This is a genomic window from Aquimarina sp. AD10 (genome assembly GCF_003443715.1).
Taxonomy (GTDB): domain Bacteria; phylum Bacteroidota; class Bacteroidia; order Flavobacteriales; family Flavobacteriaceae; genus Aquimarina; species Aquimarina aggregata.
Genome location: NZ_CP031965.1, coordinates 1382744 through 1498086 on the forward strand (window position 1 = coordinate 1382744; position 115343 = coordinate 1498086).

At 31.5% G+C, this 115343-nt stretch carries 103 protein-coding genes and 1 pseudogene (2 of these 104 running past the window's edge); 38 read left to right on the forward strand and 66 right to left on the reverse strand.

Annotation, left to right across the window (positions count from 1 at the left end):
- Both recQ and D1816_RS05885 read left to right on the forward strand, forming a co-directional pair.
- On the forward strand, nucleotides 1-1988 hold the 3' portion of the coding sequence (gene recQ / locus D1816_RS05880) for a DNA helicase RecQ (RefSeq protein ID WP_118501541.1). 124 nt of this gene lie to the left of the window's left edge; 1988 of the gene's 2112 nt are visible here — the last part of the coding sequence; the start codon falls outside the window, past its left edge; the stop codon is at nucleotides 1986-1988.
- A gap of 15 nt (nucleotides 1989-2003) precedes the next feature.
- Nucleotides 2004-3044, forward strand: coding sequence for a 2-dehydropantoate 2-reductase (locus D1816_RS05885; protein WP_118501543.1), 1041 nt, complete (start codon nucleotides 2004-2006; stop codon nucleotides 3042-3044).
- A gap of 25 nt (nucleotides 3045-3069) precedes the next feature.
- Here D1816_RS05885 and D1816_RS05890 read toward each other — a convergent pair whose 3' ends face one another.
- Genes D1816_RS05890 through D1816_RS05900 form a run of 3 tightly spaced genes read right to left on the reverse strand, consistent with a single transcriptional unit; the run spans nucleotide 3070 to nucleotide 5340 of the window.
- Entirely contained in the window at nucleotides 3070-3867 is a 798-nt protein-coding gene (locus tag D1816_RS05890) for an aldose 1-epimerase (RefSeq protein WP_118501545.1), read from the reverse strand.
- A gap of 41 nt (nucleotides 3868-3908) precedes the next feature.
- On the reverse strand, nucleotides 3909-4550 hold the full coding sequence (locus D1816_RS05895) for an MOSC domain-containing protein (protein ID WP_118501547.1): 642 nt from the start codon (nucleotides 4548-4550) through the stop codon (nucleotides 3909-3911).
- 4 nt (nucleotides 4551-4554) lie between these two features.
- Nucleotides 4555-5340, reverse strand: coding sequence for a tRNA pseudouridine(38-40) synthase TruA (locus tag D1816_RS05900; RefSeq protein WP_118501549.1), 786 nt, complete (start codon nucleotides 5338-5340; stop codon nucleotides 4555-4557).
- A 149-nt stretch (nucleotides 5341-5489) separates the two neighbouring features.
- Between D1816_RS05900 and D1816_RS05905 the strand changes: the two genes are divergently transcribed.
- On the forward strand, nucleotides 5490-5867 hold the full coding sequence (locus tag D1816_RS05905; RefSeq protein ID WP_066309206.1) for a LysM peptidoglycan-binding domain-containing protein: 378 nt from the start codon (nucleotides 5490-5492) through the stop codon (nucleotides 5865-5867).
- Nucleotides 5868-6129: 262 nt separating this feature from the next.
- The gene (locus tag D1816_RS05910) at nucleotides 6130-9450 is read left to right on the forward strand and encodes a reprolysin-like metallopeptidase (RefSeq protein ID WP_118501551.1); all 3321 of its coding nucleotides are present in this window, start codon (nucleotides 6130-6132) and stop codon (nucleotides 9448-9450) included.
- A 149-nt stretch (nucleotides 9451-9599) separates the two neighbouring features.
- On the opposite strand, the gene cmk is transcribed toward D1816_RS05910, so the two are convergent.
- On the reverse strand, nucleotides 9600-10298 hold the full coding sequence (gene cmk, locus D1816_RS05915; protein WP_066309198.1) for a (d)CMP kinase: 699 nt from the start codon (nucleotides 10296-10298) through the stop codon (nucleotides 9600-9602).
- A gap of 327 nt (nucleotides 10299-10625) precedes the next feature.
- Here cmk and D1816_RS05920 point away from each other — a divergent pair, with 327 nt between their 5' ends.
- A complete protein-coding gene (locus D1816_RS05920; protein WP_118501553.1) occupies nucleotides 10626-11666 on the forward strand; it encodes a rod shape-determining protein in 1041 nt (346 codons plus the stop codon).
- Nucleotides 11667-11712: 46 nt separating this feature from the next.
- Here D1816_RS05920 and lon read toward each other — a convergent pair whose 3' ends face one another.
- Nucleotides 11713-14163, reverse strand: coding sequence for an endopeptidase La (lon, locus tag D1816_RS05925; protein ID WP_118501555.1), 2451 nt, complete (start codon nucleotides 14161-14163; stop codon nucleotides 11713-11715).
- Between the two features lie 202 nt (nucleotides 14164-14365).
- Between lon and D1816_RS05930 the strand changes: the two genes are divergently transcribed.
- The 5 genes from D1816_RS05930 (at nucleotide 14366) to D1816_RS05950 (ending at nucleotide 18213) form a co-directional block, all read left to right on the forward strand.
- Complete coding sequence (locus tag D1816_RS05930; RefSeq protein WP_233565248.1) at nucleotides 14366-14941, forward strand: RNA polymerase sigma factor; 576 nt, start codon at nucleotides 14366-14368, stop codon at nucleotides 14939-14941.
- Nucleotides 14938-15498 carry a hypothetical protein gene (locus D1816_RS05935; RefSeq protein ID WP_118501557.1) on the forward strand — a complete coding sequence of 187 codons (561 nt, stop codon included), beginning with the start codon at nucleotides 14938-14940 and terminating at the stop codon, nucleotides 15496-15498. Before D1816_RS05930 ends, D1816_RS05935 begins: the two co-directional genes overlap by 4 nt.
- On the forward strand, nucleotides 15479-16570 hold the full coding sequence (locus D1816_RS05940; protein ID WP_066309191.1) for a hypothetical protein: 1092 nt from the start codon (nucleotides 15479-15481) through the stop codon (nucleotides 16568-16570). Before D1816_RS05935 ends, D1816_RS05940 begins: the two co-directional genes overlap by 20 nt.
- Before the next feature lie 29 nt (nucleotides 16571-16599).
- The gene (locus tag D1816_RS05945; RefSeq protein WP_118501559.1) at nucleotides 16600-17331 is read left to right on the forward strand and encodes a head GIN domain-containing protein; all 732 of its coding nucleotides are present in this window, start codon (nucleotides 16600-16602) and stop codon (nucleotides 17329-17331) included.
- 144 nt (nucleotides 17332-17475) lie between these two features.
- Nucleotides 17476-18213 (forward strand): tyrosine-protein phosphatase, encoded by a 738-nt coding sequence (locus D1816_RS05950; protein WP_066309187.1) that lies wholly within the window; start codon nucleotides 17476-17478, stop codon nucleotides 18211-18213.
- On the opposite strand, the gene D1816_RS26025 is transcribed toward D1816_RS05950, so the two are convergent.
- From D1816_RS26025 to D1816_RS05970, 5 genes and pseudogenes are all read right to left on the reverse strand, one after another.
- Nucleotides 18210-19010, reverse strand: coding sequence for a CpsD/CapB family tyrosine-protein kinase (locus D1816_RS26025; protein WP_240338683.1), 801 nt, complete (start codon nucleotides 19008-19010; stop codon nucleotides 18210-18212). The genes D1816_RS05950 and D1816_RS26025 overlap by 4 nt on opposite strands.
- Before the next feature lie 51 nt (nucleotides 19011-19061).
- Nucleotides 19062-19142 (reverse strand): annotated as a pseudogene (locus D1816_RS26030) (hypothetical protein); the annotation flags it as partial.
- 1428 nt (nucleotides 19143-20570) lie between these two features.
- On the reverse strand, nucleotides 20571-21359 hold the full coding sequence (locus D1816_RS05960) for a polysaccharide biosynthesis/export family protein (protein WP_066309181.1): 789 nt from the start codon (nucleotides 21357-21359) through the stop codon (nucleotides 20571-20573).
- 89 nt (nucleotides 21360-21448) lie between these two features.
- Nucleotides 21449-23386 carry a nucleoside-diphosphate sugar epimerase/dehydratase gene (locus tag D1816_RS05965; RefSeq protein WP_118501561.1) on the reverse strand — a complete coding sequence of 646 codons (1938 nt, stop codon included), beginning with the start codon at nucleotides 23384-23386 and terminating at the stop codon, nucleotides 21449-21451.
- Entirely contained in the window at nucleotides 23383-24516 is a 1134-nt protein-coding gene (locus tag D1816_RS05970; protein ID WP_066309177.1) for a DegT/DnrJ/EryC1/StrS aminotransferase family protein, read from the reverse strand. Before D1816_RS05970 ends, D1816_RS05965 begins: the two co-directional genes overlap by 4 nt.
- 681 nt (nucleotides 24517-25197) lie before the next feature.
- On the opposite strand from D1816_RS05970, the gene D1816_RS05975 reads away from it, so the two are divergent.
- Together D1816_RS05975 and D1816_RS05980 are read left to right on the forward strand one after the other, a co-directional pair.
- Nucleotides 25198-26649 carry an MBOAT family protein gene (locus D1816_RS05975; RefSeq protein ID WP_118501563.1) on the forward strand — a complete coding sequence of 484 codons (1452 nt, stop codon included), beginning with the start codon at nucleotides 25198-25200 and terminating at the stop codon, nucleotides 26647-26649.
- A gap of 16 nt (nucleotides 26650-26665) precedes the next feature.
- Nucleotides 26666-27631, forward strand: coding sequence for a hypothetical protein (locus D1816_RS05980; RefSeq protein ID WP_118501565.1), 966 nt, complete (start codon nucleotides 26666-26668; stop codon nucleotides 27629-27631).
- Nucleotides 27632-27661: 30 nt separating this feature from the next.
- Here the strand turns inward: D1816_RS05980 and D1816_RS05985 are convergent, their stop codons facing one another.
- The 12 genes from D1816_RS05985 to D1816_RS06040 are packed head-to-tail and all read right to left on the reverse strand — an operon-like array spanning nucleotide 27662 to nucleotide 39949.
- Nucleotides 27662-28810 (reverse strand): GNAT family N-acetyltransferase, encoded by a 1149-nt coding sequence (locus tag D1816_RS05985; RefSeq protein WP_118501567.1) that lies wholly within the window; start codon nucleotides 28808-28810, stop codon nucleotides 27662-27664.
- Nucleotides 28807-29895: a GNAT family N-acetyltransferase gene (locus D1816_RS05990; protein ID WP_118501569.1), complete on the reverse strand. Its 1089-nt coding sequence runs from the start codon at nucleotides 29893-29895 to the stop codon at nucleotides 28807-28809. Before D1816_RS05990 ends, D1816_RS05985 begins: the two co-directional genes overlap by 4 nt.
- 38 nt (nucleotides 29896-29933) lie before the next feature.
- Nucleotides 29934-31526 (reverse strand): FAD/NAD(P)-binding protein, encoded by a 1593-nt coding sequence (locus D1816_RS05995; RefSeq protein WP_118501571.1) that lies wholly within the window; start codon nucleotides 31524-31526, stop codon nucleotides 29934-29936.
- Nucleotides 31527-31531: 5 nt separating this feature from the next.
- Nucleotides 31532-32176, reverse strand: a complete 645-nt coding sequence (locus tag D1816_RS06000) for a NeuD/PglB/VioB family sugar acetyltransferase (RefSeq protein WP_066309159.1) — start codon at nucleotides 32174-32176, stop codon at nucleotides 31532-31534.
- Nucleotides 32177-32213: 37 nt separating this feature from the next.
- Nucleotides 32214-32819 carry a sugar transferase gene (locus D1816_RS06005; protein WP_066309157.1) on the reverse strand — a complete coding sequence of 202 codons (606 nt, stop codon included), beginning with the start codon at nucleotides 32817-32819 and terminating at the stop codon, nucleotides 32214-32216.
- A 55-nt stretch (nucleotides 32820-32874) separates the two neighbouring features.
- Nucleotides 32875-33117 carry an acyl carrier protein gene (locus tag D1816_RS06010; protein WP_066309154.1) on the reverse strand — a complete coding sequence of 81 codons (243 nt, stop codon included), beginning with the start codon at nucleotides 33115-33117 and terminating at the stop codon, nucleotides 32875-32877.
- A 10-nt stretch (nucleotides 33118-33127) separates the two neighbouring features.
- Entirely contained in the window at nucleotides 33128-34624 is a 1497-nt protein-coding gene (locus D1816_RS06015; RefSeq protein ID WP_118501573.1) for an AMP-binding protein, read from the reverse strand.
- Between the two features lie 23 nt (nucleotides 34625-34647).
- The gene (locus D1816_RS06020) at nucleotides 34648-35757 is read right to left on the reverse strand and encodes a hypothetical protein (protein WP_118501575.1); all 1110 of its coding nucleotides are present in this window, start codon (nucleotides 35755-35757) and stop codon (nucleotides 34648-34650) included.
- 21 nt (nucleotides 35758-35778) lie between these two features.
- Nucleotides 35779-36384: a sugar transferase gene (locus tag D1816_RS06025; protein ID WP_118501577.1), complete on the reverse strand. Its 606-nt coding sequence runs from the start codon at nucleotides 36382-36384 to the stop codon at nucleotides 35779-35781.
- 11 nt (nucleotides 36385-36395) lie between these two features.
- Nucleotides 36396-37703 (reverse strand): CoF synthetase, encoded by a 1308-nt coding sequence (locus D1816_RS06030; protein WP_118501579.1) that lies wholly within the window; start codon nucleotides 37701-37703, stop codon nucleotides 36396-36398.
- Between the two features lie 20 nt (nucleotides 37704-37723).
- Nucleotides 37724-38776: a sugar-transfer associated ATP-grasp domain-containing protein gene (locus D1816_RS06035; RefSeq protein ID WP_118501582.1), complete on the reverse strand. Its 1053-nt coding sequence runs from the start codon at nucleotides 38774-38776 to the stop codon at nucleotides 37724-37726.
- A gap of 21 nt (nucleotides 38777-38797) precedes the next feature.
- Nucleotides 38798-39949 carry a glycosyltransferase family 4 protein gene (locus D1816_RS06040; RefSeq protein WP_199729962.1) on the reverse strand — a complete coding sequence of 384 codons (1152 nt, stop codon included), beginning with the start codon at nucleotides 39947-39949 and terminating at the stop codon, nucleotides 38798-38800.
- A 293-nt stretch (nucleotides 39950-40242) separates the two neighbouring features.
- On the opposite strand from D1816_RS06040, the gene D1816_RS06045 reads away from it, so the two are divergent.
- On the forward strand, nucleotides 40243-42378 hold the full coding sequence (locus D1816_RS06045; RefSeq protein WP_066309139.1) for a right-handed parallel beta-helix repeat-containing protein: 2136 nt from the start codon (nucleotides 40243-40245) through the stop codon (nucleotides 42376-42378).
- Nucleotides 42379-42461: 83 nt separating this feature from the next.
- Here D1816_RS06045 and D1816_RS06050 read toward each other — a convergent pair whose 3' ends face one another.
- The 24 genes from D1816_RS06050 to D1816_RS06165 all read right to left on the reverse strand — a co-directional run bounded on the left by D1816_RS06050 (nucleotide 42462) and on the right by D1816_RS06165 (nucleotide 70660).
- Nucleotides 42462-43379 (reverse strand): hypothetical protein, encoded by a 918-nt coding sequence (locus tag D1816_RS06050; RefSeq protein WP_118501586.1) that lies wholly within the window; start codon nucleotides 43377-43379, stop codon nucleotides 42462-42464.
- Nucleotides 43380-43382: 3 nt separating this feature from the next.
- On the reverse strand, nucleotides 43383-44795 hold the full coding sequence (locus D1816_RS06055; protein ID WP_118501588.1) for an MBOAT family protein: 1413 nt from the start codon (nucleotides 44793-44795) through the stop codon (nucleotides 43383-43385).
- Between the two features lie 7 nt (nucleotides 44796-44802).
- On the reverse strand, nucleotides 44803-46206 hold the full coding sequence (locus D1816_RS06060; RefSeq protein WP_118501590.1) for a phenylacetate--CoA ligase family protein: 1404 nt from the start codon (nucleotides 46204-46206) through the stop codon (nucleotides 44803-44805).
- A gap of 2 nt (nucleotides 46207-46208) precedes the next feature.
- Nucleotides 46209-47342 carry a glycosyltransferase family 1 protein gene (locus D1816_RS06065; protein ID WP_198403789.1) on the reverse strand — a complete coding sequence of 378 codons (1134 nt, stop codon included), beginning with the start codon at nucleotides 47340-47342 and terminating at the stop codon, nucleotides 46209-46211.
- 5 nt (nucleotides 47343-47347) lie between these two features.
- A complete protein-coding gene (locus D1816_RS06070; protein ID WP_118501592.1) occupies nucleotides 47348-48238 on the reverse strand; it encodes a glycosyltransferase family 2 protein in 891 nt (296 codons plus the stop codon).
- A gap of 21 nt (nucleotides 48239-48259) precedes the next feature.
- The gene (locus D1816_RS06075) at nucleotides 48260-49357 is read right to left on the reverse strand and encodes an EpsG family protein (RefSeq protein ID WP_066309125.1); all 1098 of its coding nucleotides are present in this window, start codon (nucleotides 49355-49357) and stop codon (nucleotides 48260-48262) included.
- A gap of 40 nt (nucleotides 49358-49397) precedes the next feature.
- On the reverse strand, nucleotides 49398-50324 hold the full coding sequence (locus tag D1816_RS06080; RefSeq protein ID WP_066309118.1) for a hypothetical protein: 927 nt from the start codon (nucleotides 50322-50324) through the stop codon (nucleotides 49398-49400).
- A 4-nt stretch (nucleotides 50325-50328) separates the two neighbouring features.
- Nucleotides 50329-51693, reverse strand: coding sequence for an MBOAT family protein (locus D1816_RS06085; RefSeq protein ID WP_158597765.1), 1365 nt, complete (start codon nucleotides 51691-51693; stop codon nucleotides 50329-50331).
- A gap of 91 nt (nucleotides 51694-51784) precedes the next feature.
- Nucleotides 51785-52024: an acyl carrier protein gene (locus D1816_RS06090; protein ID WP_118501596.1), complete on the reverse strand. Its 240-nt coding sequence runs from the start codon at nucleotides 52022-52024 to the stop codon at nucleotides 51785-51787.
- Nucleotides 52025-52056: 32 nt separating this feature from the next.
- Complete coding sequence (locus D1816_RS06095) at nucleotides 52057-53541, reverse strand: amino acid adenylation domain-containing protein (protein ID WP_118501598.1); 1485 nt, start codon at nucleotides 53539-53541, stop codon at nucleotides 52057-52059.
- A 16-nt stretch (nucleotides 53542-53557) separates the two neighbouring features.
- Nucleotides 53558-54130: a serine O-acetyltransferase gene (locus tag D1816_RS26235; protein ID WP_118501600.1), complete on the reverse strand. Its 573-nt coding sequence runs from the start codon at nucleotides 54128-54130 to the stop codon at nucleotides 53558-53560.
- 21 nt (nucleotides 54131-54151) lie between these two features.
- The gene (locus tag D1816_RS06105; RefSeq protein WP_118501602.1) at nucleotides 54152-55273 is read right to left on the reverse strand and encodes a glycosyltransferase family 4 protein; all 1122 of its coding nucleotides are present in this window, start codon (nucleotides 55271-55273) and stop codon (nucleotides 54152-54154) included.
- 1 nt (nucleotide 55274) lies between these two features.
- Complete coding sequence (locus D1816_RS06110) at nucleotides 55275-56384, reverse strand: glycosyltransferase family 4 protein (protein ID WP_118501604.1); 1110 nt, start codon at nucleotides 56382-56384, stop codon at nucleotides 55275-55277.
- Nucleotides 56385-56386: 2 nt separating this feature from the next.
- On the reverse strand, nucleotides 56387-57940 hold the full coding sequence (locus tag D1816_RS06115; protein ID WP_147405089.1) for a lipopolysaccharide biosynthesis protein: 1554 nt from the start codon (nucleotides 57938-57940) through the stop codon (nucleotides 56387-56389).
- Between the two features lie 28 nt (nucleotides 57941-57968).
- The gene (locus D1816_RS06120) at nucleotides 57969-59138 is read right to left on the reverse strand and encodes a glycoside hydrolase family 88 protein (protein WP_158597766.1); all 1170 of its coding nucleotides are present in this window, start codon (nucleotides 59136-59138) and stop codon (nucleotides 57969-57971) included.
- A 21-nt stretch (nucleotides 59139-59159) separates the two neighbouring features.
- Nucleotides 59160-60092: a hypothetical protein gene (locus D1816_RS06125; RefSeq protein WP_118501610.1), complete on the reverse strand. Its 933-nt coding sequence runs from the start codon at nucleotides 60090-60092 to the stop codon at nucleotides 59160-59162.
- Between the two features lies 1 nt (nucleotide 60093).
- A complete protein-coding gene (locus tag D1816_RS06130; RefSeq protein WP_369887284.1) occupies nucleotides 60094-61440 on the reverse strand; it encodes an MBOAT family protein in 1347 nt (448 codons plus the stop codon).
- Nucleotides 61441-61557: 117 nt separating this feature from the next.
- Nucleotides 61558-62751: a polysaccharide pyruvyl transferase family protein gene (locus D1816_RS06135; RefSeq protein ID WP_066309092.1), complete on the reverse strand. Its 1194-nt coding sequence runs from the start codon at nucleotides 62749-62751 to the stop codon at nucleotides 61558-61560.
- A 35-nt stretch (nucleotides 62752-62786) separates the two neighbouring features.
- Nucleotides 62787-63794 carry a glycosyltransferase family A protein gene (locus tag D1816_RS06140; protein ID WP_118501615.1) on the reverse strand — a complete coding sequence of 336 codons (1008 nt, stop codon included), beginning with the start codon at nucleotides 63792-63794 and terminating at the stop codon, nucleotides 62787-62789.
- Nucleotides 63791-64912, reverse strand: coding sequence for a glycosyltransferase (locus tag D1816_RS06145; RefSeq protein WP_158597767.1), 1122 nt, complete (start codon nucleotides 64910-64912; stop codon nucleotides 63791-63793). Before D1816_RS06145 ends, D1816_RS06140 begins: the two co-directional genes overlap by 4 nt.
- A gap of 23 nt (nucleotides 64913-64935) precedes the next feature.
- The gene (locus D1816_RS06150) at nucleotides 64936-66066 is read right to left on the reverse strand and encodes a glycosyltransferase (RefSeq protein ID WP_118501619.1); all 1131 of its coding nucleotides are present in this window, start codon (nucleotides 66064-66066) and stop codon (nucleotides 64936-64938) included.
- 19 nt (nucleotides 66067-66085) lie between these two features.
- On the reverse strand, nucleotides 66086-67366 hold the full coding sequence (locus D1816_RS06155; RefSeq protein ID WP_118501621.1) for a nucleotide sugar dehydrogenase: 1281 nt from the start codon (nucleotides 67364-67366) through the stop codon (nucleotides 66086-66088).
- 33 nt (nucleotides 67367-67399) lie between these two features.
- The gene (locus tag D1816_RS06160) at nucleotides 67400-68398 is read right to left on the reverse strand and encodes an SDR family oxidoreductase (protein WP_118501624.1); all 999 of its coding nucleotides are present in this window, start codon (nucleotides 68396-68398) and stop codon (nucleotides 67400-67402) included.
- 255 nt (nucleotides 68399-68653) lie between these two features.
- Nucleotides 68654-70660, reverse strand: a complete 2007-nt coding sequence (locus D1816_RS06165) for a thiamine pyrophosphate-dependent enzyme (protein ID WP_118501626.1) — start codon at nucleotides 70658-70660, stop codon at nucleotides 68654-68656.
- Between the two features lie 253 nt (nucleotides 70661-70913).
- On the opposite strand from D1816_RS06165, the gene D1816_RS06170 reads away from it, so the two are divergent.
- From D1816_RS06170 to D1816_RS06185, 4 genes are read left to right on the forward strand one after another with little or no spacing between them, the layout of a single operon-like run.
- A complete protein-coding gene (locus D1816_RS06170) occupies nucleotides 70914-71864 on the forward strand; it encodes an isopenicillin N synthase family oxygenase (RefSeq protein WP_118501628.1) in 951 nt (316 codons plus the stop codon).
- A 12-nt stretch (nucleotides 71865-71876) separates the two neighbouring features.
- The gene (locus tag D1816_RS06175) at nucleotides 71877-72206 is read left to right on the forward strand and encodes a translation initiation factor (protein WP_118501630.1); all 330 of its coding nucleotides are present in this window, start codon (nucleotides 71877-71879) and stop codon (nucleotides 72204-72206) included.
- A gap of 14 nt (nucleotides 72207-72220) precedes the next feature.
- A complete protein-coding gene (locus tag D1816_RS06180; protein WP_066309075.1) occupies nucleotides 72221-73159 on the forward strand; it encodes a DUF1835 domain-containing protein in 939 nt (312 codons plus the stop codon).
- A 1-nt stretch (nucleotide 73160) separates the two neighbouring features.
- A complete protein-coding gene (locus tag D1816_RS06185; protein WP_118501632.1) occupies nucleotides 73161-74042 on the forward strand; it encodes a nucleoside phosphorylase in 882 nt (293 codons plus the stop codon).
- 97 nt (nucleotides 74043-74139) lie between these two features.
- Here D1816_RS06185 and D1816_RS25590 read toward each other — a convergent pair whose 3' ends face one another.
- Entirely contained in the window at nucleotides 74140-74286 is a 147-nt protein-coding gene (locus tag D1816_RS25590) for a hypothetical protein (RefSeq protein ID WP_157766005.1), read from the reverse strand.
- A gap of 148 nt (nucleotides 74287-74434) precedes the next feature.
- Between D1816_RS25590 and D1816_RS06190 the strand changes: the two genes are divergently transcribed.
- Both D1816_RS06190 and D1816_RS06195 read left to right on the forward strand, forming a co-directional pair.
- Complete coding sequence (locus D1816_RS06190; protein WP_066309070.1) at nucleotides 74435-75286, forward strand: substrate-binding domain-containing protein; 852 nt, start codon at nucleotides 74435-74437, stop codon at nucleotides 75284-75286.
- A gap of 275 nt (nucleotides 75287-75561) precedes the next feature.
- Nucleotides 75562-75741 carry a hypothetical protein gene (locus D1816_RS06195; RefSeq protein ID WP_066309069.1) on the forward strand — a complete coding sequence of 60 codons (180 nt, stop codon included), beginning with the start codon at nucleotides 75562-75564 and terminating at the stop codon, nucleotides 75739-75741.
- On the opposite strand, the gene D1816_RS06200 is transcribed toward D1816_RS06195, so the two are convergent.
- Nucleotides 75742-76407 carry a uracil-DNA glycosylase gene (locus D1816_RS06200; protein WP_066309066.1) on the reverse strand — a complete coding sequence of 222 codons (666 nt, stop codon included), beginning with the start codon at nucleotides 76405-76407 and terminating at the stop codon, nucleotides 75742-75744.
- 88 nt (nucleotides 76408-76495) lie between these two features.
- Here D1816_RS06200 and D1816_RS06205 point away from each other — a divergent pair, with 88 nt between their 5' ends.
- The 6 genes from D1816_RS06205 (at nucleotide 76496) to D1816_RS06230 (ending at nucleotide 84916) form a co-directional block, all read left to right on the forward strand.
- Complete coding sequence (locus D1816_RS06205) at nucleotides 76496-78667, forward strand: DNA mismatch repair protein MutS (protein WP_118501634.1); 2172 nt, start codon at nucleotides 76496-76498, stop codon at nucleotides 78665-78667.
- 149 nt (nucleotides 78668-78816) lie between these two features.
- Nucleotides 78817-81315 (forward strand): PIG-L family deacetylase, encoded by a 2499-nt coding sequence (locus tag D1816_RS06210; RefSeq protein WP_118501636.1) that lies wholly within the window; start codon nucleotides 78817-78819, stop codon nucleotides 81313-81315.
- A 164-nt stretch (nucleotides 81316-81479) separates the two neighbouring features.
- Nucleotides 81480-83177: a sodium:solute symporter gene (locus D1816_RS06215; RefSeq protein ID WP_118501638.1), complete on the forward strand. Its 1698-nt coding sequence runs from the start codon at nucleotides 81480-81482 to the stop codon at nucleotides 83175-83177.
- Nucleotides 83167-84147 carry a Gfo/Idh/MocA family protein gene (locus tag D1816_RS06220; RefSeq protein ID WP_118501640.1) on the forward strand — a complete coding sequence of 327 codons (981 nt, stop codon included), beginning with the start codon at nucleotides 83167-83169 and terminating at the stop codon, nucleotides 84145-84147. The genes D1816_RS06215 and D1816_RS06220 overlap by 11 nt, the downstream gene beginning before the upstream one ends.
- Nucleotides 84148-84258: 111 nt before the next feature.
- Nucleotides 84259-84726 (forward strand): hypothetical protein, encoded by a 468-nt coding sequence (locus tag D1816_RS06225; protein ID WP_118501642.1) that lies wholly within the window; start codon nucleotides 84259-84261, stop codon nucleotides 84724-84726.
- Nucleotides 84713-84916 carry a helix-turn-helix transcriptional regulator gene (locus D1816_RS06230; protein WP_198403801.1) on the forward strand — a complete coding sequence of 68 codons (204 nt, stop codon included), beginning with the start codon at nucleotides 84713-84715 and terminating at the stop codon, nucleotides 84914-84916. Before D1816_RS06225 ends, D1816_RS06230 begins: the two co-directional genes overlap by 14 nt.
- Before the next feature lie 66 nt (nucleotides 84917-84982).
- Here D1816_RS06230 and D1816_RS06235 read toward each other — a convergent pair whose 3' ends face one another.
- A complete protein-coding gene (locus D1816_RS06235) occupies nucleotides 84983-85825 on the reverse strand; it encodes a DUF2911 domain-containing protein (RefSeq protein WP_118501644.1) in 843 nt (280 codons plus the stop codon).
- 121 nt (nucleotides 85826-85946) lie between these two features.
- Between D1816_RS06235 and D1816_RS06240 the strand changes: the two genes are divergently transcribed.
- The 6 genes from D1816_RS06240 to D1816_RS06265 all read left to right on the forward strand — a co-directional run bounded on the left by D1816_RS06240 (nucleotide 85947) and on the right by D1816_RS06265 (nucleotide 90506).
- Nucleotides 85947-86606 (forward strand): MIP/aquaporin family protein, encoded by a 660-nt coding sequence (locus D1816_RS06240; RefSeq protein WP_066309049.1) that lies wholly within the window; start codon nucleotides 85947-85949, stop codon nucleotides 86604-86606.
- Between the two features lie 487 nt (nucleotides 86607-87093).
- The gene (locus tag D1816_RS06245) at nucleotides 87094-87450 is read left to right on the forward strand and encodes a hypothetical protein (RefSeq protein WP_066309044.1); all 357 of its coding nucleotides are present in this window, start codon (nucleotides 87094-87096) and stop codon (nucleotides 87448-87450) included.
- Between the two features lie 83 nt (nucleotides 87451-87533).
- The gene (locus D1816_RS06250) at nucleotides 87534-88034 is read left to right on the forward strand and encodes an SRPBCC family protein (protein WP_118501647.1); all 501 of its coding nucleotides are present in this window, start codon (nucleotides 87534-87536) and stop codon (nucleotides 88032-88034) included.
- Between the two features lie 6 nt (nucleotides 88035-88040).
- Nucleotides 88041-88739 (forward strand): SDR family NAD(P)-dependent oxidoreductase, encoded by a 699-nt coding sequence (locus D1816_RS06255; RefSeq protein ID WP_118501650.1) that lies wholly within the window; start codon nucleotides 88041-88043, stop codon nucleotides 88737-88739.
- Between the two features lie 2 nt (nucleotides 88740-88741).
- Nucleotides 88742-90049, forward strand: a complete 1308-nt coding sequence (locus tag D1816_RS06260) for a deoxyribodipyrimidine photo-lyase (protein ID WP_118501652.1) — start codon at nucleotides 88742-88744, stop codon at nucleotides 90047-90049.
- A 91-nt stretch (nucleotides 90050-90140) separates the two neighbouring features.
- The gene (locus tag D1816_RS06265) at nucleotides 90141-90506 is read left to right on the forward strand and encodes a SnoaL-like domain-containing protein (RefSeq protein ID WP_066309035.1); all 366 of its coding nucleotides are present in this window, start codon (nucleotides 90141-90143) and stop codon (nucleotides 90504-90506) included.
- Between the two features lie 67 nt (nucleotides 90507-90573).
- Here D1816_RS06265 and D1816_RS06270 read toward each other — a convergent pair whose 3' ends face one another.
- A complete protein-coding gene (locus D1816_RS06270; RefSeq protein WP_066309032.1) occupies nucleotides 90574-91203 on the reverse strand; it encodes a porin family protein in 630 nt (209 codons plus the stop codon).
- A 163-nt stretch (nucleotides 91204-91366) separates the two neighbouring features.
- A complete protein-coding gene (locus D1816_RS06275) occupies nucleotides 91367-92251 on the reverse strand; it encodes a LysR family transcriptional regulator (RefSeq protein WP_118501655.1) in 885 nt (294 codons plus the stop codon).
- 95 nt (nucleotides 92252-92346) lie between these two features.
- Between D1816_RS06275 and hutH the strand changes: the two genes are divergently transcribed.
- The 6 genes from hutH to D1816_RS06305 all read left to right on the forward strand — a co-directional run bounded on the left by hutH (nucleotide 92347) and on the right by D1816_RS06305 (nucleotide 99790).
- Nucleotides 92347-93927: a histidine ammonia-lyase gene (gene hutH / locus D1816_RS06280; protein ID WP_118501658.1), complete on the forward strand. Its 1581-nt coding sequence runs from the start codon at nucleotides 92347-92349 to the stop codon at nucleotides 93925-93927.
- Nucleotides 93928-93972: 45 nt separating this feature from the next.
- Entirely contained in the window at nucleotides 93973-95220 is a 1248-nt protein-coding gene (gene hutI / locus D1816_RS06285; protein WP_118501660.1) for an imidazolonepropionase, read from the forward strand.
- Nucleotides 95221-95271: 51 nt separating this feature from the next.
- Nucleotides 95272-97275 (forward strand): urocanate hydratase, encoded by a 2004-nt coding sequence (locus tag D1816_RS06290; protein ID WP_118501662.1) that lies wholly within the window; start codon nucleotides 95272-95274, stop codon nucleotides 97273-97275.
- Nucleotides 97276-97294: 19 nt separating this feature from the next.
- Nucleotides 97295-98239 (forward strand): formimidoylglutamase, encoded by a 945-nt coding sequence (gene hutG, locus D1816_RS06295; protein ID WP_118501664.1) that lies wholly within the window; start codon nucleotides 97295-97297, stop codon nucleotides 98237-98239.
- 669 nt (nucleotides 98240-98908) lie between these two features.
- The gene (locus tag D1816_RS06300) at nucleotides 98909-99385 is read left to right on the forward strand and encodes a hypothetical protein (RefSeq protein ID WP_118501666.1); all 477 of its coding nucleotides are present in this window, start codon (nucleotides 98909-98911) and stop codon (nucleotides 99383-99385) included.
- Between the two features lie 213 nt (nucleotides 99386-99598).
- The gene (locus D1816_RS06305; RefSeq protein ID WP_066309019.1) at nucleotides 99599-99790 is read left to right on the forward strand and encodes a cold-shock protein; all 192 of its coding nucleotides are present in this window, start codon (nucleotides 99599-99601) and stop codon (nucleotides 99788-99790) included.
- 84 nt (nucleotides 99791-99874) lie between these two features.
- Here D1816_RS06305 and D1816_RS06310 read toward each other — a convergent pair whose 3' ends face one another.
- The 11 genes from D1816_RS06310 to D1816_RS06360 all read right to left on the reverse strand — a co-directional run bounded on the left by D1816_RS06310 (nucleotide 99875) and on the right by D1816_RS06360 (nucleotide 110538).
- On the reverse strand, nucleotides 99875-100339 hold the full coding sequence (locus tag D1816_RS06310; RefSeq protein ID WP_066309018.1) for a MaoC family dehydratase: 465 nt from the start codon (nucleotides 100337-100339) through the stop codon (nucleotides 99875-99877).
- Nucleotides 100340-100371: 32 nt separating this feature from the next.
- Nucleotides 100372-101109, reverse strand: a complete 738-nt coding sequence (gene fabG, locus D1816_RS06315; protein ID WP_118501668.1) for a 3-oxoacyl-ACP reductase FabG — start codon at nucleotides 101107-101109, stop codon at nucleotides 100372-100374.
- 11 nt (nucleotides 101110-101120) lie between these two features.
- Nucleotides 101121-102098, reverse strand: coding sequence for an NADPH:quinone oxidoreductase family protein (locus tag D1816_RS06320; protein ID WP_118501670.1), 978 nt, complete (start codon nucleotides 102096-102098; stop codon nucleotides 101121-101123).
- An 88-nt stretch (nucleotides 102099-102186) separates the two neighbouring features.
- Nucleotides 102187-103191 carry an NADP-dependent oxidoreductase gene (locus tag D1816_RS06325; protein ID WP_066309013.1) on the reverse strand — a complete coding sequence of 335 codons (1005 nt, stop codon included), beginning with the start codon at nucleotides 103189-103191 and terminating at the stop codon, nucleotides 102187-102189.
- A 36-nt stretch (nucleotides 103192-103227) separates the two neighbouring features.
- Nucleotides 103228-103983 carry an SDR family NAD(P)-dependent oxidoreductase gene (locus tag D1816_RS06330; protein ID WP_118501672.1) on the reverse strand — a complete coding sequence of 252 codons (756 nt, stop codon included), beginning with the start codon at nucleotides 103981-103983 and terminating at the stop codon, nucleotides 103228-103230.
- Between the two features lie 81 nt (nucleotides 103984-104064).
- Nucleotides 104065-104700, reverse strand: coding sequence for a transglutaminase family protein (locus D1816_RS06335; protein WP_066309008.1), 636 nt, complete (start codon nucleotides 104698-104700; stop codon nucleotides 104065-104067).
- Between the two features lie 20 nt (nucleotides 104701-104720).
- Nucleotides 104721-105773: a phosphotransferase family protein gene (locus tag D1816_RS06340; protein WP_118501674.1), complete on the reverse strand. Its 1053-nt coding sequence runs from the start codon at nucleotides 105771-105773 to the stop codon at nucleotides 104721-104723.
- A gap of 78 nt (nucleotides 105774-105851) precedes the next feature.
- Nucleotides 105852-107075, reverse strand: a complete 1224-nt coding sequence (locus tag D1816_RS06345; protein ID WP_118501676.1) for an acyl-CoA dehydrogenase family protein — start codon at nucleotides 107073-107075, stop codon at nucleotides 105852-105854.
- A 51-nt stretch (nucleotides 107076-107126) separates the two neighbouring features.
- Entirely contained in the window at nucleotides 107127-107903 is a 777-nt protein-coding gene (locus tag D1816_RS06350) for an SDR family NAD(P)-dependent oxidoreductase (RefSeq protein WP_066308998.1), read from the reverse strand.
- A gap of 52 nt (nucleotides 107904-107955) precedes the next feature.
- Nucleotides 107956-109770, reverse strand: coding sequence for an acyl-CoA dehydrogenase (locus tag D1816_RS06355; protein WP_118501678.1), 1815 nt, complete (start codon nucleotides 109768-109770; stop codon nucleotides 107956-107958).
- A gap of 195 nt (nucleotides 109771-109965) precedes the next feature.
- A complete protein-coding gene (locus D1816_RS06360) occupies nucleotides 109966-110538 on the reverse strand; it encodes a Crp/Fnr family transcriptional regulator (protein WP_158597784.1) in 573 nt (190 codons plus the stop codon).
- 259 nt (nucleotides 110539-110797) lie between these two features.
- Between D1816_RS06360 and D1816_RS06365 the strand changes: the two genes are divergently transcribed.
- Nucleotides 110798-112672, forward strand: coding sequence for an ATP-binding protein (locus D1816_RS06365; RefSeq protein ID WP_066308991.1), 1875 nt, complete (start codon nucleotides 110798-110800; stop codon nucleotides 112670-112672).
- Nucleotides 112673-112690: 18 nt separating this feature from the next.
- On the opposite strand, the gene murA is transcribed toward D1816_RS06365, so the two are convergent.
- From murA to D1816_RS06385, 4 genes are all read right to left on the reverse strand, one after another.
- The gene (gene murA / locus D1816_RS06370) at nucleotides 112691-114004 is read right to left on the reverse strand and encodes a UDP-N-acetylglucosamine 1-carboxyvinyltransferase (RefSeq protein ID WP_118501682.1); all 1314 of its coding nucleotides are present in this window, start codon (nucleotides 114002-114004) and stop codon (nucleotides 112691-112693) included.
- Nucleotides 114005-114055: 51 nt separating this feature from the next.
- Nucleotides 114056-114706, reverse strand: coding sequence for a DUF4290 domain-containing protein (locus D1816_RS06375; protein ID WP_066308988.1), 651 nt, complete (start codon nucleotides 114704-114706; stop codon nucleotides 114056-114058).
- Nucleotides 114707-114812: 106 nt separating this feature from the next.
- The gene (locus D1816_RS06380) at nucleotides 114813-115097 is read right to left on the reverse strand and encodes a DUF493 family protein (protein WP_066308987.1); all 285 of its coding nucleotides are present in this window, start codon (nucleotides 115095-115097) and stop codon (nucleotides 114813-114815) included.
- 84 nt (nucleotides 115098-115181) lie between these two features.
- Nucleotides 115182-115343, reverse strand: the 3' portion of a protein-coding gene (locus D1816_RS06385; protein WP_118501684.1) for an NTP transferase domain-containing protein. The gene runs 453 nt beyond the window's last position; 162 of the gene's 615 nt are visible here — the last part of the coding sequence; its start codon lies off the right edge, out of view; it ends in the stop codon at nucleotides 115182-115184.

Consider the following 115343-nt stretch of genomic DNA (forward strand, 5'->3'; position numbering starts at 1 on the left):
CAACCGGAGGCGGTAAGTCTATATGCTATCAACTTCCGGCTCTATTACTTCCTGGGGTTACTTTAGTAATTTCTCCATTAATCGCTTTAATGAAAGATCAAGTAGATGGTTTATCTGCCAATGGTATTAATGCGGCTTTTATCAATAGTAGTCAACACGAAAACGAACAACAAGAAATTTATCAAAAAATTCTAGACAAACAATTAAAGCTTCTATATGTCGCACCAGAAAGTTTAAGTTTTTTAGATACAGTATTATCACAAGTAGTAGTAAGTTTAATAGCAATAGATGAAGCGCATTGTATATCATCTTGGGGACATGATTTTAGACCAGCATATACGCAATTAGGATACCTTAAAAATAAATTCCCTAAAACTCCTGTAATTGCCTTAACTGCAACTGCTGATAAAGCTACAAGGCAAGATATTTGCAATCAATTAAATATCCCTAATGCTACACAACATCTAGCATCTTTTGATAGAAAAAACCTAAGTCTTGAAGTACGGCCAGGAAATAAACGTATTGAGCAAATTTTAAATTTTCTAGAAGAAAGGCCCAATGAAAGCGGAATTATATATTGCTTAAGTAGGAAAGCAACAGAAACAATAGCCGAAAAATTACAAAATCAAGGATTCAATGCACAAGCATATCATGCAGGTATTGATCACCAAAAAAGGGCAACTGTTCAAGAAAATTTTGTTAATGACTCTCTACAAATCGTTTGCGCAACTATTGCCTTTGGTATGGGAATTGACAAATCCAATGTACGCTGGGTTATTCATTACAATCTACCTAAGAATATCGAAGGTTACTATCAAGAAATAGGTCGAGCTGGTCGTGATGGCTTACCATCTTCTACTCTACTGTTTCATAGCTATGCAGACGTGGTACAACTACAAAAATTTGCAGACATGTCTGGAAATAAAGATGTACAACTTGCAAAACTTGATCGTATGAAACAATATGCTGAATCGTTAAGTTGTCGTCGTAAAATATTATTAAGTTATTTTGGAGAGCTTATCGTTGATGATTGTGGTAATTGCGACGTATGCAAAAATCCGCCAACATTTATTGATGGTACTATACTAGCGCAAAAAGTATTGTCAACCGTAACAAGAATTAAAGAGCAAGAACCAATAGGCACTGTAATTGACGTTTTAAGAGGGGCGCAAAATGCGACTGTATTTGATAAAGGATATCAACATTTAAAAAGTTATAAAATCGGTAATGATATCCCTTGGAAGGATTGGCAGCAGTATATCATACAATTAATAAATCAAGGATATCTTGAAATTGCATTTCATCAAAATAACAAAATAAAACTTACATCACTTTCGAAAAAAGTGTTATTTGAAAATGAAAAAATAAGTCTTGCTCACCTTAAAGATTTCGAAAAAGCGAAACAGATCATTACTGAGGTTTCATCTAAAACAAAAGCAAACTCTTTATTTGATAAATTACGTGAATTACGCTTAACTCTTGCAAAAGAAGCAGGAATACCTGCATATCAAATTTTTAGTGATGCTACATTAAAAGAGATGGAATTGCACCGACCAATGAGTGATGAAGAATTTATCCAAATTAATGGTGTGGGACGACAAAAAATGCAGAACTATGGATACCAATTTATTAAAGAAATTATAAATTTCTCTTCTACAAAAACTAAAAAGAAGAAAAAGTCTAACAAAGGAAATACACATAAAGAAACATTAAGTTTATATCAAGAAGGGCTCTCTATCGAGGAAATTTCTATTAAGCGACAGCTTACTACGTCTACTATATTTTCTCACATCATGAAACTTTATAATGAGGGTGAAAATATTGATTTGAAACAGTTTATCAGTAAAACAGATATTAATTCTGTCAAAAATGCCAAACAAGAACTAAATACACCTGAAGGATTAAAACCTTATTTTGAACATTTTGAAGGAGCAATTGATTATAACACCATAAAACTTGCTTTAACTATTTTAGAGAATGAAAATTAAATTAATAATGGACTAATGCAATCACATGTCATTTTTGGAGCAGGGTTAATTGGTAGTTTTATAGGTAGCGTTTTAACTTCTTTAAACATCAAAACTACATTAATTTGTCGTCCATACATTAAAGACAAATTAATTGATGGTGTCTTGCTTACAGACTATTTAGAGCATCAAATTACAGTCGATCGATTGACTTTTTTTGATCCAGAAGATTTAAAATCTAGCACTTTAGACATAAGTTATTGTGATTTTCTTTGGATTACTGTAAAATGTACCGCAATTAAAGAAGTAAGTAAACAAATTGGACCTTTTATAGGCTTTAATACGATAGTATTATGTTGTCAAAATGGTTTAGGGTCTGATGATATTATTAAACAATGTTTTCCTAATACAAATGTACTTAGAGTTATGATTCCTTTTAATATAGCAGAACCAAAACCTGGTCATTTGCATAGAGGATCAGAAGGTTCCTTGTTTCTAGAAACTAATAAATCTGTGCATTCAAAAATAATGGACTTGGCAAAAAAGTTAGATTCTCCTATAATGCCTGTTAACTATACTCAAGAAATGACTGCTTTACTATGGGCTAAACTTCAATTAAACTTAGGAAACAGTATTAACGCTCTTGCTGATATCCCTGTTAAATCAATGTTAGAAGAAAGGGCTTATCGCATAGTAATCGCCGAATTAATGACAGAACTGCTTTCTGTCACAAAAGCCCTAACAATAAGACTTCCTAAATTAACTGCTGTACATGCACATTATTTACCTTTGGTTTTAAGGTTACCTAATTTTATATTTAATCGAGTTGCCAAAAAAATGTTAGCTATTGATCCTACAGTTAGGACATCAATGTGGTGGGATTTATCACAAGGTAAATTAACAGAGATAGATCATCTTAACGGGGCAATTGTAACAATTGCAAAAAGACTAAATATACCTTGCCCTGCTAATCATTGTATCATCGGTCTCATTAAAAATGCAGAACAACAAAACTCTAAACATCAAAACACCACAATATCCGGCAAAACACTATTAAAACTTGTAAAAGGTCAATAAAAAAGTTTTTTTTATAAACTCTTAATTAAGAACTTAACCTTGGAGTAATCGTTACTTCAAAATTTTTCTGATCATTACTCATAAAATCGAAACCTTTATGTAAATCATTTGCGCTTACGCTATAAGGATAAAAAGTAATAGGCTCTATACAAACCATATTTTTTACTTCTGTCCAGAGCATAATATGTATAAAATTGCTAGTTTTTATGTCAATGATAAGTTCACCATTATTTTTAAGGCTTAACTCTTTAGTTTTTTCAACCAAAAGGGCCGAAGAACCAGCATCAAGAATATTTTTTAATGATATATTCTTATTTTTCGTTTTAAACTCAGGATTGGAGCCATTAATTTTAAATGCGGGATGAAAACCTAACATAAATGGCATACCTTCTTCTGATTTTACTTTAAAAGAAACCTTTAAACAATGATCTGTTAGTTCAAAAGTCTTTATAAATTCAAAATCATATGGCCAGTCTAACCATTCTTGAGATGATTTATTCGGGTATTTAGGGTTTTTAACTTTAGTATTTGCTTTATATTTTTTACAAAAAGAAGCTTTATTTTTTTCGGATATAACAGGAATATATTTCATGGCTCGCAAGATCCCATGTTGATCTAATTTCGCCTTTCCTTTTGGTGTAACCACTGTAAAATCATTTTCTTTGGTAGGACCAATAATAGGAAACATTTCAATTTCAGAATTACCCCATCCGGGATCTCCTTTTTGATGTATAATTTCAATATTATAAGCCTTATAACTAACTAATTCACCATCTTGAATTAAAACTGTAATTTTTTCGTTATTGCAATATAATTTAGTCATAATAGACGTATAACATTCTGTTTAAAATTATTTGAAAAAAATTAGGCCAAATGCTTTTTAAAGTACTTTTTATCACCCTCAGCCACTAAGGGATCATTAACTGCTGTTTTTAATAAAGTACTATCCGTTTCCTTACTATAATGAAACAATAATGTATTTAATTCTTTTATCGATACGCCATTCTTATTTTCCTCTTCCAATATAAACTCATCTCCAGTCGAAACCTTTCCTGATTTTAGAACTCTAACATATACTCCAGAAAATAATGAATCAATAAATTCTTTGATTATTTTTTGATTCTCAAAACGAACACCTAATTTATAACAAGGTTGCCTTGGTCTTGAAATTTGAACCAAAGCACCTCCAAGTTTGTATATATTTCCGATTTTAATACTACTTTCATCAAATCCCTCAACTGTAAGATTTTCTCCAAACATTCCATAATTCCATTCAAGATCTGGGTATTTTTCTTTCCAATACGGATAATGCTCTACTGAATATAGGTAACAAGCTTTGTCGACTCCTCCATGATATCTCCTATCAATTACATGATCATCTTTTACATCTTCTTTGTCTAAATATATGGATTGATCAACAGGGAATTTATAAATTCCAGTTTGTACATCTTTACCTCTCCATGAAATGATTTTTGGTTCTGCTATATTTGTAGATATTACTCTCATACTATTATATAAATTCTATGGTGTTTAAAATTAATCCCGACCCAGGAACGATATGTTCTAAGACAATTTCTTCGGCTTCGGGGTTAAGGGTTTTTTTAATGAAATCTAAATTGACTTTTCCTTTTCCTAAATCTAATAACACTCCCATCATTAATCTAATTTGATTTCTTTTAAACCCTTCTCCTTTCACACGTAAAAGATAACTCTCTTTTGGGAAAAAACTAGCAGTATAAACGTCATTTTTTGTAATTTCACAAAGTACGATTTCTCCTTCTAAAATAGTATGCGCAGAAGGACGGTGACAATAAGATCTAAAATTATGTTTACCTTCAAACAATTTGGTCGCCTCCTGCATTATCTCGATATCTAAATCTTCTAAAATGTTATACATAAAAGGAGCAGAAAAAGGATGAAATTTCTCTCCAAAAGAAAACAAATAAATATATTCCTTAATTTTTGGAGATTGAATAATATTAAAATGTTCATCTGTTTCTTCAATCCTCAAACTTTTAATATCCTGAGGTAAATTTTGGTTAAACAAGGGATAAAACTCTTCTAAATCTAATGGGTTATGATCTACAAACAATTCTATATAGGCTTGATTAGCAGAAACCTTTGCATCTGTTCGTCCAGATGCAAGGACTTTAAAGTCTTTATGTTCTAAGACATAAGCAACTGTTCGCTCTACCATTCTTTGTAATGTATTTACTGTAGGCTGTTTTTGCCATCCGTGATACCTAAACCCTAAATATTGTAATTCAATAAGGTAATAGAACCTTTTTCTAAACATGTAAAAATCTTTAAAATCTGTCCGAATATAGATAAATTATGTATTTCATCGATATTTGATGATTTAATAATCTTACTAATATGTAAAAAAAACATGATTATTCGTTATATTTGGGTAAAACTAATTAATAATTTAAAATCAACTTAGTTATGGTTAAAGCTAAATATCAAGATGTTTTAGATCTAGGCGAAAAATTAAAAATTCAAAATGGTGACGTATCTGAAGATAATGGAACCTTAAAAATAAAAGGTACGGCAGGAACACAATATGAAAAAAACCAGCTTTGGGATAAAATAAAGGAAATAGGTGGTGAATCTCCTTCTGATATTGTAGCAGATATTGATGTAGCAGACAGTTCTGTATTTCACAGACATACTGTTAAAAGTGGAGAATCACTAAGTAAAATAGCTAAGCATTACTATGGAGACCCAATGAAGTATAAAGCTATTTTTGAGGCTAATACTAATATTCTTAAAAATCCAGATGTAATTCACCCTGATCAAGAATTAATTATTCCGAATCTATAAGTACAATCTATAACTATCATTAAAAAGTCGCTTTTTCTAGCGGCTTTTTTTGTTTATAATATCTACATATCCCCTCTATTATTGATCTCATAATTACTTCCTAAGAGAAACCCCTTGAATTACATTATCCCTATTTATTTTCTTATTTTTTTTATAAAAAAGTATTACTAATAACAATAGACAATATAATTGTTAAATAATTCACAGAATATCTGATAATATTTTTACATTTGCAATCGCTAACTCAAATTATTTTTCAATTATGAAAACACAATTATCATTATTTGTGGGCTTATTCATGATAAGCTTTGGGTTCTCTCAAACCAGTTCAAATCCTTGGACAAAGAGAACCACAGTTCCAAAAAGTCTTTCTGTTATAACTACACAAAAAGACTTACCTAGTAAAAACATTTACAGTCTTAATGTAGATGCAATGAAAGAAGCCTTAAAAGGTTCTCAAATTCTAGGAAAATCAAGTGGTATTTCAAATACCATTTTACAATTTCCAAATGTTAACGGTCAAATGGAATCGTTTCGAATCGTTGAAACTCAGGTTTTGGCTCCAGAATTAGCTGCTAGATACCCTGGCATTAAATCATATGCAGGTCAGGCTATGAATGGAGTTGGATCGATAAGATTTAGTCTTTCGCATAAGGGACTAAGTAGTATGCGTCTTTCTGGGGAAGATGGTGCTGTTTTTATCGAGCCATTAACAAAAGACGGCTTATATACCGTGTACAAAAGGTCTGATAAACCATCTATTGGTGGTTTAAAATGTATGGTAGATGAAAAAACGCCTAATTTTACAGGAAAATCTTCATCTAACTTTAAAAATGCAGACGATAGTACTCTAAGAACGTTTAGACTTGCCGTATCTACTAATGGAGAGTATACCCAGTTTCATGGAGGTACGAAAGCTGATGCAATTGCGGCTATAAATACAACAATGACACGTGTTAATGGTGTATTTGAAAATGACTTCGGTGTTACTATGGTCGTTATTGCTAATACTGATGATGTTATTTACACCAATGCAAATACTGATCCTTATTCTAACGGAGGATTTAACAGCCAATTGCAATCAACCTTAACAAGCGTTATCGGTGAGGCAAATTATGATGTAGGTCATTTATTTGCAAAAGCCGGAAACAATGGTAATGCAGGATGTATTGGATGTGTATGTAGAGACGGAGATAAAGGAAGTGCATTTACTTCTAGGGCCAACCCTATTGGGGATCCTTTTGATATCGATTATGTAGCTCATGAATTGGGTCATCAATTTGGAGGTAATCACACTTGGACTCACGGTGGTAATGAAGGAAGAAATGTACAAATGGAACCCGGTAGTGGTTCTACAATTATGGGGTACGCTGGAATTACAGGGGCTACTGATGTACAACAAAATAGTGATCCTTACTTTCATTCGATAAGTATTCAACAAATCACAAACTATGTAAAGTCTACAAGTTGCCAGACGAATACAAATACAGGGAATGCTATTCCAACTGCCAATGCAGGATCAGATTATACTGTGCCAAGAGGAACTGCTTTTGTTTTAACAGGTCAGGGATCTGATGCCAATAGTGGTGATGTATTAACATACTGTTGGGAACAAGTTGATGAAAACAATGCAGCAACAACCTATCCTAGCGTAACAGCTACTTCTGGTGTGGCTTTTAGATCGTTTAATCCTACAACATCTGCTCAACGTTATTTTCCAAGATTAGAAACTATAAAAACAGGAGCAACTTCATGGCAATGGGAAGCAGTTCCTAATGTTACAAGGGCTTTAAATTTTAGACTTACAGTTAGAGATAATAAAGCTGGTGGTGCTGGTAATAATAGTGATAACATGAGAGTAAATGTTACCGCTAATGCCGGTCCATTTGTTGTTAATATACCTAATACTAATGTTAGTTGGCCTGCTGGTTCTACACAAACTGTAACATGGGATGTGGCTGGTACTACTGGAAATGGGGTTAACGCTGCCAATGTTGATATTTTATTATCAACAGATGGAGGTAATACATATCCTATAGCTATAGCTACAGCAGTTACAAACGATGGTTCGCAAAGTATAACAGTACCTAATGCTCAAGGAACACAAAACAGAATTATGGTAAGAGGTTCAGGAAATGTTTTCTTTGATATCTCTAATACTAACTTCGAAATTACTGGCGGTGGAACAGGTGATACAGAGGCTCCTTCTACTCCTGCCGGATTAACAGCTTCAAATGCAACTCAAAATAGTATTGATCTTTCTTGGAGTGCATCAACTGATAATGTTGCAGTAACAGGATACGATGTTTATCAAGGAAATACTGTTGTCGGTACTGTTGCAACGACTTCTTATCAAGCAACAGGATTAGCTGCTGGTACTTCATACTCTTTCAGAGTTAAAGCAAAAGATGCTGCCGGTAATGAATCTGGATTTAGTACTACCGCAACCGAAACAACCTTACCTGGTACTCCAGGAGGTGGATGTACTGGTGGAATATCATCTTTTCCTTATAATGAAGGATTTGAAAATACTTTAGGAGCTTGGACACAAGCTACTAATGATGATATCAACTGGACAATTGATTCTGGCGGAACACCGTCAAACGGAACTGGACCTTCTAGTGCAAGTCAAGGAACATACTATTTATATATTGAAGCTTCTGGGAATGGAAATGGTTATCCTAATAAAAGAGCTATTGTAAACTCTCCATGTTTTGATCTTAATAGTGCTTCACAAGCCACATTTACGTTTAAATACCACATGTTTGGTAATAGTATTGGAACTTTAAATCTAGAAGCTAGTAAAGATAATGGCGCTACCTGGACTTCTGTTTGGAACAAATCAGGAAATCAAGGGAATACGTGGCAATCTGCTAGTGTAAATTTGGCATCATATACTGGTTCTGGAGTTCAACTTCGATTTAATGGAGTTACAAGTACATCATGGAGTGGTGATATCACCATAGATGATATTAGTTTAACAACTGGAACAGTTAACCCTCCTTCTTGTACGGATGTTAACTTATCTATTACTTTTGATAACTATCCAGAAGAAACTAGCTGGGAAATTACAAACAGTAGTAATCAAGTAGTTGCTTCAGGTGGAACATATGGTACACAACCTGATGGATCAACTCTAAACGTTACAGAATGTCTTAATGCTGGATCATACACATTTACAATAAGTGATACTTATGGAGATGGTATCTGCTGTTCATTTGGAAATGGTTCATATACCCTTACTAGTGGAAGTACAACTTTAGCATCAGGTGGATCATTTGGAAGAACAGAAGCTACTACATTTAGTATCGGAGGAACATCTAGAGGACCTGAAGTACAAAACTTTGTGACAACTGAACAAGTTACAATGTCTGTATTTCCAAACCCAGTTACTAATGTATTACAGATCGCAACAGTTAAAAACAATGTTAATTTTGCTATTAGAGATATCTTAGGAAGAACTGTTTTACAAGGAGCTGTAGTTAATAAAACTATTGATTTTAGTTCTTTCGAAAAAGGGCTTTATATGGTTACACTAGAAGCTCAAGGAAAATCTTCTGTATTCAAAATTGCAAAAGACTAATAATAAATAATGACTTAAACATCTTATCATTGATGTTTGATGAATTGAAAAACCACCAAATTTAGATTTGGTGGTTTTTTTCTATATTATAAACAATGATTCAAACTAAAAGTTCATTTTAAAATTCTCGCAAAACATATACTAAAGTATCATGCATTTTCTATAGCCGTTTGAGCGAGTTTTAATATTTGATCAAATTGTTGTTGTAATGTAAGATTGGAGTTATCTATTTTTATTGCATCACTCGCTTTTCTAAGTGGGGAGTCTTTTCTTGTGCTATCTATATGATCTCTATTAACAACATTCATTAATACATCCTCATACGTAACATTCTCTCCTCTTTCTTTAAGTTCGATATATCTTCGTTCTGCTCTATCCTTAGCGGTTGCTGTCATAAATAATTTAAGTTCTGCATTAGGAAAAACAACTGTACCAATATCTCTTCCGTCCATAACAATTCCCTTGTCTATTCCCATATTGTTTTGCTGTTCTACTAATTTTCTTCTTACCGCAGAAACAGCCGCAATCTTGCTAACGTGCTTAGATACTTTAAGTGTTCGAATTTCTTTCTCAATGTTCTCATTATTAAGTAAAGCTTCTGCCAATCCAGTATCCGGGTTAATTTCAAAATTTATAACAATTTCAGGTAAATCCTTTTCTAATTTCTCTTGATCAAAATGAGATTCATCTATATATCCTTTTCGCATGGCGTATAAAGCAATTGCTCTATACATAGCACCAGTATCTACATATATATAATGTAATTTTTTAGCCAACTGTTTAGCTACTGTACTTTTCCCTGTTGATGAGTGTCCATCTATTGCAATAATTATTTTTTTCTCGCCCAAATTAAAATGTTTTGTATTAACAAGGTATTGTCTTGGTTCAAAAGTAGTCCAAAGTATTTACAAAATATTGTCTCTTTTAAAAAAGTTTTATGAATTCAAAATTAATTAATTCTCGTTTTATACTTTTTTCACCTTATCTATAATCATAGGGTATCGTTGATAATTTAATATAATCTATACAGAAAAATAATATCAAAATACAACTTAATACTAGTACAAAACTATAAAGTGTACAATAATTACACTTTATCGAAGTTATTCTACCTTTAAACCATTGTTTACTTTTTTTACCTAAATCACACATAATTAACCCTAATCCAATACACTATGGGCTTTTTTGATTTTTTAAATGAAAAAATTGCAATAGATCTGGGTACTTCAAATACACTCATCACGCATAGAGGAAAAATTGCTATTGATAATCCTTCAATCATAACTATTCATCAAATCACAGGAAAAATCCTTGCAGTTGGTAAAGAAGCAGGTATGATGCGAGGAAAAATCAATAAAAATATAAAAACTATTTACCCATTTAAAGATGGCGTAATTTCTAATTTAGATGCGACAGATAAAATGTTAAAAACATTTATTAAAAGATTATCTTCTTTTAATGTTTCGGTATTCACATCATCCTACAATATGATTATTTCAATTCCTTGCGGTAGTACTGAAGTTGAAATGAGGGCTGTTCAAGAATCTGCTAAAAGACTTAACGCCAAAAAAGTTTTTCTGATACATGAACCTATTGCTGCGGCAATTGGGGGTGGTATAAATGTTCTTGAACCTAAAGGAAATATGATTGTGGATATTGGTGGTGGAACTACAGAAATTGCTGTAATTTCATTAGGAAAAATTATTAGTGGACAGTCCGTAAAAATAGCAGGAAACACATTTAATGAAGATATTATTCAATATATACGAGAGTATCACAACTTACATATTGGAGAATCAATGGCAGAAAAAATTAAAATTCAAGTTGGTTCTGCTGTAAACTCTTTAGAATCACCTCCAGAAAAGATGAAGGTTGAAGGTCGAGATCTTTTAACAGGGAAACCTAATCAGATAAAAATATCTTATACAGAAATAGAAAAAAGTTTAGACAAGTCAATTACACACATCGAAAATGCTTTACTGGAAACTTTATCTGAAATACCTCCTGAAATTTCTGCGGATATTTACAATACTGGTATTTACCTTACTGGTGGAGGATCATTATTAAGAGGGCTTGATCGACGTCTATCTCAAGCTACAGAATTGCCAGTGCACCTTGGTGAAGATCCTTTAGAAACTGTAGTAAAGGGTAGTGATATTGTACTTAAAAATCTTCATAGATATGTTAATGTTCTAGTTACAAAGAAGCGATATTAGTAACTAGATAAAAAAAGCGATACAAATTGTATCGCTTTTTTTATTCTTATAACTTTTTAGCATTCTTAACTTTGGTAGTGGTTAATGCTAATTTTAGAACGTCGCTCATATCTTTTACATAATGAAACGTCAATCCTTTTAAATATTCTTGTTTAATTTCTTTTATATCTCGTTCATTATCTGCACACAATAAAATTTCTTTAATATGTGCTCTTTTTGCAGCAAGGATTTTTTCTTTAATCCCTCCTACTGGTAATACTTTACCTCTAAGAGTTATCTCTCCTGTCATTGCAATACTTTTCTTCACTTTACGCTGCGTAAATAAAGACACTAAAGATGTAAGCATTGTTATCCCTGCACTTGGACCATCTTTTGGTGTAGCTCCTTCGGGTACATGTATATGCACGTTATATTTATCAAAAATATCAGAATCAACACCTAATTGATCTGCATTTGCCTTAATATATTCCATGGCAATTGTAGCAGATTCTTTCATTACTTTACCTAAGTTACCAGTAATCGTAAGGTTACCTTTTCCCTTAGAAAGTATTGACTCTATAAACAAAATATCTCCACCTACACTTGTCCAGGCCAGACCAGTAACTACTCCAGCTACTTCATTATTCTCATATTTATCTCGTTCTAATTTTGGGCCACCTAGAACTTCGATTATATCGTCATTGCTAATCTTTACATTATACTCCTCTTCCATCGCTATATTCTTCGCAGCATAACGAACCATTTTTGCGATTTGTTTCTCTAAACCACGAACTCCAGATTCTCTTGTATATCCCTCTACAATTTTTTCTAGTTGTGATTTTCCTATCTTAATATGTGATTTATTTAAACCATGCTCTTCGAGTTGTTTAGGTAATAAATGTTGTTTTGCAATTTCAACCTTTTCCTCGATAGTATACCCTGTAACATTAATAATTTCCATACGATCTCTAAGTGCAGGCTGTATACTTGCTAAACTATTAGAAGTAGCAATAAACATAACTTTTGAAAGATCAAATCCCATTTCCAGAAAATTATCATGAAATTCAGAGTTTTGTTCAGGATCTAAAACTTCTAATAAAGCTGAAGAAGGATCACCTTGATTTCCGATAGATAGTTTATCTATCTCATCAAGAACGAATACTGGATTACTTGTCCCTGCTTTTTTAAGGCTTTGTATGATTCTACCAGGCATCGCCCCTATGTACGTCTTTCTATGTCCTCTTATTTCCGACTCATCACGTAACCCCCCTAAAGAGATTCTAACATATTCTCTACCTAAAGCCTCTGCAATTGATTTCCCTAGTGAGGTTTTACCAACTCCCGGAGGTCCATACAAACACAATATTGGTGACTTCATATCATTACGAAGTTTCAAGACTGCCAAATATTCGATAATACGTTTTTTAACTTCGTCTAAGCCATAGTGATCTCTATCTAAGACCTTCATAGCTTGTTTTAAATCAAATTTATCTGTACTAAATTCATTCCAAGGTAAGTCAAGAAATAGATCTAAATAATTACGTTGTATAGAGTATTCTGCAACTTGGGGATTCATTCGTTGCATTTTAGAAAGCTCTTTATCAAAATGTTTTTTAACTTTCTCGTCCCATTTTTTATCCTTACTTCGCATACGCATCTCTTCCAACTCATCTTCATGAGAAACACCTCCAAGTTCTTCTTGGATAGTTTTCATTTGTTGATGTAAAAAGTATTCGCGTTGCTGTTGGCTCATATCATGCTGAACCTTATTTTGAATATCATTTTTAAGTTCTAATTTCTGGAACTCTTCATTCATATGGCGCAAAGTGGCCAATGCTCTTTCTTTAAGATCGTTTATTTCTAAAAGTTTTTGTTTTTCTTCAACAGGTAGATTTAAATTTGATGAAACAAAATTGATTAGAAAAGAATTACTCTCTATATTTTTAATAGCAAATGAAGCTTCAGAAGGTATAGTAGGACTTTCTTTTATAATTTCTAGGGCAAGATCTTTTATTGAATCGATAATTGCACTAAACTCTTTATTCTCTTTTGCAGGTCTAGCTTCTGGTACATCTATAACCTTAGCTTTTATATAAGGATTTTCTTCTACAACATCATCTATTTTAAACCTCTTTTTTCCTTGTAGTATCACTGTTGTATTACCATCAGGCATCTTAAGTACTCTTAAGATTCTGGCCACAACACCAACCCTATTAATATCATTAAGCACAGGGTTCTCTACTCCTTCTTCTTTCTGAGAAACAACACCAATAGTCTTATTTCCATTATTTGCATCATTCAGAAGCTTTATAGATTTATCTCTACCCGCAGTAATAGGAATTACAACACCAGGAAATAATACAGTATTACGCAAAGGTAATATTGGTAATATTTCTGGTAATTGTTCTTTATCAATTTCTTCTTCATCTTCTGGCGTTAATAAAGGAATTAATTCTGCATCCTCATCTATTCCTTGAAATGACAAATTGTCTAATGTCGTAAACTTAGTTTTGGTCATAAGTATATATCAAAGTCATTTTGTCATTACTACAAAATGACATCTTTTTTTAAAATTAATCTAAAGTACCACAAAACCTTATAAAACCTAGAAAAAAATACGGTTTTTAAGGCTTATTTTCTATGTCTATTTCAATTGTTATGCCATAAACTTCAAAAAAAAAATTAAAAAACTGTAACAAAAGTGATCTATACATATCTTTATGAAAAGTAAATTATTTTTTTTGTCACTAACCAAACTAAATACCGAAGAGCTAATTGCTAAATGTCGCAAACAGGATCAGAATGCCCAGCTCGAAACATATAATAGATACTATAAAGCTATGTATAATACAGCTTTTAGAATTATTAAGAACACTGCAGAAGCAGAAGATGTTATGCAAGAGGCATTCCTGACAGCATTTACTAAGCTCTCTATGCTTGAAGATGACAAAATGTTTGGTGCATGGTTAAAGAAAATTGTTGTGAACTCTAGCCTTACGGTATCTCGTAAAAAAAGTACGAATAGAGAGGTAACATTAGAAACAATCGAATATACACTTACTGAGGATAATAGTGTAGGTGTAATAGAGGAAGAATTAACCTCTATAAAAGCAAATACAATAGTAAGCACATTAAATGAGCTTAAAGATAGTTATAGCACAGCACTGTCATTGTATCTTATAGAGGGTTATGATTATGAAGAAATCTGCCAGATTATGAATATATCATATTCTAATTGTCGTACGCTAGTGTCGCGCGCAAAGGAAAGTTTACGACAAAAATTGCAATTTGTATGAAAAAGGATAAAGTAGAAAAGTTATTTGAAGTTATGAAGGATCAATTAGATATACACGAACCTTCGGTTGATCACAGAGATCGATTTTTAGAAAAACTGAAACAACAAAATAAGGTTGTACAGTTACATCCAAAAAAACGAAATTGGTATAAACCCTTATCAATAGCCGCATCTGTAGCACTATTGATAGGAATAATGACAATGTCTTTAAAATTTTCTCCTGAAGAAAAAGCTGATTTAGCTAGTGTTTCTCCACAAATGGAAGAAACTCAAAGTTTTTTTACTGCCGCAATTCAAGTTCAATTAGAAGAAATCGATAAAATTTCTTCTAAAAAGACTAAAAAACTAGTGGTAGATGCTATGCAGCAACTAGAAAAACTTGAATCTGATTATGAAGCATTAAAAGAAGATTTAGTACATAGCGGAAATGATAAACGCGTAATCAGTGCTATGATTAAAAATTTTCAGAAACGTGCTAATTTATTAGAACAAGTACTTCAAAAAATTAACAACATTAACGAATTTAAATCATCAAGAAATGAAAACTTTATACTATAAAATCATATTGTTAATGCTCGTTCCAACTCTGGTACTAGCTAATGATGGAAGATTAAAAGGAAAGTACAATAAAGAAAAAACTTTGAAAAAAGAATTTTCAGTTAATAGTGATGCACTATTAAAAATAAGTAATGATTATGGAAACCTTGATATTACATCATGGGATGAAAATCGTATTGTAATGGAAATCGTGATTAAAGTAAGTGGTAATAATGAAGAAAAAGTTATCAAAAAACTTGAATCTATTGATGTTCAATTCGATTCTTCTGCGCAAATGGTAAGTGCCAAAACAACTTTTAATAAAGACAACTCATCCTGGTGGGATAAATGGTCTAGTGGTTGGAACAATAATTTGAATATGAAAATCAACTACACTATCAAAATGCCTGTTAGTAATGCTGTCGATCTTAATAATGACTATGGCAATATTACACTAAATAAAATCAAAGGAAATGCAAAAATAAATTGTGACTATGGTCAAATTATATTAGGTGAATTGTTAGGTGATGATAATTACATCAATATAGATTACACCAATAACAGTTCTATAAAGTACATGAAATCAGGAAAAATAAATGCTGACTATTCTGATTTTGAGATTGAAAAAAGTGATAAAATAATTCTTAATGCCGACTACACACAATCAAAATTTAAAGCTGTAAAAGATCTAAATTATAATTGTGACTATGGTGGCTTAAGAGTAGAAAACACATCCAAAATTGTTGGGATTTCTGATTATGTTAGCACCAAAATAGGAAATGTATCTAGAGAACTTAATATTAGTTCTGACTATGGTTCCATCAATATTAACTCCTTAAAACAATCCATAAAGAATGTAACTGTAAAAACAGACTACACTAGTGTAGATGTAGGTTATGAAGATGGATGTAATTTTGATTTTATTATTAAAGCTTCGTATGGCGGTATTAAAGTTGACGAAGGTTTAACTGTGCAAAAAAAATATGTAAAAGACTCTAAAAAAGACTATCAAGGATATACAGGAACACAAAATAGTGGCAATATCGTAACTATAACATCGAGCTACGGCGGAATTAAACTTAGAAAAAAATAATTAAAAGTAACATTAACAATTCAATCAAAATGAGAAGAGCAGCAATAATTTTAAGCATAGCATTGTGTAGTATTACAACTTTACATGCGCAATGGGGCAACAACAAAAAAGTACAAGGTGACGGTAACGTGGTTACTAAAAACAGAAATATCTCTGAATATGATGCTATTAAACTAAAAGGTAGTTTAGATGTGTCTTTAGTTTCTGGCTCCGAAGGAAATATATCTATTCAAGGTGAAAGTAACCTAATCCCTTATATTATAACAGAAGTTGAAGGGAATTCATTAAAGATTTATGTAAAAAAGGGATATTGGCTTAAGCCATCTAGAGGAACAAAACTTGAAGTAACTGTACCTTTTAAGGACTTGAGTAATGTTACCCTATCTGGATCTGGCGATATTTACAGTAAGGATGTTATAAAGGCCACAGACTTTAAAACTGGTATTTCTGGATCTGGAGATGTTAACTTGGTAATTGATGCTGAAAATACAGAAGGTTTCGTTACCGGCAGTGGCGATTTAGTATTAAGCGGTTCATCTACGAGTTTTGATTGCAAGGTTACAGGATCAGGAGATCTTGAAGCGTATAACTTAAAATCTAAAGAAGTAGTTGCTTCTGTTACTGGTTCTGGAGATGTGCAAGTAACGGCAACTGCATCGATTAGAGCTCGAATCACAGGATCAGGAGATATTATGTATAAAGGAAATCCTGAAATAGAAGATAAAAAAGTATCAGGATCTGGAGATATCACTCGACAATAACTCATAAAACAATAAAATAGAAACTGTTTAAGGAAATCCACATCCTTAAACAGTTTTTTTTATGTACATAAATCTCTATTTTTACATAATTATTACAAGTAATACTATAATTTTATAAATAATTCACCCCAAACAACACTTATATTGCCATTTTTATCAAAAAAAGAAATCCCACTTATCGAAATTATTCCTGACGGCTATGTAGATATTCATTCGCATCTTATTCCAGGAATAGATGATGGGGTGAAAACTATATACCAATCAGCATATATTTTAGAACAATTCGGAAAATTAGGAATCAAAAAAGCAATTACTACTCCACATGTAATGCAAGATGTATGGCCAAATTCTACTCAAACAATTTCTGATGGTTTAGAAGATTTACAAACTATTCTTAAACCCTTAAAAGTTTCAATTCATATTGAAGCAAGTGCCGAGTATATGATGGATGATTTATTCTTTCAACGCATTAAAACCAATGATATCTTACCTTTATACAACGATTACATTTTGGTTGAAATGTCTACATTTTCACCTCCGATTAACCTTACAGAAATTCTTTTTGAAATCAAATTGGCAGGGTACACTCCTATATTAGCTCATCCCGAGCGATATGCTTTTTATCATCAAAATGATCTAAAAAAATATAGTGAACTGAAAAAGCAAGGTTTTTTGTTTCAACTTAATCTATTATCGCTATCTGGTTACTATGGAGATAAAGTAAAGGATATTGCTAAAAAACTAATGGAACAAAACTATATTGATTTTACAGGATCAGATATTCATAATTATCATCAATTAGGAATACTAGAAGTAGGTTTTATTCCAAAAGTAGCAGAGAAATTATCTAAACTATTACCTAAAAACAAAGTCTTTGCTTAGGATTTTTTTCCATAACCATATCCATAATTATAACCAGCCTGACTACCAGCAGAATTAAGTAACACAGCAATATTGGGAAGGCGCTTATCTTTATAAAAATTTTGTGGTATTTGTAATAGTTTTTTATCCGAATAATTTTCTCTTACTATATATATACATAGATCAGCAAAATGACCTATTAATAATGTATCAGCTACCAAACTAACTGGTGAGGTATCTACAACTACATAATCATAGTTTTCTTTAAGATATTCAAATATTTCTCCTACCCTATCGTGCATCAATAATTCTGCAGGGTTTGGTGGAATGGCACCCGATGGGATAAAATCGAATGAATTTTCTTCTTTATCTTTATATATAATATCTACAGGACTTAACTCTGTATCCATGATATAGTTCGTTAATCCTTTAGTATTTACACCTTCAGGAAGGTCTACAAATTTATGAAACTTGGGATCTCGTAAATCTGTACCTAAATAGATTACTTTTTTTCCTGTAATAGATAATGTTTTAGTAAGATTTGAAGAAATCATCGTTTTTCCTTCCCCAGAAATCGTAGAGGTCACAAAAATAACTCTTCCCGAAGATTTAGTTGTTCCTGCCATAAGAAAATCAAGATTCGTTCTTAAAATTCTAAAAGCTTCTGCTTCTCCAGATCTCTCATTCTTCGAGATTATAATTTTATTTTTGGCTTTCACTTTAGGTATAGAACCAATGATAGGCATCGAAAGCACCTTTTCTAGATCTTCTCTAGAACTAATTTTTACATTTAATAGATCCGACAAATAAATAGTCATAAATGGAAGTATAAAGCCAAGAAACAAGGCTCCTGCATAAATAATTTTTTTATTTGGCGATACTGGATATGAATTTAATGTAGAAGCTCTATCGATAACTCTAGCACTAGAAACTGTAATATGACTTGTAAGCTCGGCTTCTTCTCTTTTTGTAAGAGGTACAAATACAGTTGTTCTTTGATTGTTTGTTCTCGTTCTATTACTCTTAAATCTTTTTCTCTTATAGGTGCATTATACAATTTACCACTAAAATATTGATCCTGAGTTCTAAGACTTTTTAATCTAATATCTATAGAGCTTTTTAAACTATTTAAACTACCTATAAGCACTTGTCTTAATCCATCAATTTGTTGATCGATGTTTACAACCACAGGGTTCTGTTCACTAGAGGTTTTTAACAAACGCTTTCTTTGAAGTGTAAGTCCATTATATCGTGTTACTGTATTTGTAATTGAAGCATCTGCAAAACCTAGATTCGCAGGAATTAAATCATATCGCCCATCTTGACTTAGGACAAACCTTCGCATTGATTCGATTAAATTAATCTGCGTGCTTAATTGCGCAATTTCTTGTACATTTCTTGAATCTATATCGGCAACACGTTGCGTTTGGGCATCTACGTCACTTGTTAAACCAAATTTTGATTTATAACCTGCCGCTTCATCATCAACTTCTGATAAATCCCCAGATATAAGGTCTAGACGCTCATTAATGAAATTTGCTGTTCTTGCAGAAATTTGTTTTTTACTTTCTACAGTAGCTATATTATATTCATCTACTAAATTGTTAATAATATCTTTTGCCTTCTCACGAACAGGGTCATTTAAAGATATTCCAACTATAGATGAACCTCTTGCAGGAAATACCGCTAATTTATTTCTGTACGCTTCGACAACAAATTTAACCGGTGTAACTACAATTTTAATAACTTTTCCTGAATGGGTATCCAAGTTATCTACCGAAGGGGTTATTACAACATCTCCTATATTAGTGGTTACAGTATTACCAAAAGAATGATCGCTTAATTTTGTTCCTTCTTTATCTAAAAAAGTAAACGATGTACTCGAATTAATCCTAACATTAAAAGTAGCAGACTTTGTATGTACTATAGAGTCATGAGATAGAAAATTAATCTCAATTAATGATTTCGGATAATTTTCAACTTCTAAAATCCTTCCTTCAGAAAAATAACGAACATTAAGCTTTAAATCGTTTACGATATTTGTGATTAATGTTCTAGATTTTAATACCTGAATCTCATTCTCTAATTTACTTTCTTGAGCATTTTGCAGTAAACCTAAATCTTTAAACGCAGCTAATTCAGACCCTGTTACACTTTCATCTTGGGCAATCATTATTGTAGATGAAACATTATATTGAGGGATTGTATAGCGTATTTTCATATACGCTAAGCTTACGAATATCGCGATACAAAGGGCAAACCAGTACCATTTTTTTAGATAGGGTACTAGCATTCCTCTTAAATCAAAACCCAAAGGGGAAGACGATTCAAATGTATTAGTATCAGTAGGTGTATTGGGATTGGAGATCATATTACTTTTATCTTGTGGCAAATGTAACTATAGATAAAGCAAGGCCAACTACACTTATTACAACACCAAGTATATTATTTCGTTGCACAGATTCTTTGACTCTAGCTTTATTCGGTTCAACATAAAGAACATCATTTTGAGCTAAATAGTACACTGGTGATTCAAAAATAGATTTAGAAGTAAGATCTACTCTATTATATGTATTAACTCCATCACTCTCTCTTATGATCATGACATTATTTCTCTTTCCTCTTATCGTCATATCGCCAGCCATTCCGAGAGCTTCTATTAGTGTTACTCTTTCATTAGGTATAGAATATGTTCCTGGACTAGAAACTTCTCCTAGAACTGTAAATTTAAAATTCTTAAGTCTTACGCTTACTATAGGATCTTTGATATAAATTTTTAGTTTTTCCTTAATCATTTCTTTTAGCTCTATACGAGTTAATCCCGAAATTTTCAAGGTTCCTAAGACTGGAAAATCTATATTCCCGTCTTCATCAATTAGATAAGTTGGTTCTGGTATAGCTCCCGACCCTGCACTTGCTCCTGCTTCTCCTGTTGGTGTAGCTATTGAGGCTCCTTGCATTAAATTAAAAGGCCTAGCTGCATCCATATCTGTTGCAGAAATAAATATGCTTACAATATCATCTACCTGAAAAATAGGGGTAAAAGAATTACTAGATTTTATTTTTTCTAAGTTTTCAGCATTCTGAAAATAAACTACATCTGTTGGAGTTTTACATGAAAAAAAAGAGATCAATAATACAAAGAATAACAAAAATCTTGATAGCATATGACTAATACATTAAAAGTATACATTATTAATACCGTACAAAGGTATAACTTTATTTAAATTAATAATAGGGGTTTTACTTTTACGGTTTAAATAAGTACTTTTTCTTTTTTAACAACTTTTGTTGTGTTATTCATCTTATCTATACTCTCAAATGTAGAATTGTTTGATATGTATTCCGGAACAATCTCTTTAAGTTTTCCTACTATTTGATGATCATGATTAAGTAAATTCATAATACATAAATCATCTATTTTATCTTTAATATTTGCACAGTTATTATCTGTGTCATCAAACCTGCTAATCATTATCTTTTTATGATAAGTTGGCAATGTATTTTCTGTATCAGCTAATAACTCTTCATACAGTTTCTCTCCCGGTCTTAAGCCTGTGATTTTAATATCGATATCATTTGGATAATTTAAACCAGATAATCGTATCATCTTTTTAGCTAAATCAAAAATCTTTACAGATTCACCCATATCAAAAATAAAGATCTCGCCACCATTACCCATGGTTCCAGCTTCGATAACTAATTGTGAAGCTTCAGGAATTGTCATAAAGAAACGAGTTACATCTTTATGCGTTACTGTTAAAGGTCCTCCTTTTTGGATTTGTTTCTTGAATAAAGGAATCACAGAACCATTTGATCCTAAAACATTACCAAATCTAGTTGTTATAAACTTAGTCTTACTTGTTTTATGAAGACACTTGATATACATCTCTGCAACTCTTTTAGTTGCCCCCATTACATTGGTCGGATTCACTGCCTTATCCGTAGATACAAAAACAAACTTATCAACTCCATACTCAGACGACAAATCAGCTAATCTTCTTGTTCCAAGAACGTTGATTTTGATAGCTTCACAAGGATTTGACTCCATTAAAGGTACATGCTTATAAGCAGCTGCATGAAAAACCATGTTCGGTCTATATTTCTGGAATATAGTTTCTATTCTTTGATGATCTCTAATATCTGCAACTATCGGTACAAATTTAGTAATTCCTTTGCTTAGTAATTCTTGCTGTAGGTCATATAAAGCAGACTCGGCTTGATCAACAAGTATTAAATTACTGTAATTATAATAAGATGCTTGACGCACTATTTCACTACCTATCGAACCTGCTGCTCCTGTTATCAAAATTACTTTATCATTAAGCTCTTTCTTAATATTCTGATTTTCCATATTAATAGGAGCTCTTTCTAGTAAATCTTCTATTTGTATCTCTTTAATCTGAGAAACTTTTAATTTACCATCGATCCAATCGTTTACTGCGGGTATAATCTTTACTTTAACTGACAATTTCAGTAAATTATCAGATATTTGTGATAATCTCTTTTTACTAATATGAGGAATTGATACTACAATCTCCTTAATATTATTTTTGGTAATAAAACTTTGTGTAAGTTCTTTAGAAGAATACACTTTTATACCATTTATTGTTTTTCCATTTTTTCTAGAGTTATCATCCACAAACCCAAAAACAGATAATGATCTACTAGAATCATTAGTTATAGCTGCCAAAGTAATCAATCCTGAATCACCAGCCCCATAAATTAAAATCCTAGAAGTTTCTCCAATCTTTGATTTAATATAATAATAGCAGTATTTAAATATCAAACGGCTTGTAGTTAGTGTAATGATATTTAACATATAGTGTATACAAATAATTGAAACCGGAATGTTTAACAATTCAGGCACCAATGCAGATCTACTAGATACCATTAAAAATGACGTAAGTGCTATAATTACTGTTACTGAAAGAAACAAATTATAAGCATCTCTCATACCTGTATGCCTTACTACCCCTTTATAAGACCCAACTAGTAAAAAACTTACTGCTGCTAGTCCTGCTACAACTGGTAGTTGATACATTAGATTACTTGTATCAAACTTTAGTGTAATTCCGAATCGGATCACATATGCCAAGAAAAAATTAAACATAATTATGGCTACATCAATTGCTAGGACTAACCATTTTGAGGCATGCTTGTGCGAATTATTTATAAGGAAATTCTTTATCATTTCAATACTTTTTTAATTACCGATACGATTCTATACAAATCTTCTTCTTCGAGGTTTGAGCCACTAGGCAAACAAAGTCCTCGATCAAATAAATCATCTGAAATTCCATTAAGATAAGTCGCACAATCTGCAAACACAGCTTGTTGATGCATAGGCTTCCATAATGGTCGTGATTCAATGTTCTCATCGGCTAATGATAACCGTATCTTCTCTCTTAGTTCATATGAACTAGTTTCTATACAAGTAAGCCATCTATTGGCAAAATATCCTTGAGGTTCCTCCAAAAACTTTATTTCTGATGAATTTTCAAGGTGTTTTTTATAAAAATCAAAATTTCTTCTTCTATTAGCTACATGGCTATCTAACACTTGCATTTGACCTCTACCTATACCTGCAGTAATGTTACTGATCCTATAGTTATATCCTATTTCAGAATGTTCATAATGCGGAGCGTTGTCTCTTGCTTGTGTTGCTAGAAAGATTGCTTTCTCCCTATGTTTTGGATCTTTAGAAATTAAGGCTCCCCCTCCCGAAGTAGTGATTATCTTATTGCCATTAAACGATAAGATTGCAATATCTCCAAAAGTACCACACTTAACACCGTGATATGTACTTCCAAATGCTTCGGCACTGTCTTCTAGTATAGGGATTCTGTATTCTGAGGCGATACTATGAACAGCTTCTACATTATAAGGCATCCCGTATAAATGTACTGCTACTATAGCTTTTGGTTTTTTACCTTTAGCAATTCTATCTTTAATTGCTATTTCAAGTTGTTCAGCGCAAATATTCCATGTATCCCTTTCGCTATCTATAAAAACCGGCTTGGCTCCAAGATAAACGATTGGATTAGCAGAAGCGGCAAATGTCATACTCTGACATAAAACCTCATCTCCTTCTGAAACTCCTAAAAGTTTCAATCCTAAATGTAGTGCTGCTGTTCCCGAACTTAATGCCGCTACATGGACATCATTACCTAAGTAGGATTGTATATCCTTCTCAAATCCGTCTACGTTTGGCCCTAAGGGCGCTACCCAATTTGTTTCAAAGGCTTTCTTTACGAAATCTTGCTCTGTTCCACCCATATGCGGCGAAGAAAGCCATATCCTTTTTGAATCAATTGCATTCATATTCTCCCATTAAAAATGAACAATAATTCTGGACTGATTATAAATCAACTATTGATATATAACCAAATCCTTCTCATGACAATCTAAATAAAACGCTGGAAGAAGGGGGTAGAAACTTCCTAATTTTTGTATTACTTCTGTACTATTATTTTCCGATAGCTAAAATAGTTTAGTTAAATCAAATATCAACTTAAATCTTACTTTTTTAGACAGAATACTCAAAAAAAACGTTTAACGGCTAAAATTGCAAAAATTACTCAGTATGAATACGTTAAACCCGTAAGAAAAATATTATACCAATAATGAAATTTTACTAGTAATACTACATAAAAAAACACTACAAATTTATTTTTTCTGATTACTAAGGTCTAAAAACATGCTATTATTTTCATGTAATTAGATGCGATTATAAACCGTCAAATTGACATTACAATAATACCCTAATTATCATGGAAAAACCTCAGTTCTATCACTCATATTAAAAGGGGGATTTCCCCCTTTTAAGATTAAACAATCACCCCTTCCTGACTGATTATCAATAAGAAATAAAAATTGAGTAAATAAATTTTGATTTATCTAATTAATTATATAAAATTTATAACTTAAAATTTATAGAATACCTTCAAGTTATACTCGTCTATAAATTCTCTTTACAAATTAGCACAAATCAATTATCTATAAATGGTATTTAATTCTTTAGATTTTTTAATATTCTTACCAATAGTTTTTATATGCTATTGGTTTCTTTTTTCTAAGAAAATTAAAATCCAAAATTCATTCTTACTATTGGCTAGTTATTTGTTTTACGGATTGTGGGATTGGAGGTTTTTATTTCTCATTTTTGCTAGCACATTAGTTGATTTTATTATTGGTCAAGCCATATATAACAGTAACTCGGATAAAAAGAGAAAAACGTGGTTATGGTTTAGTGTTATTTTTAATGTAGGGCTACTTGGCTTTTTTAAATATTATAATTTCTTCATTGATTCATGGGTGGATTTTATTTCTGTTTTTGGATATGACCTTAAGAGTTCTTGGACGCTACAAATTATTTTACCTGTAGGTATTTCTTTTTACACTTTTCAAACCATGTCATACTCTTTAGACATCTTCTATAAGAGATTAAAACCAACAAAAGATTTTATATCATTTGCCACATTTGTAAGTTTTTTCCCCCAGTTAGTGGCAGGGCCAATTGAGCGCGCTTCTAATTTATTATCACAAATAACAACTAAAAGAACATTTGATTCTAAACAATGTATTGAAGGTTTAAAGCTAATTCTTTGGGGAATGTTTAAAAAAGTAGTTATTGCAGATTCTATCGCTCCTATCGTTGATGATATATTTGCTAATTATACAGACTATCCTGCTTCTACATTAATTTTAGGAGTATCTCTTTTTAGTTTTCAGGTTTATGGTGATTTTAGTGGATATTCTGATATTGCCATTGGAACTTCTAAGTTATTTGGTATTGAATTAATGTCAAACTTTAAATTCCCTACATTCTCAAGAAATGTTGCAGAGTATTGGCAACGATGGCATGTATCTCTGTCTACATGGTTTAGACATTATATATACATACCCTTAGGGGGAAATAGAGTTGGCAAGATCAAATCCATTAGAAATATTATAATCATCTTCTTGGTAAGTGGATTTTGGCATGGTGCAAACTGGACTTTTATAGTATGGGGAGCAATACACGCTGTTCTATATATCCCTGTATTTTTAATGGGAAGAAACCGAATTTACATGAATACTGTTGTTGCCGAGAATCGATGGTTTCCATCATTGACTGAAATAGCTCAGATCATACTTACATTTTCATTGGTCACATTTTCTAGAGTGTTTTTTAGATCAGAATCTATTACAGATGCCTTTGGCTTTATTAAACAAATAATTTCTAATTTTAATTATGAAAGCTATCAACACCCTTTAGGGTATCGTATGATAGATTATTTTATTTTACTCGGTCTTTTTACAGTATATGAATTTAGAATTAGGAGAGATGAAAGAGCTCCCTTTAAGTTTAATTCGAAGATTGTACGATTTATAATTTATACCCTAGTTATTTTAGGAATGCTATTGTTCTATGACGATCGCATCGACCGATCATTTATTTATTTCCAATTCTAAAAACTATAACTATTAAATGAAAAAAATAATCATCAAAAGCATTATATACCTTTTTCTAGTAATCATTGTACTAGAAGGTATTGTGCGTGTTTTTCATTTAGGAAAAGATACCCCTACTCGATTTCTAGATTCATACGAAGTTGAAAAATGGGTTCCGAATCAAAACGGTTTTTCGGTAACCGGAAACAGAAGACAAAACTTTTCTGAATATCATATTAATAAATCTGGGTTTAATTCTTACAGAGAATTTATCCCAACTAAAGAAGGTATTGAAATTGCTTTAGTTGGTGATTCTTTTATTGAGGGTTTTCATCAAGACTATTACAATTCTATCGGAAAAAAAATAGAAAAAGAAATCCCTGAAATTGAAGTCTATGAATACGGGTACGCAGGATATGATTTTGCAGATCAGTTACATCTTATCCATTCATACAAACAACAATTTGACCTTATTGATAATGTGATTTTAGGAATTAAGTTTTCTAACGATTTAACTCGAGGTGAATATCAAGTCGCTACCGGGAGATTATCTCTTGAAAGCCCTATAAATAAGTTATTAAAGAAAAGTAAATTATTAGTTTACTGCAAGAGTATCGGAATTTTAGACCCTCCTCAAGAATTATTGTATCGTATAAAGACTTTAGCACGACCTAGTCAACCAAAACAATCTATTAGTAAAGAAGAAATACTAAAAATTAAGCAAAAGAAGGAAAAAAAGTATTTAACAAATTTTGAGCACTTAATTTCCAAATATGGTTACGATAAAAAGAGGTACACCCTACTTCTAGATTCAAGAATAACAAGTCCTTTATTTATATCTTATTTACAAAAACACAACTTCGATTATATCGATTTTGCACAACTTTTTGAAAGCTCTAAACACAATACTACTTTAGTATATGATAGACACTGGAACAATCATGGACGAGAGCTTATTGCAAAACTAATAACAGAGCATATTAAGAAAAAAAACAACCCATAATCTGACTTAACAAAAAATAAGGCATCACCCTTAAAAAGCAATTTTTTGCATCTTAGATTTACCTAAAATCAGATATGTTTTCTCTTCTTTTGGCACTTCAACTACGCTTACATCTTTTACATTTTCAATACTAGAATACAAAAAATCAAAAACATTATTTCTCAAGAAGTCATATTCCTTTGTTGTAAAATCAACACTAGGATAATCTTCATTATACTGAATATTCTCTATAGCAGACGCTTTAAAAGTAGGCTCTATTTTATCACTTTTTTTACGTTTTGATTTGTATTCTTTATACTTAACATAAGCTAGCTTAAAAATAAATTCTTTTACACTCACTTTCATCATCTCTAAACTAGCCTTAAAAGAAGCTATTATTGATTTTTGAGGATAGATTATCTGATGTTCAAAGTTATAAATATGATTACACCATTCTCTTTTATAAGTGAGGTCGCCCATCCCCATTTCATATGAAACATGATCATTTGCTAAACACCAATCTAATTTTTTATATATCTCTACACTTCCCAAACTAAATTTACCATAGTCAATATCATATGATGAGATAGCACTAAACAATCTCTTTTCAAAATGATGATTCAGCGAAACTACAATGGGAACATTATTTTCTAAAACAACAAATAAAGATGCCTTTTTTTCATTGATCAAGGAAAAATACATCTCTTTGTACCGATCCCATTGCGTAAGAGTCTGACTTACATCATTGCGTTGTTCGAATCTTCTAACCAACATCTCGTGCAAGCAATCCATAAAAACATCATACTCTTCTTGTTTTATGTTACCATAATACGTTTTGTAGGAGATATCAAAACAGGTTTCGAGTCTTTTAATTCTTCTTCGGATACCTTTTGCATTACTTCTGAATCTAAATTTTATATATGCGTCTGCACTTTCAAAACCATCTAAAAAGATAGCATATCCTTTAAAAAATTGATCTACTTTTTTTAGTTTGAATAACTCGGTACTATAAATAGGCTTTAAATAATCCGGAATAAAAAAAACTGAATATATTTTATTGAGACCTTTTATCTCATTTTCATCATAATTAGGATTAGCAATAGTATCCCTTTCTTCTACCCCCTCTATCCCCGAAAAAAGTTTAGGAATCGAACTCTTTTCAAAAATTTCAAAAAAATAATCTACATGATCTATTTTCATACACTCATTCTATAATATGGAAAGAAATAAGATTGCAAATCTTCTTTATTTAAGTTTGCATAATCTTTATTAGAACTTAGACATAATTCATCATACACCTTCTTATTAACTACCTTTCTACCTGTATAAAAGATAGCATCCTGGTCTTTTGGGAAAAGTGATTTTTTATTTTTATACAAACCATCACCATCTTTCATACCACCTCCCAGAACATAGTATTTCATTTTATTTTCTATAGCCCATTCAATAACTTTTACCCTTAAAAAATCATTTGGTCTATAACTAAAATATTCTGCGTTTGTACCTCCTAAAAAAGCAAAAAATGTTTCATTATAATTAATAACTAATTCTACAGAAATTGGTATATCATTATAATAAACAATTGGTATCGAAAAATTATTGACGTTAGATAGTATTAAATCTTTGAAATAATCAAAGGAGAAAAAATAAATAGGATCTGCCGAGTTCCGATTCATTGTCTCTACATAAATATCATTAAATATTTTTATAATTTCTTCTGTAATTTCTTCTTTATGATATACCTTAAAAGTTAAATCATAATTTACTGCTTTTCTAAAGTTATTTCTCACTTTTGGTAAAAACGCCGTCCACTGATCTTCAAAGTTCTCTAAAAGACATCCTCTAACATTAGAAAGTGACTTAATAAGCGTTCCTGAATAACTGCCGGAATTTTCGTTTAGACTAAACCGTACAAATTCTGAGATTACATTATTTTCTGAATACCATTGATCTACACACTCCCAAAAACAAGAAAGATCATCTTCGGTGATAGAATCATCAAATAAAGGTCCACTATAACCATAAGGACTTATTACATCATAGTACGGATAATCTTTTCCCTTAACATTAATTTCTCTAAAGACAAAAGGCATTAAAACGATAGGCTTCTCGTCTTTTTCTAACAAAAAATATTTCAAAGTATCTGATTCTTTTTCAAAATACTTTAAATGTTCTATAGCGTAGTACACGTTATTATTCCATTGTTCTCGTAATAGTGACTTATACTCTAATATATCAGAACTTTCTTCAAGGTTTTTAGTGTGTAGTTTGTAGTTTTGCTTCAATGCTTTTAGGGTATTAGATTAGACATAGGATTTAATTGTTATAGGGGGTGTTTATTCAATTTATTATTGTTAATGAAATAATCATTCATTTTTTTTGACAACACATGTGACAACCATATGATTCTTCCACAATGTTCTAAATGCCAAACAGCTTTTCCTTCAAATATGTTTCCTGCAACTAATGGTCCAGTTATATGCAAATTTTCAAAAGATTCTAAGGACTCATTTACTTCAAAGCCAATTTTAGAATCATTTGGTTTACAATAGCCTTTTGCTATCATATTCTGTAATAGCTGTGGTATATCTTTTTGCGTTAGGTTTGTACTTCCAACACAGTTAATTACAAGATGTATCACATCATCATATATTTTCTTTTGACCCGAAGCAGTATCCAAATATTCTAATTGGTATAGGTTTGAGTCATTTTTAAAAATTGATTCAAACCTACCTGCAATGTGATCAAAATGTTTTTCGTTTTTTAATTCTTCTACAGTTTTTGAGTAGTGAAAACCTGCACATCTTTGTCTTCTTCCGATTTCATTTCCATAAACACAGGCAAATTTCTTGAGTTCTTCTCGATTAAGTTTACCTAGTAAAGCACCAAAAGATTTTGAAATAATTTCTACCGTAGACGCTGCTCCCAAATTAATTTCTTCTGCTTGATCTAAATCTTTAAAAGTAGCATCTGCTATACTTTTTGCAGTGAGATCATTTTTTTCTTTTAATGATTGTAAATTAAAAGGAACATACTCTTTTTTGCGTTCTTTATCTATAACTGCATCAGGCAATAATCCTTGAGTGGAAAGAAATGTAAACTTATTTATATTTTTCTTAATATCATCTATATCGTTCAATTTATAGAGCATTTCCAAACCACTAGCATTTGCTCCTACAATTAGAGCGTTAATCTTTTTGCTAGATTGTTTCGTAAGAAAAGTATTTATTCTGCTCAGCACTTCGCTTAATTCTGGCTCATAAGGTTCATTTACAAAAAGTAAACTCTCTTCTTCTATTATCTGCTCTTGTTTCCAAAGATGATTAACCGGCAAAGAACCTACCGATAGTACTACCTTTTCAGATCGTATAGTTTCGCCATTTTTTAAGCATAGTTTATATTGGTCATTTATTCTTTCAAGATCAACAACTTCTCCAACAATATATTCTACAGCAATTAGTTGTTTTTTCTGAAACTCTTGTAGTCTATTTTTTACTTTTTGATCTATGTATTCTCCAAAAAATCGACGAGGAATAAAAAGGTCTTCCCATTCGTTATTTTCTATTTTTTCTTTATGAGTAGAAATCCAATCTTGTGATAATAATCCACCATCAGTTTTTAAGCGATCTATTAGCCAGTTCTTATTTTGATTAAGCCAAAGGATAAACTTGCTTAATTCTGGTTCTGGCAAAAAGTTTTTAAGAGAGGTTATAAGGTGAACTGAAAAACCAGACCTTGCACCATAGGGAATACCAGTATGAAATTCTTTATACTTATCAATAATACTGATATTTAACTTTGTTGTTTCTTTATTACTTTCTAAAAGATCTAAAAAATGTAAAATAGTAAACGACGATGAAATACCTGAACCTATAAAGGTAATATCCGATATTTTTATTTTAGTTTCAGACTGCATGAGTACTATGGTTGTTTGGTTTTAATTACTCGAGCTGGATTACCCACTACTGTAGCATATTCTGGAACATCTTTAATGATCACAGTACCTGCTCCTACTAATGTTTCTTTTCCAATCTCTTTTACTCCAGTCATTGCTGTGACTCCCATTCCAATATATGCATTTTCTCTTACATTTATCAAAGCACCTATATTTACTCCAGAAGACATAAAGACTCCATCTTCTAACGTTACATGATGTGCAATAGTACTATCCATATTAATCATAATGTAATTACCGATAGTAGTATGTGGCATAACTATATTACCTGCAAGCATATACACTGCTTCACCGATAGTAACATCTGGCGCAATAGACACTGTGTGGTGTAAAAAACCAGGGATACCATACCCCTCTTTTTTTAAAGTTGATAAATACTCTGCTCTTACAGAGTTAACCCCAATAGGACAATATACATCTTGAATTTTACTTTTGAAGTCTTCTAAAAACAAGTCCTTATATTTACCCAATACAGGGATCCCAATTACTTCTTTATTTTCTAGATCAGGATTATCATCGATAAAGCCAATTATATTTACTCCTGCCTCTTTTAGATAAGAAGCATAAACTTGGCCCTGTGTTCCTGCCCCTATGATTACTGCATTTTTCACTGGTTATAGTTAAGGTTTTAGTGGTTTAATTTATTGGTCAATTATTGCCTGTAAAAGTAGGCATATTTAGATTTTCACCGCTATTAATGTCTTCCTTAAAAAAGACCTTTTTTATGGTTAATAAAATTATTTTAACATCAGTTTTAAAACTAACATTTTCTGTATACCAGACATCTAACTTAAATTTTTGATCCCATGATATGGTATTTCTACCATTTACTTGAGCCCAACCTGTTATACCTGGTCTAACATTATGTCTTTGTTTTTGAAAATCACTATACAAAGGTAAATACTTAATCAACAAAGGCCTAGGACCAATTAAACTCATATCTCCTTTTAATACATTAAAAAGTTGTGGTATCTCATCCAAAGAGTATTTTCTTATAAACTTCCCGACTCTAGTAATTCTTTGTTCAAAGGGTAATAATTCTCCATTCTCATCCTTTTTATCATTCATACTTTTAAACTTCATGATCTTAAAGATTTTTTCATTTTTACCAGGACGAGTTTGAAAAAAGAAAGGTTTTCCATTATTAGTTACGGTTAAAAAAATCATTAAAAACAATAGTATTGGTGAAAGCATTACAATACCAATAAAGCATAATGAAAAATCTAAAAAACGCTTTATAAATGGATTATACATATATTACTAGTTTTCTTCTTAATCTATTATTTTAAAGTCAAAAAAATCAAAATTATTATTCTAACTCTGAAGTTATTGTATTTAAAAGGTCACCTACATTATTCATATTCATCAAGTCCATAAGTTTAAATTTTATATTAAACACTTTCTCAACCTCTGTAATAATCATCATATGGGTTATCGACTCCCAACCATCCACATCATTTGCTGTAGTATCATCTGTAAGTTGAAAGTTTTCATGCTCTAATACAGATACAAAAGCTTCTTTTACTTTAGATAAAATTTCTTCTCTACTCATTGTTATTATTTTAGTTTATATCAAAATATGTTTTCAATTCTTTTCTATTAATTTTTCCATTAATACTATGTGGAAATTCTTTAACAAACCTAGTATGCCCTGGAATCATATAATCTGGCATTTTTGTTCTCATATAATTAAATATTTCTTCTGTATCAAAAGACTCTCCTTCTATAGCCAATCCTAATTCTGCATTACCCAGGTTATTAGGAATATCTAAAGCCACCATATTAACTTTTTTAGGCGATTTTACTTTTGCATGAAATTCTATTTCTGCTAATTCTACTCTATAACCTCTAATCTTAACTTGAAAATCGGCTCTACCAGCGTATAAGAAGTCTCCATCCTCATCCTTAATACATAAATCTCCGGTCTTATAATATCGTACTTTTACACCATTTTCTTCTCTATTAAAAAAACTAATGGCATTACGCTCTTCATTTTTCCAATACCCAGGAGTAATTTGTGGTCCAGCCAAACATAATTCACCCGTAACTCCAATAGGAACTTCTTGATTCTTATCATCCACAACAAGGTATAAAGTATCCTTTTGCGGAACCCCTATAGCTATAATTCCATTATTGGCTTTTTGATGTGTTTCTTTATGATATGGATAAAAACCACTGTAAACCGTAAACTCTGTTGGCCCATAGTAATTAAATATCTTACAATTTGGTAGGCAATCACTCCATTCTTTTGCTATATCACTATGCAATGCTCCTCCTCCAAAACTACAGTAACGTACATCTGGAGCATTTATCTCGGGAAAGTATGGCCTTAAATAATTAATAATAGACGGAACCATAGTAAGCACCGTTAGCTTTTGCTCTTTAATAAGTTTGAAAATATAGAAGTATTTAATTGTATTTTTTGGTATGGTATAAATACACGCTCCTGCTAATAACGGAAACAAATATGTAACTACAGAAAAATCGAATGTAAGTTCAAACATCTGCAAACATCGATCAGACGGAACTAAATCAAACTCTGGTTCTGCATCAATAGCGTTAACTAATGCATCTACATTATTAAATGTAATAGGCACTCCTTTGGGTTTTCCTGTTGTCCCTGATGTAAACAGAATGTATGCTAATTGATCTCCAGAAAAGTCTTTTACTTCTAGGTTTATTTTAGTATCTACTAAAGTTTTTGTGGGTATTACTGTATGATCTGTATAAATAGAAATATCAGAAGAATCTAGTACGTATTTAGTTTCTGTTGATTCAAAAACCTGAATATTTCGTTCTATTGGTGTTGACGGATTTACAGGAACATACGCTTTTCCTTCTAACCATAATGCCAATATACCAGCATAGGTTTGCAGGTCATCATTAGTTACTAAACCTATTAACTTTTCTTCATCTTCAACCGTACTTACAATTGCAGCTCTAATTTTTGAGATTTCAACAGCAAAATCATTATAGGTATAAAAAACATTATTAATGCACAATACATTATGATCCGAATGTTTCTCTATTGATCGTTGTAGTTCTTTTACAAATTTCATATCGTGGTTAGTTATACTAGTGTTTAATAAAAGTGTCCATCTCTATTTGACATATATGCATTTTCAAAATCTAATTCAGTATTATCATGTGCTAATGCCTTCTTATTAACTTTATGTGTAAAAATGGTACGATATCTCTTCGTTATATTATCCGATAGCTTGGTGTCGTCTGTAAAGATAAAAGTTGCCTTATGAGCATTAAAATTCTGAATTAAAGCATCCACACACAAATCATAATACTGCTCTTCTTTCACTAAAAAATATTTTGCATTAAACTCATTAAAATTTATGATATAAGATAAGAAACCTATTAGCTCTCCATCTTTACTAATTTTAAGATTATGAATATGTATGTTATCACTAATTCCTGTTTGTAGTGCAGTATAAGGGTGTTTACCCAAAACCGGAACTTGTGTATATTGGTTATTATTAATTTGCCAGTTTACATATTCTTTTGTTTTATAAATCAAATCATCAACACATAATGGCGCTATAAAACTCCATGTTTCATCATCTATTTGAGTAACATAATCATAAGATAAAGATGCCGTTTTTTTCTTTACTTTAGATCTATTAACAAATTTTACAAGGGAACCGACGAAAGCGTCTACTTTATTTAAAACAAACCTAAAAGATTTTAAAAATCGAAATCTACCTATAAGCATAGAAGCGTCTACGCTAAAAAATATAGTATGTCTTAATCTAGAAGTTATTACTGTAAATGGTTGCTTCTCATAAAAAGCATTAACATTTTCTGCATAAGACTTTATAAGTACTCGTTTACCTGTTAAGTTTACTGCTTCATTATAAATATATGTACCAAAAACGGTATCTTTATATGATGAATGTACCCACCAAGATATCATCCAATACACTTTAGTATACTCTTTATCTTGATTTTTGTCTTTTGCTTTTAGAAAGTCAGGGAACATAAAAATGAAAGAAATCATTTTTTCATCTTCGTACCCTAAAACTCCACAATAATCATCATCTTCAATTCTGGTATTAGCAACTAACCAAAGTGCTTTACTTTTGGGTAATGGTGCCAAACCATCTTTCCAATATGTATTTTTTTCAATTCCATCCCTCAACATTTCCTTAGTTAAGGCAATTACTTCCAAATTTTTAGCCATTTATCTTTACCTTGAATATAACTAATTTTTACCGTTAAAATACTCTGATGTAAGTTCTTCAGATAAATTTACATCTTCTTTTTGTATCACTTTTTTTAGAGTTAATCCTATAATTTTAGCATCTAATAAAAAACTACAATTTTCTACATACCACACGTCATACTCAAATTTCTTTTTCCAAGTAATAGAATTTCTTCCATTTATTTGAGCCCAACCTGTAATACCAGGTTTAACATCATGACGTTTTTTTTGCGTTGTATTATATATAGGGAGATATTCTATGATTAAAGGTCTAGGTCCTATAAGGGACATTTCTCCTTTCAAAACATTTAATAATTGGGGGATTTCATCTAAAGAAGTCTTTCTTACAAAAGATCCTACTTTAGTTAACCTATCCTTATCTGGCAGCAATTGACCATTATCATCTACCCTATCATTCATTGTTTTAAATTTTATAATACTAAAAATTTTTTCATTTTTACCTGGCCTTCTTTGCACAAAAAAAGGTTTACCATTATTGGCAATAGCCAGAAAAACAATAAGTAATATAAATATAGGGGAGATCAAAATCAACACAATAAGTGATACACAAAAATCTAGGCTTCTTTTGATAAAAAATTTATACACAATATAGAAAATTAAGAGTTAATCATTTCGTTAACCATAACTCTTCTTTTTCCGGACGCAAGTAACGGAATTTCATCAACATATTCTAGAGTTATATTAGCATCTTCGCCCAAATACACTTTAAATTCGTTAAGAAACTCATCTTCTCTAGTAAACTCACCTTCTAAGTTTAGTTTAAAATGATATTTTCCTGTTGCTTTTTGGATAAGCTGACACTGTTTTAATTCTGGGTAATTATTTACTAGTAATACCAAGTTTATGGTTATAATTTCGCCTTTGGTATTATAGATAACATCTATTTTTCTTCCACTAACCTGAGTAAAGACGGGCATATTATTTATAGTATCCTTGATACCAATATCACCTGTGTCATATCTAATCATAGGAATACAATAATTATATAAATCTGTAATTACAATTCGTCCTGGTTGACCTTCTTCTACTCTTTTATTGGAATCTAAAGCTAAAATCTCAACAAAATAACTGGCTTCATTAATTTCAAAATATTTTTTATTTCCTAGCGGCTGCTGTGCAAGAATTCCATTTTCTACATTAGAATACCTTGAAACCACTTCACAATCAAAATATTTTAATATGGTTTCTTTAGTATAATCATTAAGTCTCTCTGACATTGCAATCACAGATTTTAGTTTATTTGGTATTGGTTTGGATTTATGATCATCTAAATACTTACATATTGATTCATATGCCGAAGCATACCCCAACCAACTGTTTGAAGCTTTACTTCTTGATATTTCTTTAATCACATCTTCTTTTACACTATCGTTTTCTAATTCAAATACATCAATAGGATTAATATTTTGAAGTATTTTGGCTACTATACTTTTCTTTTCAAAAGCATTCCATAATCTAAAATAAGTAAGTTTATTGCCTATACTAAACCCTGCTCGTTCTGAAAAGAATATGGTATCTGCCATATTTCTTAGCCTTTTATTTGCATTTTGGTGCACTTTAAAAGGCGTTCCTGTAGAACCACTAGTACTAAAAGTAAATTTAGGTTGATCTATAAATTTTTTAGATTCAAAATTTTCAAAATCATCTCGTATAGTATTTTTATTCACTACTGGAAAATCTTCTATTGAAGTAAAGTTGTTATCTAGCGTTTTATAATTCTCGGTTGACGATACTGCGTGCTCTAGTAACTTTTGAAGGGTGTGTTTTTTATGATCTATCGCTTTTTGAGAGGTTGGATTTTCGATGATAAATTTAATCTCATTGTAGTGCTTTTTCTTTTTACCTCCTTTTAAAGCATCCACAATCCAAAAGGCTTTATTTCTTAATAATTCAAATACTTTCATTATTTACTTCTGCTTTTCCGTTACTTAGCTTCTTCCATAATTTCTTTAAACAATGGGTGTTTTAAATATCCACCATAGGCAATATCAGGAGTAATAAAAGAATTGTTATCATTTCCTTCAATTATCACAGGACCATTACTACCAATAGCAATATCCCAACCTATAATTCGATCCGGAACATAACTAACTGCTTTTTTCACCAATTCACAAGACTCTTTAAAATAAGGTATTTCGTAATTGTCGAATACTACCCCTGTATCTGGGTGTTCTTTAAGTTGTCCTCCCCCATGCTTCATTAATTGATGACTTTTTCCTTTTAAAACACCTTTTTCGAGATCAACCGATAAATAAAATCCACCAACACTACCATTATCTACAAAACTTCCTCCTCTTCCAAATCTCATAAAAGCAGAAAGGATATGAATTTTGTTATTCTTATCTATATAGGTATCAAATCTAATTGTATTTACACTTTGTGCATATATCTTATTTATCAATTCATGCTGATTAACAACCTCTTGATGAATACAATCGTTTTCTAAAATATAAGAACCATATTTTTCAATTTCCTCTTTTAAATTTTGTTTGGTAATCAGAAAAGACCCTATTCCACCCATTTCTGTAATATCTTTTACAAAAACACTTAATTTCCCTGTAGCTTCAAACATTGAATTAAAGTAGGTATACAAATCACTAGTATTTTGAAGTATAAATTCTTCTGATTTTTTAAAAAATCTATTTTTAAAGTTATACCCAACCATTAAAGGAACTGGTAATTTGTGTTTTTCCATGTATATGGCAAAAGATAACTTGTTCCTTAATATAGACGCATATTGAAAATGATGCAGGTTTTTAGAAAGCGTAATTTTATCGACTTCTCTACTACTTAAATAATCTTTATAATTTTTATTTTCTTTACGGTACAAAAACTTTCCAAAGTAAAAATTCGGAAATTCGTTTTTTGCTATCCAAAACAAAATTGCTTCTCGAATAATTTGTAAGAACGGTTTACGGTTGGAATCTTTAACAATAACCGACACTCTTTTTTTTAATGATTTCAATTTTGATTTCATACAACACGTTTATAGATATGATCACTTGATAAGTGAGTCATATTCTTTCAATAATTCTTCCCAAACATATTGATTTTTATACCTGTCTGTAATAGAAGCTCTAGAACGAGAAGCAATATCATTTCTCATATTATCATTTTCTACAAGCTTATATAAACTTTCAAACAATATCTCTTCATTTTTAACAGGAACTATTATTCCGTTATCTTTATTTGAAACAATTTCATTACATCCATTGATATCTGTTACAACACTAGCAATTCCCATAGCACCTGCTTGCATAACAACATTTGGAAATCCTTCTCTATAACTTGGGAAACCTAAAATATCTGAAATAGCAAAATATGGTCGCACATCTGTTTGCCAGCCTGCAAAAATAATATTTGAGTTCGTCTTTATTTCTTTTTCTGTCTCTGGCAATAAGGGATCTAGATCATTCTCAAAAATCCCTACTAAAAGTAATTTTACATCATTTCTTGTTTCACATATCCTTTTAAAAGCCGAAACTAATTCATTAATACCTTTATCCTTAACTAATCTACCGACATAAATAATTACTTTATCCTCCGTATTTATTTTTAATTCTTTTCTTAAAGCGAGTTTATCTTCATTACTGTACAAATCAGGATCAAAATGAGAGGTATCTATACCATTTGAGCTTCCATTAGCGATAACTTTAAGTTTTTTAGAAGATGTATATTTATTTTCTAATATAATATCTTTTAACCCAAAAGAATTGGGATAAATCATTGTAGCGCACCAATATGTTAGTTTTTCTACAACATCTAGCAATATTCTTTTGGAGCCTTTAGCTTCTAACAATGGTAATCCTGCAATAGTATGTAAACGATTAGGGACTCCAGCAAGTCTAGCAGCAAACATTGATAAAGTACCTGCTTTAGGTGTATGACTATGAACAATATCAGGTTTTTCTTTCTTAAAAACTTTATACAGTTCCAAAACAGCTTTCAAATCCTGTATCGGTGTTATCTTACGTGTCATTTCGACAGCGATTACTTCTACATTCTCCTCTTCTGCAACTCTATCCAATCTACCTTCTCCCTCACCAGACACTCCAATAATGGTATAATGTTGTGACATGAATTTTAATTGCCCTTTAAGCAATCCACCAAGAGATTTTGGTATTGTGGTGACTCTTATTATTTTATGCATTATGATATGTAGAATTTATCCCTGAAAAATTTAAATGCAAATATAAATATTAGATTCTGTGTTTTATATTAATGTAATTATTTTATTTTAGTCGCGACATAAAAGCAAACAATATCAAAATAAAAGCTCGTGAATCATAGGTGTTTTACGGCTTTACCTCAGTTCTTTAAGGCTTTAAATATCAATATTTTATACTTTACAAAAATTTAACATTTTTTTATCGATTGCATGCAATTATTACCGACAAACTACGTTATTTTAGTTATGAATAACCAAAATATAATCCCCCAAAAATGAAAAAGTTACCTTATTATTTAGTGATTTTATGTATCGCTTTCTTTGTTTCCTGCAGCAATGAAAGCTTTGAAGAAGTTGTTCCGGATACTACTGGAACAGACGGTGATAATCCAGATCCTGATACTGATCCAGATCCGGATCCAGACCCTGAAGATCCCGGAAATACAGCTACAGACCCTTGTGATTTTGATTTATCAGATGTTACTTCTGGTAAAACTTATGTAATTAACTGTGTTCTAGATTTAAACAATCAAACAATTAATCTTCCTGATAATGTGACTTTTGAGTTCGATAAAGGAGATATCATTAACGGTACTCTTAATTTTTCGAGTGGTGGAAAAATTGATGGACGATTAATGAGTTCTAAGCTTGACTTAGAAGGTGATGTAACGTTAATCGATCCAACTTTTCAGTTTTTCCCAATACGATGGGAAATTGTTGAAGGTAGAGTCGCACAACCTGTTGCTTTTCAAAACCACAAAAACATTCAAAAAGTTGTGGATTTAGTAAAAAGCTTAGGAGCAGAAACATTCAGTATAAATAAAATGGACGCATTTTTTGATACTGAAGATGTATTTACCAATACAGTTCGACTTCCGTCTAACTTCCACTTTAAGATGTCTGAAAACACACATATGCGTGTTCAACCATCTAATCAAAATTATGCTACCAAATTGTTCATGATACAAAATGCTGAAAATGTAACACTTTCTGGAGGTTTCTTGCATGGCGAAAGAGATACACATACTGGACCTCCAACTGGTTCTGGAACATTGGTAAACATTACCAGTGGTACTAATATACTAGTAGAGAACGTTCACATTAGTGATTCTGGAGTTTCAGGATTAACTATAAACAGTTTTAAATTTGCTACTGATCCAGAATATAGTCCAAGTAGAATGATTCGTATTAGAGGATGTACTTTTGACTCAAATAGAAGAAATAATATGTCTGTAACCGACGGTACGGATATCATTATAGAAAATTGTAAAATCTACAGAGCTGGTATTGATACAGAATTTTCTATAGGTAGTAGACCAAAAATAGGTATCGATGTAGAACCTACAGAATTACAAAGAATCGATGGCGTTATTATACGTAATTGTGAAGAAAAAGAAGGTGCGGGAGCTGCCCTATTAGCAGCTGGTGGAAATAACGTGACTTTTGAAAATAATACTACACAGTCAACAATAGGATGGAACATTGCATCTAATGTAAAAATCCTAAATAACACAATTGATGGTAGTGGTATTGGAGCAGGACTTAAAGATCCTGTAGGAAGACGTACCAGTAAAGGAAATATCATTTCTGGTAATACTGTTAGTAATGCCATAACTGGTATTGCTGCTACAAATGGAGATACTCAAATCTTTAACAATACGTTTATCAATTGTAAAGTAGCAATGATTATAAATGCACTTACTAATGCTGATATATACGAAAATACAATCCGATCTGATAAAGAGTCAAGTTTTGGTTTCACTATCCAAGATTATGCTGATGATGTTGTTTTTAGAGCAAATAAAGTAAATGTGACTGGAAGAGCTATATTTTCAGACTTTCCAAACTTTGATGATGATGAGCTAGATTTTAAGATTAGTTTTATTGATAATACTTTTGAAACTACAAAATTTGCTCTTATTAATGGTACCGTAGGAATGACATTGACTGGAAACTCATTTAATAATGGTGTTAGAATAGACGGTTCTCGAGATATTTTGTTTGACAACAATAACGTTGTAAGTGGTCCTCCTTTTAGTATTGAATTATCAAATAGCGAGGTATCTAGAAATGTTACAATATCAAATAATACAATTGAAAATACAGATACTGGTGGAACAGGAAATGGAATTAAAACAAGCTCAAGTAGTGATGTAAGAAATGCTACAGGAATAGTAATAGACAATAATACTATTAAAGTAAGAGGAACCAACAATTGCATAAGAACTACTAAGTTTGATAATATGACAATTACGAATAATAAAAGTGGTAGTGAAGCGCAACCAACTATATTTTTCAGAGGTGATAATAGTGTTATCAGAGATAATGTTGCTACTGCAGGACCAACAGATACGGTTGATGTAGAAGGTAGTAATAATACAGTTTCAAATAACACTACTGCCAATAACTAATAATAAGGTATAATTTTATTAAAAGAAAAGGTCTGGTATAAACCAGACCTTTTCTTTTTCATTTTACTAAGATATTAAGTAATTTATTTTACGATTTTTAGTGCCACATCTCTTGAAAATAATCTAGCACCAGTATCATTAAGGTGTGATGGATCATGGAACAATTCTAGTTTATTAGTAAACTCTTTATGATTAAAATAATTGATTAAAGGAATTTCTTTTTCTTTAGCAATATTTTTGATTTTATTAAAAGAAACATTATTCACATCATCTACCTGATTTAATCTTGGAGAGGTTACAAAAACTAACTTTATATCATTATCAATAGCAGTGGCAATAAATTGGTATAATGCGTTCACAAAGTTATCATCAAGATCTTGTTCTTTATTAGTTTCATTTATTATACTCGAATGCTTTTCAATCTTTCCAAATAAAGGTCTATACCCGAGATAATCTAATTGAGGGGAAGCAAAATATCGTAAAACATGCATTATTGTTGAATTAGTTTGATATGCATTAAAAAACAGCTTTACATCAACTAACTTAGACTCTAACCCTAAAATAGGCCTTAATTCTTGGCGATAATCAGAGTAATAAGGGTGTAAATCGCTAAGTCTATCATACGCTTCTTTTGAGTAATACAGAAAATCTTCATCAATATTTAAAATAATTACTTCAGGTTTAACACGCTTTACAATCATTTGCTGCATTGCTAAATGATACAGTAACTGTTGTCCTTCTGCTCCCGCATTATAGGTCGTTTTATTAAGGTTTTTTTCAAAAACTTCAGGAACATAATGTCGATGTGCATGAGAGCTACCAAAAATTAATACTTGTGCGTTAGTATTCTTAACCGCCTGAATAGATCTTGCATATTTACCTGTTTCTTGACTAAAAAATAATTGTTTAGAAACAATACCCAATCCGAAATCAACAATTAGAAAAATTAAAAGAAATTTACCTAATTTGATCAGTGATAACTTATATTCTTTTTTGATCATACTCTAAAATTGAAAGTAAATAAATTGACTTTTACCAAACACCCCAAAATACAATATCATATAGATTAAAACCGCATAACCAAATAATCGAACCGATTCATATTTATTATTAGAAATTGAAAAAGCAGTATTAAAAAACTCTTTTTTCGTTTCAATTACAACTAAAATAGCAATTGCAAGAGTAGCATATAAAGACGCTGTGATATCATCACCACTTCCTATATACAATCTACCTGGAACGGTACAGATTCTTTTAATAATAAAGAATGCATCATTAATAGTATTAGCTCTAAAAAATATCCAGGCAAAATTAATAAGGATAAAAGTGATTCCTATATTTAATATTCCTTTTCTCTTCTTTTTCAAGAATAGGACTTCTAAAATAAGATACACTCCATTTAACCCTCCCCATACTACAAAAGTCCAGTTTGCTCCATGCCATAAACCACTTATTAAAAAGGTAATAAACAGATTAAATAACCATCTTGGTTTTTTAACTCTATTTCCACCTAATGGAATATATAAGTAATCCCTAAACCATGTAGATAATGAAATGTGCCATCGAGTCCAAAACTCACTTACAGATGTCGAAAAATAAGGACGTTTAAAATTGGTCATTAAATCAAACCCAAAAAGCTTAGATGTCCCAATAGCAATTAAAGAATATCCGGCAAAATCTCCATAAATCTGAAAAGCAAACAATACCGTAGCTGCAATAAAACTTAAACCATCGTGATTATCTATGTTATTATACACGGCATTAACATAAATAGCTGCTCTATCTGCCACTACCAATTTTAAGAAAAATCCCCATATCATTAGTTTGATTCCGTATGAGAAAGTTTTATAGGTGAATTTTCTGGTAGTTAGGAACTGAGGTATGAGATTTGTTGCTCTTTCAATAGGTCCAGCAACTAATTGAGGAAAAAATGAAACAAAAGTTGCAAATGCAATAAAATTACTAGTCGGCTTTAATTTCCCTTTATAAATATCTATCGAGTATGATAACGTCTGAAAAGTATAGAACGAAATACCAACCGGCAAGATTACTTGTAATGTCCAGCTACTTTCTATGGCATACCCTAAAGACGCACAAAGGTCAATCCATGAATCAATGAAAAAATTATAGTATTTAAAAAAACCTAGCATCCCTAAATTAAAAATGATACTTAACCATAACCATTTCTTTTTTGTAGAGGAATCCTTAGATTCGTGTATCTTCAACCCTGCTGTATAATCTATTAAAGTGCTTAATGCAATCAATGATAAAAATCGCCAATCCCACCAACCATAAAACACATAACTAGCTATCAGTAATATTATATTTTGAAATTTTATACTCTTATAGGCAACAAACCAATACAGTATAAAAACAATTGGTAGAAAGAAGAAGAAATCAAAGGAGTTAAAAAGCATAATATGTCTATAATTCTATTTTAAAATTCCTTTTTACAGCATCAAATTTACCATTAGGTCCAAGAGGAATATCTTCTACCGTATTGATCTTGTATGATATATTTTCACCAAGTCTTGTTTTTAAATTATGAACAAGGTTTTTTTTCATAGTATCATCGAATTGTTGATCGGCTATTAGATTAACAATTATTTCTTTTGGGCTTTCTTGAATAATCTGACTTTTTACAATCCCTTCTAACCCCTTATAAGCAGTATCCATTCTACCCACATATCCTTTTTCTTCGGTCCAAAGAATATCGTCTTCACGTCCTGTTAGTTTTTCGATTATTGGCATTTCACAACCACAAGTACATTTCTTATTATTTTCTGATAACAAAACTGTATCTTCTATATTATATCTAATTAAAGGTGTCTTAAGGTTTGTAAAACTAGTAACTACTAATTGCGCAACTTCTCCTGCTTTTGCTGTTTCTCCTTTTGTGTTTATAAATTCAAAAACACCCGAATCTAAATTAAGATGCAAATTACCTTCTACACATTCTGTTATAAACGGACTACCTTCACTAGATGCATATTGATTAAAAACATGGCAATTAAATGCCTTTTGAATTTCTAATCTTTGATAATCATACAATGTCTCTGCGGTTACGGCAATTGCTTTGGGTGTAAAACTTAATTTAAGATCGTTTTGATTTATATACCTACTTAATATATAAATTGCAGATGGGTAACCATCTAGCAATATTGGTTTAAACGAATTCAATTTTTTAACGTAATGTCCCAGATTATTATCTGTTAAGTGATATGTGGACATTAGCAACTGACGTTCAAAATAATTATACACCCAAAAAGGTGGTTTTTTAGCATCAGGGCGTACCATTAGTCTTCCCGAAAAACGCACTTGTCTCACTTTTTGGGTATCTAACCCTATTGCTTTATGAAACCTTCTCCATAAAGCAAAAGAGCGATTTATGGATTCAGAATCAAGATAATTTATTGTGGGTGAACCTGATGTGCCACTAGTATATCCAACCCCATCAGTATTTCTGCCTGTATTTACTATTTTATCGGCATTTGTTTTTCTTTCTGATTTTTTAAGAATAGGCATTTTAGCAAGAGCTTCATGTGGATTTTCCTGAATAGTCTTCAAGGTTATTCCTAATTCTTTCATTTTTTCGCTATACCAAGCAGAATGTTCATACGCCTCGGATAACAAAACAACTAATCTTTCTTTCTGATAATTCTTAATTACTTCTGAATCGGCATTCCATAATGCAATATATTCTTCTAAAAAAGCATGAAATTCTTTAGTATATCGTTGTTTTGTGTTCTGAAATGCTTTAATGTTAAGCAATACAAACTTAAAAGGGTATGGTAAATTATTATAGACCTTCTCTTGAAATTTTCCCATAATTAGTTGGCTATTTGTTGGAAATAAAACTCTTCAATTTTTTTTGTATTTGAGATGATATCATAATCACCGTCAATAATTTTTTGTACTTGGTCCTCTTTTTTAAATGTTTTTATTTTAACTATTTGATCTACCCATTGTTTTGTAGTATCATCTATTGGCAGAAATTTGATATTATCTGTTAAATGTACTTCTTTAGTTATCGTATTCGAAGCTAATATCTTTAAACCAGCAGCTTGTGCCTCTATCAAAGTTACAGGTAGTCCTTCATAAAATGAAGGAAAAACAAATACATCTAGCATTTGGCATAATTCGGGAATATCGGTGCGAACACCTAAAAAATGAATTTTGTGTTCGATTTTAAGGTTTTTTGCCATGTTTTCCATTGATGCTCTTAAAGGACCATCACCAATTAAAACCAAACTAACATCAGGTTTCACTTTCAGCAAGTCAGCAAAAACATCTAATAAAAATGCATGGTTTTTTTGACTAACAAAACGCCCTACATGCCCCAAAACCAAATCGTTTTGTAAATCAAACTCTTTTTTATATTTACTTTCTAAAGATTCATTATACCTAAATTTTTCTGTATCTATGGCATTGTTCATTGTCGTAAATGAAGCATTATCAAACAACCAATTACCTGCTTTATCTCCGCAAGAAAAAAGATGTGTAGCATGATTTTTAACCTTCTTTTTCAATTGAAGTTTAACTAGTTTTTTAATAGTCTCTTTAAAATTTTCTTTTGACGATAAGAGTGTTGCCAAAGAAACTTTGTCAATTGCAATATGGGCGTGAGCAATCCGACAGGACACTTCAAATTCTTTAGCGATTTTTAAAGGAAAGCTACTAAAAGTATTTAAATGAGAATGTACTATATCATATTCTGGATGTACTTTAAAAAATGCTCTCAATTCGTTATAATACTTTTTTGGAAAAAAAGGACTTATAGGATCGAATCTGTATATTTTACCCCCAAGACTTTCGATCTCGTCATCGAATGCTGCTTTTTCTTTTCTATGTACTAAAAAATCAAATTGAATTTTACTTCTATCTATTTTTCGATAATAGTTCATGATCATGGACTCTGCACCTCCCCGATTCATTACTGTAAAAACTTGTAGTATTCTGATCATCCCCATTAAAATTCACCTTTTGTTTTATATCTGATGTACAAATTCAATGCTATTCCAAAAGGAATGGCTAAAAATGTTATAAATTTCTTTGGAGATTCTTTAAAAAACGAGCCATTTTTGATAAACATTGAGCTAGAAACGTAATGAATCGCATTTTTAAATTTATCTTTAAAATTCTTAGCCAATTTCATTCTACTCTTTCTAGAAAAAGCAAACCCTCTTGGATGACGTCTATATTGTTTTAACATATTCATACTTGAACCGTCTGTCATATACTCTACAACACATAAAACTTCGTTAAGAGGCAGCAATTTATAGTCTTGATCAATTAGCTGATAAAGATATCCAAGTGGCACAAAACGTTCTCCTTTAAAAATTGGGTAAGCAGGGTACTGCTTAACCACTTCGGTTTTATATACTAATTTTTTATCACCCAAGACTCCATGAGTGTTATAAAGATCATATAGGGTTGTTTCTTTAATATGTTCAGGAATTTTTGTCCCAATCAATTTCCCGTCCTGATCTTCATCTAACGCAACTAAACCTGCAAACTTAGGTTCATCTTTTATAAGCTGCCATGAATCTAATATTTTTTGAACTGCACCTTCTGCTATGCTATCGTCACTATCTATACAAACATTAAGTGGTGTCTCTATAAGTCTATATGCTGCATTATGCCCTCCATGCATTCCTAAATTTTCTTGATAATGATATTGAATAGCTATTTTGTTATCTTTTATCCATGACTCAACAAGTTCTTTTGTGTTATCTCCGGATCCATCATCTATAATCAACCAAAGAAAATCCTGATTTGATTGTTGAACTAGGCTTTCATAGCATTTATGTAAGCAATAAGCTCTATTATAAGTTGGCGTAAAAACCGTTAGTGTTTTCATTTTTAGTTATTTAGTTAGTTATTATCCCCAATATAAATAGTACATGAAATAGGTGAATGAAAAATAAACTAGCATTACCAAGCCTATTATAAAATGTTGGTTTTTAAAAAATCGTTGCTTAAGAAAGGGGTAAATTATAACTAATGACATCATAAACCACGATAGATATGCAAACCTATTTGAATAATTAGCTCGAATTACCAGAACCCAAAAGCCATTACAAATCAAGTACGTATTTAAAAGTTGAAAGTAAAAAGGATCTTTAAATTGCTTTTTATATATAAAATACCAACCTGCAAATATTGGGAAGGAACTATAAAATAAAAAGTCCCACCTAAAACCGGTACTAGCAAAGGTACCTGCTTCTGCTTGTGAGGTAAGGTATCCAGAAAGTCTATCATCGCCTCCAAAACCAAGAGAAGCAAAAAGAGAAATAAAAATCCCCCCTAATATTAAAGATGCCGGGATACAAAAAAGCCACCCTTTAAAAAGCACCTTAGGGTTATTATAAAAATAGGTTAGAATAAATGCAAAAATTGGAAGATATAATGTCTTATGAAATACAGTGGCCCACAAAAAGAATAACGCCATTACCACCTTATTTTTTCGATAGCATAACCCCCATAAAAATATAGAAGTAGCTGCTCCGTTACGCATACCATTTACAGAGTAAGTCCAAAAAGAAAAAGAAACAACGAACAAAATAAACGAGTAATACCAATATTTATCAAATAAACTTTTGGATATCTTATACATAGGAAATATGTATATAAAACAAACAATAGTAAAAAATGTATGCGGAGTAACGATAGTGGCTAATGTCTTCATAAACAAATGCCAACCATAATCATTTACTTTTGGTATTTCTGCACCATAACGATATCCATCAAAAGTGACAATATAATTCATCATATCACCAAACGCCATACTTATAGGCCTTTGACCAATATACAATATCAAAGAAATCAGCAATATATATCCCGATACATTTATGAATGCAAGGTTTTTGTTATCATTAATACTTAAAACCCTTGTATGCAACAACGTAAAGAGGACTAAAAATAGGCATAAATTAATATACACCGGATAATACATTTGTGGTGATATTAAAGATCCCATACGCTACTTTTTTTTATTAATACAATAGAATAGAAACGTCTCATTTTAATTTTACAGAATTAAGTATTAAATCACACAATGCTTTAGTAAATTCTTTACCTGCAAACTTATCAATATGATGCCCATCATAAGTGTTATATTCTTTACCAATAGAATTAAAATCGATATACTCAATCTTCTTTGTATCGGCAATAGAATCTACAATATGTCCAAATCTAGGATAGTATTTATCCTCGTTACTTAAAAACTCTTTGCTAATTGGCATTCGAATTAAAAATACATTTCCTCTTTCTTTTAAGCCCGTTATCAAATCTCCTAAACCTTTAATTCTTGTATTGGATAATTTTAAATCTTTAGAATCTTCTAAAAACAAATCTATTTGATTTTTTTTCCAGAGTTTGAAGACCTCTTCATTTTCTGGTAAGTTAGATTCTTCTAATCTTCCATTTTTATATACTGTCGTTTTCTTTTTAAATGCTCCTTTAAAATGAAAAAAAGTTAAGTTTTTTATTAAATATTCATAATTTGGATTAACATCTACAAATTTCATATTATGTGGCGGTTGTCCTTCTTCTCTAAACTCTCCTTTTTCATTGTCATAATCTTTATGAGAAGTCAGCATTTCTGGAGTAATAGAAATAATAAAAATCCCATTTTTAGATGATGAATCTTTTAGTTTGGCAAAAATACTAGCATTATATAAAGGTCCCATAATAGCTTGCCCTATAGTAAAACTGTAATTTAGCATGGGTAGATCGAAGCCTTTACCTTCAAAATATTTATCTATAACTTCTGGATGAATCCCTTGAAAACTTCTAGAATCCCCTATAATCATCGAATTCGTTTTTGGGGTAGTAAACTTCTCATAAAAAAAATCTACATTACCTCCATAATTCATCAACACATAAGTTACAATAGCTAAACTTATTGTAAAGAAAACACCCAATTTTATGATTAATAATTTCATCTGACTAAAATTGAAAATATATAAATGTCTCAGCACTTCTTCCAAAAAACAATATCAATATAAAAATAAAGATATAAGAAAACCATCGTATGTAAATATTGTATTTACTGATCTCAAAATCATGTTTTTTCTCTCGATTTATCCACTCTATACAAACATAGAGAGCGATTAACAACGTTGTAAATAATACTGTACCATTTAACAACGACGTAGGAAAATCAAACAAACTTTTAGAAAAGATCTTCTTCAAGTACTCGAATGCTGTACCTACATTACTAGCTCTAAAAAAAACATCGGTTAGCATAATAAGCACAAACAATGATAACATTTTTAGTAACTCTTTTATTGAGGGCAACCATTTTCCTTTAGCCACAATTTCTGATGTATTCATTTTACCTGAATACACTAGCGGTATAAAATAGATACCATGTAAAAAACCATAAACTACAAAAGTCCAATTTGCTCCATGCCAAAATCCTACTAATACAAAAGTTGTAATAATTGAAAGTATAAGTCCTCTTTTTTGCCATCTTCTCCAGGTAAAAGATAATGGCGTAAAAACATAATCCATCATCCAAGTTGTTAATGAAATATGCCATTTTCTCCAAAAATCACTAATATTTGTTGAAAAGAATGGAGTAGAAAAATTACGCATTAACTGAATACCAAATAATTTGGAGACCCCTATAGCCATATTTGAATATCCTGAAAAATCAGCATATAACTGGATAGCATAGAAGAAAGTCCCTAATATTAATGCGCTACCTGGTTCATTCTCATAATTATTATATATTAAGTTTGCAACAGTAGCACAATTTTCTGCAATAACTATTTTGGCAAACAAACCCCATAGTATTTGTCGTAAACCATCAACAAAGACTGGGTATGAAAATGATCTTTTTTCTTGAAGTTGCGGAATAAATGCTGCTGCTCTCTCTATTGGTCCTGATAGTATTTTTGGAAAAAAAGTTACAAAAATCGAAAAATCAAGAAGATTTTTACTGGGTTCTATTTCTTCATTAAATACATCTATTAAATATCCTAAAGTTTGAAATGTAAAAAAGCTTATTCCTAGTGGTAACAGTATCCTTAGAGCACTGTATTCTGATGTATTTCCGAAAGCACTTAAGAGTTCAAAAAAACCTTCGTAGAAAAAATTAAAATATTTAAAATATAACAGAAGCCCTACATTAAATATCAATCCTAAGTATAAAAAAACACTTCTTTTTCGATCTTCTTCACTTTCATGTATTTTTAATCCTAGAAAAAAATTAAGCAATGTACTAACAACCAACAAGGCTAAAAATCTCCAATCCGCCCAAGCATAAAAAAACACACTTGCTGCCAGCAAAAGAATATTTTGAGACACACTAGATTTTTTTAAGACAAACCAGTATACTAGAAGTACCGGTAGGATAAAAATTACAAAATCAAAAGAATTAAAAACCACTTTGTTTCAGTTATATTTTACTTTGAATTACAGAAATCAAAGATCCCATATTCTTTAATTTATTTAAATCTCTAAGCTTAAAACGAATATTAAAATGCTCTTCAATCTTAGTTATAATCATCATGTGCGATAAAGAATCCCACCCATCTACATCCTTAGCCGTAAGTTCGTCATGCATCTCGAAGTTATTGTGTTCTAATACAGAAACAAGAACATCACTTACTCTTTCTTTTATTATACTACTTTCCATGATATCGTAATGTTACTTTATATATCCTAATTTTAATTAAACATTTCCTTTAGTTTTTTCCTATCTGTTTTTCCATTTGTATTTAATGGAAAACTATCAATGAACCTTATTTGTGTAGGTATCATATATTGTGGCAATCTATTTTTTAGATCCTCTATGAGTTGTTTTGTATCAAAAGCTGTTGATTCTATAACTAATCCTATTTCAGTATTATGAATACTATTTATAAATGCAACAGCTACACTGTTTTTTTTATCTAAAACTGCTTTAGCATGAAATTCTATTTCGGACAATTCAACTCTGAAACCTTGAATTTTTGCTTGAAAATCAACTCTTCCTAAATATAAAATATCCCCTTGATCATCTACAGTACAAAGGTCTCCTGTTCTATAAAACCTAACTTTTTTCCCTTCATGTTCTTTATCAAAGAAAACTTCTTTGTTTTTTTCTTCATTTTTCCAATATCCTGGTGTAAGTTGAGCCCCACTTAAGCAAAGCTCCCCTTTTTCCCCTATTCCTACTTCATTATTATCTTCATCAACAATAATTGTAGTTGTATTCTTCATATCCTTACCAATAGTCAAAACACCATTATAGGTTTTATTTTCACTATCCCGTTTATAGGTATAATCTGTACAAAAAATCGTGCACTCTGTTGGACCATAAACATTTGCAATAGTTGCATTAGGTATGCACTGACTCCACTCTTGAGTAACATCCAAAGGTAATGCTTCTCCGCAAAAAAGACTAAACTTCATCGCCGGACAATTAATTTCATCAAAATAAGGGCGTAAATAATGTAAAATTGAAGGAACCATAAGTGCAAATGTAAGCTCATGATCTTCCATTAATTCAAAGATGTAACTATATTTTATTTCATCTTTTGGTATGGTATAAATACACGCTCCTTTAAGTATTGGACCTAAATACGACATTACAGATAAATCAAAAGTTAGCTCAAACATCTGCAGACATCTATCTTTATTGGTTATTTCATAACCAAGGTCCCAAAATGCATCTATAAATCCAGATAAATTACCAAAGGTAATAGGTACCCCTTTTGGCGTTCCTGTAGTCCCAGAAGTAAAAAATATATACGCTAATTCATTTGGTCCTATTTGACGAGGTGTTAAGTTAATTTCTGCAATATCTAATGTATTAGATTGGATAGTTTTAAACTGGTCAAAAACTTTATCAGTTGAAGAATCTAAAATCGAATTAATTTCAGCTTGTTTTATAACTGTATGATTTCTACTCTCAGGAAATTCAGGATTTAGCGGAACATAAGCTTTACCTTCTAACCACAAAGCTATAATTGAAGCATATGTCTCGATATCATCATTTGTTATTAAACCTACTGTACTATCATTCTCACTAATATGATCTTGTATGCCTTTTCGAATATTAGAAATCACTTGTGCAAACTCTTTATAGGTGTAAAAAGTATCACCAAAATAAAAAGCATTCTGGGTATCGTTTTTTTCTATAGCTTCTTGTATGTCTAAAAGTAAGTTCATCACATTTTAATTAGTCTTACACTCGTTTTCCGTCTCTTTTAACAATTTTGGCAGGGTTTCCGACAACAACACAATTATCTGGAATATCTTTTACTACAACCGATCCTGCACCTATGTCACAATTATTTCCTATGGTAATATCACCAATTACAATAGCTCCTGTATAAATTGACACATTATCCCCTATAGTTGGCCTTTTTCCTTTAACAGCTCCAACTGTAACTAAATGATTCACGAAAAAATTTTCTCCTATGTGATCTGCATTTAAAATTGTACTATATGGATGCCCTGTTAAAACCCCACCTCCTAATTTTGTGGTGATGTCAATTTTGAAATACTTTTCTTTTCTACAGTATAAATTAAGTATATGTGCAACAATTCCTCTTGTTCTAAAATAAAAAATAGATCTAAAATCTGTTGAATTAGTCAATAACGTCAATAGTATAGAAACAGAACTTCCTTTAAGGTTCTTTTCCATTTTCCACCTATTTATATCCTTATCTATAATAGCTTTATTACTACTTAGTTTATAAAGAATAATATGTGGTATCAAAAAAAACTTATATAAATTCGAAATTAATCTTCTCATTTTTTAAATTTTATTTTGTTTTTATTTTGTTTTTATTTCTGTAAACATCTTTTCCCAAAGATTCATTACTTCATCTAATTTATACTTAGCAGCATTCTCCCGTGCCTTCTTCCCCATTTCTTTTAACCGTTCATCATCATCTATCAGTATTTGTAATTGATCTGCAAAGACTGCATTATTATATATAGGTATTAATATACCATTCTCTTCATTAATAATATTTCGGGGACCATTAGGGCAGTCGAAAGAAACAATAGGTAAACCACAAGCCTGAGCTTCTAATAATACAAGAGGAAAACATTCATTATGGGAACTCATTGCAAAAATAGAAGATGCTAACATTTTTTCTTGTATTTTATCGGTAGAACCTTTTAATACCACAACCTCTTGCAAACCATAACCCTTAATTTTGTTTTTTAACATTTGCACATAATCCGGCTCACCTTCTCCATAAATATGCAATTGCCAATCTTTATTCTTTTGAAAAAAGATAGACCATATATCAATCAACAGATCATATCCTTTTACGTGTGCTATTCTTCCTGCAGCAATAACAACTTTATTAGATAATGCCGAAATTGTTTTAGGGTAAAACGTTAGTGGGTTAGGAATAACAGTTGTATTATTTGATTTATAATATCCAACCTCATCCTTATTTAAAACCACTAACTTGTCGTATTTACGCTCTACAAAGTCTGCAAATTTTAAAAAGTACTTTTTTTGTAAATTTCGTGGATTCTCCCGATGTACTAATTCTATTGATTTTGAGTAATGAAACTCTTTAACCTTTGGGATTTTTTTATTGATAAACGGAATAAAATAAGTATCTGTACTGTGACTACATACAACAACTACCTCTGGATTGATTTTTTTAATCCTTGATTTTAATCTCTTTATATGACCTGGGACTTTTTTTAAATTGACTGGGTGAAAATATGATTTTCGTCTGTTATAATTTACATTAAGATCATAAAACGCAATTGTATCTTCAAAAAAATAACAAGATTCTTTATCTTTTTGTTCTGTAGTAATGATATGAACATCATTGTTTTCGTTCATAGCCAGATAGTTTGCTTTAATAGAAAGAACTCTTTCAATTCCACCATGCAAATACACCTGATCAATAATGAAAACTATTTTCATTTTACTTATTCTTAATCAAATTAGTAAATAATTTATCCCATTGTTTCGCTATCTTCTCTGGAAGATATTTCTCTATATCTTTTCTAGCATTTTCTCCCATTTTTTTCCTTTTATCACTATCATTTATTAACGATTCTATGCCTTTTGCTAATCCTTTAATATCCCCATTTTCTACTAATATTCCATTTTTATTATCTGAAATAATATCAGATGGGCCAAATGGACAATCAAATGATACACAAGGTACGCCATATGCCATTGCTTCTATCAAAACCATTCCAAAACCTTCATATCTTGACGGCATAACATAAACTGATGCCTCTTGATATTGTTTTTCTATAGTCTTTGTAGGAGGAAAAAACGATACGCTTTCGCTTATTTTTAAGGAATCAGCCAATTCCTCTAATTTTTCAGAAGGTTCTATTTTTCCGTAGATATCTAACTGCCAATCTGGATATATCTTATTCACTATTTCCCATGATTTTAGCAATCGATCATATCCTTTTTGGTAACATTGCTTGCCTACTGCTAATACTTTTTTATTGCTCAAGTTACTAATATTCTTTTCTGGATAAAAAGAGAGTGGATTAGGAATAACTTCGAGGTTTTTTAGATTCCAATCATTGATATTACCATTAGTTAATACAACGAATTTATCAAATCTCTTGGCTAAACTATTCATTAAAGTATTTTTTAGTTTAACCGAAAGTTTTTTAATAAAAGATGCCGATTCACTTTGTAACGCTACATTTTTAGACACATGTCTTTCATATACTTTAGGGCAAGGATTTTTTATAAGAAGCGGCAAAAAGAATCCTTTCAGTCCATCATCACATACTAAAATCACGTCTGGATTTACCTCTTCAACAATCGCATTAATTTTTTTCTTGTATGTGCTTAAATATTTGATTGGATTGCCCGCAACAGCAATGTCATGATACTGTAGTTTAGTACTAAAATCGTAAAAAAGTGCTTCATCTCCTTGATTTAGTGTTAGAATATGCACCTTATACCCGTAATGATCTGCTAAATAACTAGCTTTGATAGACAATACTCTTTCTAGTCCACCTGATCCACATATTTGATTGGTTATGTATAGTATCGTCTTCAAAATCAGTTCTTCTTAATTTTCTTTGTTATCGAATAAAATGATGCCATGAATGTCTGCGTAACTTTTGCAAACTCTGGAGTTTTTTTATAAAATAGTATGATTATAAGATTAGGAATTAGTAAGCAAAGAATTGCTTTAACTATTAAATTGATCAAAATTGAAAAGTCACAAAAAAGAGCTAGATAATATGTTAGTGCACCAGCAAAACTAATCACGCCAATGTATATTAAAAACTTCTTTAAATATACAATAGGGGGTATTTTTAACCCCAGTTTAAATACAATATATGGATCATACCAAAAATTAGTAACTAATCTAGATAAAGCAGTTGCCAATAAGATCCCTAACAATCCATACCAGTGGCCCAGTGTAAACGAAAAAGCTAGATTAAGGATCGCTGTTAAAATCACTAAATACTTTCCTTCATTAAAATACCCATAGGTAGTTTTAAACGTCCAAATAGCATTTTGCATTCCTACCATAAAAAAATTAATAGCCAACATTACTGCTATAGATAGCGGTAGCGTAAAATCTTCACCAACCCATAGTGTAATAAAATCATTCATTAGGATAATTATACAGATACTACAAAAACCATAAATCCAAAAATTTGCGAGATTTACCATATTAAAAATCTCGTATTGTTTTTCTTGACTTTCTATAGCATTTACTTGTGCAATACTTGCAGAGATATTTGTAAAAACCTGAGATATAAATGTTGACAAAAGGCCTATAAGCATTGTATAATTAGACATATATCCTAATAATACCAATCCCGAAAAATAATTAATAATAATATTATCGGTATTGTTGACCATAACACCACCAACTCTAATTAAAAATGTTGCTTTTGCATTAGAGATGATTTGTGATTTAATAACTTTATCAATCTTTTCCTTTTTAAACTCTTTTAAAAACGGATACATTTTATCTACTATAAAAGATATAGTAACGTTACCTAAAAATTGTAAAATAAGCTGAATAACCAAGTAATAAATAAAATTCTGGGAAACTACTAATACAATAATCTGTATAATATTTTGAACTATATAAAATGCTGCATAATTAACAGCAACTACATAGTTACGTTGGTCTGCATTAAGCAAAGCTGTTTTGTACGAAAAAAAGTAAGTAGATGCTGTATTAAATAGAAAAAACAAATAAAGCAGTGATAAATCCTCTACAACAGTAACAGGTTTTTCTTCAACAATTTGATTTAAAAAAGGAATGACACATAATCCAATAATAAAAACCGCTAGTCCAATACTTACGTATACCTTTTTATACAACCTCATTATGGTTGCAATAGCCTGCTTGTTTTTCTCTGCAAGAGGTTTGTATAAAGAGTAAACAAAAGCCGTTCCTATACCTAACTCTGTTAAACTTAATATCGAAAGTATACTACTAAAAAGTCCATTTATTCCTAAATACTCAACGGCTAAGTAGTTTATAAAAACTGTTCTGCTCACAAATCCAACCACAGCTTGTAGTAACTGGCCTACAAAGCCAGCGCCTATATTGCGGATTGAATTCATTGTTCGAGAATCAGTATTCATAAAATATCAATTAGTTGATTAACTTTCTCTATTTTTTTGTTGTATTCTCTAATTCGGTTGTTAAACGAATTACTAGTCCTTGTACAAATGGCATTAGATCAAATGTTTCTGCATAAACCCCAATTCCTTTGGTATCTCCTTGACAAAAGTCTACAACTCCATCTCTTCTGGTAACTTTCATAAGGCTTGTAACACAATTATCCGCTGCTTTATAGTATTTCTCTTCTCCTGTTATCTTGTAAGTAGTTAGAAACAACAGCCCAGCGAGTGTTGTTATCGACGAGTCATGTCTAGTTTGAATACTTAATACAGAATGGAAGCTGCCATTTGGTTTCTGGAAATTAATTAAATCTGCTGCAGTTTTAAGAATCAATTCTTTGATATATTCTCTATCAACATGGTCTTCTGGCAATTCTGCATATGTATCTATAAGCCCAATAATAAACCAACCAGAACCTCTACCCCAACCATAAATACCCAAGGGCATATTTTTTTTAATCTCAAAAGCATGTGCTGGTAAAAAAGGTTTTTTAAGTAGTGCTTTTTCTACATAAGACTTGATTTGTAATATGGCAAGGTCAATATACTTTGGTTCATCAAAATTTTTACCATAAAAAGTAAGGAAAGGACAAATAAAACCTATCGTATCTACAAATCTAATGTCCGGAATAAAATCTCTATAAAAAACCGTTCCGTCATCACCTTTACAGTTTTCGATTAATGTAATAATTTCATCTAAAGCAGGTTTAAGTTCTATAGCATTTTCTGTAGTCTTAGTGAGTGCATAGGCTAATATTGCACCATCTACATGTTGTGGAATATTTTTCCATTTCCTTGTATTTTTATCGATTCTAGCGTCAATAAAATATTTTGTTTGTTCTTCTGCATTATCTGTTAATAAGGCTCCAAATAATACTCCTGCTTCTTGCCATGATTGGATCGTCGTGCTTCTATAACGTCCTTTGATCATATCCTTAACAACATACCGCTCATTATCGGTTAATTTAACCGTAGGCGTTTTCTTTAACCATTTAAGGTTAACTGCCTGTATATTTTTAAGCCAATTGGAGCGATCTGTCCATCTTCCTATTTTTATTCGATAAAAAACACTACGATAATACAAGAATACATCTACTCCTACTATTGTTATAAGCAATAGAGATATTAACACAAAGAAACCACAAATAATATATATCATAATCATTAATTATTCTTTAATCTATTTTCCAAATATTTCTTTTGATACTAAATCCGAAAAATAATCAGATCCAATACCACTTAAATGATGGGGGTCTTTATAATAGTTTTTATCAAGTGCTAATTCTGTATAATCATATACCAAAACTTGATGTTGTACTAATTCTTTTTTTAAGTCTTCGAATTCGTTAAGCATTTTAGTATTAACACAATTCTTGTAATTTGTTTCTAAAGGAGAGGCTATCAGATGTAGCTTAATATTTCTTTTAGAAAGCATATCTTTTATTTTAAAAAGATATGCAGTTTGTACCTTAGAGTTTTTTTCTTGTCTTCCATACTTCATACAAGCATTCTTAATAATTATATCATTCTCCTTTGCCGTGATTCTACCATACCTTTTGTAGCTACCCACAAAAGGTAGGTCATGAATACTAATTTTCCCTCGAAGATATTTAAGATTAAGTTTCATCGTTTTAAAGCTCGGAAACCCTAATTTCCAAACTAAAAAATTATAGGTATAAAACTCTGATGTTTCAAAATCTTGAGAAGGAGTGTCATCTATTTCAAAAAGCGCATAACGTGTTACAAAAGTTGTATAATTAGTATTACTAGCATCTAGAGTAATGCTATCTTGTCCAACTTGAAAATTATGATATGAAAAACCTAATAAAACGTCTTTTATATTATTCTTATTTTCTAATAAATACTTTAGTTTATAATATGTTAAGCTATAGGGTTCTGATGAATTGGCAATATTGTAAGCATTATTAAACTTGTTAGGATCTAAAGCAACTTCTAGATGAGAATCTCCTAAAATTAAAGTTTCAGTAGTACTTAAATTAATTGCTTTTTTAACAGCCTTTTTAAGGATATAGCCATTAACTAATGATATAACGATAATAAATACACCGGTATATAAAGCAAAAACTGCTATTTTTTTTAAAAACAACTTCATATTAAAACTGAAAATAAATAAATTCTGTTTGTTGATTTTCCATATACTTTGTAAATACCAGAATGATAAATAGTATATAAATCACATACCGTATTGGCAGTGCAACTTTATATTTTTTAATTAGTAAAAACGGATTTTGATCATTTTTACTTAACCACTCTAATCCAATTAAAAGTCCTATCCAGATAAACCACATATTGTATGTTGCTTCTCCCACAACACCTATTTTACCAAATGGTTTTGTAAACAAATATCCTATATACTCAAAGGCACTACCTACAGTTTCTGCTCTAAAAAACACCCAAGCTATGGTAACACTAACAAACGTATACGCCATAGAAAACATATTCTTAAAAGAGGGCAGTAACCCTGTTTGGTCATCAAGGTTATTTCTGTTTAGGTTAAACAAAAACAATGGTATATAAAGCACTGCATGAATAGCTCCCCATACAATGAAAGTCCAGTTAGCACCATGCCAAAAGCCACTTACCAGAAATATAGCAGCTATATTTCGAAGTGTAATCCATTTTCCAAATTTACTTCCGCCAAGTGGTATGTAAAGATAATCTCTAAACCATGTAGATAAAGATATATGCCATTTTCTCCAGAATTCTGCAATATCTCTCGCAAAATAAGGCATTTTAAAATTGGTCATTAAATCAAACCCAAACAACCTAGCGGTACCAATAGCAATATCCGAGTAGCCTGAAAAATCTCCATAAATCTGGAATGCAAAACATACAGCTCCTAAAATTAAAGCACTAGAAGATACATCTTGATAGTTCTCAAAAACACTATTAACAACAATAGAACAGTAGTCTGCGATTACTACTTTTTTAAACAATCCCCAAAGAATTAGTTTTAACCCTGAAATGGCTTTATCATAGTCAAATCTTCTTTTTTCATAAAACTGTGGAAGTAAGTTAGTTGCTCTCTCAATCGGACCAGCTACTAATTGTGGAAAAAAACTTACAAACGCAAAAAACATGACAGGGTCTTTACAAGGCTCTAACTTTCCTCTGTAAACATCTATCGAATAACTCATTGTCTGAAATGTATAAAAAGATATACCTACAGGCAGTATAATATCCAGAGTTAACGCATCAAATTGATATCCTATACTGTTAAATGCTTCTGAGAATGAATCTGCAAAGAAATTAAAGTATTTAAAGAATCCTAAAAAACCAAGATTGACCAATAAACTTAGGCCCAACCATCTCTTTTTTTCCTTTTGAGAAGTACTTCTAGATATTTTTAATCCACTGGTATAATCTATAAAAGAACTAAATGCTATAAGAAACAGAAATCGCCAATCCCACCAGCCATAAAAAACATAGCTAATGACCAAAAGATATATATTCTGAGATGCTATTTTTTTAACAAAAATCCCCCAATATAACGCAAAGGAAATTATCAAAAAAATGAAAAAATCTATAGAGTTAAATAACATAAATGAGCTATAACATTATTTGATAAGATCTGCTATTTCTCTTGCCGCAGGTACTACTCTACCTTTATATTCTGGCATCATTTTAATTAAATGTTCTCTAACATCATTTTCTCTTACAGCAAAAGATTTGAACTGTTTAATCAGATCGTCCTTTTCTTTTAATGACTGTACCGGAAAAACATATCCTTCTTGGGTTCCAAATAAATCATGTGCAATACCTCTAGCTTTAACAGAATATCCAACCACTAATGTAGGAACACATTGAGAGTATGCTGCAATAGATGCATGTGTTCTTGCTGTAATAAGAATGTTACATTTAGAAATCACATACTTAAGTTGCATCGAGTTTAAACTATCGTCTTCCGCAACAAAAACCAATCGACCTGAATCTTTAAATTTATCATACAGTCTTTTTAACGGAATTCTATCATCATTATGATCCCACATTACATGAGGAATAAGTGCTATTTGATGATCTGTTTCATTTATTAAATAATTGACAAGTTCAGTGTAATTTTCGAATGCAGCTCCGCCTTTAGTTTCGTATTTCGTAATTAAAGGACTCAAATTAATTCCTATGGTATTTCCTTCTTGAAAACCTTTTGGAAGATCCATTTTTTGAGTTTCTAACAAAAATGCTGGATCTGGGCAAAGTCTTGCTCCAGTTACTCCTTTATCTAATAATGCATTATAGGTAATAGTCTCTCTTGCATATACAAATTTGTATTGTTTTAAATCATTAACCATTCGCTCATCCATAGCATCAGGCTCTATTGAACAACCCCATAAAATAGTATTTGCACCGTTTTCACGAATATGATTATTCATAAAATAAATATGCTCTGGAGAACCGTAACAATAATTATCACCCCCAATAGACAATGCAAGTGTATTTGGGCCTGCATTTTTAAAAACATTTCGGTATGCTACTCTATCAAAGTAGTCTTTATCTCCTAATAGTTGTCTTTTAAATGTACCGATAATATAGTCCGAAGAAAATTTCGAGTTTAAAGGAACAAGTTCCTCCATTATTTTACATTCTTTATCAAGACCTGCACTTTCATCTTCATACTTTCTTCTTGAGAATAATATATTCTCTTTAAAAGTATTTGGCATGGCCTCTGACATTATGTTTAGGGTAGATCTTACAATAGCCTCACATCCGTGGTTACCACTCCCTCCATGTGGGTACATAATAAGCTTGTTCATAATAAGTTGTTTAATTGATCGTCTTTATTTTTTATCTATAATAATTTTGTAATAAATAAATAAGGCAAGGATAATTTATGTTTCATTAAAAAAACTATCCAGTTTGCATATTTTTTTGGTTCAATAAAAGTGTAACTTTCTACTAAAGAGGGGGAATTTAATAATTTTTTTAATTTACTTTTCTTTTCGCTAAAACTTAAAGATGAATCTCGAGGGATCGCAGCAAAGTCATTATAACCACAATCAAACATTCTTTGATGCAGTAATGCTTTAAAACGAAGACTATCCATTTGTTTTGTCTTTAAAAAAGTTAAAATTTCAGCATGTAATCTTTCTACAATTTGAAATTTATCGTCTAATCTTTTACTTGATAACGAGTTAGTATTATCTTGAATATAACACCAATATACTTCATTTGTAATAACCACCTTAGATATTAACCTTAAATATTCTAAATTGAATAATAAGTCTTCACCATATGAGAGTGAGATATCAAAGAGTATATCATTTGTAAGTAAAAGCTCTCTTTTAAATAACTTATTCACAGGTCCAAACATCAAGAACTTATCAAATAATTGAAAAAACACATCTTCATCAGGGTGCTTTAAATCAATTATATGATTTCCTGCTTCTTCATAACCTAATTCTTGTAATTCATTATTTAAAGATTTTATTCCACAGATTACAAAGTCAACATCATCTTCCTTTTTTATGCAATTATATAGTACCTCTATATATTTGGGAGTCATAAAATCATCACTATCCAAGAATTGAATAAATTCTCCTTTTGCAGCTTTAAGTCCAGTGTTTCTGGCATTAGAAACACCTCCATTAGGTATATCTATGATTTGAATCCGAGAGTCTTTTTTTGCGAAATTCTCACAGATAGATAAACTCTTATCTTTTGAACCATCATTCACTAAAATTACTTCTAAGTTGTGATATGATTGATTGCATATAGAATCTATACATCTATCCAGATATTTTTCTGAATTGTATATCGGTACAATTACACTTATTAAAGGAAGCTCCTGAGTACTCATTCCCACAAAGTTTTTATTTGATGAATAGTTTCTTCGATATCAAAATCTTTACTACGCTTTATACTTTTCTCTTTATAAAACTCGATAAGTGATTGATCGTCCAAAATTTTCTTCAATCCAGAATACAAAGCCTCTTCATTATTTTCGGTAATTAATCCATACACATTATCCCCTAGCAATTCACTCATTCCTGAACAATTGGTTGCTAGTATAGGTTTTTCTAAAATAAGAGCTTCTGTTACCACAGTACTAAAACCTTCTGAACGAGAAGAACAAATAAACATATCTGAAGCTTTAATAAAGGCATATGGGTTTGATTGAAATCCATGAAGCGTTACAATACTATCTAAATTATGTTTTTGAATATATGTTTCTAATAGCTCTCTTTGCGCTCCTTCTCCTAATATCCAAAGTTCAAATTTATACCCTTCGGTATTCAATCGGTTAACGATTCTTAATAAACGATCATATCCTTTTTGATCCTCGAGTCTTCCTACTGTGACCAATCGTAAAATTTCTTTTTCTGGAAGAGAAATTTTTTCTTTGGATTTATTTATAATCTTTTTTTGATCAACAGGATTATATCTTACCGTAAGTCTATCTGTAATATCAAATTTTCTTGAAAAAGCATCTTGAACACTTTTGGAAACGCTTACTATATGATCAAATTTCTTATAACAAATTTGTTCTTGTTTTAAATCTTTATAAGCAATATCTGTCCAATGATTGGCTTCTAAATCAATATGTACCCAAGCTATTTTTTTTGATTTAGTATTGGTAGATCCGCTAATTATTTTTGTACTGTATCCCTCTATAAAAGCTACTTCTACGTCATAAGTTCCTTTTACAAACCATTTATAAAACAAAGTAGGAGAAAAATTATGATAAGAAAACGAAATAAACTTATTAAGAATTTTAAAAAGTAGTTTATTTAAAAAATTCTTCTTAGTAAACCCTTGATAAATTGTTCTATACGTTACATCTGAAGGATAAATAGATGCATCAAAAGAATTATTCAAAACACTATACAATGTGATATCGTATTTGTCTTTATCTAATTTGCCTAATAAAGTTTGGAGTACTTTTTCTGCTCCACCTCCATAAAGGCTATTAATCATAAATACTATCTTAATTTTTGAACTCATAACAATTCTTCGATATTATTTACCATAGTTTTAATATTAAAACCTTTACTTCTTTCTTTACTTTTTATGGCATAATGAGTTCTTAATGATTCATCTTCAAGTATTTTTTTTAAATCCACATATAAACTTTGGGTATTATTTTCAGTAATGATACCATATTCATTATCATTTCCTAGTAATTCTTTCATCCCAGAACAATCTGTGGTAATAACAGGTTTTCCCAAAATCAATGCCTCTGTTACTACGGTACTAAATCCTTCTGATCGTGAAGAGCATACAAATACATCCGAATTATTAATAAATGGGTATGGATTCTTTTGAAATCCTTTTAGTTTTACAATATCTTGTAACTTATATTCTTTGATATAATCTTCTAATATTTTCCTTTCTGGTCCCTCCCCTACAATCCACAATTCAAAATCTAAACCATCAGATTTCAATTTAAAAATCACTTCTAACAAGCGATCATATCCTTTCTGCGGTACGAGACGTCCTACAGTAATTAATCTTACCTTATTATTATTTTCATCAAATAATTGTTCTTTTGCCTTGTCAATAATACTCTCTCTATCTATAGGGTTATATTTAACAATTAGTTTTTTTGTAATATTAAATTTTTCAGAGAATGCCTTCTGTACGCTCTCTGCTACACTCACAATATGATCATAACAGAGATAGGCATTTTTTTCTTCTTGTAAATTTTTATACTGTGTTTCTGTCCAATTATTAACCTGCAAATCTGTATGAATCCAGGCTATTTTTTTTGATTTTGAATTTGAAGAACCAGCAATAATTTTGGTAGCAAAACCTTCTATAAAGGCTATTTCGATATCAAATTTTTCTTTAAAACAATAGGAATAAGCAGTTTTTCGAGGTAGTTTTCTTATAAGTTTATATTTGAGACCATACCATTTTTTTTGTAATGTTGTTTTATAACTACTTTCTGGAGCCAAAACACTTTTATATGTACAAATGTTGGATAGGTAATCCTTATACACTCCTATATCGACTAAAGAACATACAGTTATATCATATTTAGATGCATCTAAATTAGCAACGAGATCTGTAAGAACTTTTTCAGCTCCTCCTCCAGAAAGACTTTCTACAAAAAATAAAACTTTTTTCATTTAATAAACAAGAGTCTATTTATAATCTTCCGTGTACCTCTTCTCCTAAAATTCCTTTTACATCATATAAAACACCATTAGGCACTAATAATTCTTGAAGGTCAATATCTAAAAATTCTTTATGTGCTACCGTTAAAACAACCGCATCGAACTTTTTATTTGGCAATTTGGTTGTGGTATCAAGATTATATTCATGGTTTACCTCTTCTGGATTCGCCCATGGATCAAAGACAGTTACATTTGTACCATAACTTTTTAGATTCTCTATAACATCTACTGCCCTAGTATTTCTAACATCTGGACAATTTTCTTTAAAAGTGATTCCTAAAACCAACACATTAGCTTCTTTAATTCTAATATCATGCTGTACCATCAATTTAATAACCTCTGAAGACACATATTGCCCCATACTATCGTTTAATCTTCTTCCTGCTAGAATTATCTCTGGATGATACCCAAATTCTTGAGCACGTTGTGCTAAATAATATGGATCTACACCTATACAATGACCTCCTACAAGGCCAGGCTTAAAAGGAAGAAAGTTCCACTTAGTCCCAGCGGCTTCAAGGACATCATTTGTGTCAATATCCATTAGATTAAAAATCTTAGCTAACTCATTAACAAATGCTATATTGATATCTCTTTGCGAATTTTCTATTACTTTGGCAGCTTCTGCTACTTTTATAGTAGGTACTAAATGGGTACCTGCCGTAATAACTGAAGCATATAATGCATCAACTTTTTTTCCTATTTCTGGTGTTGACCCCGCTGTAACCTTTAAAATTTTTTCTACAGTATGTTTTTTATCTCCTGGATTAATTCGTTCAGGAGAGTAGCCTGCATAAAAATCTTTATTGAAAGTCAAACCACTAACTTTTTCTAGGACAGGTATACATTCTTCTTCTGTTACCCCAGGATATACTGTAGATTCGTAAATTACAATATCTCCTTTTTTTAAAACCTGCCCAACAGTTTCACTAGATTTATATAATGGTGTAAGGTCTGGCCTGTTATTTTTATCTACTGGAGTAGGAACTGTAACAACAAAATAATTACAATCTTTTATATCTTCTAAGTTATTAGAACAAAACAAACCAATAGTATCATTTGCCGAAGTTTTCAAAACTTTTTTTAATACATCGTTTTCTACTTCTAATGTCGCATCTAATCCAGAATTTAATTCGTTAATTCTATTTTCATTTATATCGAATCCTACTACTGAGTATTTAGTTGCAAACAATCTTGCTAGAGGTAATCCTACATATCCTAATCCAATAATGGCAATTTTAATATCCTGCATGTAACCGTATTTATTTTATAAGAAATTTAAAGATTATTTAAGGTTTTCCCAATACCATTTTACTGCTTCTTTTAAACCTGATTTAATATCAAATTCAGGAGCATAACCAAGAAGATTTTTTGCTTTATCAACAGATGCCAATGAATGTGGCACATCTCCCTTACGTTCGGGTCCAAATTTTACATCAACATTTGCAATATCGGCATCATATTCAGACAAATATTCTTTTAACAATGTTGTTAACTCATTTAATGTAGTACGCTCTCCAAAAGCAGTATTATAAACATTGTTTAACGCCTCTGAATTATCAGAAACTATTGCTCTTAGGTTCATTTGGACAACATTGTCAATATATGTAAAATCTCTTGAAAATGATCCATCGCCATTAATCATAGGAGATTCATATTTCATAAATTGCATAACAAACTTTGGAATTACGGCTGCATATGCTCCATTTGGATCTTGTTTACGTCCAAAAACATTAAAATAACGCAGTCCTACAGTATCTAGATCATAGGTTTTTTTAAAATTATCTGCATACAACTCATTTACATATTTCGTTATGGCATAAGGTGATAATGGTTTTCCTATTTTTTCTTCTACTTTAGGCAATGCCTTAGAATCACCATAGGTCGAAGAGCTAGCAGCATATATAAAACGTTTTACTCCTTTATCTCTAGAAGCCACTAACATATTAAGAAATCCACCTACATTTACATCATTAGAAGTAATAGGGTCATTAATTGATCTTGGCACTGATCCTAATGCTGCTTGGTGTAAAACAAAATCTACATTATCACAAGCATTTAAACAATCATCCAAGTTTCTAATATCACCTTCTAAAAAGGTAAAACTAGAATTACCTTGCAGATCTGCTATGTTCTTTCTGTGACCAGTAGCAAAATTATCAAAACCTACTACAGTACTCCCAATTTCTAAAAGTGCTTCACAAAGATTAGACCCAATAAAACCGGCAGCACCGGTCACAAGTATTTTAGAAGAACTAAGTAGTTCTAGTTGTTTAGCATTCATAAATTATATTTTAACTCCCTGTTTTTAAGTCCCAAAGACTACAATAAATTATAGTCGCCGCGAAATTAAGATTTCCATGACTAACAAACAACATAAGTTAAAGGGGATTTTACCCCTAATTAGAATTCGTTTGGTTTCATAAACAAAACGTTGTGCGCAAGAACAAAGAACTGAACACAAAATACTATAAATCAGTATTTTAAATAGAAACGCGTTTTTTATTAACAATAACGTTTTCATAAATTAGAATTAGAATTAGTAAGCGACCAAATTCAATAATTCTTCTTCAAATCTGCGCTTTCCTAAATACTGTTCTTCTAGATTTTTATCAAAAGGGATCGGTGTCTCTAAACTTCCTACTCTCTTGACCGGAGCATCCAAAGAGGTGAAGCAATTTTCCATAATTAATGCAGAAATATCAGAAGCTATACCACCAAATAAAGAATCCTCTTGTAAAATTATTACTTTTCCTGTTTTATTAATTGATCCAAAAATTGCAGTTTCATCTAAAGGTTGTAATGTTCTTAAATCCAAAAGATCAACAGAGATTTGTGGATGTTTATCAAGTATTTCTAATGCCCAATGTATACCTGCACCATAACTAATGATAGTAATATCATCCCCTTTTTTAACTAAAGCAGCTTTTCCCAGAGGTAGATTGTAATATCCCTTTGGAACTTCTTGACGAATAGTCCTGTACAAAGCTTTGTGTTCAAAAAACAATACCGGGTTAGGATCTTCTATAGCAGTGGCAAGAAGCCCTTTTGCATCAACAGGAAATGCAGGATATACGATTTTAAGTCCTGGAGTTTTTGTAAACCAAGCTTCGTTAGTTTGACTATGAAACGGACCTGCGCCTACTCCTGCTCCACAAGGCATTCTGATCACTACATCTGCGGATTGCCCCCATCTATAATTAGATTTTGCTAATAAATTAACTATCGGATTAAATCCTGAAGACACAAAATCTGCAAACTGCATTTCAATTACAGCCTTACTTCCATTTATAGCCAGACCATATCCTGTAGAAACGATTCCAGACTCACAAATAGGTGTATTACGAATACGTTGTTTTCCAAATTGTTTTACAAAACCCTCGGTTATTTTAAAAACACCTCCATATTCTGCAATATCTTGCCCCATAATAACGAGGTTATCAAAACGCATCATTGACTCACCAAGACTATCTGAAATTGCATCAATTAATCTAAGTTCATGAGTCTGATTTGATGCCGGAATATTATGATACTCAAAAGGACTAAAAACATCACCCAGTTCCCTATCTAAATCAACATCAACAGTAGCTTCATTATTTGCCTGTTCCCAATTTGAATCAATTTCTTTTTTTATTTTTTCACGATATTCCTGATCATTTTTTTCTGAAAGAATATCATTATTTAAAAGGTAGTTCTTATAATTCTCAATCGGATCTTTTAACGCCCATTCGGCTATCAATTCATTAGGAACATATTTAGTACCACTAGCTTCTTCATGACCTCTCATTCTAAACGTCTTAAACTCTAGCAAAATTGGTCTGGGGTTTAATCGCATGCTTTTGCAAAGTGTATTTACTTGATCAAAGACCTCTATAATATTATTACCATCAATAATATGTGACTCGATACCGTACCCTTTACCTCGGTCTGCAAGGTTTTCACAATTGTACTGTTCTTTGGTAGGTGTCGACAACCCATAACCATTATTCTCAATACAAAATAAAACTGGCAACCCCCATACTGACGCAATATTTAGTGCTTCATGAAAATCACCTTCACTAGTACCTCCTTCTCCTGTAAATACAGCAGTAACCTTTTTATCCTCTCGTAACAAATTACCCAAGGCAATACCGCAAGCTACTCCCATTTGAGGTCCTAAATGAGATATCATCCCTATAGTTTTATATTCCTGAGTACCAAAATGAAACGAGCGATCTCTTCCTTTGGTAAATCCACTTAATTTACCTTGCCATTGTGCAAAAAGACGATAAAGAGGAATATTTCTTGTTGTGAATACACCCAAATTGCGATGCATTGGTAACACATATTCATCTTCATTTAGCGCAGAGGTAACCCCAATAGATATTGCTTCTTGCCCTATACCGCTAAACCATTTAGAAATTTTACCTTGTCTAAGCAATACCAACATTTTTTCTTCTATCAACCTAGGTTTAAGCATTTTCTGATAGAGCGATACTAGTTGATCACTGCTATATTCTTGTCTATTAAAATCTAATTGTATTTTTTCTTTTGAAATATGCTCCATAAGAGAAAGTTAGTTACGTAAATGTAATTATTTTTATTTCAGAACTTATTGCAGTATGTGATTATTATTAAGTAGTTGTTAATTTAACCTAAACAATTCTACGAATTAGTTAAATTTACTATTATTTTCGGATTATAGATTCTGAAATAGTTAATTTGATTGATAACAACTGTTGTTAAATTTTTTGAAGACAATAAAGTATTTTTACACAAAATACACTTATTTTTAGTTCTTCAATATTAAGAATAAACAAATGAATAATATACCAAGTGTTGATTTAGCTGATTTTTTGGCTAATGACCCTTCACGCAAACAGAAATTCGTAAATGAAATAGGAAAAGCCTATGAAGATATTGGTTTTGTTGCTTTAAAAAATCATTTTTTAAGTGACCAACTCGTAGATAACTTATACAATGAAGTTAAAGCTTTTTTTGCATTACCTCTTGAGACTAAAGAAAAGTATGAAATAGAAGGACTCGGTGGTCAACGAGGTTATACTTCATTCGGAAAAGAACATGCCAAAGGAAAAAAAGAAGGTGACCTTAAAGAATTTTGGCATTTTGGCCAAGAAGCTTCTGCAGATGCAAATTTAACAGAAGAATATCCTCCTAATGTTTCTGTAAATGAATTAAAAGATTTTAATGCTACTGGAATGGAAGCATATAGAATGCTTGAAAAAACAGGTATTTACGTCTTACGAGCTTTATCTTTATATATTGGTCTTGATGAACATTATTTTGATCATTGGGCGAGTAATGGTAATAGTATATTACGCCCTATTCATTACCCCCCAATAAAAGAAGAACCAAAAGGAGCCGTTCGGGCTGGTGCTCATGGAGACATCAATCTAATTACTCTTTTAATGGGTGCCTCTACAGGAGGGTTGCAAGTACAACGTAAAGATGGAGAATGGATCGATGCTATTCCGCAAGAAGATGAATTAGTTATTAACGTTGGTGATATGCTAGAGCGTCATACCAATAATAAGCTAAGATCAACAATACACAAAGTAATAAATCCACCAAAAGAACAATGGGGGCAACCTAGATATTCTATTCCTTTCTTTATGCATCCAAGAAGTGATATGAAATTAAACTGCCTTGAGGAATGTATTTCTGAAGAAAACCCTAAGCAATATGATGATATTACTGCCGGAGACTTTTTACATCAACGATTAGTAGAAATTGGGTTAATTAAAAAATAATATATAGTATAGATGGATTTAAAAGATCAATTAAAAAATCTATTCCCCGATCATAAAGAGGAAAAAGAAATTTCAAATGATGACCTACAGGATCAAATTTGGATGCAAGAAGATCCCATTATCTGTAAATACGAAAAACGCAAAGGAAAACCTATTACTATATTAGAAGGATATACTGGTGCAGATGAAGACTTTAAGAAATTAGCTAAAGAGCTAAAAACTCGACTTAGCGTTGGTGGAAGTTTTAAAAATGATAGTATAATTATTCAAGGGGATTACAGAAATCAAATCATGGATATTCTTAAAGAAAAAGGTTTTAAAGTTAAACGAGTAGGCGGATAAATACATTTTGAATTTTGGGGGCAAAAACATTACATATTACCAACGGGGATAGTCTTACGGATAGGATAAAGGAATTAAAATTAGTAAAAGGAGATTTTTTTACCTGGCGAGAAATGCTATGTGAAGGCCCTACAATAATAAAAGTAGAGACCGAAGAATCTATCAAAATAAGAGAGAAATTCCTTAAAAAATACTATAGAATAGGCTCTTCAGACTATCAAGAGAAGTTTGTTTCTCAACTGCAAAAAATAGATACACTTTCTCAATATAATGAAATTGTGTTATGGTTTGAATATGATTTGTTTTGCCACATCAATATGATAGCAGCTATCAGTCTTTTATTAAGAAAAGGAATTAACGATACTCCTGTTTATCTTGTTTGTAGTGGTCGTATTGAGCATGAAAAGAAAATGTTTGGGCTTTGTGATTTATCCGAAGCGCAATTAAGAAATCATTACAAAAACAAAATCCTATTAACTAATGATGATCTTGAACTAGCATCACATATATGGACGCTATACTGTGAATCAAAACCTCAAAAATTGGCTGGACAGATCAAAAAGCATTCTTCTTTTGAATACTTATCCATATGTTTAAGAGCGCATCTACAACGTTTCCCTAATATGCTAACAGGTCTGAATGTACTAGAACATAATATTTTAGAAATGATAGACAACTATCAAATCAAAAACATTAAGCAACTTATGGGATACACCCTAGAGTATCAAGGATATTATGGATACGGAGATATGCAAATGAAACGAGTACTTGCTAGGCTTTTTCAATTTTTGGATCAAACAAAAGATAGATTACAATTGTCTGAAAGAGGCAAACTAGCTTTAAAACAAGAGAAAAATTTTTATAATACTCAAATACTAGATTGGCATTATGGAGGCGTAAAAAAATATGATTTCCTTTATAACAATGACACTCACACCTTATTAAAACTATAATATGGCAATAGCCGAATCAGAACTTATTTTAAATGATGATGGTAGCATCTACCATCTACACCTAAAGCCTGAAAACTTAGCACACACAATAATAACTGTTGGTGATCCTGATCGAGTTGATCAGGTTACTCAATATTTTGATCAAGTAGATTTCAAAATTCAAAAAAGAGAATTTCACACACAAACAGGAATATATCGAGGAAAGAGAATAACTGTAATCTCTACAGGTATTGGTACAGATAATATCGATATTGTTTTTAATGAATTAGATGCATTAGTTAATATCGATTTTGATACTCGTGAAATAAAGAAAAAGCATACTTCACTAAATATTATTAGAATAGGAACATCCGGTACAATACTTCCTGAAATTCCTTTAGATAGTTTTATCGTATCTGAAACAGCCATTGGTTTTGACAGTCTAATGCATTTTTATGATAGCGAGCACATTCAAAAACCTGAAATATCCAAAGCACTTCAAACACATTTAAATTGGGATAAAAACAAATCAGTTCCGTACGCAATTAAATGTAGCACCACTCTTTTAAACCAAATGCATAGCGATTCTGTACAAAAAGGTATTACAGTTACTAATGTTGGTTTCTACGGACCGCAAGGAAGAGTTTTAAGGCTAGCGTTACAAGATAATTTGTTAAATCAAAAATTACGTTCTTTTGCATTCGATACTCAAAAAATAACCAATCTAGAAATGGAAACTGCCGGTATTTATGGTATGGCAAAAATGCTTGGACATAAAGCAATATCAATGAACGCAATACTAGCTAACAGGGCAACTGGCGAGTTTAGTACATCACCAAAAAATACTATTGACAAACTCATTACATATACCTTAGAGAAAATCATTTCACCTACAAAATCATAGATAAAAAAAAGGATAGAAATACATTCTATCCCTTTTCAACTCTCAACAATAATAATATCATGAATATTTAAAAACAGTTCTAATTCATTTTAGAGCCTTAACTAAATAATATTTTAAGGCTTATCAATAGATTGGTTAGCAATAACACTGCAATAAAAACAACAATTCCATTTTCTACCGGGTTACTTTTCAACTTTGCAACCTTCACGAATGTGTTTTTATTTCTTAAAAAATCCTTTTTCATAGCAATATTGTTTTATTTTGTGTTAATGCTTTTCAAATGTAATTCTCTTTGAAAGAATTATATTTCAAATATAGAAAAACATTTTACTATTATCGCCAAAAAACACAAATAATCGATAAAATACACAAAAAATTAACAAAATAACATTATGAGTACTGTAAAAATTGGTGGTGTCCCTGAGCATTTTAACCTACCATGGCATCTTACCATAGAAGAAGAAAGCTATTTAAAACATGGTATAGATCTAAATTGGATAGATTTTCCTGGAGGAACTGGGGCTATGTGTGAGGCGCTTAGAAATTCTGAAATAGATATTGCCATTATTCTAACAGAAGGAATCGTAAAAGATATTATTGCTGGTAATCCAAGTAAAATTGTACAAACTTATATTCAAAGCCCTTTAATCTGGGGTATACATGTTGGTTATAAATCAAAATTTCAAAGTATCGATGATTTGATTAATACCAAAGCGGCAATAAGCAGATATGGATCAGGCTCACATCTCATGTCATATGTAAATGCACAAAATCAAGGTTGGGAAACATCAAATCTTAAATTTGAAGTTATTAAAAATCTTGATGGAGCAATCGAGGCGTTAACTAATGAAAAAGCTGATTATTTTATGTGGGAACATTTTACTACAAAACCATTAGTAGACAACAATACTTTTAGAAGAGTTGGTGATTGCCCTACTCCATGGCCTTGTTTTGTGATTGCTGTTAGAGAAGAGATGTTAACAGAAAAAGCTAATGATATACAAGTAATTCTTGATATTATAAATACAACTACAGCCGATTTTAAAAATATACCAAGTATAGATAGAACATTATCTTATAGGTATGACCAACAGTTAGAAGATATTCAAAAATGGTTGCAATTAACTGAATGGAGTCAATCTCAAATACAAACAAAGACACTTACTAAGGTTCAGGAACAATTATTCGAATTAAAAATTATTGATAAAATAGTGCCTTCAGAGGGATTATGTTACACAATTTAAATAAAAATAGAGATTAAGGGGTAGGGTATCTTACTGTTTATGTGTTTTATAGTAAAGAATCTTTTAATAAATTAAGATGAACATTATAAATTTATATAAACAACCACACAAAATATTAAGAAATAGTTATTTCTTATGTTTAAATAGACAAAACATATTAACAAACAAAATATTTTTGTACATTTGCCCTTCCTACCCCAGTAAACTAATTATTAACGCATAAGCAACCATATTAAAATAATTGCATCTAATAATTAAACTAACAAATCCTATTTATGATCACATTTTTCTTAATACTAGCTGGTTTAGTATCTTTTAACTTTATTCTTTTAAAGTTTAGTATGCAATCTGTGGATACTAATAAGAAGAAAACAAAAGCCAAAGTACAGATTAATCATATCTCAAACCAAGAGGCTGAAAAAGCAAAGAATGCAGAAATACCTACTGCTGCTTAATTACCAATTAATATTGGTTTCACCCTTACTTTTAAGATAGTCATTCGTCTTACTAAAATGTTTGTTACCAAACCAATATCCTCTATTTGCACTTAAAGGAGAAGGATGACCACTGGTTAGTACATGATGTTTGGTCTTGTCTATTTTAATTCCTTTTTTCTTTGCAAAACCACCCCAAAGCAAGAAAACTACATTCTCTTTTTTATCAGAAATTACTCTTATCACTTCATCTGTAAATTGTTCCCAACCTCTTTTTTGGTGTGATCCAGCTTGATGAGCCTGTACCGTTAGTGTAGCATTTAACAATAAAACTCCTTGTTTGGCCCAACGTTGTAAATTTCCATTTGAAGGGAAAGGAATACCTAAATCAGTTTCTATCTCTTTAAAAATATTAATTAATGAAGGTGGCATTGCAATGTTCTCATTAACAGAAAAACATAAACCATTAGCCTGTCCTATTCCGTGATAAGGATCCTGACCAATTATAACAACCTTAGTATCATCAAAACTACAATAATCAAATGCGGCAAAAATATCTGCTCCTTTAGGATAGCATGTGTTTTTAGAATATTCTTCTTTTATAAAGTTCGCGAGCTGCTCAAAATATGGTTTTTCAAATTCACTTTTTAATTGTGTTTTCCAACCAACTTCAATATTTACATTCATATAGATATCAAAAATTATCTCAATTGTGTACTTTTGTTTCGTTCAAAATTTGAAGAAAGATAACCCAAAAATAGGGTAAATAAAAAGTATGATTCGTATTTCTAAAAAAACATTAGACGATCTTGAATTTGACACTATACTTGATCACATTGCTGACCTGTGCAACACAGATTTAGGAAAATCAAAGGCAACACTCATAACGCCGTATAGCTCTAAAGAAAAAGTATTGATTGCTTTGCAAGAGGTTTCTGAATATAAATCCTCATCTGCAAATGATGTTCGTATACCTAATCATGGATTTGATAGTATCACCAAAGAAATTCAATTATTAAATATTGAAAACACGTTTCTTGAAGCTTTTAATTTAAAAAAACTTGTTGCCATTAGTAACACTACTAATGAGTTATTAGCTTTTTTCCGAAAAAATAATGAACTATATCCCGTTCTATATAATAGTTCAAGCGCAGTGCCTTTTACAAAAGAAATTACCTCTTTAATTGATGCGGTGGTAGATAAGTTTGGAGAAGTAAAAGATAATGCCTCTTCTACTCTACTTCGGCTTAGAAAAGATATCAATATCGTTCAAGGAAAATTAAATGGCAGTTTTGGAAAAGACCTTACGCGGTATAATAATTTAGGATATCTAGATGAAATTAAAGAAAGTGTTGTAGATAATCGTAGAGTCCTAGCTGTTACTGCAATGTATCGTCGCAAGGTTAAAGGTGCGATTATGGGTAGTTCAAAAACTGGAAGTATTGTATATATAGAACCAGAGGCCACATTACAATATAGCAGAGAATTGAGTAACCTTCAGTATGAAGAACGAGAAGAAATTGTAAAAATACTCAAAGATCTTACTAATAAATTAAGACCATTCACAGAGTTATTTCAACAATATCAAGAATATTTAAGTGATATTGATTTGGTTTCGTCCAAATCAAAATATGCGAATCAATTAGATGCTGTACTTCCTAAAATAACTGAAGATAGAGAACTATCTTTTAAAGAAGCCTATCACCCATTATTATTTCTTTCAAATAAAACAAAAGGAGAAAAAACATATCCGCAAACAATAACATTAGGTCAAAACAATAGAATCATTGTGATCTCTGGACCAAACGCAGGTGGAAAAAGTATTACCCTTAAAACCATTGGACTACTGCAAGTAATGTTACAAAGTGGTATGTTAATACCTGTACATGAATATAGTAGAACCTGTTTATTTGACACTATATTAACCGATATTGGAGATAACCAATCTATAGAAAATCACTTAAGTACCTATAGTTATCGTCTCAAAAACATGAATTACTTTTTAAGAAAATGTAATAACAAAACATTGTTTCTTATAGACGAATTTGGTACCGGTAGTGATCCGGAACTGGGAGGTGCATTAGCCGAAGCTTTTTTAGAAGTTTTTTATGAACGTGAATCATTTGGAATTATCACAACGCATTATGCGAACTTAAAAATGCTCGCTAATGAATTGCCAAACATCAGTAATGCGAATATGCTTTTTGATGCAAAAACTCTAGAACCCCTTTTTAAGCTGTATCTAGGAGAAGCTGGTAGTTCTTTCACTTTTGAGGTAGCTCAAAAAAATGGAATACCATATAGTCTTATTAATAAAGCTAAGAAAAAAGTAGAACGAGGAAAGATACGATTCGACAAAAGTATTGCCAACCTTCAAAAAGAAAGATCAAAACTTCAAAAAACTACTGCTGGATTAAAAACAAAAGAACAAAAAGCAGAAGAAGAGAAAGAACGCCTGGAAAAGATTAATGATCGAATGCAAAAGAAGCTAGAAAGTTATCAGGAACTATATGACAGTAATCAACGCATGATTTATTTGGGGCAAAAACTTGATGATATTAGCGAAAAATACTTCAATAATAAAAAGAAACGTGAGTTGATTGATGAATTCATGAAAATTGTGCAAGTAGAAAATTCGAAGCGAAAAAAACAATCTTTTAAACAACGTAATGCAACAAAAGCAAAAGAAAAAAAAGTAGTTGAAGAAGTTGTAAAAAAGGTCAAAGTTATTCGAGAAAAAAAGAAGGAAGAGAAAAAGAAGGAAGAGAAAATAAAAGAAGCCAAACCAAAAGTGACTTTAAAAATTGGTGATAGAGTTCGAATGATTGATGGTAAATCTATAGGAAGTATAGATACCCTTGAAAAAGGAAAAGCTGTTGTTAATTATGGTATTTTCACCACCAATGTTGCCACAGAACAATTAGAATTTGTAGAGCGCCCAAAATAATTTATTCTACTACACCAGAGATCCTTAATATACCAACGCATATGAATTGGTAACAAAGGGCGTCTCTGTTAAAGTATCCTTAAACCATAATTCTGAGAATTTTATCTTTATATATTTGGAACATTACTTAAAAAATTGCTTCCATTATTATGCGAAAATTACTTTTTGTAGTCAGTTTTAGTCTACTAATTCCATGTGTTTCAATAGCACAACAACCCCAAAAACCAAATGCTTCAGAAATTCACCAATCTATAAAGAAATTAAACTTTTTAGGTTCTGTTTTATATGTTGCTGCTCATCCTGATGATGAAAATACAAGGCTTATCTCTTATATGGCTAACCATGTCAAAGCAAGAACAGCCTATCTATCACTTACTCGTGGAGATGGTGGTCAAAATTTAATAGGTCCAGAAATAAGAGAACTTTTAGGAGTAATAAGAACACAAGAATTATTAGCTGCTCGAAGAACTGATGGAGGTGAACAAATGTTTACGAGAGCAAATGATTTTGGATATTCAAAACATCCTGATGAAACACTTTCTATTTGGGACAAAAAAGAAGTTTTAGGCGACGTCGTTTGGGCTATTCGCAAATTTAGACCAGATGTGATCATTAATAGATTTAATCACAGGACTCCGGGTACGACACACGGTCATCATACTTCTTCGGCAATGCTTAGTGTAGAAGCATTTGATCTTGTCGGAAATTCAACAATTTATCCTGATCAGCTTAAACATGTGAATGCTTGGCAACCTACCCGTTTATTTTTTAATACCTCATGGTGGTTCTACGGAAGTAGAGAAAATTTTGAAAAAGCAGACAAAACAAACCTATTATCATTTGATACTGGGGTTTATTATCCTTCGTCTGGTCTATCAAATACCGAAATAGCATCATTAAGTAGAAGTCAACATAAATCTCAAGGTTTTGGTAGCACCGGTAGTCGCGGTAAACAAACAGAATACATTGAACTTATTAAAGGACAATTACCAAAAGATAAAACCAATATTTTTGAAGGAATAGATACTTCTTGGAATCGTATTAAAGGTGGTAAAGCTATTGGCGATATTTTATATCAAGTAGAGAAAGATTTTGATTTTAGAAATCCATCAGCTTCTATACCACAATTAGTTAAGGCTTATAATTTAATTGAACAATTAGAAGATGAGCATTGGAAAACCATTAAATCTAAAGAGATCAAATCTATTATAGCTAGTGCCTCAGGATTATATTTAGAAGCAGTTGCTACTGCTCCCAACATAACTAAAGACGGTGAGGTTACAATTAAAGTAGAAGCTATAAACAGAAGTAACTCTAATATAGTTTTAAAATCCACAAAAATTGATGCTATCAATATTAATGATACTTCTGAAAAAAACTTAACTAATAATACAAGACAAAATTTAGAGTTTAAAGGAAAAATCCCTAACTCTTTAGAATATACAAACCCATATTGGCTTAATAACAAAGGTACCTTAGGAATGTATAAGGTTGAAGATCGCAAATTAATCGGAAAACCCGAAACAGATCATAAAATCAAAGCCACATTCACGGTCGCTGTTGAAGGTGTGATTATACCATTTACTAAAGAAGTTGTTTATAAAACTAATGATCCTGTAAAAGGAGAAGTGTACAAGCCTTTTGAAATTATTCCTGTTGTTTCTGCAGGGATAAAGGATAAAGTAATCATTTATGCAAATGGACTTTCAAAAAAAATACCTATTACTATTAAAGCAGGGAAATCAAACTTAAAAGGTAAAGTTTCACTTGCTCATCCAGATGGTTGGAGTGTATCTCCTAAAACAATTGATATTAATCTAACACAAAAAGGAGAAGAAAAAACAGTAGTCTTTACGTTGACTTCTCCAGAGCAGCAAAGCGAAGGATACATATCTCCAATGGTTCAAATTGGTGATAAAACATACGCTAAAGAAGTAGTCACTATAGATTATGATCATATACCGTATCAAACAGTTATTCTACCTTCTGAAACCAAAGTAGTACGCTTAGATATCAAAAAGAAAGGTCAAAATATTGGCTATATAGAAGGTGCAGGAGATGTTGTTCCTGAAAGTTTGAAACAAATTGGATATAAAGTAACTACTATAGATCCTGAAACAATAGCTCCTGAAAGTCTTAAAACATATGATGCAATCGTAATAGGTATAAGAGCTTATAATACAATCGAGGCACTTAAGTTTAAACAACAATATCTTTTAGAATACGTAAAAAATGGCGGTAATTTAATTGTACAATACAATACAAGCCATAGATTAAAGGTAAGTGATAATCTTGGTCCATATCCTTTAAAATTATCTAGAGACCGTGTTACAGATGAGAATGCCGAGATTACTTTTTCTGCTCCAGACCATCAAGTATTAAATTCTCCAAATAAAATTACATCAAATGATTTCACAGGATGGGTTCAAGAACGAGGTTTATACTTTCCTAATGAATGGTCAAAAGAATATACAGCAATCTTAGAAGCCAACGACAAAGGAGAATCTAAAAAGAAAGGACCTCTATTAGTTGCCAAGTACGGAAAAGGATATTATGTATATACTGGATTAAGCTTCTTCAGAGAATTTCCTGCTGGAGTTCCCGGTGCTTTTCGTCTTTTTGCAAATATGCTATCTTTAGGAAAATAAAAGGAGCATTCTTATGGAAGAACCAAAAGAAAAATTAGTCTGGAAAAAACTGTATAGTGCTGTATTAATAGCTAATATAGCATACATACTTATATTCTATTTAATTACAAATAGTTATTCTTAACTATCAAATCATTTATTAATAAATATTACATTTTCTGCAAATGCAACTTATAGATTGGATTGTTCTAGGTGGAACCCTTTTGTTTATCGTTTTATATGGAGCGTGGAAGACTAAAGGTAGTGCTACAGTAAAAGATTATATACGTGGTGGTAATGAGGCAAAATGGTGGACAGTAGGACTGTCTGTTATGGCTACCCAAGCTAGTGCTATTACATTTCTCTCTACACCAGGACAAGCATTTCATAGCGGTATGGGGTTTGTTCAATTTTATTTTGGTCTTCCTATAGCTATGGTAATCATTTGCCTGGTATTTATTCCATTATACCACAAATTAAAAGTATATACAGCATATGAGTACCTTGAAAGCAGGTTTGATCTAAAAACAAGAACACTTACTGCTATTTTATTTTTGATTCAGCGTGGTTTAGGCGCCGGAATAACAATTTTTGCTCCTGCAATAATATTATCGGCAGTTTTAGGATGGGATCTCACATATTTAAACATTGTTATAGGAATCTTAGTTATAATTTATACTGTTTCTGGCGGAACAAAAGCCGTAAGCGTTACCCAAAAACAACAAATGGCAGTAATATTCGCAGGAATGTTTATTGCTTTTTTCTTGATCATTAGCTATTTGCCAGACGGAGTAACATTCTCCAAAGCACTTGATATTGCAGGCGCAAGCGGCAAAATGAAAGTATTGGATTTTTCTTTTGACCTTACCAATCGATATACAGTTTGGACAGGAATACTAGGAGGCACATTCTTGATGTTATCCTATTTCGGTACTGATCAAAGTCAAGTACAACGATACCTTTCAGGTAAATCTGTTAAAGAAAGTCAACTAGGGTTACTTTTTAATGGGTTATTAAAAGTACCAATGCAGTTTTTTATTCTTTTGGTAGGTGTTATGGTGTTTGTGTTTTATCAATTCAACACGGCTCCTTTAAATTTTAATCCAATGGCTGGTGAAGCCATTAAGAAGTCAGAGTATACTCAAAAATATCAAAAACTAGAAAACGAGCTATCACAAATTCAAAATGAGAAAGAAAAACTTATAAATAAGCAAATTAGCGCTAATGATACAGGCAGAAGTGAGATAACTAGTCAATTAAAAACATTAATGGACTTCGAGGTTCAAATTCGTACATCTGCAAAAGAATTAATTAAAAAAGCCGATCCTGACGTAGAAACGAATGATAAAGATTATGTTTTTATACATTTTATCTTAAATAATCTTCCTAAAGGTTTAATAGGATTATTACTCGCTGTTATTTTATCAGCTGCTATGTCCTCAACGGCCTCAGAATTAAATGCTCTGGCATCTACAACGGCTATAGACTTGTATAAGCGAAACGTAAAAGAAGAAAAAAGTGAACAACATTATGTTAATGCATCTAAATTTTTCACATTAATCTGGGGTATTTTAGCAATTTTTGTAGCCTGTTTTGCTAACTTATTTGACAATCTTATTCAATTAGTAAATATTATTGGATCGATTTTTTACGGAAATGTACTTGGCATCTTTTTACTTGCATTCTTTATAAAGTTCGTAAAAAGTAATGCCACATTTATAGCTGCACTACTTACTCAAATGATAATCATTTTTGTATGGTGGCAGGACTGGCTTCCTTTTCTATGGCTTAATGCATTAGGTTGTGGAATTGTGATGTTTTTAGCTATCCTGTTACAAAAATTAATACCAACTAAAAATAACCAACCACAACATGAACACTAACAAAACTATTAAATGGGGAGTCTTGGGATGCGGCAATATCGCACACTACTTTGCTCAAGATTTAGGATCAATACCAAATGCCAAATTACATGCCGTAGCTAGTAGAAATTTACAAAAAGCTAAGGATTTTGGGGAAAAGTATGATTCCCCTCAAGCATACGGAAGTTATGAAGAACTAAGTAAGGATAATGAAATTGATGTGATTTATATAGCTACACCACATGTTTTTCATCATGAAAACACTATCATGTGCCTTAATAATAATAAAGCCGTGCTATGTGAAAAACCATTTGCAATGAATATTTCGCAGGTTGAAGAGATGATTTCAATTGCAAAAGAAAAGCAAATTTTTTTAATGGAAGCTCTATGGACCTATTTTCTTCCTCATTATGACCATGTATTAAAACTAATTGGCTCTAAAGAATTTGGAAACGTTAAAACAGTTACTGCGGACTTTGGTTTTGCAGCAACATTTAACCCAGATGGGAGATTATTTAATAAAAAATTGGGTGGTGGTAGTCTATTAGATGTCGGTATATATCCTTTGTTTGCTGCACTAAGTATTTTAGGTTATCCTGATAAAATTGAAGCAAATGCTACATTCGGAAAAACAGGTGTAGACGAAACTTGTACTATGAAACTTGAGTATAATAACGGAACTTCGGCTTCATTATTTAGCGCAATTTCAAAAGACACAAACACTGAAGCCATAATTGAATTTGAAAAAGCTACAATCAAAATCAATACACAATTTCATAAACCGTCATCTATTACTATTCTAAAAAATGGAGTTTCCGAATCTTTTGAATTTCCTGTGACAACTAATGGCTATAATTATGAGGCAATCCATGTACAAAACATGTTACTTCAAAATCGTACAGAAAGTACGATAATGACTTTTGATAAAAGTCTTCAACTGATCAAAATGTTAGATACTGTAAGAGAAAAAATCGGATTACAATATTCATAAAGTCTATAAAATAATATACCGAATAGTTTTTTATTCGATAAAATGTAAAATAAACTTTACTTTTTGTAAATTTTATTTTACATTTATAACATCAATTAAAAATCGAACAAGATGAAATATTTAGTATCAAACAAATTCAAAAAACCAGGTTGGCTTCTTTTTGTTACAGGAATTACCTTAGGAATTATTCATTCTATAAATGATTATGAATCTAATCTATTAATCACGAAAACAGTTTCACTATTTCATTATGAAACCATATTTCCAAATGAAAATGGAATATTTAGAATAATCGAAAATAGCATTATAGACGAATTAATTACTATAATTATTATTGTAGGTGGATTACTGATAAGTTTTTCTAAAGAAAAGATCGAAGATGAGTTTATATCCAAAGTCAGACTAGACTCCTTAGTTTGGGCGATCTTAGTAAATTATGTCATTTTACTATTCACAACGATTTTTATCTATGATATCAGGTATTTTCATGCCATTATCTACAATATGTTTACTCCACTAATCATATTTATTCTTCGATTTAATTATGTTGTTTATAAAAAGTCTAATCATGAAGAATAGGATTAAAGTAGAAAGGGCAATATATAATTTAACTCAGGCAGATTTAGCAAAGAAAATCGGAGTTAGTAGACAAACCATTAATGCTATGGAAAAAAACAAATATGTTCCCTCTACAGTATTAGCGCTAAAGCTTTCAAGAGTGTTTAAAAAGAATGTAGAAGATATTTTTTTCTTAGAAGATAGTGACTAAAAACAAAAAAGCGTTCCGTTAGGTGCGGAACGCTTTTTCAAATGATTTGTGTGTGAAAAAGAGTGTCTATTTTGCTCCCCACTCTGAAAGGGAGTCTTTGTTTAACTTTACATAGTCAGCATTTCCTGCTTTCTCTGCTAATGATAACGAAGTTTTTGCAGCTTTTATTGCCCCAGCCTTATCTCCTGTACCCGCATAGATCAAAGATTGTTGTCTATGAAACCAAAATGCAGGATCTTTACGTAGGGATACAGCTTTATCGATATATTCTTTTGCCTTAGCAAGATCTTTTATCTCTTTATGAAAAACAGCCGCTTGATAATAATCATTTGCAGTTGGACCAGCTAATGCAGTTTCAATACTAGCTATTGCCTTTTCTTTAGAAGGAACTTCTACTGTTATTGAAGCCTCTGTCTCTTCCCAAAAGATATTCAGTAAAGCAGAATCCATTTTAAAATCACTAAACATAATAGTAAAAGTTTCAACTTTAAAAGGTATTTTGTTTGACTTAACAGAGAACTTAGCTGCTACTTTAGCCTCATCCCATTCTCTAGGAGTTCCCCAGTTGTTAGCATCTGCATAAAACAATACTTCCCAGTTTTCTTTACCTGGTTTTGTGAAAATTGCATATGTACCTTTTTTAAGCTCTTTACCACCTACTTTTACATCATCACTAAAAGTAATTTGAGTATTTTTATTTGCTCCAGTTCTCCATAATTTATCGTAAGGAACTAAGTTTCCAAAAATAGTTCTTCCTTTCATACTAGGACGAGAATACTCAACAGTAATATCTGTTAATCCAACAACCTGCTCTATTTTAGAACTAGGACTTGGTTGTGGAGTTTTAACCTGAGCCTCAACACCTAACGATATTAAAGCAACAGAAAGAAATAAGACGATCTTTTTCATTGTGTTTTATTTAGTTTGTTTTGAATTTTTCTGTAACGAAAATAAGAAATACACATACATTAAAAGTTAACAAAACCTTAAAATAAGGAATGGTATATTTGTCAACATATTTCTAAAAAACATGCGTAAATATATTTCAGAAAGTATAGGGACTTTTAGTATGATCTTTTGTGGTACTGGAGCAATGACTATTAATGAAGTCACTGGTGGTGATGTATCCCACGTGGGGATTGCAATTACATGGGGGTTAATTGTTATGGCAATGATTTATGCCTTTGGAGAAATATCAGGAGCACACTTTAATCCGGCTGTTACTATTGCATTTGCTTATGCTAAAAAATTTGAATGGAAAGAAGTTCCTAAATACATTCTAGCCCAATGTATAGGGGCTGTAGCAGCTAGTAGTATTTTACTTTTTCTATTTCCTGATAGTGAATTTTTAGGAGGTACGATACCATCAATAGACAGTTCAAAAGCTTTTGTTCTTGAACTGATACTTACTTACTTTTTAATGGTAGTTATCATAAATGTATCAACAGGCTCGAAAGAAACTGGAACTATGGCTGGTATAGCCATTGGTGGCGTAGTATTGTTAGAAGCTATGTTTGCAGGTCCTGTTACTAATGCATCTATGAATCCTGCGAGATCATTTGCTCCCGCTCTTCTCTCAGGCAATTGGCAACATCAATGGTTATATTTTATTGCTCCTGTTATTGGAGCTTTGTTGGCGGTTTTAACTTGTAAACTTGTGAAACCAGATAATTGTTGTGATGATTGTTAATACTATTGATTTCGATTTATTATATTTAAATATGATTAACCATCTTAAATTATCTAATGGAATTAATATGTATAGATATTGTAGTTTTCCTACTGTTAATTTATGTAAATTATAGAAAATACAGGTTTTCTTCCGATTTTAATATCAAGTAAAATACTGGTTTAGCTACGATTTTTTTTGTTCTTGTTATGTATGGTATAACAATGCCGTTCATACCCAATTTTATACTATCCTGTTTCGATATAAACCAGATCCCACCATATTAATACGATACTTATATACAGTTAAGATTTAAAATATATTGGATACTGGGTGAAGTACAATTGATATACTTATTTAAGATTAATTCTAGAATTAAATCAAAACAATTATAAATTTGATTAGAGTGCTAGCATTAAAACTTTAATTTATTTCTTTTTGAGTCGTTCATTTCCAATTTTATTGGTTTTAACATATATTTACCATTGAATTATGAATGGTAGTTTAAATGAGTGAAAAATTTGATAAATTTTATGAATTAGAGTTTTACGATACCTTCGTTGTCGTTACTGTTTATAAAGATGTACTTCTAACATTAGAAAAAGCAAGTAAAATAAGGGAAGAAATCAAATTACACTTCAAATCTCAAGATTTCTTGATGATCACTTATAGAAAATTTCAACATGAAGTTGTCAAAGAAGTTTTTCAGCAAGGACTTCCTCAAAACATGAAAGGGCTTGCTATTGTATCTGAAGAAAAAACAGAGCGTGATATTGCACTTCAGCAACAAAAATTGTTTGATAAATCCTTTGCTTTTTTTAGCACTCTTGAAGAAGCTAAATCTTGGGCAGAAGGCTATTTCTAATTTTAAAAATTATTTTTTGTTTAACAATTATATAGTTATAGTTAAACAAAATAAATGTATTTTTACTTCAAACTTATTAAAGTATGAAGATATATACCTTGAAAGCTAAGCAAAACCTACCAATATCCTTAGATGAGGCTTGGGAATTTCTTTCCGATCCTCGCAATTTAAAAACTATTACTCCTGACTATATGGGGTTTCAAATTTTATCTGGTGCAGATCGAAAAATGTATTCAGGTCAAATCATACAATATATCGTTACTCCCATCGCAGGAATAAAAAGTAAATGGGTTACAGAGATTACCCATACTAAAGACAAACATTATTTTGTTGATGAACAACGCTTTGGCCCATACGCACTTTGGCACCATAAACACTTTTTAAAAGAAATTCCTGGTGGTGTCGAAATGGAGGACATTATTGATTATAAAGTCCCTTTTGGTATTTTAGGTCAATTAGTACATCCATTTATGGTAAAACCAAAACTTAAGGAAATCTTTGAATATCGAGAAAAAAAACTAATTGAATTATTTGGAAATCATGAGAGTTCATCAGATAAAAAATTGAATTTATATAACTATTAAAGATACATGAGAAAAAACATACTACTTATCGGAGGAAGTCATGGTATTGGTTTCGAAATTGCTTTAAAACTTTATAGCGAGCATAATATATATATTGCGTCAAGAACATCAGAGAATCTCGGGAATCTTGAAGTAACACATATTCCTTATGATGTATCCAAAGACGAAATAGATTCCTCTGTATTACCCCAGAGCATTGATGGTTTTGTCTATTGTCCAGGAAGTATTAACCTAAAACCATTTAAAATGTTAACACCAAAAGCATTTGAAGATGATATGCAAATCAACTTTATGTTTTTAGTAAAAATCATTCATCAACTCCTTCCAAAACTTAAAAACTCTGACCAAGCTAGTTTAGTCTTTTTTAGTACAGTTGCTGTTAAAGTGGGTATGCCATTTCATACAAGCGTAGCAGCCGCAAAAGGAGCCATAGAAGGTTTTGCGAAAGCTCTTGCTGCAGAGTATGCGCCTCATTTTAGAGTAAATGTCATTGCTCCTTCACTTACAGATACACCATTGGCTAAAAGATTGTTAGGTAATGAGAAAAAAAGAGATTTGATGAATAGTAGACATCCTATGAAACGTGTGGGGCAAGCAGAAGATATTGCTAACATTGCTACATTTTTATTAAGTGACGAGAGTAGTTGGATCACCGGACAAGTTTTGGGTGTAGATGGTGGTATGTCAACATTAAATATCAATTAATAATGAACAAGAAAATATCTATTTTCTGGTTTAGAAGAGATCTAAGGTTAAATGACAATGTTGGTTTACTAGAAGCTTTAAAAGGTGAATACCCTGTTTTACCTATTTTTATTTTTGACAAAAATATACTGGATCATCTACCAAAAGATGATGCTAGAGTAACATTCATTTTCGAAAGTTTAAATAAGATAGATCAAACATTAAAGAGCAAATATAATAGTACAATACTACAATTGTACGCAAATCCTAAACAAGCCTTTACACATCTTATCTCTCAATTTGATATACAGAAAGTGTATTCAAATCATGATTATGAACCTTATGCCAAAAATCGCGATACCGAAATTGAACACTTTCTCAAAACGCATCAAATAACCTTTCAAACTTTTAAAGATCAGGTAATCTTTGAAAAAAGTGAAATTGTAAAAAATGACGGGACTCCATATGTAGTATATACCCCATATAAAAATAAATGGAAAGAAATCTTTAAATCAGATAACATTATATCGCATGACACGAGTAACTATTTAAAAAATTTAATCCAAGATGTCGTAACTCCTAAGGTATCACTTGCCGAAATGGGATTTGAGCAATCATCAATAAAAGTACCTAATTACGATGCATCTCCAGAGGTTATTCAGAATTATGAAAAAACACGTGATTATCCTGCAATTACAAAAGGCACCTCGTTATTAGGGCCACATCTTCGCTTTGGAACAGTAAGTATTAGGGCAATGGTAAGAAAGGCTATAGCAGAAGAAAATGAAGTATTCTGGTCTGAATTAATATGGAGAGAATTTTTTATGCAAATACTTTATCATTTTCCTCATACACAAAATTCATCTTTTAGAGCAAAATATGACCGGATTGAATGGAGAAACAATGAAGAAGAATTTGAGAAATGGAAAAAAGGTGAGACTGGTTATCCATTAGTTGATGCAGGGATGCGACAGCTAAACAAAACTGGTTATATGCATAACAGGGTACGTATGCTAGTTGCCAGTTTTTTGTGCAAACACCTTCTTATAGATTGGCGCTGGGGTGAGGCATACTTTGCAGAAAAACTATTGGATTATGATATGTCTGCGAATGTTGGAAATTGGCAATGGGCCGCTGGCTCTGGAGTAGATGCCGCTCCGTATTTCAGGATTTTTAATCCCACTACACAAATCACTAAGTTTGATAAGGAATTAAAGTATATTTCAACATGGGTAACAGATTTTAATGAACTTACTTATCCGCAACCTATGGTTGAACATAAAATGGCTCGAGAACGCTGTCTCAAAACTTATAAAAATGCTGTAGCTTAAACAATAAATGTGTATCATTTTTTTATCATTCAATTCAAGTTTTTCGTAAATTAATTGCGAAAAGCATTTTATAACCTAAAAATTGAAACCAATGAATACACAACAAGTTGCAAATCGCTTGGTAGAACTTTGCCGTATAGGTGAAAACATGCAAGCTTTAAACGAGTTATACGATCAAAACGTGATTAGCAAAGAAATGCCTGGTTCCCCTAACCCTATTACCAATGGCAAAGAGGCTGTTATTAAAAAAAGTGAAGATTGGTATGCCTCTGTAGAAGAATTTCATGGAGGTGAAATTTCTGATCCGTTAATTGCAGAAAATCATTTTAGTTGCACTATGAAGATGGATTGTACTTTTAAAGGTCAAGGTAGAATGCAAATTGAAGAAGTTGCAGTATATCAAGTTAATAATGGTAAAATAACCGAAGAGCAGTTTTTCTACAATATGCCTAGTTAACAATTAAAAAATAAGCTCCACTATATATATGTATATAGTGGAGCTTATTTTTTAGAATTTTATAAATTTAAAACTTAAATCCAGTAGAAAACTGAAATACGGAGTGTTGTTGAGAAACTTCTAATCCTTCAATATCAAAAACATCAGTAATCCCTAAATTATATCTAGCTTGAATAAAAGCTCCGATCTCTAATTGATACCCTACTCCCAAATTAAATCCAACATCTATACTTGAAGTAATATCTTTAATATCTGTATCCGAAGTTTCAGTGATTCCTCCATCAAGATTATTTCTACGTTCGAGTACGGCAGAGGTTAAAAAACCTACTTGTGGACCTGCTTCTAAACTAAGACCAGGAACTACATAAAAAGGATAGTATTTCACCATTACAGGAAGATAAATATAATCTAACTTTGTACTTTCTTTTTCAAAATTAACTTCTTCACTTTCTGTTTTAACACCTTGAAAAGTGTATAATAATTCTGGTTGTATTGCTAAAATTTCATTGATAGGAATTTCAGCAGCCAATCCAACATGTACACTTGTTCTTGGGTCTAAATTATCGGTTTCTTCGCCTTTAAAATCGGCTAGGCTAAACCCTACTTTAAAACCTATTTGAAAAGATTCTACCTGAGCACTTACCGAATCAGAAATCAATCCGACAAATAAGGTAATAAAAAACAGCTTTTTTATCATAGTTTATAAATTTGGAGCATTACTATATTAAAGCGACCATTCAATCGTATTTCATAGTAATTTACTAAGAAATAAAAATAAAATGACAGCACCAAAAGTAAACAACACTATCCAGAAATAAAAAAAAATCTAATCATACTAGTACAAATCCAGCAACATCCATTTAAATATTCATCAAATTTAATAGCTGTTGTAATGCTGGGTTACGATTATTTTCTTTCCAAATTACTGATAATACTGCTTTTTGCGGAATTTTAGGAATTTCTAAAAATTTAACCCCTAAATCGAACCCATACTGCAACGAACTTGGGACAATCGCAACACCTAAACCACTTTCGACAAGCTTGTATATGGTTTGCCCATGCACTGATTTATGAGACACCTTGGGTGTAAACCCTTTATCCTCACAAATACTCATAATTTTATCATAGTAAAGAGAACTATATCGAGATGAAAATAAGATGAAATTTTCATGTGATACTTGATCAATACTTTTAAAATTATCTATATTAAGATGATGATCCTCAGGAAGTACCAATGAAAAAGTGTCTTTAAATATCGTTTTCATTTTCAACTCTTTAGAAACCCTTGCCAATCTTACAAAGCCAAGATCTAACTGATCTCTTTCAATAGCTTCAACCTGAAGATAATTAGACATCTCTTCTAAACTAAATTGTATATTAGGGAAGTTTTCGTTTGTTTTAACCAATAATTCAGGGATCACAGTTTGCATTGCCGAACCCAAAAATCCTATACGTACCTCACCATCACTACCTTGATCAATCAAACGAGTTTGTTTTATGGTAAAATCGATATGATTAAAAATGTAATCTAATTCTTTTTTAAGGTATCTACCAGATGCTGTTAAGTCAACATTTCGTTTATCTCTTATAAAAAGTTTTGCTCCTATAATCTCTTCCATCTGTTTAATTTGTCTACTTAATCCAGGTTGAGAAATATATAAACGATCTGCAGCTTTTCTAAAGTGCAGTTCTTCAGCAACGGCCAAAAAATATGTAAAATGTCTTAATTCTAACTGATAACTCATGGTTATTAATTAATGATAATATTAGTATTTCTAATTATTAAAAATACATATTAATTTAGTGCTAACAAATCAATTTAAAATTTCGCACTGAAACAATGTCTAATATGGCCGATCATTTTTTATACGGAGAAGATTATTTAACAGCAGGGATAGCTCTTAAAATAGCTAAGGGAGAAACAAAAGGTATTATTTCAAAAATTTCAAGAGAGAAAATAAAAGAAAGCAGAAAGGTTGTTGAGAATATTGTAGATAAAGGACATCCTGTTTACGGGATTAATACCGGATTTGGCCCCCTTTGTACCACTAAAATTTCTAAAGAAGAAACAAAAGTTTTACAAAACAACATTCTTAAAAGTCATAGTGTTGGTGTTGGTGATCCTGTAGATAATGAGATCGCTAAACTTATGATGATTTTAAAAATGCAATCGTTATCTAAAGGATATTCTGGTATTTCAGAAAAAACATTAGATAGAATTCTTTGGCATATTGATAATGATGCCATTCCTATAGTTCCAAGTCAAGGATCGGTTGGTGCATCAGGAGATTTAGCTCCTTTATCGCACTTATTCCTGCCATTAATTGGTTTAGGAAAAGTGGTATACCATAAAAGAATAATTACTACTAAAGAGTTATTTAAGACTACAGAGCTATCACCTCTTGATCTTGGGCCAAAAGAAGGTTTAGCTCTTATTAACGGAACTCAGTTTATTGCTGCTCATGCAGTCCAAATTGTCTCAAAACTTCATAACTGCCTCTCTCAAGCCGATATTATTGGTGCAATGATGATAGAAGGTCTTCAAGGCTCTGTAAAACCGTTTTATAGAGAATTACATAATTTACGCCCTTTTAAGGGCAATATACATGTTGCTTCTAGAATCAAATCGTTATTAAAAGGTTCTGAAATTATGGAAGACCATGTAGATTGTGATCGAGTTCAGGATCCGTATTCATTAAGATGCATGCCACAAGTTCATGGAGCATCAAGAAATGCGTGGTTACATCTAAAAGAACTTCTTGAAGTAGAGCTTAATTCTGTCACTGATAATCCTATAATTATTAATGAAGAACTTACTATTAGTGGAGGAAGTTTTCACGGGCAACCCCTTGCTATGGCAATAGATTATGCTTGTCTAGCTGCTTCTGAACTTGGTAACATTTCAGACCGAAGGATATATCTTGCCTTAGAGGGTAATTCTCCTGGAGTTCCTAAACTATTAATGAAAGATACCGGTATTAACTCCGGATACATGATATTGCAATATACTACAGCAGCTTTAGCAAGTGAAAATAAAGGATTATGTTTTCCTTCTAGTGCTGATAGTATACCCACATCTTTAGGTCAAGAAGATCATGTAAGCATGGGATCAATAGGTGGGCGAAAAGCCATAAAAGTTATTGAGAATCTTGAGAAAATACTAGCTATAGAATTATTAACCGCATCTCAAGCTTTTGAATTTAGAAAACCTTTAAAATCAGGAGTTATTGTAGATGAAATACATAAAGCTATTAGAACTAAAGTAGCTTTTGCAGATAAAGACAGAGTATTTGCTCATGATATCGAAGAAGGAATTAATATCATTAAGAATAAAACCATCATAACCATTGTAAATCAAATATCTAAAGAAAAAAATATTTCTGTTGAAACAGAATTTTCTAATGAATTTGAGGTATATTAAAAGAACTCTTTAATAAAGAGATTAGGAATAAATACAATAATTGATATGTCTAAATACAAATTAATAGGTCCAATTTCACAACTTATATCGATGAGAGAATTACCAATAAAAGGTGCTCTCAAAGATGAGGATTTACATATTTTAGAAAATGCAGGAATTCTAATAGAAGATGGGAATATTAAGAATATCGAGACGTATTCGGATTTACTAAACAATTACAAAGCTCTTGATTTAGAGATTATAGAATTAAAAGCAAATTATGTTTGTCTGCCTGGTTTTATAGATGCTCATACTCATATTTGTTATTGTGGTTCGAGAGCAAAAGATTATGCCATGAGAAATTCTGGCAAATCATACCTAGAAATAGCGCAAGCAGGTGGCGGAATATGGGATACAGTAACCCAAACTAGAAAAGCAGAACAACAAGAGTTAATGTATGGCATTGTAAAAAGAGCAAATACGCATTTAAAAAACGGGGTCACAACCATAGAAGTTAAAAGTGGTTATGGGTTATCTGTTCCTGAGGAGTTAAAAATGTTAAGAGCCATAAAAGAAGCTGAAAGAAACACTGAAGCAGATCTTATCGCTACATGCCTTGCAGGGCATATGTTACCAAAAGATTTTGAGGGAAATCATGAAACATATTTGGATCACATAAGCACTACTTTATTTCCTATTCTTCAAGAAGAAAAACTAACAAATCGGATAGATGCGTTTATAGAGCAAAGCGCTTTCTCCCCTTCTAGTATACTTCCCTATTTTGAAAAAGCAAAATCAATGGGGTTTGATATTACGGTACACGCAGATCAATTTAGTACAGGAGGTAGTGAAATTGCAGTTAAAATGAATGCCATAAGTGCGGATCATTTAGAAGCTAGTACAGATAACGAGGTAAAAATGTTAGCCAATAGCAATGTCGTTTCTATTGCTTTGCCTGGTGCATCAATTGGATTGGGGTGCAGTTTTACTCCTGCAAGAAAAATCTTAGATTCGGGAGGAGCGTTGGCTATAGCTAGTGATTGGAATCCTGGTTCAGCTCCTATGGGAGACCTGCTCACACAAGCATGTATTTTAGGTACTTTTGAAAAGTTATCAAACACAGAGGTATTAGCAGGTATAACCTACAGAGCAGCGGCAGCTCTCAACCTTCAAGACAGAGGCCGATTAATGCCTGGAATGTTAGCAGATTTTAACCTTTTCAAAACAGATCATTATAATGAAATCTTTTATCATCAAGGTAAGCTAGTTCCTTCACAAATATGGAAACAAGGAAACCTGATTTATACCAGTTAACTAAAACTTGTAACTCTTTTATACATCTACTCAAGTACTATAAATTAAAATATGACTTTTAAAGAACAAATACTACAGGGTATCCCCAAAAAATTACCTCCAAAAAAAGCATTAAACCCTGATATAAGTCGCGCTCCAAAACGGAAACAAATTCTTTCAAAAGATGAGAAAAAACTTGCTCTTAGAAATGCGCTTCGCTACTTTCCTGAAGAATGGCATCAAGAACTTGCCGAAGAATTTTTAGATGAATTAAATACATTTGGGCGCATTTATATGTATCGCTTTATTCCTGCGTATGCATTATACGCCAGACCTATAGACGAATACCCTTCAAATACCGTACAAGCAGCAGGGATTATGTTAATGATACAAAACAATTTAGATCCTGCAGTTGCACAACATCCATATGAGCTAATTACTTATGGAGGAAATGGTGGTGTTTTTCAAAATTGGGCACAGTACAGTATTACCATGCAATATCTTGCTACAATAACAGAACAACAAACTTTAAATATCTATTCAGGGCATCCTATGGGCGTATTTCCTTCTTCAAAAGATGCCCCAAGAGTTGTAGTCACAAATGGTATGATGATCCCTAATTACTCTTCTCCTGATGATTGGGAAAAATATAATGCACTAGGTGTTACGCAGTACGGACAAATGACAGCAGGAAGCTATATGTATATTGGACCGCAAGGTATAGTGCATGGAACTACCATAACAGTAATGAATGCATTTAGAAAAACATTACGACAAGATGAATCGTGCGCAGGTAAAATATTTTTAACATCAGGTTTGGGAGGAATGAGTGGTGCACAACCAAAAGCAGGAAATATAGCTGGTTGTATTACCATATGCGCAGAAGTAAATCCTAAAGCTGCACAAAAACGTTATGAACAAGGATGGGTAGATGAAATTATAAGAGATTTAAATATTTTGGTAAGCAGAGTAAAAAAAGCTGTACGTCAAACAGAAGTCGTATCTATAGCATATCAAGGAAATATTGTAGACGTCTGGGAACGATTTTATGATGAGAATATTTATATCAATATTGGATCAGACCAAACCTCTTTACATAACCCGTGGTCTGGAGGATATTATCCAGCTGGTTTAAGTTATGAACAAGCCAATACGATGATAAGCAATGAACCCGAAAAATTCAAATTAGAAGTTCAAAAATCCTTACGCCGACATGCTACTGCAATTAATAAACATACTTCTAAGGGTACCTATTTTTTCGATTACGGAAATGCTTTCTTGTTAGAAGCTTCAAGAGCTGGGGCAGAAATAATGGCTAATAATAAAATAGATTTTAAATATCCGTCTTATGTACAAGATATTTTAGGGCCTATGTGCTTTGATTATGGGTTTGGACCGTTTAGATGGGTATGCACTTCTGCAAAAGCTGAAGATCTAGATAAAACAGATCAAATTGCTTTAGATGTTATGCAATCTATTAAAATGAATGCTCCAAAAGAGATTCAGCAACAAATGCAGGATAATATTACCTGGATAAAAGAAGCTAAACAAAATAAACTTGTAGTAGGCTCACAAGCGCGTATTTTATACGCAGATGCAGAAGGTAGAGTTAAAATCGCATTAGCTTTTAACAACGCTATAAAAGAGGGATTGATCTCAAAACCTATCGTTTTAGGAAGAGATCATCATGATGTAAGTGGCACAGATTCTCCTTATCGCGAAACAAGTAATATTTATGATGGCAGTAAATTTACTGCTGATATGGCAATTCACAATGTGATTGGCGATAGCTTTAGAGGCGCAACATGGGTCTCTATTCATAATGGTGGAGGTGTTGGCTGGGGAGAAGTAATAAATGGTGGATTTGGTCTTGTACTAGACGGTTCTAAAGAAGCTTCTGCACGATTAGAACGAATGTTATTTTATGATGTAAACAACGGAATTGCGAGAAGAAGTTGGGCAAGAAATAAAGAAGCGCTATTCGCTATTAAAAGAGAAATGCAACGTACACCAGAATTAAAAGTAACTATTCCCAAGGAAGTCGATACTGCTATTTTGGATCAGATTTTCAACTAATTTGTGCTATTCTTATAAAATGAAAAACTATCAAAATCCTAATACAGAGTTATGGACAGGCAGAGTTTCTGAAAATAAATTATACCTTCATGAAAAAATTAAATGCATACCCCTTGATCTAGAAAACCTAAAAAATTTAAAGGAAAAAACATTTGCACTCTTAGGATACCAGTGTGATGAAGGAGTTAGAAGGAATCAAGGTAGAATAGGTACATCTGAGGGGCCTGATATGATCAGGAGAATGTTAGCTCCTCTTGCAAATCATTTTACCGATCAAGTAGAACTTTTGGATGTTGGTAATTTAACTTGCACTACCGGAAACCTCGAAGAAACTCAACAAGAAACATCAAAAGCAATTTCTATTTTATTAAAACATAAAATTTTTCCAATTCTTTTAGGAGGTGGTCATGATCTTGCATATTCGCATTATAATGGAATTAAAAAGCAATGGCCCGATAAAACTATCGGAATTATCAACCTTGATGCCCATTTTGATCTTAGAAAAAAAATTAATGTAGGGAATTCTGGTACTCCATTCTATCAAATAGCTTCTGAAAATAGCAATTTTAATTACCTCTGTTTAGGTATTCAAAAAGCTGCAAACAATAAAGAGTTATATAAAACGGCACATAATTTAAAAGTACACTATATTGAAAATACCAAATTTACTATTGCTCACAAAAGCAAGATCAATTCAATACTAAAAGAATTTATAGCATCAGTCGATTACCTATACTTGACTATTGATCTAGACGGTTTTTCATCTTCTGTAGCACCTGGCGTTAGTGCTCCTTCTCCTACTGGTTTTCTGGTAGATATTGCCATGGATTCTATACACACCATTTGTAAATCCAATAAACTAATTAGTGTTGATATCGTAGAACTTAATCCCAAATATGATATTGACAATTGTACAGCAAAACTTGCTGCTAGATTAATCTACAATATCATATCTTTTATATAAATACTTTGAAGTAAAAAGGTATTTCTTGATCTTTCCTACTATTTAAGCTTTCATATAGTTTCTTTTTTCAAAAAAAATACCCTTCAAATAGAAAATGAAGGGCTTAAGGGCAAAAACACAAACTCAAGATATTCTAATCATTCTTGAAAATAGTACCAAAACAAAGTACTACGAGTTTATTCAAGAAAAATCTATTGGTATTATTATTTACGAATTGCATAACTAGATGCTTTAGGTAGTTGTTTCATAAAATTCACAAAGCCTGCGAAATTAAGTCCGAACATGGAGTATAAATTATTCATGATTGTGGGATTTAAAATTAAGTTGCAGCAAATTAACAACTTATCAACAATAAAACAAATAAAATGTTTATTATTTGTTAATAATTTGTTTAAAAGTATTATTTTCACGATATAAATGATAATTTATACATTACTATTAATATTTAACACGTAAAAACCTACTTTAATTGTTAATAACTATGTTAATAACTCAATTTTCGTTAAAAATAATCCAGAAAAGGTCCTCGTACTTCCATAAAATATCCAATACATCTTTGCCTGATATATAAAAAGTGAAATTATTGATGATAAGTACGGGTTGAGAAAATCATACATTTTAAATACAATCTACAATAACAAATAAGCTATTCTTACTACATTGCACCTTATGAAAACTGCTACTGTAAGAGAATTAAAAAAAGAACTAGAACATAGTTCACACGAAGAATTAATGGCATTATGTCTTCGTTTATCACGTTTTAAAAAAGAAAATAAAGAATTGCTTACGTATTTATTATTTGAGGCAACAGATGAAGAAGGTTACATTCAAAGCGTAAAACAAGAAATTGATGAGCAGTTTAAACTTATAAACACCACATCTTATCATTATATAAAAAAGAGTGTCCGAAAAATTTTAAGAAATATTAAAAAACATATTAGGTATTCATCTAGTAAAGAAACAGAGGTCGAATTACTTCTCTTTTTTTGTGATACATTAATTCATTACAGACCTTACATAAGCAATAACTCTGTTTTAAAAAATATTTATTTTAGAGAACTAACAGCATTAAAAAAGAAAATAACAACTTTACATGAAGATTTACAATTTGATTACTATCAAGAATTGGAAAAGCTTCCGAGTTAAAATCGTTTTTCCTTATCATCTAATTACAGTAAATATCCATCTAATTCGTCTCAATAAATTAATTTTTAATTGATTAATTAATATTTTTTTATACATTTACTTGTAATAAACACTTAAATTTTGTGTTTAGACAACAAGTAAAAGCTATTGATGATGTTGAATTAAATATTTGGTTTTATCTTTAGGTTTTATTAACTAATTTAAATTATAACAATGAGCAAAGGAACAGTAAAATTCTTCAATGACTCCAAAGGTTTTGGATTTATCACTGAAGAAGATTCGAACAAAGAACATTTTGTACACATCTCTGGATTAATTGACGAGATTCGCGAAGGCGACGCAGTAGAGTTTGATTTACAAGAAGGACGAAAAGGATTAAACGCAGTAAATGTAAAAGTAATTTAATATATACTATTTAATTTTTTTTAAAGCATAAAGCCTATACTAAAATGTATAGGCTTTTTATTTTAATAAATTTTGACTTTTATACTATTCAAACATTAATGAAACAAATTCTGCGACACAGGCTGGTTTTTCTGTGTTTTCAATTTCAACAGAACAATTCCAAGTGATTTTCAATCCATTTTTACCATATTCTTCTATTTTAGCAATACTGCTATGTAAACGCACTTTACTATCTACTAATACTGGATTTGGAAACCTTACTTTGTTTAACCCATAATTCACCCCCATCGTCATACTATCGACAACAATTAAATCCATAAGCATTTTAGAAAGTAAGGATACTGACAAAAAACCATGCGCTATTGGTTTTTTAAATGGTGACTCTTTCTTTATTCTTTCGTGATCCACATGAACCCATTGAAAATCTAGTGTTGCTTCGGCAAAAGCATCAATCATTTTCTGAGTTACTAATAACCAATTTCCTGTAGGAAGTGATTGCCCTTCGTTTGCTCTAAATTCAGAAAAATTTTTACATATTAACTTATCCATAGTATATAAATAAAATTTTTATTTCCTTAAAATTACCTTGATACACCCCCGTCTATTGTTAAACAAATTCCAGAAACAAAAGACGCTTCATCAGACGCTAAGTATAAATAACCGTATGCTATATCTATTGGTTTAGCAGCTTTCTTTAGAGGTATTTGATTTTTAATTCCATCCAAATGCTCTTGAGGAATCTGTTCTGTCATCTCGGTAAGCGTAAATCCCGGAGCTAGTGCATTAGCTGTAATACCATATTTACCTAACTCTACCGTCCACGTTTTGGACATTGCAATAACGCCGGCTTTAGTAGCTGCATAATTAGTTTGTCCAAAATTTCCTCTTAGACCTACATTTGATGCAGCAGATACGATACGACCATAGCTTTTTTCCTTCATGTATTGCGAAACAACTTGGGTACAAAGAAAAACACCTTTAAGATTTACATCGACTACGGCATCCCATTCTTCTTCGCTCATTTTATGCAAAGTTCTATCTTTTGTAATACCTGCATTATTAATCAATATATCTATTTTACCATACGTATCATTAATTCTCTGTGCTTCTGCATCTATTGCAACTTTATCCGTCACTGAAATATTAGTAAACTCTGCACGTTGACCTTTTTTTACAATAGTATCGGCAACACTTTGCCCTTCTGGCAATACATCCCAAATAATCACAATAGCTCCTTCATGAGCAAATAATTCTGAAACAGCTTTACCTATTCCTCGGGAACCTCCTGTTACAATAGCTACTTTATCTTTTAATCTCATTGTTTATTTTTTTAGGAACATTGTATAACCGCTTTACCTTTTACTTTTCTACTTGCAATATCTTCTAAAGCAACTGAAGCATCTGCTAATGGATATATTTTATGAATATGGGGTTTAAGTTTTCCTTTTCCATACCATTGCATTAATTCCATTGTATTTTCCATATTTTTCTTAGGGGTCTTCATGGCGAAACTTCCCCAAAACACACCTACAATTGCACAACCTTTAAGCAAGGCCAGATTAAGTGGTATTTTAGGAATATCTCCGGCTGCAAACCCAACTACCAAATAACGCCCTTCCCAGGCCATACTTCTAATAGCTGGTTCTGCATAATTACCACCAACAGGATCATACACTACATCAACTCCTTTTCCTTTGGTAAGCTCTTTTACTTTTGTTTTTAAATCTTCTTTGGTATAATTAATAATTTCGTCTGCTCCATAAGATTTACATAATTGTAGTTTATCATCTGTAGATGCGGCTGCAATGACTGTGGCTCCCATAAGTTTACCTAGTTCAACGGCTGCTAAACCAACTCCGCCAGAAGCCCCTAAAACCAATAATGTTTCTCCTTTTTGTAGTTTTGCTCTATCTTTTAAAGCGTGATAAGAAGTCCCATATGCCATCATAAATGAAGCAGCAATAGGGAATTGCATCATTGGTGGCTTTTGAAAACATGCATTGCCAGGAACCACAACCTCTTGTGCATAACCCCCATGCATTACAAAACCAAATACCTCATCTCCCGGCTTAACATGATTAACCTTTTCTCCAACTTCTTTTACTATGCCAGCAATATCACTACCAGGCGTAAAAGGTAATTGAGGTTTAAACTGATATAATCCTTGGATTATTAGCGTATCCGGAAAATTAACTCCACAAGCTTTTACTTGTACTACAACCTCATCATCTTTAGGTTTAGAACTTTCTACCTCTTCTAAAACCAAAGTAGATGGTGGTCCAAATTCTTTACAAACTATTGCTTTCATATATTATCCTATAATTCTTTAGTATGAAATGGTTTAACATTTTTAAGACACTTCCTAATTACGTCATCAATACCCATCTTAAGCAGATTTAATCTTCTATCACCTTTAATACTAATTTTCCCATTTTATCTCCAGAAAACAAGCGTAAAAATGTTTCGTGAAAATTTTCGATACCATCATAAACATCCTCTTTACTTTTTAATTTACCTTGAGCCATCCAAGCTCCCATCTCCATTGCTGCTTTACCAAAATCTTTAGTGTAATCTAAAACTACCATTCCTTTCATTGTGGCTCTATTTACTAAAAGAGATAGATAATTTGATGGACCTTTTATTGCAGTTTTATTATTATACTGTGAGATAGCTCCACAAATTACAATACGTGCATGCATACGGAGTCTAGCCAAAGCAGCATCCAGAATTTCTCCACCAACATTATCAAAATAAACATCGATACCTTTTGGACATTCTCTTTTTAGTGCTGCATTAATATCTTCAGATTTATAATCAATTGCACCATCAAAGCCTAACTCATCAATAATATATTTACATTTATTTGCTCCACCTGCAACGCCTATTACTCGACAACCTTTTATTTTTGCTATTTGCCCTACAATACTACCAACAGCACCGGCTGCTCCAGAAACAAGTACAACATCACCTTCTTTAATTTCGCCTACTTGTAGAATCCCAAAATAGGCTGTCATCCCTGGCATTCCCAAAGTACCGATATACATTGGCAAAGGAGCTAGCTTTGGATCTACAGGATACCAATTATCTCCATTTGTTACACTATATTGCTGTACACCACCCCAGCCAGTTACAAAATCACCTTCTTTTAATTTTGGGTGATTGTTTGCTTTTATTACTTTCCCTACTGATCCTGCTCTCATAACATCATTTATTTGAACAGGTTCTATATAAGATTTCCCTTCATTAATCCAACCACGCATTGCAGGGTCTAAAGAAATATAATGTTGTTGAATTAATACTTCACCTTCTTTAGGTTCTGGGATTGGATTTGACTCTAATTGCCATGTAGTAGTATCAGGAATGCCTATTGGACGTTTTTTTAATATGAGTTGTTTATTCATTTTTATTGTTTTAATTGTGTGTAATATGTAAAAAAATTATAAAGAAGTTCCACCATCTAGAGTTATTGTTTGCCCCGTGATGAACTTAGTAGTATCCGATGCCAACCAAACCACTGCCTCTGCTATTTCGTCTGCTTGTCCATAACGTTTCATTGGGATAACACTTTTTAGCATCTGATCCATATCTGGTCTTACTGATAATAGTTTTTCTAATAGGGCAGATTCTGTATATCCAGGACAAACAGCATTAATACGTATATTTTTCGTCGCATATTCTAAAGCTGCAGACTTGGTCATACCAACTACTGCAAATTTACTAGCGCTATATGATAAATTATTAAGCGAAGCTTTTAACCCTGCTAATGATGCAATATTCACAATATTTCCCCCTCCTTGTTTCATCATTTGTTGCAATGCCAATTTCATACAATAAAAAACTCCGGTTTGATTTACAGCAATTACGCTATCCCAATCCTCTAATGTATATTCTCCTGTTTTAGCCATATTTCTAGGTCCAATTCCTGCATTGTTAACTATAACATCTAACCTACCAAACTGATCTACCGTTTTAGCGATAAGTTGTTCTACATGTTCAAAATTGGCTACGTTAGCTTCAATGGGAACTGCACTTCCTCCTTCTTTTATAATCTCTTCAACTACAGTTTGGGCTTTCTGTTTTTTTATATCAGAAACTATAACAGTAGCATTATATTTAGCAAAATGTTTTGCTGTAGCTGCTCCTATTCCAGAACCTGCACCTGTGACAATTACGATCTTATCTTTTACTTCCATCTTATATTCTTTAAATAAAATTTTATTGTTTTAAACAATACTACTGGTTATATACAGTCTTAATTTATTCTTTTTTACTACCTAAAGTATAATCTCTTTTTTTCCTTCAAATTGTTTAACAATATCTGGGTAATGTACGTTTAGGTTTTCCAGAATAAAATCAAAAGGAACATCGTTAAAATGACCATAATCATCTAGATATTCCATAAAAACATTCCCTTCATTATTATATTCTTGAAAAATAGAGTCATTTTCTCCATCAAAGTCTAATGGAGCAACATTACACTTTCTACATAATGCTTTATTAAATGCTGGTGATATTTTAAGCCATTGATCATTCAGTAACACGTTAACCATACCATGCGGTGTTAATTCATTTGTTCCGAATTTTTGAATTAATCGTTCAACACCTATATGATTTTTGACTTTAGCCAGGTGAATTCGAGCAGGAATTCCTAATCCTCTTAAGCAAGCAACTAATAAGATAGATTTATCTACGCAATGGCCCTTAGACTTTTTAGCTATAAAACTAGCTTTAAAACACTTTTTAGAAAGGTTAATATGATAAGCATCGTATCGCCAATCATCTCTTATTTTCAGGTATATTTTTATTGCCTTTTCTTTCTCTGTCAATTCTGTTGTATCATATTCTTTGATCAACTTTTGAATCTCTTCTGTTTCATAATCAAAATAATATGTTGGTGTTAAATAATTCATTTTATTCTTATTATCTTATTCTAATCTATTTTTTTTGTCTGGATAGCTTGTAACGCTACATTACAAAGTAACTCTGAAGCTTTATTAAGTTCTGCAAAACGAGGGTCAGTTGTCAAACCCTTACTATATCTATAATAAATCTGTTGTGCTATCACCGCTATTTTAAACAATCCAAAAGCGTAATAAAAAATTAAATTATTTACTTTTCTTCCACTTTTTTGTAGGTATAGTTCTACTATTTCACTTCTTCCCGGATTACCTTCCATGATTGTAGGTGAAGGAATCCCTTGTTGTACGAACGCATGATCAGTAGCCATTGTCCAGTATCCTAATGATGTTCCTAGATCCATTAATGGGTCTCCTAAAGTAGCCATTTCCCAATCTAAAACAGCAGTAACATCGTTCCATTGGTCATCTTTAAAGACAATATTATCATATTTAAAATCATTATGAACCAAACTATAATCATATTTCTTCGGTTGATTATCTTGCAACCATCTCATAACCTTTTTTGCAGTTAACACATCTTCTGTAGCGGCTTTGAGGTATTGTTTTCCCCAATTGGTAACTTGTCGTTCTACATACCCTTCTGGTTTTCCTAAATCTATCAATCCAGCTGCTTTATAATCTATAGCATGCAGCTCTACAAATGTATCTAACCACGAATGTGCTATAGTTTTAAAATCTGATGAAGCTATAGTCCTTTTCTTTGCTTCTTTTACATTAAGAATTATGCCATTTACTTTTTCCATAATATAAAATGGGCATCCCAGTATAGTATCGTCTTCGGTATAAGAATACATTTTTGGAACCTTAGGAAATGACCGATATATATTAGACTGCACATTGAATTCTCTTCCCATATCATGCCCTCTTTTTATAGCACCAAAAGGTGGTCTACGCAGCACATATTCTTTGTCCTCTATTTCTAACAAATACGTGAGATTAGAATAACCGTGTGTAAACTGCGTAACCTGCCAATCACTAAGACTACTAGTAATCAAACCTTCTCGTTGAAGAAATATCTTTAATTTCTTTTCATTTAATTCTTCCCCTTTACGTACGTTTTGCATAATTTCTTGCCCTAGAATAACAACCGATACTATCGAATGATTATTTTAATTTTTATTTCTTATTAAATTCAATGATACTTAGGTTTTATTTTTGGAATAAGCGTTAATAACACTTTTTCCTAATTGATACATATGCACCTCGTCTGGTCCATCTGCCAAACGTAACATTCGTGCTGCAACAAAAAAGTGTGATAATGGGGTATCCGGTCCTACTCCTTTTCCACCATGAATTTGTATAGCTCTGTCGATGACATTTAATGCCATTTTAGGTGCTACAATTTTAATCATAGCTATCAAATCTTTAGAGGCTTTATTACCTTTCTTATCCATTTTATCTGCAGCCGACAAGGTTAACAATCTTGCTTGTTCAATATCACACTGAGACTGAGCTATTTCTTGTCGAATACTACTATAATCTTTAAATGTTTTTCCAAATGCGATACGTTCGGAAGCTCTTTGAGACATCAATTCTAAAGAACGTTGTGACATGCCTATCAAGCGCATACAATGATGAATACGTCCTGGTCCTAAGCGTCCTTGAGCAATTTCAAAACCTCTTCCTTCTCCTAGTATTAAGTTTTCTTTAGGCACCCTTACATTTTCTAATACAATTTCTGCATGCCCTTCTGGAGAGTCATAAAAACCAAAAACTGATAAAGGTCTTATTATTTTTAACCCTGGAGTATCCATAGGAACTAAAACCATACTTTGTTGTTGGTGTCTTGGGGCATTTGGATCTGTTTTACCCATAACAATAGCGATTTTACAATGAGGATCCATTGCTCCAGAGGACCACCATTTTCTGCCATTAATGATATAGTCGTCTCCATCTCTGATTATAGAAGTCTCGATATTTGTTGCATCAGACGAAGCTACTTGAGGTTCGGTCATTAAAAAAGCTGATCTAATATCACCATTCATCAAAGGTTTTAACCATTGTTCTTGTTGTAGAGGCGATCCATATTTTGCCAAAACCTCCATATTTCCAGTATCGGGAGCATTACAATTAAAAACTTCTGAAGACCATAATACTCGCCCCATAATTTCTGCTAATGGAGCATATTCTAGATTTGTAAGACCAGGACTCAATTCACCATAACTCTTAGGTAAAAAAAGATTCCATAACCCTGCTTCTTTTGCCTTTTCTTTTAGATCTTCTATTCCCGGCCAACGTTTCCATCTATTTTCTGCGCTGTAATTAAATGTTGTTACATGGTCCTCTATGGGCAATATATGTTCCTCAAAAAAGGTATTTAATTTTTTTTGAAGGGTTATTATTTTTTCTGAGTATTCAAAATTCATTTCTTATATACTTTTAACACCTCATACAGATTTTACTAATCAATGAATAATTTATCCTGCAATCATATATCCGCCATCGGCATTATAAACGCCACCAGTCATATATGCACCTGCTTCTGAAGATAATAAACACACTATCCCTGCCATCTCATCGGGCATTCCCATTCTAGAAGTAGGCAGTGTTTTTTCTATTTTTTGAAGTAATTTTTCATTTTGCCAGAGCGCAGCACTAAACTTGGTTTTTATCAACCCGGGACAAACAACATTTGCTCTTATACCATATTGTCCCCATTCTTTTGCTTGGTTTTTTGTTAACATCAATAATGCAGCCTTACTTGTACTATACAACCCTAATCCTGCTCCTGGGTGTAAAGCTTCTACAGACGCAATATTAATAATACTACCCCCTCCTCTTTCTTTCATTGAAGACAATACTAGATTAGATAACATCCATGGTGCTTTTACATTAACATCCATTATTTTATCAAAAACGCTCTCTTCAGCATCCTCAATAGGGCCATAAATAGGGTTAATTGCCGCATTATTTACCAAAATATCTATGCCACCAAAAAGTGTTATTGTTTTTTCTATAAGGCTTTTTCTTTGTTCAGCTTTTCCTATGTGACATGCAATACCAATAGCTTCCCAACCCGCTTTTTTAAATTCTTCTGCCACTTCATCAACTGCATCCTGATTTCTGCTACTGATAACTACTTTGGCTCCTTGCTCAGCTAAAGCTTGAGCAATAGCTTTTCCTATTCCTTTACTAGAACCTGTTACAATAGCAACTTTTCCTTCTAAGTTGAATGATTGTTTTATACTACTCATTATAGATAAATATGTTATAATTTTAATTTAATAAGAAAACTGATTCTTTAAATTATCCAAGAAACTCCTTTTCAGTAGCAATCGTAAGCACCTCGTTATCAAAAAGAATCTCTGCAAGACCGGTAGTTTTGGGTAGTTCATATTTGAAATAAAACCTCATCGCATGAATTTTACTTTCATAAAAGTCTTCAGAATGATTTTTTGATCCTGAGATGATGGATTTTTTTGCATTAACAGCAATTTCTAACCATATCCAAGACATCGTTATTGTACTAAAGAATTCCATAAAAGGTGTAGCATCAGAAAGAAAACGTTCAAAATCTCCTTTCTTAGCGTATGCTACTAAGGAGCCTATAACTTTTTGAGTTAGTTGCAACTTTTCTCCAAGTCTATTAGCATATGAACGTATATCATCATATTTTGATGCATCTTGTATGGTTTTCATCACTTCTTCTGTTAAGAGCTGTAAAGCTTTACCATTTTCCATAAGCAATTTTCTTCCTAACAAATCTTGAGACTGTATCCCTGTTGTACCTTCATAAATTGGAAAAATTCGAATGTCTCTATAATACTGTTGTAAAATAAAATCTGTACAAAAACCATATCCACCTAACACTTGTAATCCATTTGAAACAGCTTCTGCGCCCATCTCTGAAGGATAGGTTTTCACCATAGGAATAATTAATTCGAGTAGTAAACTATATTTTTCTATTTCTACTTTATCTTGTAATGTTTCTTTAAGATCAAAATACCTTGAAGCTAATAGTACTAAACTTAAAGAACCTTCTGCCACAACTTTTTGTTGCATCAACATTCTTCGCACATCGGGGTGGTTAATTATTAAGGTTTGTCCTTGTTCTGGATTTTTCTTTCCTGTACTAGTAAGTTTTCTACCTTGCGGACGTTCCTTTGCATATTGTAAAGAAGCTTGATACGCTGCAGTAGCAATTGCCGCAGCACCTCTACCAACAGCTATTCGAGCACCATTCATCATCATAAACATGTATTTAAGCCCTTGATGAGCTTCTCCTACCAACCAGCCATGACAATCGTTTGTATCACCAAATCCCAAGTGAGTAGTACAATATCCTTTTTGTCCTAATTTCTGAAAATCAGCAACTGTAGTAACATCATTAGGAACAAGATCATCTTTATCGTCAAAACGTTTTTTAGGAACTACAAATAAAGATATACCCTTGGTACCTGCAGGTGCACCTTCTATTCTAGCTAATACAAGATGAACAAAGTTATCTGCGTACTGATGATCACCTCCAGAAATAAATATTTTTTGTCCAGAAATTTTATAATACTCACTATCCGTAGGTATTGCTTTTGTTACCACATCAGATAGTGAACTGCCTGCTTGTGGTTCTGTTAAACACATAGTTCCTCCCCATTCACCTGAAAGCATTTTAGGAACATATTTGTCATTAAGTTCCTTATTACCAAAATGTACAATTAACTCAGCCGAGCCTATTGTAAGTCCTGCATACCCAGGTAAGTGATTATTTGCGGCATCTTGAATAAAAGCAGATGCAGTATATGCCATCATTGGCAATTGTAATCCACCGGCATCATAATCAAAAGTACCAGAAATCAATCCCATTTCTCCACCTTTTTTCATCATTACCCCAACTTGCTCATGAACAATTATCTCACCATCTTTATAGTAGGCAGGATGGTCATCCATCTCTTTTATATAAGGAAACAATTCTCGATCAGAAAAATCCTTTACCGCATCTATAAACAACTCTAAAGACTCTTTATCATGATCAACAAAACGATCTGCATCCAATACTTCTTCTAATTGATGTACATCATACAAAAGGTACTTAAGAGTTTCAATATCTATATATTTATCAGCCATTGTGTGAAGTTTTAAAACATTAAGTAATAATACCTCAATAAAGTACGTAAATATTTAATAGATTCTCATTAAACTAGTTTAATAAATGCCGAAATTTAGATACCATTAACTATTTTTAAATAAGACATACAATAGCTACATAGTTAAACACAACTTACCTGTGCACAATAAACAAAAACGAATTAGTTTGTATTATTAACTCTTACTAAGTCTCTTTTTAATTTTGGATAAGCCTACTGGTGTCAATCCAAGGTACGAAGCTATTAGGTATTGTGGTACTCGTTGAAACAATGAAGGGCGTTTTTCTAACAATTGTAAGTACCTTTCTTGATTAGAAAGGTTTCTTAATTGATTAATTCTTTGAAAATTAATCACAAAAGTTCTCTGCATAGATAATCTTCCAAAACGTTCTAATTGATGAGAATGATCGTATACTTTTTGCTGATCTGATTTTGAAATTGTGTATATAATAGAATCTTCTAGAGCTTCAAGATATGATTCTGAAGGAATATCTTGAATAAAAGCATATAGATCTGTAAAAAAATAGCCTTCAGTAAAAAACTCCATTACTCTTGTTACTCCTTCTTCTACAGTATAATAGGATATACACCCCTTTTGCATAAAGTAAAATTCATTTATACACTGGTTAGGTTTTAGTAATAATTCTCCTTTTTTTATTTTTCTAATTTTGAAAAACTGAAGTCCAAATTCAATATCTGAATCACTTACTTTAGTAAAGGATCTTATTTTTTTCTTTAAGTCTTCCAAGGGATATGATCTTTTTAGCGAAAAAACAAAATATTTGACGATTAGCAAAAAGTAAACCATAAATCTACAACACTCCTCACCTTCTAGTATGTTTTTTTATAAAAATTATTCGCTCTAAATTATAGATAAATTTACGGTTTAACCGTAATTATAATTTATCAATAGTTCGTAGCTTTAAACGACTTAAAAAAACCTAAACACTTACAATTCTGTTATACTTTAAAAAGTAAGCACAATTTTCTTTATAGCCACCATTTATATGGATACATTAAACTTTTATCAAATATCAATATTCTTATTACAAGGTTTAATTGCCGGGGCTATGATACTTACACTATTCAGGTTAAGAGGAATGTTTGGTTTAAGTTTGTTATTTACTTCTCTTGGGCTTTTTCAGTTCATACAGGTTTTTCTAGCAAGTACTTTGTATTTTAAAATCTCTGAGCATTTTTTAGTTTCACCAGGATCTACAGTTTTATTTTCTGCTTCGATGTTTGCTGTACTATTGATATATATTAAAGAAGATGCAATGACAGCCAGAAAACTTATTTATGCATTGGTTATAGCCAATATTGTACTATGTTTTTTACTGTTATCATTTAGATTAAATATTGAAGGCTCATATAGCTACAATCCATTTGATATTTCAACAGAATTCTTCTACACCAATGTATTTGTTCTATTTATCGGCACAGGTATTCTTTATCTAGATTCTTTATTAATTATTTTTCTGTATGAATTCATATCCAAACGTACCTCGCATTTATTTCTTAGAATTTTAATAACAATGGTATTGGTATTGGCTTTTGATGCAGTAGCTTTTTCTGCTGGTTCTTTTTGGTATTTTGAAGATGTAGGTACTATTCTTTATTCTGGTTTAGTTGCTAAAGTTTTTATGGCAATCTTCTTTAGTGTTTTATTTACTATTTATTTAAAGTTTTTTGAAAAAGAAGTATATCAAACAAACTATTTAACTTTTAAAGATATTTTTTATTCGCTTACTTATAAGCAAAAGTTTGAAGTTGCCGAAAAAGCAGTACAACTTACAGAAAACAGGTATCATACTTTAACTAACCTTATCCCAGTTGGAGTTTTTATGACTAAAGCTGATGGAAAAACGACTTTTGTTAATGCAAAATGGTGTGACCTTTCTGGATTAACCCAAGAGGAAGCATTAAATGATGGTTGGCTTAATGCTGTGCACCCCGAAGATAGAATACGATTAAAAAAGGGGTGGTATGATGATGCTGAAAAAAGAAAAGATTCGGATGCCGAATATCGTTTTCTAAGAGATGACGGGACCGTAATCTGGGTATTAGGACAGGCTATTCCCGAATACAATGAAAAAAAACAAATTATAGGTTATGTAGGTACTCTAACCGATATTACTAATATTAAACTTTATGAATTAGAATTAAATCGTTTAAAAGAAAAAGCAGAAGAAAGTGACCGCCTTAAATCTGCTTTTCTTGCAAACATGAGTCATGAGATAAGAACACCTATGAATGGTGTTTTGGGATTAGCAGAACTTTTAAAAGAGCCCAAATTAACCGGAGATGAGCAGCATCTATATTTAGACCTTATAAAAGAAAGTGGTGCACGAATGCTTAATATTATTAAGGATATTATTGATATTTCAAAAATCGAAGCTAATCAGGTAAGTATGTTCTCTAACCAGATAAACATAAATGAACAAACAGATTATTTATATAACTTCTTTAAACCAGAAACAGATACTAAGGGGATTACACTAGTATTAGAAAATGGATTACCTACAGAAAAAGCTGTTGTAGAAACTGATAAAGAAAAATTTAATGCTGTATTGACAAATCTTGTGAAAAATGCTATTAAATATACTAATGAAGGAACTATATCTTTTGGATATCATCTAAAGAATGATTTTTTAGAGTTTTACATAAAAGATACGGGTATTGGTATACCTCAAAATAGACAAGATGCCATTTTTGATCGTTTTGTACAAGCCGATATTGAAGATCGATATGCCTTAGAAGGTGCGGGTATAGGTCTTTCTATTGCTAAAGCTTATACAGAAATGTTAAATGGTAAAATCTGGGTCGAAAGTGAAGAAAATAAAGGATCTACATTTTATTTTACCATACCTTACACTATATAAGCTCTTATAGAAATATCACTAATCTTTTCTAACAATTTTAGCACCAATAGCACGTAATCGTTCATCTATATTTTCATACCCTCTGTCAATCTGTTCTATATTATGAATAACCGATGTTCCTTTAGCACTTAATGCTGCGATTAATAATGAAATTCCTGCTCGAATATCGGGAGATACCATTGTCGTAGCTTTTAACGTAGACTTAAAATCATGACCTATTATAGTCGCTCTATGTGGGTCACACAAAATAATTTTTGCTCCCATATCAATAAGTTTGTCTACAAAAAACAAACGACTTTCAAACATTTTTTGATGTACCATTACCTCACCTCTGGCTTGTGTGGCAACCACAAGCACGATACTCAATAAATCCGGAGTAAACCCTGGCCAAGGTGCATCTGCTATGGTCATAAATGAGCCATCGATATAACTTTCTATTTGGTATCCATTTGAATGTGCAGGAATAAAAATATCATCTCCAATTTTTTCTAAAGTTATCCCTAATTTCCTAAATGTATTTGGAATAACACCAAGGTTTTCCCAACTTACATTTTTGATTGTAATCTCACTTTTAGTCATCGCTGCTAGACCAATCCATGAACCTATTTCAATCATATCAGGTAATACACGATGATGACATCCTACTAAACTCTTTACTCCTTCAATTACTAATAAATTAGACCCTACTCCACTAATATTAGCGCCCATAGAGTTTAGCATCTTGCATAATTGCTGCAAATAAGGTTCGCAGGCGGCATTATATATGGTAGTTTTTCCTTTAGCTAATACTGCAGCCATAACAATGTTCGCAGTACCAGTTACAGAAGCTTCATCTAATAACATATATGTTCCTGTCAAACCGTTTGGAGCCTCTACTCCATAAAAACGTTCTTCTTTGTTATACCTAAACGTAGCACCTAGATTAATAAAACCTTCAAAATGTGTATCTAAACGTCTTCTTCCTATTTTATCTCCTCCAGGACGTGGAATATATCCTTTACCAAATCTTGCCAATAATGGACCAACAATCATAATAGATCCTCTAAGGCCACTTCCTTCTTTCTTAAATTGTTCGCTTTCTAAGTAATCTAAATCAAGAGCATCACTTTTAAAGGTATATGTTCCTTTATCAACTTTTTGAATTTTTACTCCTAAATTTTTAAGAATACCAATAAGCTTATTAACATCTCTAATATCAGGTATATTAGAAATTGTTATTTCTTCAGGAGTTAATAATACTGCACAAAGAATTTGAAGAGCCTCATTTTTTGCTCCTTGTGGCGTAATCTCACCTTTGAGCTGATGTCCCCCTTCGATCTGAAAAGTCCCCATGTAATTGTTCGTAAGTTAGTCGTTAGTAATCGTGTAGTTGGTGCTTTTTATTTAGTAACGTTTTTTTCCTCTACTTCTATAGTTCTTTTTACCACCAGAATTATTGCTAGAGTGTTTTTTCTTATTGTTTCCTCTTAATAAGTTTGAGGCTTCAATTAGATCTTCTGTACTACCTTTTAGATTAATTTTACCATCACTAAGTTCATACAAGTGATTAAAAATAGCCATATCCTCTACTGTATCTTTATTCCAATTAAGATAACATTTTTTCATATGATTAGCTATAGTAAAAGTCAAAGCTGTCTTTAACTCTCCATCTTCCCAACTATTCGCTACATCTATCATTCTCTTAATATTATTTCCGTAAAAACGATATTTTGGAAAATTTTGTGGGTAGTCTAATGGTTCAGGACGTTCTTGAAGTTTTTCTTTAGTTAATACCGGAAATGGAGTATCAACATCAAGTTTGAAATCACTCATAATAAATAGTTGATCCCATAACTTATGTTGAAATTCTGGAACATCACGAAGGTGAGGTTGTAAATTACCCATTACCGCTATGATTGACTTTGCTACTTTATTTCGCTCTTCTTTATCTTCAATAGCAACAGTATGATTTATCATTTTCTGTAAATGACGACCATACTCTGGTATAATAAGTTTTTCTCTTTCTGTATTATATTCTAAATTATCAATTATCATGAAAAAAAATTTAAGTGAAGTATTTGCGACGATTACGTAACAATATCATTCGCTTCGCAAAATACTAAAATAAAACAAGTATGTTATCCTGAGTGGAGAAATTTATTTACAATGATATAACACCTTCAACCTTAACAGCTATTTCTTTATATTTAAGAATCACCTGATCGGGGTTTTTCATTCGCACATTAACAGAAACACTTGTGTATTTACCATTACGTGATTGTTTGGTACTAATTACTGCTCCTAAATTATCAAATATAGTTTCTATTTGCTCTATTTTTGTAACATCGGTAGGGACAATAAACTTATATAAATATGCAGTTGGCCATAAGGCCGTATCTGCTAATTGTAATTTTAATTTTTTATAAAACTCTTCTTGATTTTTCATATATGCTTTAACGCAAATTTCGCACCAAAGATAAGCGATCTTGTTTATAAAATAAAGTTGAAAAGCCAAAGTATTACTTTCTAATTAAGAAAATTTGTCTTTAAACAGAGTATCATATTCTTCTATCGTATCAATATCGTTCCCTTTGCCTATTGCCGAGACTTTTTTAACGTTATCAATATGTTTCTTTATAATATATCGAGCCCCAAAATCCTCTTTCAAATTTGTTAATTCATTAAAAATAAC

Coding starts and splice junctions, on each gene's coding strand:
- fabG (WP_118501668.1), bottom strand. CDS start 101,109: ATGAGATTAAAAGATAAAGTAGCTATTGTAACAGGAGGTTCCCGAGGA.
- D1816_RS05935 (WP_118501557.1), top strand. CDS start 14,938: ATGAAAAAGGATAAAGTAGAAAAGTTATTTGAAGTTATGAAGGATCAA.
- D1816_RS06260 (WP_118501652.1), top strand. CDS start 88,742: ATGAACAAGAAAATATCTATTTTCTGGTTTAGAAGAGATCTAAGGTTA.
- D1816_RS06020 (WP_118501575.1), bottom strand. CDS start 35,757: ATGGCTAAAAATTTGGAAGTAATTGCCTTAACTAAGGAAATGTTGAGG.
- D1816_RS26025 (WP_240338683.1), bottom strand. CDS start 19,010: ATGACTATTTATTTGTCGGATCTATTAAATGTAAAAATTAGTTCTAGA.
- D1816_RS05960 (WP_066309181.1), bottom strand. CDS start 21,359: ATGCTATCAAGATTTTTGTTATTCTTTGTATTATTGATCTCTTTTTTT.
- D1816_RS06155 (WP_118501621.1), bottom strand. CDS start 67,366: ATGCAGGATATTAAAATTGCCATTATTGGATTAGGATATGTAGGATTA.
- D1816_RS06205 (WP_118501634.1), top strand. CDS start 76,496: ATGATTCGTATTTCTAAAAAAACATTAGACGATCTTGAATTTGACACT.
- D1816_RS06235 (WP_118501644.1), bottom strand. CDS start 85,825: ATGAAAAAGATCGTCTTATTTCTTTCTGTTGCTTTAATATCGTTAGGT.
- D1816_RS06015 (WP_118501573.1), bottom strand. CDS start 34,624: ATGAAATTTGTAAAAGAACTACAACGATCAATAGAGAAACATTCGGAT.
- D1816_RS06335 (WP_066309008.1), bottom strand. CDS start 104,700: ATGAATTATTTAACACCAACATATTATTTTGATTATGAAACAGAAGAG.
- D1816_RS06030 (WP_118501579.1), bottom strand. CDS start 37,703: ATGAAAGTATTTGAATTATTAAGAAATAAAGCCTTTTGGATTGTGGAT.
- D1816_RS06080 (WP_066309118.1), bottom strand. CDS start 50,324: ATGAAATTATTAATCATAAAATTGGGTGTTTTCTTTACAATAAGTTTA.
- D1816_RS06320 (WP_118501670.1), bottom strand. CDS start 102,098: ATGAAAGCAATAGTTTGTAAAGAATTTGGACCACCATCTACTTTGGTT.
- D1816_RS06270 (WP_066309032.1), bottom strand. CDS start 91,203: ATGATAAAAAAGCTGTTTTTTATTACCTTATTTGTCGGATTGATTTCT.
- D1816_RS06120 (WP_158597766.1), bottom strand. CDS start 59,138: ATGATATATATTATTTGTGGTTTCTTTGTGTTAATATCTCTATTGCTT.
- D1816_RS06165 (WP_118501626.1), bottom strand. CDS start 70,660: ATGGAGCATATTTCAAAAGAAAAAATACAATTAGATTTTAATAGACAA.
- D1816_RS05980 (WP_118501565.1), top strand. CDS start 26,666: ATGAAAAAAATAATCATCAAAAGCATTATATACCTTTTTCTAGTAATC.
- D1816_RS05885 (WP_118501543.1), top strand. CDS start 2,004: ATGCAATCACATGTCATTTTTGGAGCAGGGTTAATTGGTAGTTTTATA.
- D1816_RS06185 (WP_118501632.1), top strand. CDS start 73,161: ATGGCAATAGCCGAATCAGAACTTATTTTAAATGATGATGGTAGCATC.
- D1816_RS06190 (WP_066309070.1), top strand. CDS start 74,435: ATGAGTACTGTAAAAATTGGTGGTGTCCCTGAGCATTTTAACCTACCA.
- hutG (WP_118501664.1), top strand. CDS start 97,295: ATGAAAAACTATCAAAATCCTAATACAGAGTTATGGACAGGCAGAGTT.
- D1816_RS06275 (WP_118501655.1), bottom strand. CDS start 92,251: ATGAGTTATCAGTTAGAATTAAGACATTTTACATATTTTTTGGCCGTT.
- D1816_RS05920 (WP_118501553.1), top strand. CDS start 10,626: ATGGGCTTTTTTGATTTTTTAAATGAAAAAATTGCAATAGATCTGGGT.
- D1816_RS06075 (WP_066309125.1), bottom strand. CDS start 49,357: ATGGGATCTTTAATATCACCACAAATGTATTATCCGGTGTATATTAAT.
- D1816_RS06215 (WP_118501638.1), top strand. CDS start 81,480: ATGCAACTTATAGATTGGATTGTTCTAGGTGGAACCCTTTTGTTTATC.
- D1816_RS05890 (WP_118501545.1), bottom strand. CDS start 3,867: ATGACTAAATTATATTGCAATAACGAAAAAATTACAGTTTTAATTCAA.
- D1816_RS05945 (WP_118501559.1), top strand. CDS start 16,600: ATGAGAAGAGCAGCAATAATTTTAAGCATAGCATTGTGTAGTATTACA.
- D1816_RS06365 (WP_066308991.1), top strand. CDS start 110,798: ATGGATACATTAAACTTTTATCAAATATCAATATTCTTATTACAAGGT.
- D1816_RS06135 (WP_066309092.1), bottom strand. CDS start 62,751: ATGAACAAGCTTATTATGTACCCACATGGAGGGAGTGGTAACCACGGA.
- hutH (WP_118501658.1), top strand. CDS start 92,347: ATGTCTAATATGGCCGATCATTTTTTATACGGAGAAGATTATTTAACA.
- D1816_RS06115 (WP_147405089.1), bottom strand. CDS start 57,940: ATGAATACTGATTCTCGAACAATGAATTCAATCCGCAATATAGGCGCT.
- D1816_RS06305 (WP_066309019.1), top strand. CDS start 99,599: ATGAGCAAAGGAACAGTAAAATTCTTCAATGACTCCAAAGGTTTTGGA.
- hutI (WP_118501660.1), top strand. CDS start 93,973: ATGTCTAAATACAAATTAATAGGTCCAATTTCACAACTTATATCGATG.
- D1816_RS06140 (WP_118501615.1), bottom strand. CDS start 63,794: ATGAGTACTCAGGAGCTTCCTTTAATAAGTGTAATTGTACCGATATAC.
- murA (WP_118501682.1), bottom strand. CDS start 114,004: ATGGGGACTTTTCAGATCGAAGGGGGACATCAGCTCAAAGGTGAGATT.
- D1816_RS06055 (WP_118501588.1), bottom strand. CDS start 44,795: ATGCTTTTTAACTCCTTTGATTTCTTCTTCTTTCTACCAATTGTTTTT.
- D1816_RS06355 (WP_118501678.1), bottom strand. CDS start 109,770: ATGGCTGATAAATATATAGATATTGAAACTCTTAAGTACCTTTTGTAT.
- D1816_RS06250 (WP_118501647.1), top strand. CDS start 87,534: ATGAAGATATATACCTTGAAAGCTAAGCAAAACCTACCAATATCCTTA.
- D1816_RS06070 (WP_118501592.1), bottom strand. CDS start 48,238: ATGAAAACACTAACGGTTTTTACGCCAACTTATAATAGAGCTTATTGC.
- D1816_RS06195 (WP_066309069.1), top strand. CDS start 75,562: ATGATCACATTTTTCTTAATACTAGCTGGTTTAGTATCTTTTAACTTT.
- D1816_RS05900 (WP_118501549.1), bottom strand. CDS start 5,340: ATGTTTAGAAAAAGGTTCTATTACCTTATTGAATTACAATATTTAGGG.
- D1816_RS05975 (WP_118501563.1), top strand. CDS start 25,198: ATGGTATTTAATTCTTTAGATTTTTTAATATTCTTACCAATAGTTTTT.
- D1816_RS06095 (WP_118501598.1), bottom strand. CDS start 53,541: ATGAACTTACTTTTAGACATACAAGAAGCTATAGAAAAAAACGATACC.
- D1816_RS06105 (WP_118501602.1), bottom strand. CDS start 55,273: ATGAAAATAGTTTTCATTATTGATCAGGTGTATTTGCATGGTGGAATT.
- D1816_RS06225 (WP_118501642.1), top strand. CDS start 84,259: ATGAAATATTTAGTATCAAACAAATTCAAAAAACCAGGTTGGCTTCTT.
- D1816_RS26235 (WP_118501600.1), bottom strand. CDS start 54,130: ATGAGAAGATTAATTTCGAATTTATATAAGTTTTTTTTGATACCACAT.
- D1816_RS06125 (WP_118501610.1), bottom strand. CDS start 60,092: ATGAAGTTGTTTTTAAAAAAAATAGCAGTTTTTGCTTTATATACCGGT.
- D1816_RS06065 (WP_198403789.1), bottom strand. CDS start 47,342: ATGATCAGAATACTACAAGTTTTTACAGTAATGAATCGGGGAGGTGCA.
- D1816_RS06035 (WP_118501582.1), bottom strand. CDS start 38,776: ATGAAATCAAAATTGAAATCATTAAAAAAAAGAGTGTCGGTTATTGTT.
- D1816_RS06380 (WP_066308987.1), bottom strand. CDS start 115,097: ATGAAAAATCAAGAAGAGTTTTATAAAAAATTAAAATTACAATTAGCA.
- D1816_RS06310 (WP_066309018.1), bottom strand. CDS start 100,339: ATGGATAAGTTAATATGTAAAAATTTTTCTGAATTTAGAGCAAACGAA.
- D1816_RS06010 (WP_066309154.1), bottom strand. CDS start 33,117: ATGAGTAGAGAAGAAATTTTATCTAAAGTAAAAGAAGCTTTTGTATCT.
- D1816_RS06240 (WP_066309049.1), top strand. CDS start 85,947: ATGCGTAAATATATTTCAGAAAGTATAGGGACTTTTAGTATGATCTTT.
- D1816_RS06045 (WP_066309139.1), top strand. CDS start 40,243: ATGAAAAAGTTACCTTATTATTTAGTGATTTTATGTATCGCTTTCTTT.
- D1816_RS05965 (WP_118501561.1), bottom strand. CDS start 23,386: ATGATAAAGAATTTCCTTATAAATAATTCGCACAAGCATGCCTCAAAA.
- D1816_RS05995 (WP_118501571.1), bottom strand. CDS start 31,526: ATGCAGTCTGAAACTAAAATAAAAATATCGGATATTACCTTTATAGGT.
- D1816_RS06175 (WP_118501630.1), top strand. CDS start 71,877: ATGGATTTAAAAGATCAATTAAAAAATCTATTCCCCGATCATAAAGAG.
- D1816_RS06005 (WP_066309157.1), bottom strand. CDS start 32,819: ATGTATAATCCATTTATAAAGCGTTTTTTAGATTTTTCATTATGCTTT.
- D1816_RS06200 (WP_066309066.1), bottom strand. CDS start 76,407: ATGAATGTAAATATTGAAGTTGGTTGGAAAACACAATTAAAAAGTGAA.
- D1816_RS05895 (WP_118501547.1), bottom strand. CDS start 4,550: ATGAGAGTAATATCTACAAATATAGCAGAACCAAAAATCATTTCATGG.
- D1816_RS06345 (WP_118501676.1), bottom strand. CDS start 107,075: ATGAATTTTGAATACTCAGAAAAAATAATAACCCTTCAAAAAAAATTA.
- D1816_RS06210 (WP_118501636.1), top strand. CDS start 78,817: ATGCGAAAATTACTTTTTGTAGTCAGTTTTAGTCTACTAATTCCATGT.
- D1816_RS06245 (WP_066309044.1), top strand. CDS start 87,094: ATGAGTGAAAAATTTGATAAATTTTATGAATTAGAGTTTTACGATACC.
- D1816_RS06220 (WP_118501640.1), top strand. CDS start 83,167: ATGAACACTAACAAAACTATTAAATGGGGAGTCTTGGGATGCGGCAAT.
- D1816_RS06050 (WP_118501586.1), bottom strand. CDS start 43,379: ATGATCAAAAAAGAATATAAGTTATCACTGATCAAATTAGGTAAATTT.
- D1816_RS06375 (WP_066308988.1), bottom strand. CDS start 114,706: ATGATAATTGATAATTTAGAATATAATACAGAAAGAGAAAAACTTATT.
- D1816_RS05905 (WP_066309206.1), top strand. CDS start 5,490: ATGGTTAAAGCTAAATATCAAGATGTTTTAGATCTAGGCGAAAAATTA.
- D1816_RS05940 (WP_066309191.1), top strand. CDS start 15,479: ATGAAAACTTTATACTATAAAATCATATTGTTAATGCTCGTTCCAACT.
- D1816_RS06160 (WP_118501624.1), bottom strand. CDS start 68,398: ATGAATGCTAAACAACTAGAACTACTTAGTTCTTCTAAAATACTTGTG.
- D1816_RS06300 (WP_118501666.1), top strand. CDS start 98,909: ATGAAAACTGCTACTGTAAGAGAATTAAAAAAAGAACTAGAACATAGT.
- D1816_RS06330 (WP_118501672.1), bottom strand. CDS start 103,983: ATGGAAGTAAAAGATAAGATCGTAATTGTCACAGGTGCAGGTTCTGGA.
- D1816_RS06145 (WP_158597767.1), bottom strand. CDS start 64,912: ATGATTAATAGCCTTTATGGAGGTGGAGCAGAAAAAGTACTCCAAACT.
- D1816_RS05985 (WP_118501567.1), bottom strand. CDS start 28,810: ATGAAAATAGATCATGTAGATTATTTTTTTGAAATTTTTGAAAAGAGT.
- D1816_RS25590 (WP_157766005.1), bottom strand. CDS start 74,286: ATGAAAAAGGATTTTTTAAGAAATAAAAACACATTCGTGAAGGTTGCA.
- D1816_RS06060 (WP_118501590.1), bottom strand. CDS start 46,206: ATGGGAAAATTTCAAGAGAAGGTCTATAATAATTTACCATACCCTTTT.
- D1816_RS06255 (WP_118501650.1), top strand. CDS start 88,041: ATGAGAAAAAACATACTACTTATCGGAGGAAGTCATGGTATTGGTTTC.
- D1816_RS06265 (WP_066309035.1), top strand. CDS start 90,141: ATGAATACACAACAAGTTGCAAATCGCTTGGTAGAACTTTGCCGTATA.
- D1816_RS06090 (WP_118501596.1), bottom strand. CDS start 52,024: ATGGAAAGTAGTATAATAAAAGAAAGAGTAAGTGATGTTCTTGTTTCT.
- D1816_RS06290 (WP_118501662.1), top strand. CDS start 95,272: ATGACTTTTAAAGAACAAATACTACAGGGTATCCCCAAAAAATTACCT.
- D1816_RS06325 (WP_066309013.1), bottom strand. CDS start 103,191: ATGAATAAACAACTCATATTAAAAAAACGTCCAATAGGCATTCCTGAT.
- D1816_RS05910 (WP_118501551.1), top strand. CDS start 6,130: ATGAAAACACAATTATCATTATTTGTGGGCTTATTCATGATAAGCTTT.
- D1816_RS05970 (WP_066309177.1), bottom strand. CDS start 24,516: ATGAATGCAATTGATTCAAAAAGGATATGGCTTTCTTCGCCGCATATG.
- D1816_RS06150 (WP_118501619.1), bottom strand. CDS start 66,066: ATGAAAAAAGTTTTATTTTTTGTAGAAAGTCTTTCTGGAGGAGGAGCT.
- lon (WP_118501555.1), bottom strand. CDS start 14,163: ATGACCAAAACTAAGTTTACGACATTAGACAATTTGTCATTTCAAGGA.
- D1816_RS05930 (WP_233565248.1), top strand. CDS start 14,366: ATGAAAAGTAAATTATTTTTTTTGTCACTAACCAAACTAAATACCGAA.
- D1816_RS06350 (WP_066308998.1), bottom strand. CDS start 107,903: ATGAGTAGTATAAAACAATCATTCAACTTAGAAGGAAAAGTTGCTATT.
- D1816_RS06040 (WP_199729962.1), bottom strand. CDS start 39,949: ATGCATAAAATAATAAGAGTCACCACAATACCAAAATCTCTTGGTGGA.
- D1816_RS06170 (WP_118501628.1), top strand. CDS start 70,914: ATGAATAATATACCAAGTGTTGATTTAGCTGATTTTTTGGCTAATGAC.
- D1816_RS06340 (WP_118501674.1), bottom strand. CDS start 105,773: ATGCAAAACGTACGTAAAGGGGAAGAATTAAATGAAAAGAAATTAAAG.